This window comes from Actinomadura sp. RB99, assembly GCF_014706005.1.
GTDB lineage: Bacteria > Actinomycetota > Actinomycetes > Streptosporangiales > Streptosporangiaceae > Spirillospora.
Genome location: NZ_JABMCA010000010.1, coordinates 1 through 82,389, shown reverse-complemented (window position 1 = coordinate 82,389; position 82,389 = coordinate 1). Strand labels below are relative to the sequence as shown.

Annotated in this window: 65 protein-coding genes, 1 tRNA gene and 1 pseudogene; 34 read left to right on the top strand and 33 right to left on the bottom strand. The window is 68.2% G+C overall.

Going from position 1 to position 82,389, the window contains the following annotated elements:
• Positions 1 to 603: 603 nt before the first annotated feature.
• On the bottom strand, positions 604 to 1,464 hold the full coding sequence (locus amrb99_RS12220; protein ID WP_190856035.1) for a MerR family transcriptional regulator: 861 nt from the start codon (positions 1,462 to 1,464) through the stop codon (positions 604 to 606).
• A 124-nt stretch (positions 1,465 to 1,588) separates the two neighbouring features.
• Between amrb99_RS12220 and amrb99_RS12215 the strand changes: the two genes are divergently transcribed.
• On the top strand, positions 1,589 to 1,993 hold the full coding sequence (locus amrb99_RS12215) for a hypothetical protein (protein ID WP_190856034.1): 405 nt from the start codon (positions 1,589 to 1,591) through the stop codon (positions 1,991 to 1,993).
• A gap of 210 nt (positions 1,994 to 2,203) precedes the next feature.
• Here the strand turns inward: amrb99_RS12215 and amrb99_RS12210 are convergent, their stop codons facing one another.
• A complete protein-coding gene (locus tag amrb99_RS12210; protein WP_151540244.1) occupies positions 2,204 to 2,515 on the bottom strand; it encodes a WhiB family transcriptional regulator in 312 nt (103 codons plus the stop codon).
• Positions 2,516 to 2,840: 325 nt separating this feature from the next.
• On the opposite strand from amrb99_RS12210, the gene amrb99_RS12205 reads away from it, so the two are divergent.
• The gene (locus tag amrb99_RS12205; protein WP_190856033.1) at positions 2,841 to 5,204 is read left to right on the top strand and encodes a transglycosylase domain-containing protein; all 2,364 of its coding nucleotides are present in this window, start codon (positions 2,841 to 2,843) and stop codon (positions 5,202 to 5,204) included.
• A 61-nt stretch (positions 5,205 to 5,265) separates the two neighbouring features.
• On the opposite strand, the gene amrb99_RS12200 is transcribed toward amrb99_RS12205, so the two are convergent.
• On the bottom strand, positions 5,266 to 5,721 hold the full coding sequence (locus amrb99_RS12200) for a GatB/YqeY domain-containing protein (RefSeq protein ID WP_190856032.1): 456 nt from the start codon (positions 5,719 to 5,721) through the stop codon (positions 5,266 to 5,268).
• A 69-nt stretch (positions 5,722 to 5,790) separates the two neighbouring features.
• On the opposite strand from amrb99_RS12200, the gene amrb99_RS12195 reads away from it, so the two are divergent.
• The 10 genes from amrb99_RS12195 to dbpB (amrb99_RS12150) all read left to right on the top strand — a co-directional run bounded on the left by amrb99_RS12195 (position 5,791) and on the right by dbpB (amrb99_RS12150) (position 15,054).
• On the top strand, positions 5,791 to 6,711 hold the full coding sequence (locus amrb99_RS12195; protein ID WP_190856031.1) for a metallophosphoesterase: 921 nt from the start codon (positions 5,791 to 5,793) through the stop codon (positions 6,709 to 6,711).
• Between the two features lie 662 nt (positions 6,712 to 7,373).
• Positions 7,374 to 7,447, top strand: a tRNA-Pro gene (locus amrb99_RS12190).
• 600 nt (positions 7,448 to 8,047) lie between these two features.
• Positions 8,048 to 8,752 (top strand): 7-cyano-7-deazaguanine synthase QueC, encoded by a 705-nt coding sequence (gene queC / locus amrb99_RS12185; protein WP_347256649.1) that lies wholly within the window; start codon positions 8,048 to 8,050, stop codon positions 8,750 to 8,752.
• 7 nt (positions 8,753 to 8,759) lie between these two features.
• Entirely contained in the window at positions 8,760 to 9,398 is a 639-nt protein-coding gene (gene queE, locus amrb99_RS12180) for a 7-carboxy-7-deazaguanine synthase (protein ID WP_190856029.1), read from the top strand.
• Entirely contained in the window at positions 9,398 to 9,754 is a 357-nt protein-coding gene (queD, locus tag amrb99_RS12175) for a 6-carboxytetrahydropterin synthase QueD (RefSeq protein ID WP_190856028.1), read from the top strand. The genes queE and queD overlap by 1 nt, the downstream gene beginning before the upstream one ends.
• Positions 9,751 to 10,551 (top strand): GTP cyclohydrolase FolE2, encoded by an 801-nt coding sequence (gene folE2 / locus amrb99_RS12170; RefSeq protein ID WP_206699926.1) that lies wholly within the window; start codon positions 9,751 to 9,753, stop codon positions 10,549 to 10,551. Before queD ends, folE2 begins: the two co-directional genes overlap by 4 nt.
• Positions 10,552 to 10,842: 291 nt before the next feature.
• On the top strand, positions 10,843 to 11,535 hold the full coding sequence (locus amrb99_RS12165) for a hypothetical protein (RefSeq protein ID WP_190856027.1): 693 nt from the start codon (positions 10,843 to 10,845) through the stop codon (positions 11,533 to 11,535).
• Positions 11,535 to 12,683, top strand: a complete 1,149-nt coding sequence (dbpB, locus tag amrb99_RS12160; protein ID WP_190856026.1) for a DGQHR domain-containing protein DpdB — start codon at positions 11,535 to 11,537, stop codon at positions 12,681 to 12,683. The genes amrb99_RS12165 and dbpB (amrb99_RS12160) overlap by 1 nt, the downstream gene beginning before the upstream one ends.
• Complete coding sequence (dpdA, locus tag amrb99_RS12155) at positions 12,680 to 13,945, top strand: tRNA-guanine transglycosylase DpdA (protein WP_190856025.1); 1,266 nt, start codon at positions 12,680 to 12,682, stop codon at positions 13,943 to 13,945. Before dbpB (amrb99_RS12160) ends, dpdA begins: the two co-directional genes overlap by 4 nt.
• Positions 13,942 to 15,054 (top strand): DGQHR domain-containing protein DpdB, encoded by a 1,113-nt coding sequence (gene dbpB / locus amrb99_RS12150; protein ID WP_190856024.1) that lies wholly within the window; start codon positions 13,942 to 13,944, stop codon positions 15,052 to 15,054. The genes dpdA and dbpB (amrb99_RS12150) overlap by 4 nt, the downstream gene beginning before the upstream one ends.
• Before the next feature lie 117 nt (positions 15,055 to 15,171).
• Here dbpB (amrb99_RS12150) and dpdD read toward each other — a convergent pair whose 3' ends face one another.
• The 14 genes from dpdD to amrb99_RS12080 form a co-directional block, all read right to left on the bottom strand.
• Positions 15,172 to 17,319, bottom strand: a complete 2,148-nt coding sequence (dpdD, locus tag amrb99_RS12145; RefSeq protein WP_347256648.1) for a protein DpdD — start codon at positions 17,317 to 17,319, stop codon at positions 15,172 to 15,174.
• Positions 17,316 to 17,846, bottom strand: a complete 531-nt coding sequence (gene dpdK / locus amrb99_RS12140; RefSeq protein ID WP_190856022.1) for a phospholipase D-like domain-containing protein DpdK — start codon at positions 17,844 to 17,846, stop codon at positions 17,316 to 17,318. Before dpdK ends, dpdD begins: the two co-directional genes overlap by 4 nt.
• Entirely contained in the window at positions 17,843 to 22,255 is a 4,413-nt protein-coding gene (gene dpdJ / locus amrb99_RS12135) for a protein DpdJ (RefSeq protein WP_190856021.1), read from the bottom strand. The genes dpdK and dpdJ overlap by 4 nt, the downstream gene beginning before the upstream one ends.
• Positions 22,248 to 22,961 carry a hypothetical protein gene (locus amrb99_RS12130; protein ID WP_190856020.1) on the bottom strand — a complete coding sequence of 238 codons (714 nt, stop codon included), beginning with the start codon at positions 22,959 to 22,961 and terminating at the stop codon, positions 22,248 to 22,250. Before amrb99_RS12130 ends, dpdJ begins: the two co-directional genes overlap by 8 nt.
• Positions 22,954 to 26,049 (bottom strand): hypothetical protein, encoded by a 3,096-nt coding sequence (locus amrb99_RS12125; RefSeq protein ID WP_190856019.1) that lies wholly within the window; start codon positions 26,047 to 26,049, stop codon positions 22,954 to 22,956. The genes amrb99_RS12130 and amrb99_RS12125 overlap by 8 nt, the downstream gene beginning before the upstream one ends.
• On the bottom strand, positions 26,046 to 26,951 hold the full coding sequence (locus amrb99_RS12120; protein WP_190856018.1) for a hypothetical protein: 906 nt from the start codon (positions 26,949 to 26,951) through the stop codon (positions 26,046 to 26,048). Before amrb99_RS12120 ends, amrb99_RS12125 begins: the two co-directional genes overlap by 4 nt.
• A gap of 2 nt (positions 26,952 to 26,953) precedes the next feature.
• A complete protein-coding gene (gene dpdF, locus amrb99_RS12115) occupies positions 26,954 to 29,488 on the bottom strand; it encodes a protein DpdF (protein ID WP_190856017.1) in 2,535 nt (844 codons plus the stop codon).
• Positions 29,485 to 32,568 (bottom strand): protein DpdE, encoded by a 3,084-nt coding sequence (gene dpdE, locus amrb99_RS12110; RefSeq protein ID WP_190856016.1) that lies wholly within the window; start codon positions 32,566 to 32,568, stop codon positions 29,485 to 29,487. The genes dpdF and dpdE overlap by 4 nt, the downstream gene beginning before the upstream one ends.
• Before the next feature lie 1,181 nt (positions 32,569 to 33,749).
• On the bottom strand, positions 33,750 to 34,919 hold the full coding sequence (locus tag amrb99_RS12105) for a hypothetical protein (RefSeq protein ID WP_190856015.1): 1,170 nt from the start codon (positions 34,917 to 34,919) through the stop codon (positions 33,750 to 33,752).
• Between the two features lie 451 nt (positions 34,920 to 35,370).
• Entirely contained in the window at positions 35,371 to 35,568 is a 198-nt protein-coding gene (locus tag amrb99_RS12100; RefSeq protein ID WP_190856014.1) for a helix-turn-helix domain-containing protein, read from the bottom strand.
• A gap of 11 nt (positions 35,569 to 35,579) precedes the next feature.
• A complete protein-coding gene (locus amrb99_RS12095; protein WP_190856013.1) occupies positions 35,580 to 36,146 on the bottom strand; it encodes a hypothetical protein in 567 nt (188 codons plus the stop codon).
• A 224-nt stretch (positions 36,147 to 36,370) separates the two neighbouring features.
• Positions 36,371 to 37,873: a mobilization protein gene (locus tag amrb99_RS12090; protein WP_190856012.1), complete on the bottom strand. Its 1,503-nt coding sequence runs from the start codon at positions 37,871 to 37,873 to the stop codon at positions 36,371 to 36,373.
• A gap of 35 nt (positions 37,874 to 37,908) precedes the next feature.
• A complete protein-coding gene (locus tag amrb99_RS12085; protein WP_190856011.1) occupies positions 37,909 to 38,241 on the bottom strand; it encodes a MobC family plasmid mobilization relaxosome protein in 333 nt (110 codons plus the stop codon).
• A 1,950-nt stretch (positions 38,242 to 40,191) separates the two neighbouring features.
• Positions 40,192 to 40,647 carry an ATP-binding protein gene (locus tag amrb99_RS12080; protein WP_277819898.1) on the bottom strand — a complete coding sequence of 152 codons (456 nt, stop codon included), beginning with the start codon at positions 40,645 to 40,647 and terminating at the stop codon, positions 40,192 to 40,194.
• A gap of 413 nt (positions 40,648 to 41,060) precedes the next feature.
• On the opposite strand from amrb99_RS12080, the gene amrb99_RS12075 reads away from it, so the two are divergent.
• From amrb99_RS12075 to amrb99_RS12065, 3 genes are all read left to right on the top strand, one after another.
• The gene (locus tag amrb99_RS12075) at positions 41,061 to 41,909 is read left to right on the top strand and encodes a helix-turn-helix transcriptional regulator (protein WP_190856009.1); all 849 of its coding nucleotides are present in this window, start codon (positions 41,061 to 41,063) and stop codon (positions 41,907 to 41,909) included.
• Positions 41,902 to 42,135, top strand: a complete 234-nt coding sequence (locus amrb99_RS12070; protein WP_190856008.1) for a DUF397 domain-containing protein — start codon at positions 41,902 to 41,904, stop codon at positions 42,133 to 42,135. The genes amrb99_RS12075 and amrb99_RS12070 overlap by 8 nt, the downstream gene beginning before the upstream one ends.
• Before the next feature lie 386 nt (positions 42,136 to 42,521).
• Positions 42,522 to 46,022, top strand: coding sequence for a phosphotransferase (locus amrb99_RS12065; protein ID WP_190856007.1), 3,501 nt, complete (start codon positions 42,522 to 42,524; stop codon positions 46,020 to 46,022).
• A gap of 189 nt (positions 46,023 to 46,211) precedes the next feature.
• On the opposite strand, the gene amrb99_RS12060 is transcribed toward amrb99_RS12065, so the two are convergent.
• Positions 46,212 to 46,394, bottom strand: a complete 183-nt coding sequence (locus tag amrb99_RS12060) for a hypothetical protein (RefSeq protein ID WP_190856006.1) — start codon at positions 46,392 to 46,394, stop codon at positions 46,212 to 46,214.
• Positions 46,395 to 46,983: 589 nt separating this feature from the next.
• Positions 46,984 to 50,433: a hypothetical protein gene (locus amrb99_RS12055; protein WP_190856005.1), complete on the bottom strand. Its 3,450-nt coding sequence runs from the start codon at positions 50,431 to 50,433 to the stop codon at positions 46,984 to 46,986.
• A gap of 147 nt (positions 50,434 to 50,580) precedes the next feature.
• On the opposite strand from amrb99_RS12055, the gene amrb99_RS12050 reads away from it, so the two are divergent.
• Positions 50,581 to 51,048, top strand: coding sequence for a hypothetical protein (locus amrb99_RS12050; RefSeq protein WP_190856004.1), 468 nt, complete (start codon positions 50,581 to 50,583; stop codon positions 51,046 to 51,048).
• 356 nt (positions 51,049 to 51,404) lie between these two features.
• On the opposite strand, the gene amrb99_RS12045 is transcribed toward amrb99_RS12050, so the two are convergent.
• The 3 genes from amrb99_RS12045 to amrb99_RS12035 all read right to left on the bottom strand — a co-directional run bounded on the left by amrb99_RS12045 (position 51,405) and on the right by amrb99_RS12035 (position 55,825).
• A complete protein-coding gene (locus amrb99_RS12045) occupies positions 51,405 to 52,763 on the bottom strand; it encodes a site-specific integrase (RefSeq protein WP_190856003.1) in 1,359 nt (452 codons plus the stop codon).
• Between the two features lie 318 nt (positions 52,764 to 53,081).
• Positions 53,082 to 54,704, bottom strand: a complete 1,623-nt coding sequence (locus amrb99_RS12040; protein WP_190856002.1) for a thiamine pyrophosphate-binding protein — start codon at positions 54,702 to 54,704, stop codon at positions 53,082 to 53,084.
• Complete coding sequence (locus amrb99_RS12035) at positions 54,701 to 55,825, bottom strand: FAD-dependent oxidoreductase (RefSeq protein WP_190856001.1); 1,125 nt, start codon at positions 55,823 to 55,825, stop codon at positions 54,701 to 54,703. The genes amrb99_RS12040 and amrb99_RS12035 overlap by 4 nt, the downstream gene beginning before the upstream one ends.
• A gap of 423 nt (positions 55,826 to 56,248) precedes the next feature.
• On the opposite strand from amrb99_RS12035, the gene amrb99_RS12030 reads away from it, so the two are divergent.
• Positions 56,249 to 56,767: a hypothetical protein gene (locus tag amrb99_RS12030; protein ID WP_190856000.1), complete on the top strand. Its 519-nt coding sequence runs from the start codon at positions 56,249 to 56,251 to the stop codon at positions 56,765 to 56,767.
• A gap of 51 nt (positions 56,768 to 56,818) precedes the next feature.
• Here the strand turns inward: amrb99_RS12030 and amrb99_RS12025 are convergent, their stop codons facing one another.
• The 3 genes from amrb99_RS12025 to amrb99_RS12015 all read right to left on the bottom strand — a co-directional run bounded on the left by amrb99_RS12025 (position 56,819) and on the right by amrb99_RS12015 (position 58,553).
• Positions 56,819 to 57,361: a Pycsar system effector family protein gene (locus amrb99_RS12025; RefSeq protein ID WP_190855999.1), complete on the bottom strand. Its 543-nt coding sequence runs from the start codon at positions 57,359 to 57,361 to the stop codon at positions 56,819 to 56,821.
• Positions 57,362 to 57,510: 149 nt separating this feature from the next.
• The gene (locus amrb99_RS12020) at positions 57,511 to 58,257 is read right to left on the bottom strand and encodes a hypothetical protein (protein ID WP_190856147.1); all 747 of its coding nucleotides are present in this window, start codon (positions 58,255 to 58,257) and stop codon (positions 57,511 to 57,513) included.
• On the bottom strand, positions 58,254 to 58,553 hold the full coding sequence (locus amrb99_RS12015) for a helix-turn-helix transcriptional regulator (RefSeq protein ID WP_190855998.1): 300 nt from the start codon (positions 58,551 to 58,553) through the stop codon (positions 58,254 to 58,256). Before amrb99_RS12015 ends, amrb99_RS12020 begins: the two co-directional genes overlap by 4 nt.
• A 67-nt stretch (positions 58,554 to 58,620) precedes the next feature.
• Here amrb99_RS12015 and amrb99_RS12010 point away from each other — a divergent pair, with 67 nt between their 5' ends.
• Positions 58,621 to 59,544 (top strand): hypothetical protein, encoded by a 924-nt coding sequence (locus amrb99_RS12010; RefSeq protein WP_190855997.1) that lies wholly within the window; start codon positions 58,621 to 58,623, stop codon positions 59,542 to 59,544.
• Positions 59,532 to 60,452, top strand: coding sequence for an ABC transporter ATP-binding protein (locus amrb99_RS12005; protein ID WP_190855996.1), 921 nt, complete (start codon positions 59,532 to 59,534; stop codon positions 60,450 to 60,452). The genes amrb99_RS12010 and amrb99_RS12005 overlap by 13 nt, the downstream gene beginning before the upstream one ends.
• A gap of 40 nt (positions 60,453 to 60,492) precedes the next feature.
• On the opposite strand, the gene amrb99_RS50965 is transcribed toward amrb99_RS12005, so the two are convergent.
• From amrb99_RS50965 to amrb99_RS11990, 3 genes are all read right to left on the bottom strand, one after another.
• Positions 60,493 to 61,176 carry a hypothetical protein gene (locus tag amrb99_RS50965; RefSeq protein ID WP_241755491.1) on the bottom strand — a complete coding sequence of 228 codons (684 nt, stop codon included), beginning with the start codon at positions 61,174 to 61,176 and terminating at the stop codon, positions 60,493 to 60,495.
• 57 nt (positions 61,177 to 61,233) lie between these two features.
• Positions 61,234 to 61,995 carry an NAD(P)H-binding protein gene (locus amrb99_RS11995; protein WP_190855995.1) on the bottom strand — a complete coding sequence of 254 codons (762 nt, stop codon included), beginning with the start codon at positions 61,993 to 61,995 and terminating at the stop codon, positions 61,234 to 61,236.
• 132 nt (positions 61,996 to 62,127) lie between these two features.
• Complete coding sequence (locus tag amrb99_RS11990; protein ID WP_190855994.1) at positions 62,128 to 62,685, bottom strand: hypothetical protein; 558 nt, start codon at positions 62,683 to 62,685, stop codon at positions 62,128 to 62,130.
• A gap of 99 nt (positions 62,686 to 62,784) precedes the next feature.
• On the opposite strand from amrb99_RS11990, the gene amrb99_RS11985 reads away from it, so the two are divergent.
• The 6 genes from amrb99_RS11985 to amrb99_RS11960 all read left to right on the top strand — a co-directional run bounded on the left by amrb99_RS11985 (position 62,785) and on the right by amrb99_RS11960 (position 70,067).
• Positions 62,785 to 63,468: a response regulator gene (locus amrb99_RS11985; RefSeq protein WP_190855993.1), complete on the top strand. Its 684-nt coding sequence runs from the start codon at positions 62,785 to 62,787 to the stop codon at positions 63,466 to 63,468.
• Entirely contained in the window at positions 63,465 to 64,754 is a 1,290-nt protein-coding gene (locus amrb99_RS11980) for an ATP-binding protein (protein WP_190855992.1), read from the top strand. Before amrb99_RS11985 ends, amrb99_RS11980 begins: the two co-directional genes overlap by 4 nt.
• 57 nt (positions 64,755 to 64,811) lie before the next feature.
• Positions 64,812 to 65,954 (top strand): hypothetical protein, encoded by a 1,143-nt coding sequence (locus tag amrb99_RS11975; RefSeq protein WP_190855991.1) that lies wholly within the window; start codon positions 64,812 to 64,814, stop codon positions 65,952 to 65,954.
• A 13-nt stretch (positions 65,955 to 65,967) separates the two neighbouring features.
• Positions 65,968 to 66,777 (top strand): hypothetical protein, encoded by an 810-nt coding sequence (locus amrb99_RS11970; protein WP_190855990.1) that lies wholly within the window; start codon positions 65,968 to 65,970, stop codon positions 66,775 to 66,777.
• On the top strand, positions 66,774 to 68,270 hold the full coding sequence (locus tag amrb99_RS11965) for an NADH-ubiquinone oxidoreductase-F iron-sulfur binding region domain-containing protein (protein ID WP_190855989.1): 1,497 nt from the start codon (positions 66,774 to 66,776) through the stop codon (positions 68,268 to 68,270). The genes amrb99_RS11970 and amrb99_RS11965 overlap by 4 nt, the downstream gene beginning before the upstream one ends.
• 123 nt (positions 68,271 to 68,393) lie before the next feature.
• Entirely contained in the window at positions 68,394 to 70,067 is a 1,674-nt protein-coding gene (locus amrb99_RS11960; RefSeq protein ID WP_190855988.1) for a catalase, read from the top strand.
• 80 nt (positions 70,068 to 70,147) lie between these two features.
• Here amrb99_RS11960 and amrb99_RS11955 read toward each other — a convergent pair whose 3' ends face one another.
• Together amrb99_RS11955 and amrb99_RS11950 are read right to left on the bottom strand one after the other, a co-directional pair.
• Positions 70,148 to 70,615 carry a hypothetical protein gene (locus tag amrb99_RS11955; RefSeq protein WP_190855987.1) on the bottom strand — a complete coding sequence of 156 codons (468 nt, stop codon included), beginning with the start codon at positions 70,613 to 70,615 and terminating at the stop codon, positions 70,148 to 70,150.
• 126 nt (positions 70,616 to 70,741) lie between these two features.
• Positions 70,742 to 71,716 (bottom strand): helix-turn-helix domain-containing protein, encoded by a 975-nt coding sequence (locus amrb99_RS11950; protein ID WP_190855986.1) that lies wholly within the window; start codon positions 71,714 to 71,716, stop codon positions 70,742 to 70,744.
• Between the two features lie 119 nt (positions 71,717 to 71,835).
• Here amrb99_RS11950 and amrb99_RS11945 point away from each other — a divergent pair, with 119 nt between their 5' ends.
• On the top strand, positions 71,836 to 72,738 hold the full coding sequence (locus amrb99_RS11945; protein ID WP_241755490.1) for a helix-turn-helix transcriptional regulator: 903 nt from the start codon (positions 71,836 to 71,838) through the stop codon (positions 72,736 to 72,738).
• A gap of 27 nt (positions 72,739 to 72,765) precedes the next feature.
• Here the strand turns inward: amrb99_RS11945 and amrb99_RS11940 are convergent, their stop codons facing one another.
• Positions 72,766 to 73,881 (bottom strand): pyridoxal-phosphate dependent enzyme, encoded by a 1,116-nt coding sequence (locus amrb99_RS11940; RefSeq protein WP_190855984.1) that lies wholly within the window; start codon positions 73,879 to 73,881, stop codon positions 72,766 to 72,768.
• A gap of 87 nt (positions 73,882 to 73,968) precedes the next feature.
• Here amrb99_RS11940 and amrb99_RS11935 point away from each other — a divergent pair, with 87 nt between their 5' ends.
• The 3 genes from amrb99_RS11935 (at position 73,969) to amrb99_RS11925 (ending at position 75,759) form a co-directional block, all read left to right on the top strand.
• Entirely contained in the window at positions 73,969 to 74,898 is a 930-nt protein-coding gene (locus tag amrb99_RS11935) for a LysR family transcriptional regulator (RefSeq protein ID WP_190855983.1), read from the top strand.
• A gap of 329 nt (positions 74,899 to 75,227) precedes the next feature.
• A complete protein-coding gene (locus amrb99_RS11930; protein WP_206699925.1) occupies positions 75,228 to 75,491 on the top strand; it encodes a hypothetical protein in 264 nt (87 codons plus the stop codon).
• A 109-nt stretch (positions 75,492 to 75,600) separates the two neighbouring features.
• Positions 75,601 to 75,759, top strand: a complete 159-nt coding sequence (locus amrb99_RS11925; protein WP_190855982.1) for a hypothetical protein — start codon at positions 75,601 to 75,603, stop codon at positions 75,757 to 75,759.
• Between the two features lie 19 nt (positions 75,760 to 75,778).
• Here amrb99_RS11925 and amrb99_RS11920 read toward each other — a convergent pair whose 3' ends face one another.
• Positions 75,779 to 76,741, bottom strand: coding sequence for a helix-turn-helix domain-containing protein (locus amrb99_RS11920; RefSeq protein WP_190855981.1), 963 nt, complete (start codon positions 76,739 to 76,741; stop codon positions 75,779 to 75,781).
• Between the two features lie 106 nt (positions 76,742 to 76,847).
• On the opposite strand from amrb99_RS11920, the gene amrb99_RS11915 reads away from it, so the two are divergent.
• Complete coding sequence (locus amrb99_RS11915; RefSeq protein WP_190855980.1) at positions 76,848 to 77,861, top strand: saccharopine dehydrogenase NADP-binding domain-containing protein; 1,014 nt, start codon at positions 76,848 to 76,850, stop codon at positions 77,859 to 77,861.
• A 16-nt stretch (positions 77,862 to 77,877) separates the two neighbouring features.
• Here amrb99_RS11915 and amrb99_RS50960 read toward each other — a convergent pair whose 3' ends face one another.
• Positions 77,878 to 78,036, bottom strand: a complete 159-nt coding sequence (locus tag amrb99_RS50960; RefSeq protein ID WP_241755489.1) for a hypothetical protein — start codon at positions 78,034 to 78,036, stop codon at positions 77,878 to 77,880.
• Between the two features lie 126 nt (positions 78,037 to 78,162).
• Between amrb99_RS50960 and amrb99_RS11910 the strand changes: the two genes are divergently transcribed.
• The 4 genes and pseudogenes from amrb99_RS11910 to amrb99_RS11895 form a co-directional block, all read left to right on the top strand.
• Positions 78,163 to 78,924, top strand: coding sequence for a MerR family transcriptional regulator (locus tag amrb99_RS11910; RefSeq protein ID WP_347256647.1), 762 nt, complete (start codon positions 78,163 to 78,165; stop codon positions 78,922 to 78,924).
• Positions 78,925 to 78,993: 69 nt separating this feature from the next.
• Positions 78,994 to 79,974 (top strand): serine hydrolase, encoded by a 981-nt coding sequence (locus amrb99_RS11905; RefSeq protein ID WP_347256646.1) that lies wholly within the window; start codon positions 78,994 to 78,996, stop codon positions 79,972 to 79,974.
• A 33-nt stretch (positions 79,975 to 80,007) separates the two neighbouring features.
• Positions 80,008 to 81,771, top strand: coding sequence for a prolyl oligopeptidase family serine peptidase (locus tag amrb99_RS11900; RefSeq protein WP_190855979.1), 1,764 nt, complete (start codon positions 80,008 to 80,010; stop codon positions 81,769 to 81,771).
• Between the two features lie 206 nt (positions 81,772 to 81,977).
• A pseudogene (locus tag amrb99_RS11895) lies at positions 81,978 to 82,389 on the top strand (hypothetical protein); the annotation flags it as partial.

Here is an 82,389-nt window from a genome sequence, read left to right as displayed (position 1 = left end):
TGTCTCCGCAAGCCCGGCCCAGGGCGCTCGCCTAGCGGCTGTGTCTCCACAAGCCCGGCCCAGGGCGCTCGCCTAGCGGCTGTGTCTCCACAAGCCCGGCCCAGGGCGCTCGCCTAGCGGCTGTGTCTCCACAAGCCCGGCCCAGGGCGCTCGCCTAGCGGCTCGCACCCTGACCGGGCTTGGGCGAGCGCGAACTCGCTTCGCGAGCTTCCCGGCGGGGCTCGCCTCCGGCATCGCCCCGCCGGTCAGATAACGCGCTCGCGCGACGCTTAAGGCCGCGGACCAACGCCGCCCTCAGCCGAGGTCCGAGCACACATCCGACGCCTTGGCGCGCCTATGCCGGGACACCCGGGCGGCATCCGGGCCGTCCGGTGCGCAGGAACGCATGTTCTCCGAAGACAGCCGAAAATATGCAGGTCATCCGGTGCGCGGGAACGCACGCATTCCGAAGACACCCGACAATGCGCAGGACGCCGGGTGCGCGGGGGTGCCTGCGGCCGAAGACGCCAAGGCCACCCGTAGTGGACGTCCGGCGCGCCGGGACGGCATGCGTCAGAGGGCATCCGGGCGACACCAGGTTGTCTCGCCACGGGTGCGTTCGGGCTAGTCCGTTCGCGCGGGCTGGGGCGGGGTGGTGGTGCCGGCGGGGGCGGTCTGGAAGACGGGCCAGCCGATCTCGGTGCGCCAGCGGGACGGGTCGGGGGTGTCGCGGCGGCCGACGAGGTAGTACTCGCGCATGGGACCGTCCACCGCGAGCGCGTGCCGCGAGACGTACGCCGCGAGCGTTCCATAGGAACGGTCCACCTCGGCGGGCGGCCCGTGGTGCGTGATGACGGCCAGCTCCGCCGCAGGCACCTCATGCGGGACGACGCGGCCCATCGGGCGGACGGTCCCCGCGCACGGCACGAAGATGGTCGCCTCGCCGCGATGCCGCGTGTACACCTCGTCCGCGAAGACGCCGCCGGCATTGCCGGTCTCCCGCACGTCCTGTGCCGCGAGCGTCCCGTACAGCTCACCTAGCGCGCCCTCGAACCACGCGGCCATGTCGGCGACGTCGACGACACCGGTGACGGCCGCGGCGCGCACCGCCGGCACGCTGCGCAGTTCGACGTTCGCGGACGCGTCCGCCGGGGGAGGCGCGAGGAGGTCGCGCAGCGCGGCGACGGCGCGCCGCGTCCGGCCGAGGTCGTCCTCCAGCCGGTGCAGGTGCGCGACGATCCGCTCGTTGCGGGCGTGCACGTCCGGTGCCGCGAGCACCGCGTCGATGTCGTCCAGCGGCATGCCGAGGTCGCGGAAACGGCGGATGACCTGCGCGGTCGGGATCTGCTCGGCGGTGTAGCGGCGGTAGCCGGTGGCCGGGTCCACGTGGGCAGGTTCGAGCAGCCCGACCCGGTGGTAGTGCCGCAGCGTCTTCACGCTCATGTGGGTGGCGCGCGCGAAGTCCCCGATGGACAGGTACGTCATGCCGCCATTGTGCGGTCTCCCCTCGGGGGAGAGTCCTCACCGCCCGCCCGCCTTGACCCTGCCCGTGCGGCAGCCGGAAACGTCGGTCGCGACGGCCCGCCGGGCCGACGGAAGGAGACCGACGATGACGCAGGCGACCGACTACGAGCCGCGGCCCGCCACGATCGAGGACATCGCCCGCCGCTACGTCGCGGTGTGGAGCGAACCTGACGCCGCCAAGCGCCGCGCCGCCATCGCCGCGCTGTGGGCGGAGGACGGTGTGGAACTCGTCGAGTCCGCGCGGTTCAGCGGCCACGCCGAACTGGCGGACAGGATCACCGAGGCGTACGACGAGTTCGTGGTCGGCCGCCGGTACGCCGTGGTGTCGGCGGGCGACGTGTTCGCCCACCACGACGCCGTCACGTTCACCGTCCGGCTCGTGACGGAGGACGGCGACGTCGCGTGGGCCGCGCGGGTGTTCCTCGTCCTCGGCGAGGACGACCTCATCCGCTACGACTACCAGTTCACCGTGCAGCCCCTGAAGGCATGACCTGCGAGCCCAGCGCACACACGCCGCTGCGCGGTGTGAGCATGGGCAGGCGCGGCGGCAGGCCCGTACCGCATCGGTACGGGCCCGCAGCCGCACTCAGGTGGACCTTCCGGTCACCTGCCGTCGCCGGACGGACCTCGCGAACCGTCCGTGCCCTCGCCCGTCCACCGGACGGCCGTGGGCGTCATCCCAACCGGCGCCGAGTCCCGCTCAGCTCGCGACGAGCTCTTCCTCGTCGGCCTCGACCGACCGCTCGTACTCCTCCTTGGCGGTCTCCAGCAGGTCGCGCCACGAACGCACGTCCGGCCGCCGGCGGAGGAGCGCGCGGCGCTCCCGCTCGGTCATGCCGCCCCAGACGCCGAACTCGATCCTGTTGTCGAGGGCGTCGGCGAGGCACTCCGTGCGCACCGGGCAGCCGCGGCAGATGAGCTTGGCCCGGTTCTGCGCCGCTCCCTGAACGAACAGGGCGTCCGGATCCGCGTTACGGCAGGCGGCGCGGGCGGTCCAATCCGTGATCCACATCTTGGCCCCACTCCCCTAGGGTCTGTGTCGATTTGCGCTCCTTGGCCGGACGGGCGCGGACGTCAGGCCGCCAAACGAAAGCCGTGGGGAAGAACTTACGGAAGCGAGGGACGATTCAACAGACCCCGATGGGCCCATTCTCGATATAGCCCACCGGGGCCATACCGCCGGAACGGACTAGTTACCTGTAGTTGACGCGCCAGACATGGCGCAGGTTGTCACGAGGGGCACATACCGGACGAACGTGTTGCGCCGGCGGCCCGCTGCGCCCAGGCCCGGGGGACCTGTCCCGTATGCACTGGTCGTCCCGCGTACCCTAGACCCCGTGCGCGATGCGAAGCTAGATCGGGGTAAGGCCTTCTCCACGCTGTTCAGGCTGCTGGGGGCAGGTGTCGTCGCGGGCGTTCTGGTCGCGTTCATCGCGCTTCCCGGCGTCGGCAGTGCGGGACTGACCGCGCGCGACGCCGCGAACAACTTCGAGAACATGGACAGCGCCCTCAAGACGACACCACCGTCGGAGAAGACGGTGATGTACGACGCGAACGGCAAGCAAGTGGCCACGTTCTTCGACAAGTACCGCGAGTCCGTCCGGCTCGACCAGGTCGCGCCCATCATGCGGCAGGCGATGGTCGACATCGAGGACTCGCGCTTCTACAAGCACGGCGCCCTCGACCTCAAGGGCACGATCCGCGCGCTGGCGTCCAACGTCGAGTCCGAGCAGACGCAGGGCGGGTCCACCCTCACCCAGCAGTACGTGAAGAACCTGCTCGTCGACCAGGCGACGACCGAGAAGGAGTACCAGGAGGTCACGGCCCCGACCGTCGGCCGCAAGCTCCGCGAGCTACGCTACGCGCTCGACATCGAGCAGCGCATGACCAAGGACCAGATCCTCGAGGGCTACCTGAACGTCGCGTACTTCAGCGCCGGCGCCTACGGCATCCAGGCCGCCGCCAAGCGGTACTTCAGCGTCCCCGCGAACAAGCTGAACCTCGGGCAGGCCGCCCTGCTGGCCGGCATCACGCAGAACCCCACCCTGTACGACCCGATCCGCAACCCGAAGGAGGCCCGCAAGCGGCGCGACATCGTCCTCTACCGGATGGCGCAGCTCGGGCACATCTCCAAGGCGCAGGCGGACGCCGAGGCCGCCAAGCCGATCCTGCTGAACCGCACCGACCCGGTCGGCGGCTGCGAGTCCAGCAAGGCGCCGTACTTCTGCGAGTACGTCAAGTACGACATGCTCGACATCCTCTCCAACGGCAAGTACTGGTCGATGACACCGAAGGAGCAGGAGAGCGTCGTCAACAAGCTGAACCGCGGCGGCTACACCATCCGCACCACGCTCGACATGAAGGCGCAGAACGCCGTCGACCGGGCGCTGCGCAGCAACGTCGCGCCGGCCGGCAACCGCGTCGGCGCCGAGGCGATGGTCGAGCCCGGCACCGGCCGGATCAAGGCGATCGGGCTGAGCAAGCGGTTCGGCGCCGGCAAGGGCCGCACCACCATCAACCTGCCCGCCGACGTCCACCACGGCGGCGGCACCGGCGTGTCCGCCGGGTCGACGTTCAAGACCTTCACGCTCGCCGCGGCGCTGGACGAGGGCATCCCGGTCAGCACCTCCATCAACTCGCCGCAGACGACGACCGTCAGCGGCTTCCAGCCCTGCAAGTACACCGGGACCATCAACGGGGTGAAGTACAAGAACCAGATGGCGGGCGGCGGCACCTGGACGCTCCACAACGCCGGTGACAGCGAGGCGGGCAACTTCGACCTCAAGACCGCGACCTGGCACTCGGTCAACACGTTCTACGCCCAGCTGGAGAAGCGCGTCGGCGTCTGCGACGCCGTCGCCATGGCGAAGGCGTTCGGCATGAAGCAGGCCAACGGCCAGGAGCTCGCGCCCGTCCCGTCCCAGGTCCTCGGCACCAACGACGTCGACATGGTCCACCTCGCCGCCGCCTACGCCGGCTTCGCCGCCCGCGGCAAGTACTGCTCGCCCCTGTCCGTCACGCAGGTCATCGACTCCGACGGCAAGCAGCTGAAGCTGCCCAAGCAGGACTGCCACCAGGCCGTCGACCAGGCCGTCGCCGACAAGGTCGACTCGATCCTCAAGGGCGTCCTCACCAAGGGCACCGCCGCCGGGCGCGGCATCGGCCGCCCCGCCGCCGGCAAGACCGGCACCTGCGAGGAGTTCACCTGCGCGGTGTTCGCCGGCTTCACCCCGAACCTGGCCGCCGCCACCGCCTACTGGGACTACCGCGGCCCCTGGCAGTACAAGGTGTACGGCGTGTACGGCGCGGACACCCCCGGCGCCATGTGGCAGCAGAGCATGCAGTCCGCGCTGGCCGGCAAGCCCGCCCCCGACTTCAACACCCCGTCCCGCGACTTCGGCGACACCACCAGCGTCCCGAAGGTGAAGGGCATGAAGGTCGCCGCGGCCAGGGCCAAGCTCCTGGGCGCCGACCTCAAGGTGCAGGTCGCGTCCGGGTCCGTCGACTCCGACCAGCCGAAGGGCACGGTCGTGTCCACCTCGCCGGACGCGGGCACCGAGGTCCCGCCCGGCACCACCGTCATCCTCTACATCAGCAGCGGCAAGAAGAAGCCCGGCGACGCGGGCGGGAACGGGCACGGCAACAACGGGGACGGCGGCAACGGCCAGGGCTACCCCGGCTGGCCGCCGCCCGGCAACTGACGACACGCGACCCGGCGACCGCCGGACATGAGAAGGGCCCGGCGACCGCCGGGCCCTTCGCTCACTGCGCGAGCTGCCGCTTGACCTCCGCGGCGACCCGCCCGCCCTCGGCGCGCCCCGCGACCTTCGGGTTCACGACCTTCATGACCTGCCCCATCGCCCGCGGCCCCGCCGCGCCCGACTCGGCGATGGCGTCCGCGACCAGCGCGGTCAGCTCCTCGTCGGACAGCTGCGCGGGCAGGTACTCCTCCAGCACCGCGCCCTCGTCCCGCTCCGCCTGCGCCTGCTCGGCGCGGCCCGCGTCCCCGAACGCCGTCGCGGCCTCCCGGCGCTTCTTCGCCTCCCGGGTCAGCACCTTCACCACGTCGTCGTCGGACAGCTCGCGCGACCGCTTGCCGGCGACCTCCTCGTTCTTCACGGCCGTCAGCGCCATCCGCAGCGTCCGCGTGCGGACGTCGTCGCGCGCCTTCATCGCCGCCGACAGGTCGGTCTCGAGCTTCTCCTTCAGGGCACTCATGGTCACATCATGCCCGCACGAACCCGGCCGCCTCATCAGGATTACCGCGAGGTGCCCATCTCTGGAACCATGGGAACCAGAGAAGGGAGAACCGTGCGAAAGATCTACGCCGCGTCCCTCGGCCTCCTGGGCGCGGGCGCCGCTACCTTCGGGTACGCCTCGGTGATCGAGCGGAACTGGTTCCGGCTCCGCCGGTTCGACGTGCCGGTGCTGCCGCCCGGCCGTCCCTCGGTCAAGATCCTGCACATCTCCGACGCGCACCTCACGCCCGGACGCTCCCGCCTCATCCACTGGGTGCGCTCCCTGGACGCCCTGGAGCCCGACCTCGTCGTCAACACCGGCGACACCCTCTCGCACCGGGACGCGATCGGCCCCTTCCTGGACGCCCTCGGCCCCCTCCTGGACCGTCCCGGCGTCTTCGTCTACGGGTCCAACGACCTGTACTCCCCGATCTTCAAGAACCCCCTGCGCTACATCTGGCGCACCAGCAAGTCCGACTACAAGCGGCACCGCCGCGAACCCGACCTGCCCTACCGCGAGCTCGGCTCGTCCCTGCAGGCCGCCGGATGGCTCGACCTGAACAACCGCATCGGGCGCCTCAAGGTCGGCGAGCTCGACGTCGAGTTCGGCGGGATCGACGACTCCCACATCAACCGCGACCGCTACGACAAGGTCGCCGGCCCCGTCGACCCGCAGGCGGACGTCCACCTCGGCGTCATGCACTCGCCCGAGCCCCGCAACCTCGACCGGTTCGCCGCCGACGGCTACGACCTCCTCCTCGCCGGCCACACCCACGGCGGCCAGGTCTGCGTCCCGTTCTACGGCGCCCTCGCCACCAACTGCGGCATCGACCGGCCCCGCGTCAAGGGCCTGCACCGGCACCGCGGCTCCTGGCTGCACGTCTCCGCCGGCCTCGGCACGTCCCCGAAGGCCCCCATGCGCTTCTGCTGCCCCCCGGAGGCGTCCCTCCTCACCCTCGTCCCCCGGTGAACTGGCGGACCTCCCGCCTCCAGGCCGCCCTCTACGACGCGGGCGTCCACAACCCCACCGTCTCCCGCCTGGCCGCCCGCGCCCTGTGGGGCTATGACATAACCCACCTATGGCGCAGCCTCGCGATCCGCCCCGAGGGCCCCACCCTCGACATCCCCTGCGGCGGCGGCCTGGCGCCTTTGAGCGCCCACCACGTCTCCGCCGACCTCTCCCCGGCCATGCTCCACCGAGCCCGCCGCCGAGGCGCCCGAACCCTCGTCCAAGCGGACATAACGAACCTCCCCTTCCCGTCGGCCACCTTCGCCACCTGCCTCACCTACAAGGCCTCCACTGCCTCCCCGACCCCGCGAAGGCCGTCTCCGAACTGGCCCGCGTCCTCCGCCCGGGCGGCGCCCTCCGAGGCACCACCCTCGTCCGCGGCACCTCCCCCCGCCACGACGCCCTCTTCGCCCTCATGCGCCGCTTCGGCCTCTTCGGCCCCTCCGGCACCACCGCCGATCTCCGCGCCTGGCTCACCGCCGCCGGCCTGACCGACATCACCCTCACCCCCTCCGGCGCCGTGACCGGCTTCACAGCCCGAAAATCAGGGACGCAGCACTCCCGAACATCCGCTAAAGTGGTCTAGGCGCCGGGAGCACGTACGACTCCCGGGCAGCCACCACCGGGGTGTAGCGCAGCTTGGCAGCGCGCTTCGTTCGGGACGAAGAGGTCGTGGGTTCAAATCCCGCCACCCCGACAGATAACGCCAGATCAGAGGCCGGTTCTCCACCAAGGAGACCGGCCTCAAGATCTTTTGTCCGCCATCGGTCCGCGAACCCAACCGTCACCCCCGAACACCGTCCGCCCCAGACCAGCACTGAGCGGACCGCCTCCAGTCACCGCAGGTTCAGATTCGCAACTCACCCGGCCATCGTCGGCATCCACCGAGCCAGTTCCGCGTCACCTGGCCCAGGGGTGACTCGGGTGGACTCGGGAGTTGCTCGGGAGGCTCCTGCACGCGAGGTTGCAGTCGGGTCCAGCCTGCCGAGGGTCCTCACAGCAACCCGGCTCCACCAGCCTGTGATGCCGATCGCCGCTCAACTGCAGCCCAAGCGCGCTCAGGCCGGCGCGACTAAGTGTCCGCAGCACAGCCACAGCAGTCGATGCAGTTTCATCGAAGTGGACGGATCGCTGAGTCCCAGCACTCCGACGATGGTCAGTCGCATGCTTCTCGCAGAAGACCGATGAGACTTCGAGCGCATGGCGAATTGCGGACGTCCCCCGCGCGAAACTACACTCGGACGCTTACGTATGAGGCTGCAGTTTCCGCGCAGTGCGCAGGATGGGGGAGCGACAGGTGAGCACGGACAAGCGCAGGGCAGTGGTCCTACTGAGTGGTGGCCTCGATTCGACCACCGTGCTGGCGATCGCCCAGGATGAGGGATACGAGACATACGCCCTCAGCTTCCGGTATGGACAGCGGCACACCGAGGAGCTCGACGCGGCTAAGAAGGTGGCTCGCGAACTGGGGGCTACCGAGCACGTGATCGCCGACATCAACCTTGCCGTCTTCGGTGGCTCGGCGCTGACTGACGACTCTCTCGACGTCCCCCACCACGCCAATGCGGACGAACTGGGCGAGGAGATCCCGATCACGTACGTGCCTGCGCGTAACACCGTCTTCCTATCGTTCGCGCTCGCCTGGGCCGAGACCCTGGGCTCGTCGGATGTGTTTATCGGTGTCAACGCCATGGACTACAGCGGCTACCCCGACTGCCGGCCGGAGTACATCGAGGCGTATGAGCGCATGGCGAACCTCGCTACCAAGGCCGGCGTCGAAGGCACCCAGAAGCTCAAGATCCACACCCCGCTGATCGATCTGACCAAAGCTCAGACCATCGAGCGAGGCCTGTCCCTCGGCGTGGACTATGGCTGGACGCACAGCTGCTACGACCCCATCGACGGCCGCGCGTGCGAGACGTGCGACTCGTGCCTTCTTCGCAGCCGGGGCTTCGCCGAGCTCGGCCTTGTCGATCCCTCCTTCACGTCAGCGAAGGCTTGACGGCCCTATGTACCGGATCAAAGAGATCTTCTACACGCTTCAGGGCGAAGGGAGTCACGCCGGACGTCCCTCGGTGTTCTGTCGATTCACCAGCTGCAATCTGTGGACCGGGCGCGAGAAGGACCGCCATCGGGCGATATGCCAGTTCTGCGACACTGACTTCGTCGGAACCGACGGCCCGGGCGGCGGCCGGTTCCAGACAGCCGCCGATCTCGCAGCGGCCGTCGCCAAGACCTGGCAGGGACGCGCGCACCCGCGCAGTCGCCCTTACGTCGTTTGCACAGGTGGCGAACCGCTCCTACAACTGGACCGCGAAGCTGTGGACGCCCTCCACGCCGAAGGGTTCGAGGTCGCGATCGAGACCAATGGGACACGGCCCGCACCCGAGGGGCTCGACTGGATCTGCGTCAGCCCCAAAGCCGGCACCGAGATCGTGCTGACCTCGGGAAATGATCTGAAGCTCGTCTATCCCCAGGCCGGAGCCGAGCCCGAACTCTTTGAACACCTCGCCTTCGACCGGCTGCTCCTGCAGCCGATGGACGGTCCTGATCTCGTCGCCAACACACAGGCGGCGATCGACTACTGCCTTGAGAACCCGCAGTGGCAGTTGAGCGTCCAGACCCACAAGACCCTGGGAATCCGTTGATGGAGATCTTCCGCGAGTTCACGTTCGAGGCCGCCCACCGGCTACCGAACGTGCCGACCGGCCACAAGTGCGCTCGACTGCATGGCCACAGTTACCGCTTCGAGGTGCATGTAAGCGGCGATGTCGACCCGGCCATGGGTTGGCTGATGGACTTCGCGGAACTCAAGGCCGCCGTCAAGCCACTGGTCGCACAGCTGGACCACTACTACCTTAACGATGTGCCAGGGCTGGAGAACCCGACCAGCGAGGTGCTTGCCAAGTGGATTTGGGACAGGCTGGTCGACCAGTTGCCGCTCTCGGCCGTCACAGTGCGTGAAACCTGCACTTCCGGCTGCGTCTACCGGGGGGAAGAGTGATTCTGCAGGACGTTCAGGCCACGCCGGACTCGCGTGGTGTCCCACTCGACGAGGTCGGCGTGGAAGGGCTTCGCTATCCCGTGCTGGTCGCCGACGGTCAGGGGGCCAAGCGGGAGACCGTCGGGACCGCCGCCATGTCGGTCAGTCTCGGCCCAGAGGTCAAAGGAGCGCACCTTAGCCGCTTCATTGAGGTGCTGCACGAGGCTCGTGAGCAACTCAGCCTCAGCAGTATCGCCACCCTGGCTGAGGACCTGCGGCAACGTATGTCCAGTCCCACAGCGCGTGTCAGCCTCGACTTCCCCTACTTCCTTGAGCGGCCTGCTCCGGTGACCGGAGCGCGTGGCTTCGTCGACTATGCGTGCTCGCTGGGCGCCGTCAGCGCATCCGAGGAAAGCCGGGTCACGATGGCCGTCACGGTACCGGTGACCAGTGTCTGCCCATGCAGCAAGGCCATCAGTGATCGGGGCGCCCACAACCAGCGTGGTCACATCACAATCATGGTTGAGCCGGTCGATCCACAAGGGGGTCTCTGGTTTGACGAACTGATCGACATCGCGGAGAAGGCAGCGTCTTCGCCCGTCTACGCCGTCCTCAAGCGGCCGGATGAGCGCCACGTGACCATGGCGGCCTACGACAATCCTGTCTTCGTTGAGGACATGGTCCGCAACGTTGCCCAGGCCGTGAAGATGCTGGAGAGTGTCGCTGCCTACCGGATCAGAGCACTCAACGACGAGAGCATCCACAACCATGCCGCCTACGCAGCGGTGTCCTGGACCCGCCGAGCCGGCGACGCGTAGGCCATGTGCGACGACACCAGCACTACAGGCGAACGTTCCGTCCACCTGGTCGTCACCTGTGCTAATCGCAAGCGAGGCTCGCTTTCCTCCACTCTCCGGGCACGCGAGCTCATCCAAGAGCAGGACACACAAGCGCGTTGCCGCGACTGGATCCGTCGCCTCGCCGCCGGAGCAGCGACCACTCGCGCCGCTGACCTGTACGCCGGCGAGTATTGGCAGGTAGCGAAGCAACTTGGAGAAGTGGTTGGCCCCTCTGCTTCGATGTGGGTCTGCTCCGCTGGCTACGGGCTGGTGCCGGAGGACGCGCGCATCGCTGCCTATGCGGCCACCTTCGCCTTCGGCCAGGAGGACTCTGTCGCCTCCACGACCGACGATGCCCGCAGGTGGTGGCGAGCCTTGGCCGAGTGGACCGGCCCTGCTCCCGGTACTCCTCGGAGTTTCACCGACCTCGCCGCCAGCAACCCGGACGCTGTCGTCATTGCCGTCATGTCAGACGCCTACCTGAGACCCTGTGCCCATGATCTTCAGCGAGCGGCCGAGAAACTCGCTGATCCGAACAACTTCGTCATCATTGGACCGGGCCGCCGGTACCCGGGGCTGGAGAACTTCATCGTCCCTGTCTCTGCGGAGGTCCAGCCCGCAGTAGGCGGGAGCTTGCTCTCCTTGCATGCACGGGCCACCCGCCGCGTCTTGGAGATGGCCAGGCACCAGCAAAAGGCTTTGACGCGGTCGACCATCTCTGCCCTCATGAGCGAACTGAGGGAGTCGGCTCCCCCAGTGGTCTCCCGGACGCCAGGTGTCAGGCTTAGTGACGCCGAGGTGTTCGCCTTCATTCGCGCAGCCATGGCGGAGGAAGCGGCGCCCGTCTCTGCGACCAGACTCCTGCGCCGCCTACGCAACTCTGGGCAGTCGTGCGAGCAGGCCCGTTTCAAGGGACTGTTCCAGAAGATCATGCAGGAAGACGCGCTCAAGGACTGGTCCTGATGTCCATGCCTAGAAGCGAACCTTCCATCGAGGTGCGAGCCCTTCGGATCGTCCAGGTCAAGGACTATCCACTCTACATCTTCATGTTGAAGGCCGAGCAGGTCCTAGAGTTCGCCGACATCTCCCGCGTGAGTCGGGATGAGGCAGGCAAGCTGATCGGCTATCAGCGCCCCGAGGTGCGCAAGCACATCCAGGAGATCGTCGAGTATCTGGACAGCCCACTGCCGATCTTCCCTAACCCGATCATCATGGCGCTCTCGCCTGATGTTCGTTTCAAAGCGACCCGCGGCGGCAACCGGCTCCCAGATGACGGTGCGTCCGACACCGGCCGGCTGTCCCTTCCTTTGCCGCGAGAGGACAAGCCGAAGCCGGCCTGGATCGTCGATGGACAGCAACGCGCGTTGGCCTTGGCTCGCGCTAAACGCAGGGACTTGCCAGTCCCGGTCACGGCGTTCGTCGCCGACACAGTGAGTCTGCAGCGCGATCAGTTTGTACGCATCAACAATACGCGTCCACTCCCTCGTGGTCTGGTCACCGAACTGCTGCCCGAAGTGGACAGCCCTCTACCGGCCCGCCTCGCGGTACGTAAGGCTCCGTCGAGTTTGTGCGATGTGCTGAACACCGACAGAAAATCGCCCTTTCACGGAATGATCAGGCGAGCCTCAAGCGCCGGAAGCCGCCAACCCGGCGCGGTAGTCACTGACACCGGCGTCGTCGACATGATCCAAGAAAGTTTGACCTCCCCTTCAGGCTGCCTGTTTCCATATCGCGACATCGGCCGCGGCGAGACGGATTACGACGGGATCATCCAAGCTTTGATCATCTACTGGACGGCGGTCCGAGACACTTTTCCCGAAGCATGGGGCAAACTACCGGAGAAAAGCCGGTTGATGCACGGTGCCGGAATCAAGGCAATGGGTCGCCTCATGGATCGCATCCTCGGTACTATTGACCCTCAGCGCGATGATGCATATGAGCAAATTCGTCAACACCTTGAACTCATCGCTCCGCACTGTCATTGGACCACTGGCACCTGGGAGGGCCTTGGACATCGCTGGAATGAGATCGAGAATGTGGGTAAGCATGTCCAAGAACTTTCCAACTATCTGATCCGTCTGTACCAGAGTGCACGCAGGGAACTCCTTTGAAGTTTTTCTTCCCGGATAGCCAGGACCAGATCAGTCCGACGTTTGATTTTTACCACGAGGAATACTCTCCGCACCGTGTACGGCAGCGCGATGACAAGTACGCGCATGAGGTTCTAGCGAAGCGGCCTTACCACGGGATCCTGGTCAGCAAGGCTATTGTGGACGGCTCGGTACGCGGGTCCGGGAAGTACACGATGCCGCAGCGAGAACGGCTCCACAGGCTGGGCGTGCAGAAGTACTTCAGACTGCCAGATGGTGTCACCACGCTGGGCGATTGTGGCGCCTTCAACTATATTGACGAAATCGAGCCACCGTACAGCGTTCCCGATGTCGTCGATTTCTATGAACGCTGTGGATTTGATGAAGGCGTTAGCGTTGACCATGTGATCTTTCACTACGACCCGAAGGCGACGGAGGCTACCGTCGCACCAAAGTGGGCCGAACGGCGCAGGATCACACTTAAGTACGCACGTGATTTTCTCGATGAGGTGGAGAAGCGGAAGCGTCCCATAGTCCCCGTAGGTGCTGCCCAGGGGTGGAGTCCTGCCAGTTACGCTGACAGCGTCCACCAACTCGAGGAGATGGGTTACCGGCGCATCGCGCTCGGAGGAATGGTGCCTTTGCGGACAGACGAGATCTTGGATTGTCTCTACGAGATAGACAAGGTGCGGCAGGACGCAGAACTGCATCTGTTGGGAATCACTCGAGTCGGCGCCATAGAAGAGTTCGCCACTCTCGGGGTCACCAGCTTTGACAGCACATCACCGTTTCGGCAGTCGTTCATGGACGACAAGAACAACTACCACACTGCCGATGGCGCTTACATGGCGATCCGGGTGCCCCAGGTGGACGGCAATCCTGCTCTGAAGCGAAAGGTGCTGGCTGGCGAAGTGTCACAAGCCGAAGCAAAGCGCCTCGAACGCGAGACGCTTCGCCTGCTCCGCGCCTACGACGAAAGTGACTCCGAAGCTTCGCTACAAAAAGTCTTGAACGTCCTCCGCGACTATGAGCAACTGGTTGAGGGCGACAAGTTGAACCCTAAAAAGAAGGGCGCCAAGAAGTCTCGCGTCTCCCAGTATGAAGTCCTCCTCCAAGATAAGCCATGGAAGACATGCAACTGTGGACTGTGTGGCAAGCTTGGTATTGAGATAGCCGTCTTCCGAGGCACAGAGCGGAACAAGAGCCGCGGCTTCCACAACCTTGCGGTCTTCGCCGCCAAGATCCAACACATCGGCCGTGCGCCTAGTCAGGAGAACCAATGACCGACCAGCACACACTTCGCCTTCCGGCGCTGGAGGTCAGGCAAGGTGATCGCCGCATCTACTGCTTCGCGGTTGACGGCAAGCGCCTACACGAGTTCGCGGCTGTGTCCCGAATCAGGCGGGATGACCAAGAGGAGTTGCACGGCTACCAGCGCCCGGAGGTAGCGAACCACATCAAGGCGATCAAACGCTATCTGGAGTCGCCCTCGGCGATGCTGCCGAACGCGATCGTGCTGGCGTTCGACAACAGAGTGAAGTTCGAGGCCGGGACAACCCCTGATGCAGGGGAAGGTTACTCCCTGCCCGGAGAGCTCGTCATTCCCGTTGACGAGGAACTTCCCGAGGACCAGAAACCCGCCTGGCTGGTGGACGGTCAGCAGCGCAGCGCCGCCATTAGGGAAGCAGAGATCGACACGTTTCCGGTTGCGGCCGTAGGCTTCATCGCCGATAACGAGGCGGAGCAACGAGCCCAGTTCATCCTTGTCAACAACACCAAGCCGCTTCCCAAGGGCCTGATCCACGAACTGCTCCCCAACACCAGAGGCCACCTGCCGCCGGCATACGCCCGCCGCCAGTTGCCGGCGGTGCTCATGACACGGCTCAACGGAATCGCCGCCGGTCCGTTCTACAAGGCGATCGCGACCCCTACCTCGCCGGACGGCTACATCAAGGACAACAGCGTCCTGAAGATGATCGAGAACAGCCTGTACGAGGGGGCGCTCTACCAGTACCGCGATGAGCACGGCGACGGAGACGTCGAACGTATGCTGCTCCACCTCAACACGTTCTGGGGTCTGGTCAAAGAGGTGTTCCCGGACGCTTGGAGCAAGCCGCCTCGCACGTCGCGGCTAACTCACGGCGTCGGCATCCAGGCCATGGGTTACGTGATGGATAAGCTCACCGAGGACGAGCCGGCCGAGGAACTCGACCGCCAACACATCCTCGAGAAGCTGAAGAACATCAAGGTCGTAGCGGCCTGGACCGAGGGAAGCTGGCACTTCGGCAGGGACGATGAACGCAAGTGGAACGGCCTACAGAACACTCCCAACGACGTGAAGTGGCTGACCAAGGGCCTCCTCGTCATGGTCGACCAGGACCCGCTGTTCTGACCCTTCACTGAGCCTTCACTGAGCCTGAGCCCGGGTCCTTGCAGGTGCGTGTTGCGCTGTGGACAGTCATAACTGGCGAAGCGCGCAATCCAGTGGCCGTCCATAATTGACCAGCCATTATGCGGACGAAAGGTGCTGTTCAAGGGCCTGCATAAAGCCCGTGACTCCTTGGCCCTGCGGCATGATTTGTTTGTCTCTATCCCTCGCTTGATCGATCGCGGATGTCGCGGAATGGGTAGCGTGCCATGTGTCGACGATCAAGTAGTCGGCGCGGGCGGCGAGCGAGCGCAAAGCTGCTGTTGCCACCTTGTCGGTGTTGCCCTCGACTGTCCTGGGAGAGCAGAGTCCGGACAGGCGCTTTTCAAGTGACGCGGCCGCTCGAGGCAGAAGCGAGTAGACACCGACTACCGAACCGTCAAGCCGCTTCCAGACGGTGTCTGCGTCGGATGTCTGCTCGTGCGGCTGCCGGACCGGGAGGCCGACCTCGCCTGCCAGGGTCTCCAGCTCCGAGTCCTGCCGCGAGCTGAGTCTTTGCTGGAAGCTCCGGATCTTGTTGATCACCTCGGAGACGGTGGCCAGTCTCGCCTCCGGCACAGGTGAGGGAGCATAGAGCAGGACGTCTACTAGGCTGAGCCCCCAGTCAACCGCAGCAGGCGAGGAGATCCGTCTCCACAGGAGCAGCGCGTGGTTCAGGGTCTCTTGGTAACGGGACTCGGCCGGTCCGCCTTCCAGAAGCCTTACGATGAGGAGCAAGTAGGCGTCACGTACTGGAGCGCTCAGACTTGGCTGATCCACCAGCAGCATCAGGACGACGTCGAAGAACTCTCCCGCTTGCATCGTCGCCGCCGCTTTGGCCGCTGCGCTGCATAGCAGGTCCAGCGCAGCCACAACCTGTTCTTGGTTAGCGCCTGCCCAAGCGCTGAGAACATTCTCGGCCGCCGCACGGGCCTCTGCGGACGACAGCGACTCCAGCCCCGCCCACTGATGGTGCTGCGACCGCAGGACCTGGGCTGCCTCAAGCCAGCGCTCGTTTCGTCCCAGACGGGCACACCACTCCGTCCAACTGTGACACGACGCCCCGACCAGCCGGTCCAACTCCTCCAGGTCTCTTAGCAACCGGCGGTCCGGACGCAGCCGTCCCTCTTCGACAAACTCAGACACCAGTGAGCGAACGGCGGGTGCTTGGTTGGTCTCTTCGCCTTCCAGGACGGCCTGCACTGCCATATCGGCTTCGGGCGGCTCAGGTGATTCGAGGAAGGAACGGATTACTGCACCGTACTGTGCCTGTTGAAACAGTTCCCGAATGGTCGGGGCGATGACTGGTCGTGGGCGGGCAGCAGCATCACCATGCGTGACCATGGACCGCAACCACCCACGTTCAGCATCGGTGGCGGCGGCGCGCAGTAGCCTCTCCAGTCGGCCTCGGTCCCCTTGTACCAGAGCGGCTACGGCCGTAACCTTCCGGCCGTTCTCCGTGATCGGTACATCAACGGCGTTGAGGATCACTCCGTAACGAGAGCCGAGGTCCGCGCGTATGTAGACGTCCTCAGCGGACAATTCCGAGGTGTAAAGAGGCGCTACCTCCTTCCACCACAGCATCTCCAGCAGGATCTCGTTTACCGCACGAGGCCGCCGGGCGCGGAGCATCTCCTGAAGGTAGGGAAGATCTTGCAGTTCGCTCCAGCGCTCGAGACGACCGAGCAACTCCACCTTCAGGAACCTGAGGTTCTCGGCGCTCAGCCGCCCGGTAAGGCGCAGTTCGTCCAGGGCGTGCTCGGCGACGCGGCCGTTCCCCCGCAACAGCGCCAGCCGGAAGTCACGGAGCAGGTCCACGTGCGATGGCCGTACAGAGCGCCGCCGTACGTCTGTCCCAGTCACGGTCGCGACCGCATCCTCCAACCGCTCAAGCATGGCCAGCGCCGACGCGTCCGTACGTTGCAAATGGGACAGATGGTTGATCCCAATAGCCCTCAGTATCCCGTCGGCGGCTTCGTTTCCTGGAGACATCGGTGCTGGTTCGATAGTAGCGACCGCTGGGCCGAGGAAGGCAGTGAGCACCTCCTGTCCGCGCCGCTGTCCTTCACGGTCTTCGGATATCAAGTAGAAACCGGCGGGTTCGCGCTCCACTGGCATCACCAGCCAACTACTCGTCCCCCTGGACCAAGTGCGCACTTGCCCTTCGAAAAAAGTCTCTATTCGATCTCGCAGCGAATTAAACCGCGCCGTGTCACCGAGAACCCGGCGCAACGCTTGGAAAGTACTCACAAGTCATCCCCGAACCGATCGCGGGCGTCCATACGAGCCTGGGCCACGTAAGCTGGGTCCGTGTTCAGTTCGACCTGCTCCTCGCGCAGGTGGATACCTTTGTAGGTGATGTTCATGCTACCCGCCAACGCGTACCTATCTCCAGTGAGCGACTTGGTATGCAGCAAACCGGATGGATCTGTCACCACTTTGATTTTCGTTTCAACGTCCAGGTCGCGGGCGAGAAACTGGAGTCGGCGCCTAAAGGTGTTGTTGTGACTGTCGATTGTCGTGGCAACGAACACATATGTGCGTTCCGCGGCCAATATGGCCAAGATTTCGGCAAGGCGGATGTGACGCCGTCCGAAACGGGTGAGCGCGGGAAAGGCACCGACCGTGTTGTCAACGATACCGACATCTGAGATCCAGGGAGAGACAAGCCAAAGGTGGGTGCTCGGGTGAACCAACTCCGCGGCAAATAGTGCGCCGAGAAGGTCCAGAACCTCGGTGGAACTCTGAGCACTGGACTTGCGGATGACTCTGTTCATAGCGCCTCCCTTAGGAGTACGCGGGCCTCGACATACTGTGCCGTAATGCGAGTCCCTACAACGACTGGATGACACAGAAGCGTTCCGACCTCGACTGGGCGAGTCTGCAGGTCTAGGATGGCTGATTGGAGAATGACGCTCTCCGTGTGAGGTGCGAGCAGAATTGTCTCGCCGAACTCCCGGAGGATGTCGTGCACTGCATCTCGGCGTTCATCGTCCCAGGGAACGGCGCAAAGTGAGGGCGGGCTGAAGTTTACAAAAGCGCGCAGCGCCGGAATCGAAGCCCGGAGCGCCGGGGCGTACGGGTTGTGCGAGAGGTCCGCTTGCGCAGTCTCGCCCCACGGCCACAAAACGTTGGCCACGGCGCGAGCACGCCGTTGTTTAGTCGTCTTCTCGCCGAGATGCAGGATCTCGTCCAGGCTCTCATCTTCAGCGAGAAGCGCAGCCAATGTTCTGGCACCTACTGCAAATCCTGCCTTGGCAACGACCGTGTCGCGCAGATCGAGCCAGGATCTGACTGCAGCCTGCAGGCCAGAGTGGGCGCCGGGGCCGGCAATGCGAGTGCTCAACGTGGAACGGGCCGGGCCGCCCAGGGCGAGATCGTGGTTCCGGGCGACATCGTCCAACCGCTGCACCGCGAGTGCCACGACCGCATGACCTCCCCGCCAAGCGTCCCGGAGCCCGGCTAGCGCGGACTGTACCTCGTATGCATCATTGCGTAGGAGGGTCGTGAGTTCGTGGTCCAGAGTTTCAATCGAGGAGGGATTGAGCGCATCCTCAAGTGCTCGCGTAAATTCCTCCGGCTCCTGTACGAGTACGCGAACGAATGCCTCGATCTGGCCAGTGCCTCCGGGCGTCGCTTCCGAGATCCAGAATCGGCCTTCGTCACCTGGGGCAAGGTCGACCAAAAGTTCTTCCGCATCCACTCCAGGGCAGAGTGCCGAGAGGGCAGCCAGCACCAGATGTGCGGCGGATAGTGTGTGGCGCCCACGCCACCAGGACGTCCAAGCGTCCGGGCGTGCCTTGCATTCGACTTCCGCAAGTACTTCGCGAACTGCGGACAACACGTCCGGGTCGTCGCACCAGTCGGACCACGATCTACTGGCTCCGCCTTCATGTTGTGCATCGTCAGTGAGCAGTCCAAGGGTGGTCGCGGCCTCCCTCATTGCTCCCGCCAACTCGGTCTCCCAGCGCGGTGATGCCTCCCCCAGCTTCATAGTGGTCACCGCCAGCAGGACGACCTCGACGAGTGTCTCTCGGTCAAAGGATGACATCGTGGCGGGGAGAGTCGCCTCGACCTCGAGGACATGCCGCAGGCGCTGACTACGTTCCTCCGAGTCGGGTGGCTCCACGTACTCGGGCAGTCGGACAACGCCCTCGAGTGCGTCACAATGAAGTTCAACCCCGAGTGCTTCGGACCTCCAGTCGTCTTTGACGCCGTGGCCGAATCGGAGCCGAACTGGTCTCGACCCCGGGTCCCAGATCGTCCCGGACGCCGTCTTGGCGTAACGCAAGGTGCGTGCACCGCCCCCTTGACCATGCAGGTGCGCGGTGATCCCTGCGATGAGTTTGTCCGCTCCCGGGGCAACACGTAGCTCGCACCCCTCGCCGAGAGGTGAGACCTGGAACTCCCAGTCCGGTCGAACTGCGGAGGCATCCCTCACCAGGTTGGGAACAGCCTCCAACGCGGCGGCAGTCGGTGCGTAGACCGTCACACGCTCGTTTCCAGCCTCGACAACATCAATAGGGACGCCACGGTACACATTCACGACGTCGATCCTGTGCTCGTCCGTTCCCGGATCCATGGCGGGGAGGGGGACCCAGTGCCGCTTGTTGGTGGCCCATACTCCGAAGTGCCTGCTCACATTGCCGGGACAGAACTCGCTGAGCGTCCGAAATGCGGGAAGGTTCTCGACTTGGACGTCTTGCTGCAGACCCGGCACGAGCAGTTCCACATCAGGGACCAGAAGGTCATCGAAAAGATTTCCTGGTACGAACTGGCGCAGCGGTGTGCGCGTCCGCAATCCGGTATCGCCCGGCAAAGGCTCCTCCCCCCTCCACTGATTCTGCAGTCGACGTCGTATCGTCGGGACGACAGCGAGCAGCAACGGCCGGGGGGAGTCCCATAGCAGGCTGTCAACCACAGACTCCGCCTGTTCCCCAGCGCCCAGTCCAAGCGCGGACCTCAGATGGCGCCGAAGCCGCTCGCGTTCGGGTCCGGGCCGAAGTAGCCGAGTCAGCAGGTCCGCGATTCGCGTTTGACGGATCAGCGCCCGATCCTGCCTAGATGGGTTATTCGGATATAGTGCTTTCACGGGGCCGGCAAGATCCTCCCAGGTTGATTCGCGACCGGAGTAGCGCAACTCGACGGCGAGCCAGTCAAGGAGTGCGTAAACCGCCTGGATCCTTAGCACGTATAGATTCCCGAGAGGGAGGTTACGCGGTGGAAGTTCGGGGTCAAAGAGGGCATCGTATGCCTCCCAAGCCCGGCGGTCCCTGCCCCAGTCGCTGAGCACCACCACCGTCCAGGGACGGGTCACCGGGTTTCGTCCAGCGCGTCCTTTACGCTGTAGAAACTGCGCAGGGTCGTGTGGGGCCTTGTGCTGCACAACCGCACCGACACGGTCGTCGTCGAATCCCACTTCGAGCGTCGCCGTCGCGATGACCACTTGAGCATCGGCTGATACACCGCGATCCTGCGAACTGGTGCGGCCTAGCCGCTGTGGGCGGTCGGCTTCAACTCCATGTCCCAAGTGCTCCGGCAGCCACCACCACTGCCCGTCGAGATCACGGTCCTCGGCCGGCTCTTGGCACCTTGCACCCAGACGTCCCTGTCTCTCTGCCCGTAGGTGAGCAAGAGTCAGGACTCGTCTCTCATGGGGTCGGCCCGGCCAGCGCCAGCCTTCAGCATCCAGGAGGTCCCAGAAGAGCCGATTGGTGCTGTCAAGCTTATCGGTAAAAGCAAAGAGCCTGCTTCCGAAGACTCCATCAGAGGTAGGTGGCGGGTTGAAGGGGTTGTCCGCCTTCGAGTCGAGGCAGCGGGCCAGCGCCATGCACGTCTGGATGCTGGTGGAAATTGTCCCCGTTTTGGAGTGCGGATCGTGCCGGAGTGCCAACAGGTATTCGGCTCCGGACTCTTCCAGTTCCTCGGTCCTGGGCTGGACAACGGTCACCGCGCCCGGCGATAGGCCGACCAGTTGGGCGAAGAAATCGCCCGCATTGCGCAGTGTAGCGGAGAGCCCGACCCAGACGGGTGAGCGGCGTAGCCTCTGCGTAAGGCGACGCAGGAGGATTGCATTTTGAGCTCCGGTCGTGCCCTCATAGGTGTGTACCTCGTCTAGAAGGACAGCGGCGAGGGTCGCCGGATGTACCCCGAACGCTCCGAGATTGCCGGGAGCGGAGAGTTGACGGTTGAGCGACTCTGTGGTGCTGAGCATGAGATCGGCGGGGTTCTGGCATGCGCTCTCGCGAGTCAGTCGTAGGAGTTGCCCGTCCACTTCGGAGCGGCAGGTGGCCACACTGCAGACCAGCCGTTCCCGGTTCATATCGAGATCGGCTCTGCGCCAGAGCAGTTCTGAGTCGCAGTCCAGGCAGCGAAGGTATGGGCAGACGTAATCGTCGCCACGCTTACTCCAGCCCTCCGCCCATCCCTGCTTCACCGCGTAGACGGACGCCGGAGTCAGGCCGAACCAGGTGGCCAGGCTCGGGGGCGAGGTGTGGAGGTCACCGGCGACCTGAAGACCCTGGACGTAACCTAGAAGTGCTCGAAGTTGGTCCTTGAGGAGTTCATTTCGCGGGTACAACGCCAGTGCCAAAGGTCCGGCACTCCGCCGTCTTTCTGGCTGATCTGCCAGCCATGATAGAAGCGGTAGGTAGAACGCCAGAGTCTTTCCACTGCCCGTACCAGCGGTGACCATTACCCCGGAGGATTGAGTGCTTCTGAGCGCGTCAATAATTGCGTTGGCGCTGCGCCGCTGGAATCCCGAGAGTTCCGCCGGCAGAAGCCGCTGCGCAACAGCAGAACCGGCCGGGCCTAGCAACTCTCGGATCTCATCCAGCACCTCCTGAGCGGGAATACTGCGCTTGGGCCGACGCCGCGGACGGTGCAGGAACCTGTAGTCCAGCACCAGGGGCCTGCCATCGGTAACCCGCTGTTGGGGGAATGCTTGTCTGAGCGTAGCGAGTAGCCGGATTGTCTCCGCACTGCGGGAGCGGTAGCCGCCGTGAGGCGTACGGACGACCAGAGCTGACTCAACTAGCTGGGACAAAAGTTCCGAGGCGCTCCCGTACGCCGATAGGACCGTGAGGAGTTCGTCTTCAGTCCACTCAGCCCCCACTGCCCCCCACGAAAGAAGTTCTGCCTCCCGAAGTTCGATCATGGTCAAGGCCTCAAGCACGTACTCATCCATGTCGCACCTCCTGGGGGCGTCCCGGGACCGCCCTGAAGTTCTGCAAAGCGCCGTTGTCGATAAGCCATTCCCGTACTTCGGCATCAACCAGTTCGAGTGAGGCACCGCCGCGCGCCGCGGCGGACACGAAGGTCTTCACCGCTGCGGGCAGTCTTCCCTCCAAAAGCCCGAAGAGCGCACAAACCTCGTCGAGTACCTCGAGCGAGCGTGCGTCGGGCAGTCGCCTCTCGAGCCTGGCCAGCCTGCCGAGGGCTTCGTTGAGTTGTCGGGCTACATCGGCGATGCCTTCGGCGCCGGATAGCACTTGCATCAGGTCACGCAACTCGGCGGCGTCGCCGGCTTGCGACGCAACGTATTCCTTCCAGGCAGCCATAACTGACTCACGCAGCCGTGGTTCCATGCGAGTGAGTCGTCGTGCGACGTTCGTCAGCTTCCGCCTCTCCAGGGCTTGATGCCGAGTATCCAGGGCGGTCTGAGCCTCGTCCAAATCGGCCAGCAGGCCAGAATCGACGTCTAAACCGGTCCACCAGACGCCCCGGCCCAGTTCCGCTGCGTTGTGAAGTTCGACAAGGCTGGGCAGAACCTGGCCCAGTTCTTCCGACGCAGTGGTTAGGGCATCGAAATCCATTTGAGCGCGATCCGCCTGACCGGCCCGGTCGACTGCTACGCGTGTCTCCTCGATCCATTGAGGAATGCCTTCAGCCATTGTTCTCCTCTTCGGCACTACCCAGTGCGTGAAGATGCTCCCTGGCCTGGCCTAGTTTTTGACGCACGTCCTGCGCCTGTTGATCCAGGTTCCCGCTGACACCGTCGCTCCGCTCGCACTCCAGCCGGGTCGCCATCATGCTCCGCCGGATCACTTCAAGTGCTCCCGCACCTCTCACGGCCACACGAGTCCAATGTTGCGTGGTGAGGGCGTCCGACGCCTCATGTTGTCTGTCGCTGACGTACTGGTCGAGGGGCAGTCCAGCGGGTACAGACTCCAGCGTCTCCAGCGCGTCGCTGAAAGCGCTCCAGCCGTCAGCGGGCCTGAAAAACCCACTGTCCAACGCCCGTCGCCCAACTTCACGGGCTTTCCTGGCCACTGCCGCCGGCTCCTGCCCTTGGAGACCCAGCACAAGTGCCTCGACCGCTGTCCCAATCTCGTGCAATTGGCCAGGAGCCGCCTGTTCCACTGCGGTTACCAGACTGTCCGCTGATCCGGCCAGGACTGGAGCTGCCTCACGGAACTCCTCGACCACGTTACGGAGGAAGACAACAGGTGCTCGCAGGGCCTGCTTGAGTCCCTCTTCTAGTTCGACCGCATCGACGAGCTCGGCAGCACCAGTGTCGCCTTGCCGTACCGCGGCGACCTCACCGACCAGGTCGCGAATTGAGGGGTTAAGCAGGATGTCTCGGGCAGCCCGATCCGCCGCCGCCCACGACGGCGTGGCCGGAGTGGAGGCAGGCGCTCCGGCGGTCATGACGTCGTCGACCCGCTGCACCGACGCAGGCGACAGCCCTGCCGCGATCAGCGCGACGGCACGCGCCCCGACGGCCGCACGGGCCAAACCGCGGCCTCGAACCCGCTCTATGAAGGCTGTGCGGACCTGGTCAGCCCAGTCATCTAGGCGGCATTCGAGGCCTACCATCAGATCGAATGGATTGTAACCCTCAGGCCAGGGCCAGACCCCGTTCTCCGGGACCCAATGACCGTTGTCGTAGAACCATCGAGCGGCCGCCAGCACTCTGATGGTGTCATCATCACGGCCGATGCTAAAGAGCACTTTTCCGGTACCCGCGCGACGCCCTCTTGCGTCTTTCCCGAAGTCGAAGGAGGTCCGGTTGAAAATTTCGTTCAGAATCCTTGCGCCCTCGCCACTCGCAGTGTGGAACAAGGCGTACTCGAGATCCAGCCGGGAGCGGACCAGTTGATAGAGAAGATCTCGGTATAGATCTGTCTCGCTGTCGGGAAGACGGTCTCCAACCTGCCATTGGAAGAGTTGAGGGAGCGGACTCGGCCTAAGGGGGACGGGCTTCTCCGCCGGATTAGGTTCCGGCGGTGAAGCCTTAGGAGGCGTCGGACTTACGGGCTCCCGCCCGGCTGGCACTTCCAGGGAAAAAGCGTCTGCCACTATGGAGTTGAGGCTCGACTCATCACCCCAGACCACCAAGGCGCGAAATAGTCGGTCGGCCTGCTCGCCGGTGTGTCCTGCCAGGATGGTGTCTTTGGAACGCCTAATGGTAAAATCGAAACGGTCACGTACCCGATCATGCGGGTAGGTGCCCCGTCCAATGTGCGCCTCGGCCTCGATCAACGTCTCTGAGACGCAGACATCGAGGATGTCACGCGGGGTGGCGTCCTTTCCCCTGTTGTTCAACGAACGACGTACTGCTACGTCGTTGTAGGGATAGAGACCCACGCGACCGAGGCCGGAAACTTCAACTGTTCCGAAACCTGCGTGGCACTCATCCCTAACCCGGCATGGCAGTCCATCTTCTCGGGTATTACAGGCGTTGCGGACCCAGCCCTCCGTACTGTCGCCCTGGACCCGCGACCAGGCGGACTCGACGTCCTTACGTCCAACCCTGACGAGGTTGAGATAGCGGGCTACGAATGCCTCACGGTCAGCGAGAGCAGATGATTCGATCTTGAACTGGTGTGTGATTCGCGTCTGGACGGTCTCCGGAAGCTTATTGTATGGAGCGTCGGTCACCGCGAACACAACCCGCAAAGGCGCGAGATCGGCCCCTGGCTGAGTGGCAAACTGATCATATAGTTCACCATCGATGAGACCAAACTGAGCCAAATCTTCAAAGAGAAGGACTAGTTCCTTTCCCTGCCTTCGCATCAACTGTCGGGAACGGCGAAAGAGTTCGTCAAGCGTTACCCCACTGCCGGAAGTCCGCATGCCAAGCGCCCTAGGTACTGCCTTGCGCAGGGCTTCGTCGAGCAAATCAAGGGCCGGTGCGGGATCGTAGCGGACGATCTCCCACAGCCCTTTGAGATCTGCGTTTCCTGCCAGTGCCCTCAGTACTCCGGTCTCACGCAACGGAAGGTCCTCTGGCTCGAACTTCTCCTGCTCCCCGTCACGCCGTGAGGTCTCCTCGTACACGGAGGCCACGAACCGATGAAGTCGGCCTTCCTTGCGGAGCAGCACGCGGTTCACCGGGGGCAAGGCCAGTAGATCCGCCAGCCCGTTTCGCCGTTTACCCAATTCATCGGCGTCACCGAGCAGGCTGTTGCGTTCCTCTCGCGCCTCTCGTTCCTTCTCGCTCTCACCGTCCCGGGGAAGTTGGGGTTCGAGAGCCCAGTTCAACGCGAAACGCATTTCCTCCAAGAGCCGGTCCTGGAGTTCCGCGGGGCCCGTGTTACCCACCGCCGCGTCGATCCGTTCCATGAACTCCTCGCCGCCGTCACCGGGCAGCCCGACGACGATCCTGCGCAACAGTTCCCTGATGGTCTGGACCGCTCGCGGCACATAGAGGACGTGATATCCCTCGTCCGCCCGATCCAGGTGAGCGTGTACCCAGCGCACGACATGGCTTTTGCCGGCGCCGGACCCTCCAGTCACGGCGATGAGGGTGTTCCTGTCCTCGTCTCCAATGCCGGAGAGCAGGGCGTCGAGTACCTGCCGCTCATCTGAGTCAGAATCCGGCTGTTGTTCCCCCTTAGGGTGGGCCAGCGACATGGGGGAGTGCGCGGCGAGAAACACAGCGTCGGCACCGCTGGGTAGCGCTCCGATATCAGAGTACACCGTTTCTCGGACTGACCTGGCGCTCCAGCAGCGAAAGCCCTTCATCGAATTGCTCATGCCAGGGCCTCCAGGATGTGCACCTCACCGATGCGGCGGTCGCCTCTAGCGAGCCGCAGGGCGACGGCGTTGCTCGAGTCATCCGAAGCAACGAGTTTCAACTTTCCCATGCGCTCCAGTTTCCTCATCGCGAGCACGACTGGCAATGGAACCTCCTCGACGGAACCACTGACCTGCGGTAGGGCAGATACCAGCCTCGAGTCACCCAGAACCGGCAGAAGTGAGTGCAGGTGCCGAAACCACTCATCGGCGAGCATTCGACTAGGCATCTCGCCCAGGACGATCTCTATGGCCCGCGTCGGATCAGCGATTAGAACCAATTTCTGCCTTCCAAATTCAGCGCGGACAGCAAGCCCCAAAGATCTGGCCCATCTCATGAAGGAGCGCCACTGCTCCGCGTTGCCGACCGGAGGCTGATCCCCTTTCCACCCATCTTTGAAGGCAGCCTCTGGACCGTCCCCCCAAGTGACAGGAAAAGGCGCGAGCGGGTTCCGCATGAGAAACCAAGTGAGCGCAAGCCCGAGGTCCGGCGGAGAGTTCCCTGCCTCGATGGCAGTCGCCGCACGAGCGCCCAAGCGTCGCAACACGAGGCTCCTAACGATCTGAGCGCCGGGTGACGTGTCCCTTTCGATCTCCTCCTGCAGGGATTCACTCACAGCCCAACGGCGCCGGTTACGCGAGACCTCCTGGGTCTCGATGATCCCCAGGTCCTGACCGACTCTCAGCGAGGCGACGAAAACGCCGCCACCCGACCTGGTTCCCTGACTCTTAGCCGGAACGTGCGGTTGTAGGGCACTTCGGAGTTCGGCTTCCTCTACGCCCTGGGGGTGTGTGGCCAGATACCTGCAGATGACGACGAGCGCAGGAGCGCTGGCTGTGACGTGGCCTTTCAGATAGTCCACGGTTAACCTCCCAGAACTTGGAGCGCGGTCACGGCGTCGAGCGCGGGCAGGTCGAGTCCTACCTTCCGATCCCCGACGGTAGCGCCGCGCGGAAGCAGGAGGACATCGAACGCGGGTGGAGCGTCACCGTGCTGGGTCGGTCGTCTCCTCGACCTCAACCAGGTGCCCGGGACTCGACTCGCCGGCGGATACACGACGAAGGACGAACAGGGGGTCAGGTCGCCGGGTCCTATAGGCAACGGGTCGACAAACAGCCAGTCTCCATGGTGTATCGGCTCACCTATCGGACCAGCGAGATGCCTCACTCCGCGACGGACCATAGCCCGTGCCAAGGGTGGGGCCACGGTGTCGTGGTCGTCGGTCGTGAGCAACACGAGCCGGTCTTGGGCAGCGGCGGCGTTCGCAAGATCCTCAAGCCGGGGAAAAAGGTAATTCGAGACGGGCCATTGCTGGATGGGACTGGGGGACGGGTCTTCAGGCGGGGCAACGCCGTCTTGCCGGCATCCCGGGCACCTGCCGCAAGGAGTCAGCGGTTCGGCCCAAGCAGTGGAGGGACCGAAGATACGGCGGGTCTCCTCGTCGGGCCGGTAGGACGCTGCGATCGCCTCGCACGCGCGCACGGATCCCCGTACCAGATTCACGACGGAGTCCAAGGCCCTTCGCGATCGCAGCCATTCCTGCTGCTGCCATGGCGTCCAGAAATCGCCCCAGAAGGACGAATCTTTTAGGTCGCCACGACATACCTCGACACAGGCCCAGTCGCGCTTTTCTCCGGTCTCGTCGGCCAAGTCTACCAAGTCCTCGACATCCATTTGAAACCGCCGAAGCGCGTCCAACTCGACCAGTCCCTGGACGAGCTGAGCATTCCAGCGACGGTTGTAGGAGCCGCGAGCCGCCGTACCACGGCTACCTTCCAAGTCGAGGAAGGATCGATCTGCGAGTTGCTTACGGTGACTCCAGAGGTCCGACCATCGCTGGTTCGCGGTGTCAGCCGTGAGTACCTTGGTAGTAAGCTTCTCCGCCTCGCGTCGGTCCGCTGGCGCAGTCAGCAGAAACGCGGCGGACGCGGAACCGTCACGCCCTCCCCGCCCCAGTTCTTGATACCAGCGATCCACGGTTTCCGGCATGCAGGCGTGCACCACAGTGCGCACATGGGGGTAGTCGATGCCGAGACCGAAGGCCGAGGTGGCGACGACGAGGTCCACCGTCGCGGGCTTTTCGGTGCTCCAGCGCAACTCGGCGAGGACACGCGCCCGTTCCTCTGTGCTCGTCTTACCAGTCACGAGGGCGAGCCGCCGATAACCGACCCCCCGCAGGCGGGACAGCCAGTCTTCGGCAGCCTCCGGCGCCGTTACGTAAAGGATTGCCGGCCGTGGCAGATGCGCAAGTGCCTCCAAGACCCATGCTTCTCTCTGCTCCGGATCGTCGGCTGCCGCCGTCCACAACTCCGGCTCAGCACGCAGGGCGTTGGCCGCGACGAGCGTGCATGGTCCAGGTTCCGCGAACATGCGGTGCAGGTCCCGCAGTTCGAACGCTCCTAGCGTCGCGCTGAGCAACAATGTAATCGGGCTCGTATGACCCGTGTCGGCTGCCTTGCGTATTAGGTCGCGTCTCAGGTCCGCCAACGTACGAAACTCAGGCCGAAAGTCTCTGCCCCACTGTGTGACCAGATGTGCCTCATCGAAGACGAAGCCCCCTATGCGCCCAGTACCGGCTGCCTCCAGCAGCAGAAGTCGGAGCGCACGAGTCATCGATTCCGGCGATGTGACTAGAATCGGCTGTATGCCCTCCCGTACGCGCGACCGCATGCGCTCCCGTAGATACTCCGGAGTGCTCGCAGTCCAAGCGAAATGAAGGGAGTTCCGGTCTATCCGGGTACTCCGACGCGCATAGTGATCTCGGAATCTACGTTCGAAGTCGTAGGCGAGAGCAACCGTCGGGACCACGATCAGGGTGACCGCATCATTCCGTTGGTCTGCCAGGCAGAGCGCCACCTCGGTCTTGCCCGACCCTGTGGGAAGCATTGCAATCACAGTGCTGCCTGCCGGAACAGAAACTACAGCGCGGCACGCGGCCCTCTGCCCCGGTGTGCTGTAGTAGCCATGGCCAGTGCACTTCGTGAAAAACGGGTCGGCGATCAGTTTGACATCAGAAAATCTTGCTCCGCGCATCGTTCCCGCAGCCGCCGCGCCGTCCGGATCTCCATGAGAGTTGAGCCAGGTTGGATTCCACGGCATCGCAGACCAAGTGTCTGTCGGGCGCTCCCGCAGCTGCGTAAGCGTTGCTACCTTGCGCAGCCGCGCCGAGATCTCCGGAGTGGTGACCACGGTGTTCCGACGGCCATCCCGCAGCGACCATCTCCGGAGGAGGTGGCGGATCAGCACCGCCGTATCGAGTTCGCTGCTCTCTGGATCAACGCTGGCATGAGCCAGGCGCATGTAGAGGTCGTCCGCAAAGTCGGGTGGTCTTCCTCCATCCGCTGCCCGCAGCCAGTGACGGAGAAGTTCATCCTGGTCGGAATAGAGTTCGTCTGTCATGACGTTGGCCAAAGCACGATCGCGCCGCAGGCGATGGTCGATACGGCCGGTTGTGCAGTACCCCTCACCAACGCAGCCCCGAGGGACTCTTCCCGTTCCATCTCCAGATGAGCTGCTCTGCGTTCGGCTTCTGTCGGCAGCCGCTGTGATCTGGCTCGCAAAACTGCGGTTCGGGCCGAGACTTCCTCTTGAGCCCGTCGCGCCGACGCCGGAGGTTCTGTGCTGAGGGCCGGTAGGGACCGAATGTGGTCGATTGCCGCGTCGGCACTCAGGCGACAGAGTTGCTGCCAGTCCGGCAGCGCGGTCAACACGTCCCCCCACGCCCTCCCCCGCAGCACCTGATCCGAGTCCGGATCGAAGGGAACATCCAGCATCTCCAGTGCAGGTGCGGACGCCGGACCGTCGGGGTTGGTCCACGTACGGATGACGCTTGGTGGGAGCAGAGCGTCGCCTCGCCGGCGAAGCCGACGTCGAACGTCCTCATCCTCAGCCACCAAGTGTGAAGCGTCAAATTCCACCAGAAAGTCGCATGACATCCAGAGCGACGGTTCGTGCACATCGTCACAAGGACGAATGATCGCGCGGGCTCGGCCACGCTCGTCCGTACGGAGATACCGCTCGAGCCAGTCGACGAGCGGGTCTCCGAGCCGCAGCGGAGCCACCCCCCTCCGGCAGGTCGCGGCGGAGCGTGCGTACGCTCGGGGTCGCCTCAACAGGGGAAGGACCTCAGCGGCCAGATCATCAGGGAGCCCGGGAACGTACTGAGAGTCGGTACGAAAACGCAGTAGCTCCCCGTCTGGAGCCACCTGCGGTCGCAGGCCTACGCCGCCTCGTGTCGAAGTAAACCTGAGAAACGCGTTCTGTAGATCCTCGATATCCCCCTCCGCCCGTCGCAGATCGGCCATGGTCGCATCATCGAAATCGGATGCCGCGGTGACAGATTCGAGCTCCTCTAGGAGATCCACCTCAGTACGCTCATCTTCGATACCTCTCCGCAACTCCGTCAAGTCGAATGAGAAAACGCCGCTACCCTCGTGCTTCACTTGTGCAATGATTTCGTTAAGGATTTCGGTAAGCTTGCGCTGCAATGTGGCGACAGAAGCGGTGAAGATACCTATACCTTCATGCAGTAGACGAACATGTCCGCTGACCCACTCACTATCGGGTTCCACGAATGTCACGATCTCTGCAGGCTCCGCCCGGAGTGCAAACCGGTCGAGACGCCCTATCCGCTGTTCCAGCCGATTAGGATCCAATGGCAGATCAAGATTGATGAGCACATGTGCCGCTTGCAAGTTCCTCCCTTCCTCAAGGGTGGAATCACCGACGAGAACACGTCCACCAAGACTATTCAAGAAAGCCAGGGTCTCTCTCTCACGAACTGCCTGCTCCATAGAGATCAAGTGTCCGGTCACTTTGTTTCCCCATCGTGCCTGTGCTGCCTCGTAGAACTCCCGTGCTATGTCGGACGAGGTCCCGACCACCACTATTTTGAGGTCTTTGGCCAGCCGGTCAGCAGCGATATCGAGCGCGGCGCGCGCCCGAGTGCCCGTGTCGACCATCTGAAGTCGCGCGACCATCGCCTCATTTAGAGCTCGGTCGTCCTGTTCTACAGTGAGACTTCGCCGGAGGTAATGAAGGAGGGCACGAGGTCCACCCAGACCATGGAGAACCATCCGTGCAAAACGCTTAGAACTTCCCGTGAGTGTGGGATTGCTCGCAAGGTAATCACGGTATTGTTCAAGAAATTCGTCGACCATGCGACGTGTCGGATCTTCAAGCGCTACGAAAATAGGCCGGCGCCCTACCACCGGATAGCCTTCGGCGACACCGCTGTTCCTCCGATGGCGAATCATTCTCCGGCTGATGCGATAGGTTTCCCGTACATAGTCGCTAAGATCCACCCATGCGGCGGACATTGGTTCAGCAGAGTGGCATTGCTCTACTAGTCGAGCGACCGTGGGGTCCTTACCATGCGTCCTGAGCAGTTCGTCTAGCGCGGCGCTCCGCAGGCGTGGACTCGCACGCCGAGAGGTAAGCACCTGCAGATTTGTTGCCTCTCTCTCACGTTCTTGCACCCGCTTCCGGAAGGACTCAAGGTCGTTCGTCGGATACGCGACCGGGTCTACGAGGTTGAGAAGATTGAGCAAGACCGAAAGGTCCCCGCTCATGGGCGTAGCCGAAAGCAACAGCAGGCTCTTGGCCTGGTGCAGGTCGGTTCGAAGACGGGGGTGGAGAGATAACTGGGAGACGAGCCGGTGGGCTTCGTCTACCACAACGATGGCGTACTCACTCAGTCTGGCTTCACCCGCGAGATCGTGATGAGAAACAAGACGAACACGCTGCTCCCCCATCTCCTCTCCAAGAAGAAACCTCTCTCGAAGTTCGACCCCCCATTGCTGGAGCAGAGTGGAAGGGACTGCTATGAGCGCTGTCGCCTGATCGTCATCAAGGAGCAACTGTCGGACGACGACACATGCTTCGACCGTCTTACCCAAGCCGACCTCGTCAGCCAGTAGATAACGAAGCACTGGATCGGACAATACTCTGGCCGCCGTATCGAGTTGGTGCTGATAAAGCTCCACAGGAGCGGACAGAAAAGCCGTGTACCCCCTCGACACTCTCCGCTGAAGCACTAGTTGATCCAGGAAATCACGGCGCGCTTCGTAGTACTCGGGAGAGTCACAGAATCCTTGGGCAACGGCACCGACCGGATCATTCAAGGGCCGATCCCAGCGGATCTTAAATTGATCACCCGACAACTTCAGATCTGAATGTATTCCGCTGACCCGAACCCGGTAGTCACCGAACGCGGTGAGTCCCGTTACCTCTGCGGCATGCCAGCCGTAGGGCTCACCCTTCACCCAGACGCGAGACCCAGGCGAGACACGAGGGAAGATCAAATCCTCCACTGCTGCTATCTCGCGTACCTCGGCACTGCCCGGGATATCGGTGTAAACCACGACCGCGCCTTCTGGCCGCTTCTCGTGGCAGAAGGCGAATCCCAGACCACTGCATCGCACCTGCACCCAACGACCGACGTAGGCGTCAGGCGAGGAGTGTCGGTTCAGCAAGCCCACACCCTCACGTTCCTCGGAGGCATCCCCCTTACTGTATGCCGCTTTTCGTCCCGGCCGCCAGCAAAGTCAGCCTTCCTCCCCGGGAGGGGACCGTTATCAGATCGTTGCTAGTTCGCGGACTGTGACGCGGACGCCTCCTTTTCGAGCCCACACCCAAGAAAGCGATTACGGAGCCCATCCTGGAGTAGTCACAGGATTACGGTAAGTAAGTGGCGCTGAATTTTGGACAACGAGAAGGCCAATAATATTGTGAGCTAAGGTATCGACCTTTCTGGGCCGTGTCAACCAACTCGCGAACTTCCAACGAAACTTACCCACAGTGACCAAATCGCCGGTCCGGTGCATCTGACGGCAGTTCGGCGCCCTTGCCGACCGTCCGTGCAGCCCGCTAATTTGAAACAAATTGCCTAGTCCAGGAGCGTGCCACTGGAGAGCATCCATAGTTGCCATGATCACCGTTCGTAGATAGCCACTCGAACGGCTTACCCGGCACTCGCTCTATTTTTCCTACTAGGCGAATAGAGCCTGCTGGGTCACCTCAAATGCTTTCGCTAGATTGACGGTCGGCGAGAGGTGGCAGCCTCTCGCCGACCCTGCGAAACGCCCCAGGGCCCTGACCTCGTCTAAGTCACGCCAAGGAGTGTCGCGTTGACATTTCACCCACCTGAGGACCCAGAGTCAAGTTCAGATCCGGTGAAGCGCTGTCGGATCGATGAGCATGACTGGTGTCCAGAGATCGTGCAGTGCCAGCTCTGCGGGCTTCCCTACACCGAGCACGATGATCTAGAAGAGGATGACTGACAGTGATTGACACCCTGGTCTCGCCAACTGTCGGTGAGGCCAGGGTCACTTGATCTCCGCTGGACGACGCATAGATCGACGCCCCGCACCTGCTTGCTGGGTGTGGAGGACGTCGGCGAACGAGGCACACGCTTGAACGGCGTCGCAGGCTTCTGCGGTCCGTCGAGCGAGGTTGTGGCGGGCAACCAGGGGCGCTGGCATACAGTCGCCCAGGACGCGCCACGGCAGTTCGGTCGGCGACGCTCCTCGCCAGCCGCCTACGCGCCGCGGTCAGGACACGCTTCGTCGGTGATGCGTCGGACGAACCGTTCATGTCGGGCAGTGACGTTGGCGGCGTATCCGAAGAGTGTTCATGCGCAGGGCCGCAGACAACGCCAGCATCATTCGAGGGCGTCGCGCAGTTCCCTTATAGATGGAGGCTCGGGGCGGCGGTCTCGGGTGACGGCGGCGATGAGGCGTCCCGTGATCTCGCCCTGCACAGGAGCGTCCTCGTCGCCACCGTCCGCCAGGCCCCGCCGTGAGCGCCTGGCCGCGACGCCCTCGGCCTCGTCCTCTGAAAGGGCGTGGCTCATGATCCCAAGAAAGAGATAGTCTCCCGGCTCGCCGAGCAGGTCGAGCGGCGCCCAGGCGCCTCGCACGGATCGATCGAACATGATTCCATCGGAAAGCTCGGGTGCTGATTCGTAGAGTTCCTCATCAACCTGCCGGACACACTCGTCAGCCTCCGCAGCCAGATCGCCTGGCCGCGTCTGGTCTGCCTGAGGGCGCGTCGGCCGGGACGGGACGGTGGCCTCAGGTACCCCATCTGAGATGAGTCGTTGCGGCAGTGCATCTTCCATGACCCGGATCGGGCGCCCACGTTCGCGTGCCGGGCGCCTCGGATTCCTGCGGAACCCGCCGTCCATCCTGCACTCGAAGAAATCGATGGTCGTTCCTGTTTCAGTCACGCTAGCCCAACTCATGACGAACGGGTGCTCGTCGTGGGCGTCTGACCACACCAGGAGCTTCTGCAGTTTCTGGAGCTGATCTGCTCTCACTGACTTGGGCGGTGGGGACGAGCGGCCGCGAGCCTCACCCGCGAGGTCACCTTCACGGAGTTGGAAGAGCAGATCAGGTCGCACGCCGGAGGCCTTGTACTTGTGGACGAGGCTCGTCGGCAAGGCATCGAAGTTGGCGAGTGTCGTCCGTCCTGCACGCCAGCCGTAGATGGCCTCAGTGACGCCGGTCAACAGCCCAAGACCCGCGCCTTCGGAAACGAACCGGCGAATGTGGCCGGCGCTCGCGTGGAACGGTGTCGCGCGCAGGAGGAGCGGCGCAAAGCGCCTCTCGTCCAAGAAGGAAAGCAGCAACCGCAATTCGGCAACGCGAGACCAGTAGCGCACCCTCCCCCGAATCGGGGTGGCCCGGGCGTTGACACTGATCAGTGAGGCCATCCGAACCGAGACCTCGAACTCGGACGCAGGGCCAATGTGAGCATGCTGGATGGTGTTCGCGCCCGACCCGTCGATACCCGGCTTACATACGCGGTGACGAACAATGACTTGTCCCACGGTGTGGACGCTACTGCACCCCCACGACAACACTGCAACACCTGCACCCCAGGCCAAGGCCCAGGCCCAGGGGGCGGTTCCTGGATCGTTCTCCTGCTTGGCCGCCGGCACGCACGCGGTGCTGGGAAAGTAGAGGGCTGCTTGGAAGACCAACGCGACGCGGTGCCGGGGCGGGCATGACCGCCCCGGCACGGCGGCGGGCATGACCGCCGCAAGTGTAGCCGGCCGGGATGAGGTCCTAGTCCAGCGCGCCGTGCTGGTAGATCCGCGAGCCCTCAATGCCGAGGATCGCGGTTCTGATGATGGGGTCGACCTGGTCGAGGCGGATCGGCTCGCAGCGACGAGGGTCAACGGCCACAGCCCGGACCTACGACGCGAACTGGGACAACACAGCGTGGGGTATGTGCTGGCGGTCGCCTACAGCCACCGCGTCACCCTGGGCGTCCCATACCTATCCTCGGTTAACGGTCAACAAGCGGTGGAGGTCGGCGGTGACTACTCGGTAGGTGGCGCCTATGCGGATGACCTTGCAGGGGAAGCAGCCTTCGCGGGCGAGTTGGTAGGCGCGGGTTCGGCCGAGGCCAAGGGCTCGGGCGGCGGTCTCGATGGTTGTTGTGGTGGGCAGGGCGGCGAGTTCCTCGTGGGTCATCGGCTCCATGCTCAGGCCTCCGGGGTGTTCGGGCGGAGCGTGCGGATGAAGCGGTTTCGTCCGCCGGTGAGAGGTGGTGCGAGGAGCGTCGGATCGGTGATCGGTCTGGGGAAGTCGTTGGCCGCCGCTGCTACTCCGGCGTCGTCCACGTGGGTTTTGCCCTCGGTAGTTGGGGGCGCTTCGCGTCCGTGGGTGGCGCGGGAGTGGACGGCGTTGATAGTCGATTGGGCGTCGCCGAGGGCCGCGCAGAGAGCTCGGGCGTGCCGTCTGGCTTCGGTTAGAGCTTGGCCGTGGCGGCTCAGGACGTCGGCGAGGTCTTCGGCCTGGTCGTGGCCGAGACGGTCGGCTTGCAGCTCCCGGAGGAAGAAGCGGTTGATCTGGTCGAGGACCTGATCGAGGCCGTAGGTGGCTGCGCTGAGGTTGCCGAGGATGGCGTACGCGGTGCCGGGGAGGGTCAGGCTCGGAGGGCCGGCCGTGGCGAGGTTGAGCTGGCGGACGTGTTCGTAGAGGTTGCTCGCGAGGTCTGCCGTTTGGTCGTCGTTACGAGCGGTAGCGAGAGCCTGCCTGTGGTCGGTCATGTGAATGTGTCCTTGTAGATACGGGGCCCGCCTGGGGGCTGTGATCGGTCATTGCCTCGCCTCTCTTGCGTGGTGGTCGTGAGGTAGTGCCACTCTGCCGGCGCGGATGCTGCGGCGGTGCACTGCTTGCGCATTGTTGGCGCTGTTTACGCTCCGTAGTATGCAGAGGCGCTGATCTTTGTGCCAGGACCAGGACGGTGTGGCGCCGGGGTTGCGTGGTCGGGTCACCGTGCTGGGCCCCGGCGGCGGTGAGGGCTGGGGTGCGTCGGTGTGGGCGTGCTGGATCGGTATGGACCGTCTGAGAGCTGGTCGCTCAGGGGTACGGGGAAGGCTGTGGCCGCGAGGCGCGCCGCGTTCTGCTCCGCCGTGTAGTTCGGTGGTGTCCGTGGCAGCGTAGGGGAAGATGGCCGCGGAGTTGACCGGCTGAGTCTGCTGAGCTGGGTGGCAGCCTTGCGGGCGGCAGCTGCCTGGGCAGCGCGTTGCTGCAACTGCCGGTACTCCGCGATCGCCTCGATGAGGGCAACGAGTTGCACGACCAGGTGAGTTAGGACGCCGGCGAGGCTCGGACGGTTACCGCGTTGTCCCCGGATACCGGATAGAGCCAGTGCTCTAGCAGCTCTGCGTAGGTTCGCGCCGTAGGGAGTCAAGGGTGGTTGGCGTCCGTAGGGTTCGCGAGCTGCGCGGTCGTAGAAGTCGGCGGCACGGGCGAGTTCCCGGTTGCCTGTGAGGGCCGCGGTCACGTGTAGGACGTCGGATGTAGCGGCTGCTACGTCGGCGCGGACGACCGGGTCCTGGATATGACGCATCTGCCAGGTGGCCGTCGCAGTGGCTCGGGCGGCCTGCTGGTAAGCAGCGGATCGCTCCTCGTGGGTCAGCTCCACCCCGCCGAAGGGGCGACGATCGAAGCGGTTGCCCTCGTGCGGCGCCGACCAGCGCTCGCGAAGTTTGGGGAGCGTGAGGTTGGGCGCGAGCTTTTTGCCGGAGAACCAGACTGGTTGGTTCTCCTTGTTGTTGTGATGTGGAAGCGCAACGGCGTAACCGGTGATCTGCTCGAGTGTGCGGGCGCTGTGGCGGATCTTAACCAGCACTCCGGCATGTTCGAGGGCGGTGAAGAAGTCGTCCTCGTTCTCGGCTCCGGCAGCTGCGGTGGCTACGTGCCGACGGAGGGTGGCGCGGGGCGGCTCGGGCCAGTTCCTGCGGTGGGCAAGTTCTGTCTCGGCTCGGGTTGGTCGTGGGGCTGCTGTCCGGTCTGCGGACGCGGTCGGGGTGAGTTCGTAACGCTTCTCGACGATGTGGCAGGCGTCGGCGACCTTGAAGTAGTCGCGGTGGACGTTGGGGTTGCGTCCGTCCTCGCGCGCCAAGACCACGACGAGGTGGATGTGGTCGTCGGCATGTCGCACTGCGATCCAGCGGCATGCTTCGTCGTCGCCTCGTGGCGCGAACCCGGTCTGGTGCATCACCTCCTCGGCGATGTCGGCCCATTCGTCGTCCGAGAGGCGCCGGTCCGCGGGGGCGGCGCGGACCGAGCACTGCCAGATCGGAGACGTCAGCGGGGTATGTCGGAGAGTGTCGAGCGGGGAGGTCAGGACTCCGACCAGATGCCGGAAGTCCCGATCGCCTCTGACGTCCAGTCCGGGTTCCAGGGCCATGGGGAGTCGGAAGCCCGCGACGAGGTGGGGATTGATGTGTTCGTTGCGCCGGCCGGGGCCGTAGAGGTAGGACAGCAACCGGGCGACGCTCTCACCTCGGGTCACTTTGCCGATCAACGCTGGAGCCGGCCAAGCTCGACGGAAGAGGCATCCACTCTTCGAAGAACGTTCTGCAGGTAAGCCAACGCAGCGGGCAGTTCGCAGGGTACCTGTCCCGTCGCGTTCGCGATACGGGCCAGCTGGTTGAGGTTCACGCCGATCCGGTTCAGCTGTCGTGCGATGCCGCGCAGTTCCTCGCAGGTATCCGGCGTCAGTTCGTATCCAGATCTGTGCTGGCGATTGACTGCTTGTACGGTGTGAACGATGAATGTCCCGTAAGCAGCTCCTGCTCGGTGCGCTGCTTCGCAGATCTCCTTGTATTCCTCGTCGCTGACTCGGAACCTCATCTCCCGGTTTCGCCGACGCCCCTCACCGAGCTGCGAGCGTCGCTGCAGCTTGCGTGATGCGCTGACCTGCTCGTCTTCCGTGGCTTACCTCCGATCACATCGATCACGACCGCGCCCGGTCGACCCGCCCCGGGTGCACACGTGATGGACCCGCCGCGGGTCCATTGCGTGTCGCGACACGGTCCTACCTTGCAGCCTCTAAGTAGGGTCGTCGGCGATTCTGTCGGCCGATGCTACGTTCAGTCGGAGAGCGTTTATCCGTGCCGAGCGGTGTCGTTGAGTATCAGGCAGTTCAGATCTTCAATTGACAGGAGCCACGCTATAGAACTTCGCGTGCAGAGAGTCTCCGCGACACTTACCATCTTCGAGATTTCTTCGGCGGTCGACCGGTCGAGCACAGCAGGTTCGAGCGGCGAGCCGATACAGGTTTCGTGACAGTGATTGGGCGCAAGGACGGCTCGCGTACAAGATGCCGCCGATGATGAGCCGCACTAGGCAACTCTTGCGTGGAAGGCGTCGCTGCTGCAGCAACGACCGCCGCGCCCCGTCCCAGCTTCGTCCGCTGCGCGGTGGACGGTTCGTCCGCCCGCCGTCCGCCGTCGTACTGCAGGCGGACGACAGTTCGTCCGCGCGGACGAACGGCGGACAAGCGCGGACGAACGGCGGACAAGCGCGGACAGACCGCGGACAAGTGGGGACGGGCTGCGGACAAGTGGGGACGGGCGGCGGACAAGTGGGGACGGGCGGCGGACAAGTGGGGACGGGCGGCGGACAAGCGCGGACGGGCTGCGGACAAGCGCGGACGGGCGGCGGACAAGCGCGGACCAAACCCTTCGCCGTCGGCGTCGGCACCTGTGTCGCTCCCACTCAACGAAACGGGAGCTCAGGCCGCGCGATGATTCGGCGACGGCCGACTGGGACCAGGACGGTCTGGACAGGGCGTCTGTCGATGATGTTGAGCCGCAAGCGGAAGTCTCCGCGGCTCTAGATGGGGACCCGAGACCTCCAGGTCGTCAACGATCGCCGAGCTTTGTGTGCCGCGCGCCGCGAATCCGCTCGGACGGCGGACGGCGGACGGCGGACGGCGGACGGCGGACGGCGGACGGCGGACGGCGGACGGCGGACGGCGGACGGCGGACGGCGGACGGCGGACGGCGGACGGCGGACGAGCATGGTCGAATCCACTCGCCCCACTTCGGCAGCGCTTTGTATGGCTGATAGCGGCGTCAGGCTCCGCCGGTCCTGCTGCGAGAGTCCTGGTTGGGCGCTCGACGGAGATCGGTACCGCTTCAGCGCCTTTCGGCCCCCAGCCGTGCTTCTCTCAGCAGGATGCGGCGACAACCGGTAAGTAGGCAGCTGAGACGGCCGTGACGTCGGCGGCACGCCGCTACGTCAGTGAGCGAGGGTTGGCCGGCCGCAAGAGCTGGCTGCCGACCTGGGCCTTCCCATGCCCCGTGGGGAGTGCCCAGGCGTGGTTTCTCCTGCTGGATGAGACAGTCCGTGGCGTCCCGGAGAGTCGAGCGCTCGTATATCGCGTCGATACGGCGGGCGAGATCGGTGACGTTCTTCGCTTCGACCAGCTGACCGGGCAGCAGCGCCCAGATAGAGCCGGTGTACTCGCCCCACCAACAGCACAGGTCTGGATACCGTCGCTGCAGCCATGCGACGGCCAGATCAAGATCGGTCTCCGCAGCCAGACCGTCAGGCCACTCGGCGGATAGTCCGTAGGGCACTCGGCCGGCTTGGGCGACGGGCTCTGGAAGAGTCACTAGGTCACCTCCGAGCAAGCGCGCGGCGAGCACGCTCTTCAGGTGATGGATGGCCAAGACGGGCCTGTTGAAGGGTCGTGCGGCCGGTGAAACCGGGGGGACGGTCACCGGCCGCACGACAAGCCGGCCAGGGTGGCCGGCGAAGGACGCGCGTCACGGGGGTGCGGCGCGCGTCCTGGTCTCAGCGCCTGATCAGTGCCCAGGTGGCGTGGCCGTCGGCGCAGCCATACTCGCCGGTCTCATCGGCGTATGCGTCCGCCAGGAGCAATCCGCGTCCGTGCTCTGCCGGATCGGCGCTCCGATCGGTGCGAGCAGGAGCGAGGCCATCGTCCAGGACCGTGAGACGTGTCTGCTGACTGCTGATGCTGAGCTCAGCCCTGATCCGGCCGCCTGGCCAACTGCTGGCCGTGTGCCACAGCGCGTTTGTGCCGTACTCACTAACGATCAACTCGAATGCCTCGGCCAGCTTGTCGACCAAGAGCAGGTGCACCCACTGGCGCAGTAGAGGTATCGCCTTGGCTACTCCGGGCACCTCGATTTGCCACACAGAACCGTCTCTGTCCGATTCTGTGCTCGCTACGTCAGCCGTGGACCGGCGAGTTGTCGGCGTCACGGGAAAGGCAAGAGTCCCGTCCATGTTCGTCCTGGCGGACGTTTCGCTCGGGCCGGACTTCCCGGCAACGTGCGAGGAGCCTTCAACGCCCTTCGAGGAGGGCGGAGACGCCGCCCTCAGAGCTATCCTCATCCATACCTCCCTTTCGAGGGTGAGGACGCGCGGCCGGGCAGGGTCTCCAATCCATCGCCCGGCCGCGCGAATGCTGTCGACGCGGCAGCCGCTCCGCCTCGTCCCGACCAGCTCTGCCGAGCTCGTCGGTTAGGGACGTAGCCCACCTCGCCGCCATCTCTCGCACTGTGATCCTTCGATCGCAATGCGTTGTCACGCCATAGTGACTCTGTACAGTTCATGATCACAATGACTTTGACGTTTTCACTTGAGGAGTTGCTCCAAGGTCCTGCTCCCGGCCCAACGAGGAGGGCAGACTGCCGCTCATGGTGCAGCCACACAGTCCGACAGTTCGCGGCCGACGGCTCGCAAGGGAGCTACGTGAACTGCGCGAACATGCCGACCTGCGTCCGGAGGACGTCGCCCAACGGCTGGGCTGGAGTCGCCAGAAGGTCATGCGGATCGAGCGAGCGCTTACCAAGGCCAGCGGCAACGACCTCAACGCGGTCATGGATCTCTACGGTGTTACCAGCCCCCAACGCGATGCCCTGCTGCAACTCGCCAAGGACGCCTGGAAGCGCGGCTGGTGGACCGCCTACCGCGACATCTTCGCCGGCACGTACCTCTCGCTCGAGGACGAGGCATCCCAGATCCGCGAGTGGCAACCGCAAGTCGTACCTGGTCTTCTCCAGACGCCCGACTACGCGCGGGAAGTCGTGATGGCATTCACCTCTGATGCTGAGGACATCGAGCGTCGTGTCGCTGCGCGCATGACGAGGCGATCGATCCTGAGCCGGCCCAACGCTCCCGAGCTGCGTGTCGTCCTCGACGAGGCGATCCTGTTTCGCAGGATGGGCAGTGCCGAGACCATGCGAGCGCAGTTCGACTCCCTGCTCACCGACTCCCGGCGTCCCCACGTAAACCTACAGGTGCTCCCGTTTGATCGCGGCCGTCATCCTGGCCTCAACGGCGGTTTCGTCGTCCTGACCTTCGAAGTCGGCATCGATCCCGACATCGCCTACCTGGAGACTCCTGGCGGTGACATCTACCTGGAGTCCGAAGACGACGTCGCCCGTCGTAGGGTGGTCTTCGACGAACTATCCGAAATGGCCATGTCTCCGGACGAGTCGGAAGCACGCATCGAACGTGCTGCAAGGGAGATCACGGATGGGTGAGGGTCCCGACCTCGCGTGGCGTCGCTCCTCCTACAGCACCAGCGGTGAGAACTGCGTGGAAGTCGCCGCCCTGCCCCTCGCGCTTGGGCTTCGAGGCCTCGACAGCGTTCGTTACGCGGCTGTGCGCGATTCCAAGGACCCGGAAGGCCCCAAGCTCATCCTCGAAGGTCGAGCCTGGCGGAGGCTGAGCCATCGGATCAAGACCGGCGCCTTCGACCGGAGGTGAGCAAGCTTGAGAGGCCGAAGCCACTCCTCCGCAAGCACTTGCGCTCTCCGCCGCGGCAACACAGGGGTCTAGACGGAACGGCCACCTGTCCAGGTAGAGCAGTACGGTGATGGCTAAGGTCGTCGACGTAGCGCTTGGTCATCTCATAGAAGGCCCGGATGCTGTGCTCCTTCATTTAGCGCCAGGTGAACTGGAGCTACCGCAGCGTGAGAGGGAAGGGGTGCCCGACCATGCCCTGGACCCCGCGTTCCAAGGTACTGCCGACTACATTTCCGGAAGCCCACCACATGCGCGACGGTCTTTCCTCACCAAGTGACAAGACCGCCGAGTCGGACAGGCCGCGGGCGGCGTTGTCATCGGGCAGCCCCATGTGATCGGGTGTTCTGGTGAGCATCGATCAGTTCTTCGGCTATGGGCCTAACGCTCCGTTTGCCACCAATGAGGTGTTCACCAACCGGGAAGCGCAGATCGATCGGTGCCATCGCTGGTTGATCGAGCACTCCGCACGTGAGTGGCCCGTCCCGGCGTTGATGGACTTCCAGCGGCCGGCGGTGAACATCCTCGCGGTGGCCGGTGAGGGCGGCATCGGCAAGTCGACGCTGACGCGGCACGTTGCTGACCTCGCGGTTCGGGGAGAGTTGGAGGGGCTACCGAAGAACCGGGCGTCCGTCGTCCTGGATTTCGCGGACCCCGACACCTCCAGTTTCGAGTCGTTGCTGCTGCGCGTCCGGGCCGGGCTGGGGCGTCTGGCGCGTAGCTGGCCGGCATTCGACGTCGCGCTCGCCCTCTACTGGGAGCGCAAGCATCCAGGTGAGTCGCTCGCCGCCTTTCTCGGCAAGGGGTCGGCGGACGGACGGCGCGCAGCGGACCAGGTCAGCGGGACCGTTGACCAACTCCTCGGCGGGTTTGGCGCGATCAGTGTCACCTACCAGGTCCTGGACAAGCTCGGACGCACCGTCGCGCAGAAGGCCAAGCTGAAGTCACTGCGCAACGAACTACTCGCGCTCGATCCGATCCTGGATGAGGCTGATCCGGATCGGATGCTCGGCTACATGCCCGTCCTGCTGTCGGCCGACCTGGAACGTGCCCGCGCCAAGAAGCCCGTGCTCGCGGTGTGCGTGCTCGACACGTTGGAGATCGTCCAAGGGTTGCCGTCCGAGCGCGGCGGCCTGGAGGACCTGGTGTCGCGGTTGGTCTACCTGATGCCGAACGTGACGTTCCTGGCGGCCAGCAGGTTGCCGCTGGGCTGGCACGACCCGGTCCGCTCCCTTGGGTTGACCTACGGTGGCGCCCACCGCTGGCCCGAGCTCGCCGGGCCGGTCCAGGTCAGGCTGGACGGTTTCGATCCGGTGGCCGCGAACGAGTACCTGACGTCCCGGCTGACCGTGGAGGACCGTCCTGCGATCGACGAGGCGGTGCGGGACCGGATGATCGCCGGATCCGCCGGGTCACCGCTGTACCTGGACCTGTCGGCGAGCCTGTACGCGCAGTACCTCGCGCGTGGCGAGACGCCGCTGCCAGAGGTGTTCGGGCTCGGGTTCCCCGAGCTGGTGTTGCGGACGATGCGGGACCTGTCGGAGACCGACCGCGACCTCCTGCGTGCCGCCGCGCTGCTCGAAGCGTTCGATGCCGACCTGCTGCAAGCGATGCTCCCGGGCGTCCGTCGCCGGCGTATCGACGCGTTCATCTCGCGCCCGTTCGTCCGGCATGAGGAGTCGGTGTGGCCTGCATACCGGCTGCACGAGAACCTGCGCCGCAGCGTCCTGGACTGCGACGCCCACACCCCTGACGGATGGACGGCCGGTGAGCGACGTGAACATCTGCAGCGGGCCATCAGCCACCTCTCGAAGGTCGCGCTGTCGATCTGGGACGAGGAAGAGTCGGCCTCGCTGGCTGAGCGGAGTCGGCGGACCGTCGCCGCGTTCTTGCTGCTGTTGCGTGCTGCGATTGAGCACGGTGTTCTGCCGCCGGTGCTCGCCGATCTGGCCTACAGCCTGAGCGTCGCCGGCCATTGGCAGGTCTTGGCGTCCCTTCCCGCGCCGGACGCGATACCCGAGCTAAGGCGGCTGTCCGCCGTCGCCCAGCTGACCACTCGCGGCGACCTCAACACCGAGGACCGCTACCAGGCGATGCATGGGCTGGTCGGCGAGCACGCGACGCCCGAGTCCGCCGACCCGTTCGCCGATTACTACCGCTGGGAACTGGGCACCCGTGCCCACGTCGCGGGACGGCTGGACGAAGCGATCGAGCATTTGTCGGCGATCGCGGCCGACGGCTCGCTGATCGGCGCGAGCGCTCTCTTCGGCCTGGCCGATAACGCGCTACGCCGCGGCGACTTTCGGCAGGTCGCCGACCTGATGGACAAGGCCACTGACGAGGGCCTCGACCGCATCCGTGTCGCCGACATGCTCGGCCACACCTATATCCACAATGCCCGCTTCGCCGACGCCGCCCGTCTCTTCGAGACCACGTTGGAAGCCGCCCAGGCCGCGGGAACGCCGCTGTGGGAAGCTCGCGCCCTGCGGCATCTGGCCCTCGCGCTGATGTGGTACGACCCCGACCGCACCCTTGCCCTCGTCCCTCGGGCCCGCGACCTCAACTCGGCCGTCGGGGAACTGATCGGTGTGGCGCAGTGCGACCTGGCCGCGTCCATGGCCCACGCCCTGCGCGGCGAGCACGGCCAGGCCGCCGACCTCCTGGACGCCGCAGCCCGTCAATACGAAGAACTCGGCGCCACCGGGGAACTGACCCCGGCGGAAGCCATCCGGGTACTGCAGTACGCCGCCGACGGACGCCTCGACCAAGCCACGGCCATCGCCTCGCGCCTCGCCGCGTCCGTCCAAGGCCCGCAACCCGAGTGCCTGCCCGTCTGGGTTCAGGTGACCAGTTGGTGGACTGGCCTTCCTGCCCCAGAGGAGGCAGGCCTGCGGTTGCTGGACGGTACCGACACCGCCCTACAGCGCTGGAAGGTGCCCCTAGACCGGCTCCGGCTCTTGCACCGCAGTGCGTGCGCACCGCTCGATGTGGCAGACCGAAAAGCGTTCATTCCTACCGACCGCCTCCCCAGCGACGTCCTCGATCGCGCTGCACGGTCGGCGTCCACCTCGCCGGCTTTCGACAGGTCACCCGTCCAGCAAGCCGGCGACGACGGGATCATCTTCGGGGAGCGTACCGTCATCAAACTTCAGCACCGCGCCCACGAGCGACTAGAGACCGCCCTGCACCTGGAGCAGCTCCGCGCCGCTACCGGTATCCCGGCTCCGCGCCTCCTTGACCACGGCACTGTCCCTGGCGGCGCCTGGTGGGCCGTCCTCGAACGGCTCCCCGGAACGCACAGCAACCACCCGACCCTCGAGCAGCAACGCGCACTTGGACGCACGCTGCGCGTGTGGCACTCCCACAGCCCAGCCGTAGGCCTGCGCCTAGACGATCCCGGCGCGCTCGGCGTCCTACTCGGCGGGGCACGGCACGCTGTCCCCCGCGCCTACCCCGCCCTCGCCCAACGCTTCAGCGACGCCTGCGACGCGATGCCGATGACACCCATCCACGGAGACCTGGCCGTCGGCCATAACGCGCTGTTCGAAGGCGACGCTCTCACCGGCGTCCTGGATCCCGGCGCCATCGAGCAGGGCCCGCCCATGCTCGACCTCGCCTGGGCCCTTGCCGTGGACCTTCCACACGGCGGGTCGACCGAACCGCTCCTGGAGGGCTACGGCGAGGTAGACCGCGCGGCACTGGACGCCCTGCTTCCGCTCATGCTCCTGCGCCGCCTCATCGACACAGTCCCCCTAGGTCTGACCGAAACAGCCGGCCAGTGGATCGCCCGTCACCTCCGCGAGAACCACCCAGACCTACTGGCACTCGTGGAGGACGAACTGGCTCTCTAAACCGGTAGGCCCAGCCGCACCGCCCACCGATACAGGATGTAGTTGTCCAGGACGTTGACCGGCACCGACAACCGCTCTCGAAGCCGTGGCTCGTCGTCACGCGCAGAAACGGTTCAGCCCGTCGAACAGCGCCAACTCGTACCCATCCGCCAGCCCCCGGCTCCCACTCGTGATGACTCGGACGCGAGGTCAACGGCACCGTCGCCTCGACCACGATCGCCACGCCTCCAGATCCGCCGAGGCCAATACCGATGCCTCAGCCAACAGATCGAACCCCGGCTGCACGTACTCCGACAGCACCGACTCCAGCCGCTGCACCTCGACGCGCAGCTCCGCACACCGCCAACCATTCACCAGGTGCAACACCAGCACGTCCCGCTCCAGCGTGCTCAGACCACCGCCGCCGGTTCTTCCCTGGCCCCGGGACGATCCGAAAGAAGCTTGCCAGACCAGGCTGACCCCCGATCGCCACGTCCAGCGTCACTTCACCCGGCCGAGCAGCCCGCAATCTCTCGAACGGCTCGGGCAGCGGCTCAATGTTGCCCCCGTGCCATTCGGGCCGATCCACAAAGTTCTTGGTCAGCCACCCCTATTCCGGGTTCCCGGCGCCAACATCCACGAAGAACCCACCACGCCGGTCACCGAAGGCCCGGCATCAGCACAACGTCCACGGCGTTCCCGCCATACGCAACCAGACCACACCCAGCCAACAGGTCCGACCCCATACCGCCAACCGCATGTCGCGCTCACTACGCCCCACGCCACGGATGTCCAGCGGGAGATTCCGAACGACTCGGAGCACAGCGAACTGACCAACCCTGGTGGTGCGGCCCATGCCGAGTCGCCGCCAGGTGGCCGGGGACTTTAGGTCTTCACCGTCGGCTTGTGGCGGACCCAGTCCGACCAGCGAATATGTGATCGCCTGAGACGCCAAATGTTAGCAAGAGTGTAGCCCTGGTGATCAGTTGCCTGCGCGGTAGGGGAGATTTCTGCTTATCTCGTAGGCGCGCTTATCGTCGAGGGGTACGGTGGCAAGCCACTCCCGCGCGTGATATTCGTAGGCCGCCGCCGTCTGCGGCGGCAGGTCCGCACGTCTCAGGAGCCGGATCAACAGGAAAGGGAAACGAGTGTTCGAAAGAGCACCATCTTCGTTCAACCAGCGGAGGGCGTGAGAAAGTGCCCGCTCATATTCGTCCGGAAGCAGGTCGGTGCGCTCCAGAAGGGATATGAGAATGTCCCCCCTGTTCAGAGAGAAATCGACATCTAGATGCCCTAGGGCGAGCCCGACGACTTCCCGGACCTCATCGAAAGCCAGATCGGAGCGCTGTAGAAGTGCGTTGATGAGTGGCCGTTTCGGCTTCAGACCTCTCTTCGATCGGCATCGTTCGACCATCATGGCGACGATGCGGCGGATCTGCTCAGCGTTCAAGGATGAGGCCCGGTGCAGCACCACCGTGAGGAACTTGGGGTCGGGATCTGTATCAACCAGGGCCATGACGTGATCCGTCAGGCGGACAGATTCCTCAGCGGAAAGGTCGCCCCGGTGCATGAGTGCGGTGATAACCAGGCGTCTATGGACGGCCAGTTCTGCGGTTTGTAGCCAGTTGAAGGCCTGCCCGATGATGAACCGGGCCTGCTCGGCGCTGATCCGGTCATTCTCGAGCATCCTGTGGATTACTATGGGATCGGTCTCGTTGTCGCGCATCTGCGACCACAAGATCGCTAGGCATTCCCGAACGTGGTCACTGTCGAGCAGCGCGTGGATGAGTGGGCGTCGACTTGGCCCGGGCGGATGCTCCCGCAGCCAGCGCAGGCCGATCAACCCGACCTGATGTCGTTGCGGTTCGGTGAGCGTTCTGGCCCGGAGCAATACGCTCAGGACGGATGCGCCATCCTGATCGTGGGTTTCGACCCAGGTCAACGCCGTGCTCACTGCCAAGTCACGGCTCTCGACCGGCAAGTCCTCGAGCGTCAGGAGGAGGCGCACCACCCGGAATGCCTGACCTTGAGGGTTCCGGTCTCGCCGAAGCCACCCCAACGCACAGCGCGCTGCTTCCATCCGCTCGGCGGGAGTGGTTGCTCCGGTGAGCAGTCGGCAGAGGACCTCGGGTGTGGCGGCCCAGCGAGGTCGATCTTCAACCCAGGCGATCGCGTAATCCAAGACGAGCCGGCGCTGCGTCGGCATCAGATCAACTCGCCCGAGTAGGGCTCGGATCACTTGGTCAGCATCGGTCTGAGTGTAGTGTCGCGACAACCAGGACAGCGCCGCGGTGATGCCCGCCGTAGGGGCGTTCTTGGAGCGAACGACGGTGGCCAGGAACGAGGTGGCCTCATGCCTTGCCTCCGCCCTGGCCAGCCACGGTGAACCGACCTCTTCCCAGTGCTCGGTGACGACCCCGCCCCACGGACGTTCGAGCACAATGGTCAGCAGGGCGTGCTCGCCATCCTTGCCCGCGCTTACCAGCAGTTCACCCAGCCGCATTCGCTGCTGGATAAGCCACTTCCCGCAGAAGCGTTCCAGGTCGGCGACCTGGTCGCGCTCTGTCTGTGCAGAGAGGTCCGCCATGACTCTGCGGAGATGCTCGGCCAGGAGGGCGAACGATCGTCCGCTTCGACTCAAGGCCGCGCAAGCCGCCCTGGCCGAAGGTTCGTGGATAGTGTTGTTCGGCGGTGGGAGCATCGAGTTCAGGAGTAGTTCGTCGGTGACGATGTCGTGGACGGTGACGAGTTGACCCCCGACCTCTTCTAGCCATCCCAACCTCAGTAGCTGTGCAACTGCCGATGCACCGAAGTCTGCCCCTGGCAATTCATTGACGGCGGCTTCCACGGCCTCGCGAGGTTGGGGACAGGCGGCCACTGCCACGGCGCACGCCAGTTCCTGCGCGGAGGGCTCCACCATGTCCAGGGGGCCCTGGCGTGTCATGTCGGTATGGGTGAGCTGATCGTGCCGGAGCGCATCTCGTAGCCATGGTCGCAACTGGCCGGCGTGTGAGCTCACTACATCTGGCACCCTGCGCCCTTCCGCAAGGTACCTCTCAATCGTCCGCGCTATGAGTAGCGTGATAATCGGGCGCTGACCGCATGTTTTGGCCATCGCCGCTTCGCCCAACTCCCGAACGGCGGTGGGTGCGACCGAATGAATTATGTGCCCGGCGACCTGGGAGCGGTATGTCTGATCGTCGCGGAGGCGCACCAGGTTGAAAAGGAGCCCACCTCCTCGTTGGTTCATGAGCTCGTTCCTTGAGCCGGAGCGCGTTGAGGCCAGGAATGTCACGTCCATTCCCGACCGCTTGGCCTCCGCCAGGAACCTGTCGGCCAGGGCCCGCAGATCAAGCTGCGAGCATGCATCAAGGTGATCAAAGATCAGCAGGATGCGGCCATGGCCGGGTTCAAGCACGTCAGCGCTGAGCTGCTCGACGGTCACCTCGGGGCTCGCTGGCACGTGCAGCACCCGCCAGCCGTCAGCATAAGCTCGTGCCGCGACCTCAAAGCAGGTACGGGTCTTCCCTGCCCCGGCAGGGCCGACAAGGAGCACACCGGGGGGATCCGAGCCCGGAAGGCGGGCGAGCAACCGAGCAGGGTCGGCCACGTGTTCTGCCCCCGGCCCAGCGAAGGGCAGTTCGCTGTCGAGCAAGAACGTGTGCCTGCTGCTCAGCCCCTGAAGCATCTCCTCATGTGTCAGTACTGAGTTCGCCTTCGACTTGGGCGGCACCGCGGCGTCGCAGAAACGGCAGGCGACATCGTTCCCAAAATATCGGCCGACGATGCGCGGATGGCTTCGTAGGACTGTACTGAGGTATTCGGCATCCCAAACCTGATCGAATTCCAAGTTCGGGTACTCGGTTTGATACTCGTGGATCAGGTCACTGACCTCCGCCCGGATGCCCCGACACGCGGTGGCAATGACCAGCCTACGCGCGCTAAGAGGTCGGCGCCCTTTTGCGAAGGTGTCGAGCGCTTGGCGCGCCTGCGCCCGCCTCAACTGGGTGACCTTCTTCGCCTGGTAAGCATGCCAGTCGCCGTTGCGGGATCGGCCGACGACGTCAATGCCCGCCTGCTCTTGGCCGGACACGCCGTACCTGCGTGCCTCGACGAGGTGGTCGACGACCTGCGCGACATCGAGCAGCAGGCGCTCGAAATCCTCCCAGTGCAGGTCATTGAACGGGAGCAGTGAGATCTTCGGATCGGTCACTACCGGGCGATGGAGCGGCGGATCTTGACGCGCGAGATCGACTGGAAGATAGCGTTCGGCTGCCGCCTCGGATCCGTCGGACACCGCATCCCTCGTTACCGTGGTTTCGCGAGATGGTCCAAGCATATCAATAGCGAACAGGCTGGCCAGGGGGCTGCACAGCGCGTCGATAATCGAAAGAGCTCGTGGTAAGTCGAGGTTTGCGATCATCTTGATCACAAGAAGCTCCTGTTGATGTCCTATCCAGCTGCGCTGGAGTTGTCCCCTTCAACTCGCGGGTTCGTGGCCGACCTGGTCCGCTGGCATCGAACGGGGGCTCGGGGCCTCGTGGCGGCGGTTTGGCTCCTGGCTGTGAGGCCCTGCTGCTTGTGTCCCCTGCGCCACGAGCGGCGACTCCGGGTTCCCGACGATGTCGCCGCGACGCTGGCCGGCCAGCTCGGAGAAGCCGAGTGGCCGGTGTGGGTGCTGGAGGACGATGGGACTGTGCTCGGCTGCACTACCGTGCTGGAGGAGTGCCCGGCATGGGCGTACACCGACGCCGAGCGTGCCGAGTCGTCGTTCTTCCAAGTCTCGACATGGACCTTGCCCACCAACGGTGCCCGGCTCGGGCACGTGATCGCACGGTGGGCATTGGACCATGCCGCCCGAACCGGCCAGGCTCATGTGCGGCGCGGCGCGTTCCACGCCCGGCCGGCGGACTACTACTGCCGGGAGCAAGGGTGGCGGCTGCTGCGCGAGGTCGAGCGGCGGGGCCGGACCGCCTACATCATGTCCCGGCCTGCGGAGCGGCAGCCGGACCTGCCGGTGCTGACGCAGACCGTCTCGACCGGGTGAGGGACCGCAGTCCCGCCTCCAGTATCAACGGCGGTACACCTCGTAGACGCGGTCGCCGGTCGCGGTGAACGCACGGCACGCGCCGCGGACCTCGGCCTCGTCCAGTATCCCTGCGGTGACCAGGTAGGAACCGTCGTCCAACAGCCTTTCCAGTGGGGCAGTGCCGTGGTGACACATCGCAGCGTCGAGGATGTGCTGGAAGTTCTCCGGTAGCGGGGGATGGACGACCTCATCGCTGAAGCCGCAGTGGGCCAACCGTTCGCGCAACAGCCGCTTTCCCGCCCGCCATCGCAACTGGGCCAGGCCCTGGACCGCAGGGAGGGCCGGAGCCCGGTCCTCCCTGCGGCTCCGCTCGGCTATCGGGTGGTTGAGCGGCTGCGGGTTTTGGCGAGGGCCTCTAGGGCGGTTTCGTCGGCGTCGGGGAGGGTGTGTAGGTAGCGCTCGGTTGTGGCTATGGAGGCGTGGCCAAGGCGTTCTTTGACTACCTGGAGGTCGGCGCCGCCGTTGAGGAGCCACGAGGCGTGAGCGTGGCGTAGGTCGCGCATGGTGGGTCTGAAGTTGAGGCCGGCGGCGGCCAGGGCGGGGTACCAGATTCTGCGGCGGAACCAGTCGTTCGGGATGTGGCCGTCGGTTTCGCGGACGCGTCGGGGGCGCGGGTTGTCCTTGCCGTTCGCGCGGCGGGCGGCTCGGTAGAGGGTGAAGGCGCCTCGGCAGTAGTCGCAGCGGCAGCGGCCGGCGGTGTACCCGCTGAGGGTGCCGTGGTTGTAGGTGCGGCCCTTCTCGTTCGGTTCTGTGCGGCCGAGGGTGGCTGGGTCTGGGATCTCGGTGATGCGGGCTCGGGGCTTGTCCTGGGGTGGCATCTGGAAGAGGAGGTCGTCTTGGGTGAGGCTCGCTGACCTGATGTGCTCCTCTAGCTTCTCGGTGATCTGGGTGCTGAGTTTGAAGCGGCGGTACTCCTTGTCCTTCGGGTAGTCCTTGACGAGGAAGTGACGGCCTTCCGGGTGGAACTTCGGATTCAGCTCGACGACGGTGCGGCTGACCGTGAGGATGCGGGTTCGGATATTGAGGTCCTTCACGCGCAACTCGCTGAGCTCGCCCCAGCGGAGGCCGCTCTCGATCTCGGTTTCGGCGAGAAGCCGGAAGGCGCCCTCGGGGAGTGCGTGGTAGACGTCGTCGAACTGCTCGGGGGTGATGATTTCGAGGGGCTTGCGGACGACCGGGGGCGTGCGTACTCCGCGGCAGGGATGGATGAAGGTGACCTGGTCGTCCATCGCCGTGGTGAAGATGGCGCTGAGGATGATCTTGTTGTGGCGAATGGTCACCGGCTTCATGCCCTGGTTCTTGAGGGCCGTGATCCACGCGCGGACGTGCTCGGGGAGGATGTCGATCATCCGCATCGAGCCGAACGTCGGCATGATGTTCCTGTAGATCGCGTACGTGTAGCCCTCACGGGTGGTGGCCTCGACCTGGTGGTTCGGGAGCCAGGTCTCCTCCACGTAGTCCTTGAAGCGTTGTCTTCCTCGGCCGGGGTCTCCCGTGCGGCCTCTGGAGACTTCGACCTCCGCTCGTTGCCATGCTTTGTCGGCGTCCTTTTTGTTCGAGTATGTCCCGGCCGACCGCAGCCGACCTCTGATGTCGACGTAGCAGGCCGTGTAGCGGTACTTTCCGTTGTTACCCTTGCGCTTCTTCGCGTATCCCAAGGCGCGATCCTCCATGATCATCCGTCCGTGATTTGTCCGTGGACGGTGGCGGACAGGCCATCCTTGTCCGTGAATGGCTGACACCTCCGCAGGCCGTCTACCTGGGATTTTAACGCGGATCGCCTTTACCTGCATGACCCCCAAATGGGCAGGATTTGGAGTTCGGGACTAAGTTGTCGTGGGTTCAAAATCGTCGCTGTTGCAGGGTGGAAAATTCTGTCGGGCCGCTGGTCGAGTCGCTGATTGATTGCACATGCTGAAGGACGATGAGAGGGCGATATCGTCTCGCACGTGGGGGTACGTGGTGGTTGTGGTTTTGTTTGGTCGGGGTGGTTAGGGGAGTTCTTGGGGGAGGTCGTGGGGGTTGGTTTGGGCGATTATCAGGGTCGTGGTGGTCGAGGATTTTGCGGTTGTCAGGGCTGTGTCCAGGGCTGTGGCGGTGGTAGCCGTGTGGGTGGATTGGATGCCTAGGGCGTTCGCGAATTTGGTGTAGTCCCAGCGGTTGAGGGTGACGTAGGGCTTCGGCTGGGCGTTGGGGTCGGTGAAGTAGGTCCTGTTGAGGAGGAACTGCTCGTACGCGTAGATGCCGTTGTCGATCACGATGACGACCGGGTCGCGGCCGTAGCGCGCCATGGTGGACAGTGCTTGTGCCGTCATGTGGAAGCCGCCGTCGCCGCAGATGACCAGGGGGCGGCGGGACGAGCCGAACGAGGCGCCGACGGCGGCGGTGACGGAATGGCCGATGGAGGCCCAGACGCCGCTGCACATGAACGCGTCCCGGCCCTTCACGGGCAGGTTCGCGGCCGAGACGACGCCGAGGAGCGTGTCGGAGATGACGAGCCAGGACTCGTCCAGGGCGGCGCCGACGCGTTCGTAGACCTGGCGGTAGGTCAGGGCGCCGGTGGCGGGGGCGGGGGTGGCGGGGTGTACGCCGGCGGGGACGGGGCGGGGCGGCGCCTTCGCCGCTTCGGCGACGAGTTCCGTTACGAGGGCGGCGAGCTCGGCGTTCTGTTTGGGGGATCCCTTGATCCTCACCTTGCCGTCGTAGGCGGTGACGATGCGTCCGATGCCGCTGGTCACGAGCGGTGCGTAGCCGTTGGGGAGGACGCAGCCGAGCATCACGAGCAGGTCGGCGTCCCGGACGGCGTGCGCGGCGGCCGGGGCCGAGTGCGGCGGATCGTAGACCCCCACCCAGCCTTTGCCCTGCTCGGGCAGGACCGACTTGGCGAGCAGGGCGGTCGACCAGCGCGTCCCGAGCTTGGCGAGCAGATCGGCGGCCTTGTCGGCGAGCCCGTACCGCTGGATCTCCGTGCCGACGAGGACGAGCGGCGAGGTCGCCGCCCGGATGAGGCCGACGATCGTGGCCGCGAGCTGCTTCTCGGTGCCGGCCGGCGGGTCGGTGAGGGGGAGCGGTCCGGACGGCGCGGGGCAGGGCTTGTCCCAGAGGTCCAGGTTGATCTCGATGTAGACCGGCCGTTTCCGCTTGAGGGCGGTCGCGATCGCGTTGTCGACCACGGCGGGCACGTCGGCGGCGGTGACGGCCCGGGCCGCGCTCGCGGTGACGAGTGCGTAGGCGCTCAGGTCGGTGTCGGGGCGGCCGATCGAATGGGAGAAGACGATGTCGAGGTTCTTCTGGTTGCCGATGCTGTGGGGGCTCGGGCCGCCGTTGACGACGACGACCGGGCTGCGTTCGACGTACGCCCCGGCGATGGCGTTGATCATGCTGAGCGTGCCGACGCCGTAGGCGACCGCGACGGCGCCGAGGCCCTTCGCGCGCGCGTACCCGTCGGCCGCGTACCCGGCTTCGAGATCGCTCGCCGTGACCACGGTCCTGATGGCGTGCGCGCCGGCCGCGTCGAAGAGGTCCGAGCAGTAGGCGGCGGGGACGCCGAACAGCGTGTCCACGTGCTGCTCGGCGAGGCGCCTCAGGACGTAGTCGGCGACGGTGGAGGTCATACCGGGTTGCAGGGCGGGACGCAGGGCGTGTCCGCGGGGGCCAGGCGGCGCCGCCTCAGCCACTCGGTGATCCGCGGATGCTGGATGAAGTTCTCGGGAATCGCCATCGGCGGTGCGAGGCCGAAGTTCATGGCGATCGCTCTTACGAGCTTCTTGCACTCCGCCTTGCTCGGTTGCTCGTTCTCGGTGCAGTCGAAGTTCCCGCCGATGACGACGTGGTCGCTGCGCGGGAACATGTAGCCGTTCTGGCTGTAGAGGTACTGCAGGTCCAGTTGGGGCCGCAGCATCGCCAGGTCGCCGCGGATGGGGTGCATGGCCGTATCGTTCCAGAGCTTCTTCGCGCCGTAGCCGGTGCAGTTGACGATGACCTTCTGCGTCACCGTGCGGAACACGTGCGCCTGGTCGGTGAACTTGCACTGCACGAAGCGGGCCCCGCGGCTGTTCAGGTCGTCCGCCAGCCGTTTCAGGAAGGTCGGCGGTTCGATCAGCAGGGTTCGGTACAGGTGCCCCGGGTTGTGGTGCCCGTGGAACGGCATCCGCGGGAGGTCCACACGGGGTGGGATCAAGGAGGGCGCGATACGCAGCACCTCCTCCAGGTTGTGGGTCTTCTTCGAGGCGTAATTGGGGCGCTCGGAGACGCCGAAGCCCTGGCCGATGCCGCACTTGAAGGTCGTGTACGCCGTGGTGAGGATGTCCTTGAGCTCGCTGTCCTTGCCCTGGTATTCGACCAATGACAGCGCCCATTGGCCGCCGGCCTTATGGGACGTGGTGTCGGCGAACATGCGGTCCGCGTAGATCGTGACGGTGAGGCCGAGGTCGAGCAGGCGCGTCGCCGCCGTCAGGCCCATGACGCCCGAGCCGAGCACCGCGACCTCCGTCTCGTGCGACGTGGCGATCCGCGCCTGGACGAAGTCCCGCACCTTGGCCGCGCATCCCCAGCTCAGCGTGATGCCGGCACCGCCGTGGCCGTAGTTGTGGACGACGAACCTGCCGGACACCGTCTTCGGCTCCAGGCGGTAGGAGCCGCAGCGGTAGGGCCTGATCCCCGCGACGCAGGCGCCCTGCGCGTCGGCGTCGAAGGTGAAGTCCGGCGTCGGCAGCTCGGCGTCATCGGACGGCATCGCGGTTCCCCTTCCGGCGCTCCCACCGGCACTGTCCTTCCCTTTCCCCGGCTGCCTTCCTGCCCTTCCGGGGCCGCCCTCAAGACGGCATACATCGGAGCTTGACCTTGAGAAGATATGACCTATACGGAGTCGCCCGAAAAGGGTCGATCTGGAGCAATGTGCAAGGCGCGACGCTTAGTGCGGGGTGGGCGGGGCCACGGCGGTGGAGGCCGCTCGCGCATCCTCGGAAAAGATTCCGGGGATGCGCGAACTTCTGTGCGCTCTCTGGACATCCAGACGCCCGCGGCGGGGCGCGGGTTCGGGCCGCGGCGGGTCGGATTGATCACGTCCGGCGGCGCCAACCGCGCGGGGACGGGTCCGCATCTCACCCTGCACAGCGCGACCACGGAGGCCGCGCACCGAGAGAGGGAGCGGCGACCCATGCGGAAGATCGTGATCGGCGGAGTGGCGGCGGCACTGGCGCTCGGCCTGACGGCCTGCGGCGGCAACGGCGGCGGCAAGACCGCGGCGGCGCCGTCCTCGACGCCCGGCGGATCCACGCAGGCACCGAGCGAGACCCCGGCGCCGGGCGGCTCCTCCACGCCGTCCACGCCGTCCACCCCGGGCGCCTCCACCCCGCAGGGCTCGGGCGGTCAGGGCGCCCCGGTCGTCCAGCACACCCCGCCCGCGCCGCAGGGCGGCCAGCAGATCACCACCAAGTGGGGGCGGCTGCGCTACCTGGCCCCGGGCAAGTTCCTCGTCGGCAACGTCGCCTTCTTCACCGCCGACGACACCGTCCTGTACGTCGCCGGCGGCACCTGCCCTGACGGCTCCCCCACCCCGCCCGACGTCATGAAGTGCTCGCTCGACGGGTTCGACCAGTGGGTGCAGGCCGCGCCGCACAACGCCAGCGTCCGCTTCTCCGGCCAGGCCGCCGTCCGCATCACCGAGACCCAGTAGTCCGCCGAGGGCGCGCGCGGGCTCCGATCGGCGCGCCGTGCGGCTCCCGGCTCAGGAGAGCAGGAGCGGGAGCCAGACGCCGATGTTGCCGAGGATCACCGTGACCATGGAGTACTGCAGGAACGAGTGCTTGCGCCAGACGATCTTGGACAGGGCGACCAGCTGGGTGCTGAGCACGAGGCGGTTGCGACTGCCGACGCCGTGTTCGAGCGCGGTGACGAGTTCGGCCGGGTCCCAGCGGCGCAGGTGGCCGAAGTAGACGTAGCCTCGCCGCCAGTTCCTCCGCGCCTCCAGGCGGTTGAGCTGAGGGAAGACGGCGGCTCCGGCGAGCACGATGGCGCCGACCAGGAGGGCGACGCCGATGCCGAAGGTCCAGGTCTCGAGGCCGGACAGGTGCCGCAGCCGCTTTCCGGACTGCGCGAAGACAACGATCATGCCGAGGATCGCCGTTTCCAGGGTGAGGACGACGGAGGCCTTCGCGTCGACCTTGGCGGTCCAGTCGTGCAGGGCCTGGTGGACGCGCCAGGCGTAGGTCTCGAAGGACTCGTCCCCGGCCCCGGACTGCCGGTCGGAATGGTTCGAGGTCTGTGTCATCGTTCCCCTCCGCTGTCGCCGGCTCCTTCTTTTGGACGCGGTGAGGAGAACGGTGAGGTCCGGTGGAACCGGAATATGTCCCGGGGGTAACCGGAGGGGCGAGGATTTCCCGGAGTCCGGTCTCCGCCGGATGGTGAGGAAGGCCGCGGCTAAAGGCGACCGAAAGGCGTCCCGGCGGATTTGGCGAGGTCGTGGGCGGCGAGGAGGGTGGGGAGGGCGAGGGCGGTCAGGGCGAGGGTCGCGGGGACGGCGGTCGTGGCGCTCTGGGCCGCGGCGGCGGCGAGGCCGGTGCCGGTGAGGGCGAGGGCGGCGGTCAGGCGGCGGGTGGAGGGCAGCGCGGCGGTGCGTGCGGCGCGGGCGATGAGGATGCAGAGGCGGTAGGCGATGAAGGCGAGCGTCGCCCAGTAGTAGGCGAACAGGGCCGCGTCGAGGGGTGCGGGCGGGTGCTTCAGCGCGCCGGTCCGGGCGATGAGGAGCATGGCGAGGACGGCCAGGCCGGGGGCCGCGAGGGTGCGGACGGCCTGGACGGCCAGGTCGCGGAGGACCGTCCGGCGGAAGAGGGGCGGGAGCGGGGCGGCGAGGGCGGCGCCGAGGAGGACCGGGGCGAGCCAGAGGCTGGTCGCGGGGTGGGCCGGGTCGGCGGTCAGGGTGCTGGACGGCTCCACGGCGCGCAGCAGCAGCGTCGACAGGGCGAGGACCGCGAAGAGGGCGACGGCGACGGTGCGGCGGGTCTGCCCGGTGCCGGACTCGGGCCAGTCGGTGGGGTGCAGCCAGAGGCGGGCGGCGCCGGCGAGGGTGTCGGGCCAGGCGCGCGGGCCGGCGTCGCGGAGCGCGCCGTCGATCTCGGCGCCCCAGCGTTCGCGGACAGGCGGCGGGTAGAGCGCGGACGCCCTCATGCCGGGCCCAGGGCGCGGAGGCCGGCCTGGGAGACGCGGGCCATCTGCTCCAGCTCGACGCGGAGCGCGGCGCGGCCGGCGTCGGTGATCCGCATGGTGCGGTGGCGGGCGTCGGACGCGTCGTCGGACGGGCGGATCAGCTCGCGGGCCTCGAGGCGGGACAGCGCGCCGTAGAGGCTGCCGGGGCCGAGCTTGCGGCCGGTGAGCTCCTCGATCGCGGTGTTGATGGCGTAGCCGTGCAGGGGTCCCTCGGCGAGGACGGTCAGGACGAGCATCTGGGCGTCGTTGCTGTGCACGCCCCCGAGTGTAGTACGAGGCACGATGCTACTTGCCACGTAGTACGAGGCGCGTACTATGGCGGCCATGGAACGGACGGAACGGCTGCGGGCCGTGCTGGCGGGCCTCGCCCTGGCCTGCCTTTTCGAGGCGCTGACGGTGTTCGCCACGCAGGACAAGGCGGTCCGGGCGGAGAGCCCGTGGCAGGACGACCCCTACGACGTGGCCGTGTCGCTGGCCCAGTTCGCGGTGCCGATGCTCGCCGCGGTGATCGCGCTGCGGCTGCTCGCGTGGCGGGCGCCGGGCGGCCCCGACCGGGAGCGCCAGACGGTGCGGGCGGCGGGGGCGATGACCTCGCTCGTCGGGATCACGCTGGCGTTCGAGTGGGCCGCCGTCGGGGCGGTGCGGCGGTCGTGGGGCGCGTGGACATGGGTCCTGGTCGCCGGGCTCGCCGTGACGTCGGTGTGCGCGGCGGTCGTGGCGGTGATGCTGGCGCGGTGCCGGAGCCCCCGGGTGCGGTGGCGGCACGACTGGCTCGGGGACGTCCTGCTGGTCGCGAGCCGGACGCCCCTGGTGCGGCGATGGGCCGCGCCGGGCGCCGCCGACTGGGTGCGCAGGCACGCGATGAGCGTGTTCGTGCTGGCCAGCGCGCTCGCCGCGGTGGGGATCGTCGGCGCGATGGTCGTCGGCGAGCACTGGACGGACCCGGCGCTCATCGCGTGGGTGCTCGCCGTCGAGTTCACGTCCCACCTGGCGTTCTGCCTGATCGCCAACGCGGTCGCCGGGTTCGTCGCGCGTCCGGAGCGGCCGTGGACGCGGCGCGCCGGCGAGGCGTCGGTCGTGGCGGGGTGCGTCGCGGTCCAGCTCGCGGTGGCGTTCCGCGACGCGCTCTGGCCGGGGACGGTGACGTCGGTGGCGGACGCCGCCGTCCTCACGTTCGGGGCCGGGGCGGCCACCACGGCCGTCGCCGGGGTGCTGCTCATGACGAAGGGGAGGCAATGGCAGCGGTGATCGGTGCGAGCGGGCTGTCCAAGCGGTACGGGCGGCGGCAGGCGGTGCGCGGGCTCGGCTTCACGGTCGGGACCGGGCAGGTCTGCGCGCTGCTCGGGCCGAACGGGGCGGGCAAGACCTCGACCATCCGGATGCTCGTCGGGCTGTCCCGGCCGGACGAGGGCGAGGCGAGGATCCTCGGCGAGCCGGTCCGGCTCGGCGCCCCGGTGCTGCGGCGGGCGGGGGTGCTCATCGACGGCCCGGCGTTCGTCCCGCACCTGTCCGGAACGGCGAACCTCAGGCTGCTGTGGGCGGCGACGGGACGGGAGTGGCCGCCGCCCGCGCTGGACGACGCCCTCGACCTCGCGGGCCTGGGCGCGGCGGTTAACCGGAAGGTCAAGGGCTACTCGATGGGGATGAAGCAGCGGCTGATGCTGGCGCAGGCGCTGATGCGCGCGCCGGACGTGCTGATCCTCGACGAACCGGCGAACGGCCTGGACCCGGCGGAGGTGCGGGCGCTGCGCGAGCGGCTCGGGGAGCTGGCGCGGGGCGGCGCGGCGGTGCTGGTGTCGAGCCATCAGCTGGCGGAGGTGCAGCAGCTCGCGACGCACGCCGTGGTGATGAACCGGGGGCGGCTCGTCGCGTCGGGCCCGCTGGACGAGCTGCTCGGCGGCGAGGACGCCTACCGCGTCGAGGTGGACGACACCGGGCGGGCCGCGGCCGTGCTGCGGGAGGCGCGGAGCGTCGCGTCGGTCGCCGTACGGGACGGGCATCTGGTCGTGACCGCGCCGGGGACGCCGCCGGCGGAACTCGTGCAGGCGCTGGTCACGGCGGGTGTGGGCGTCATGTCGGTGACCCGGGCGGACCGGTCGCTGGAGGAGGCGTTCCTGACGATGACCGAAGGGGAGGGCGGGCGTGCTGCGCGTTGAACTGAGGACCCAGCTGCTGCGGATCCGCACGCTGGTGGCGCTAGCGTGCCTGGCCGCCGTGCCGGTCATCGCGGGGCTGGCGACCGCGTCGCATGCCGGGCACCGCAACGGCGACCAGGGCGGGCTGTACGGCGCGTCGCCGTTCTCCGCGCTCAACCACGCGATGGCGAGCCTGGAGTTCGTCGGCCCGTTGCTGCTGCCGGTCGTCGTGGCGCTGCTGGCGAGCGCGATCGGCTCGTCCGACCGGGACTGGGGGACGCTGCGGTACCTGTACGTCGCGCCGGTCGGCCGGGGACGGCTGCTGGCGGGCAAGCTCGGCGCCGTCGCGGTCGTCACCGCCGCGGCGACCCTGTTCGTGCTGGCCGGAGGCGTCGGCGCCGGGCTGGTGCTGTTCGGCTGGCACCCGTTCCGTGTCATCGGCGCGGCCGACCTGTCCACCGGGGACGCGATCGGGCGGGTGCTCGCGGCGTCCGGCTACACGCTGCTGTGCATGCTCAGCATCGCCGGGATCGCGTTCGCGCTGGGGCTGCTGCTGCCGCGCGGCGCCGAGGCGCTCGGCGCGGCCGTCGGGTTCGTGGTCGCGGCGAGCATCCTGAACGGGTCGCCGGTGCTGCGCGCCGTCCAGGTCGTCCTGCCGGTGCACTACTGGCAGGACTGGACGCACCTGTTCGACCCCCGGCGGGACGGCGCGCCTCGGCACCGGGATCGCGTGCCAGCTCGCCACGACCGTCCTGGCGGCGGGGGTGTCCGTGCTCGTCCTCCTGCGCCGGGATCCTGCGGCCTAGCCGACGTGGGTGGCCAGGTAGTCCTCCCACGTCAGGGCGCCCTTGTCGGCGTTCTCCAGCGAGAGGTTCGCGGCGTCGCGGTAGGCGCGGCCGGCCTTGCCGGGCACGCGGACGGGCAGCATCGGCCGGCGCTTGCCCGCCGCGTCCAGGTAGCCGCGGACGAGCTCGTCGATCCGGTACACCTTCGGGCCGGCGAGGTCGGGCACGCGGCCGGCGGGACCGCCGAGCGCCAGCTCCACCAGGCGGGCGGCCACCTCGCGCGAGTCGACCGGCTGGAAGCGCAGGCCGCCCGGCTTCGGGACGACCGGCAGCTTCGCCATCTTCCGCGCCATCGTGAACACCAGGTCGTGGAACTGGGCGGCGCGCAGGATCGTCCACGGCACGCCCGACTCGATCAGCACCTCCTCGGCGCGCAGCTGCGTGCGCAGGTAGCCGATCGGGACGCGGTCCGCGCCGATCACCGAGATCAGGACGAAGTGCCGCACGCCCGCGCGCGCGGCGGCCCGGGCGAGGTTGCGGGTCGCCTCGTCGTCGCCCTTGGCGCCGCCCGCGAGGTGCAGGACGGTCTCGACGCCGTCCACCGCCTCCTCGACGCCCTCGTCCTTGAGGAGGTCGCCGGTCACGTACTCGACGCCGGCGGTGCTCTCGTGCGGGCGGCGGCTGAGCACCCGGACGTCGCGCCCGGCGTCCCGCAGCAGGGGCAGGACATGCCCGCCGAGGGTGCCGGTGCCGCCGGTGAGCAGGATCTGCGCGCTCATGTCGTCCTCCTAGGCCGTTCTCATTGCGATCGACCACCTAGACGGGGCCTTCCGCCGGGAACGTGACATGAGGCGCGGGGTGATCCGCGTCACCGGAAGGGGAGCGCAGGGGCTAGCGAGTCGGGGGCCTCGCTAGCCCCTGCCGGGGAAATGGCGATGGGGGTACTGGGAACGGGGGTCCCCGTCGCGGCGGTCCACGCTGACGGCGGCGGACGGGCGGTCCGCGCGGCAGGTGACGGTCATCGTGACGAACCGGGTGGACGACTGGAACCGGACGAAGACGGCCCCCGGGGGCGTGCGGTTGCTCGCGCCGACGCTGAAGTTCTGCGCGGGCGTCCAGGAGACGAGGAAGGCGGCGCCGCGGTCACAGCGGGCGACGATGTCGCCGGCCTCGGAGGCCAGGTTGGTGATGGCGGTGGTGACCTGGCGGGTGACGGTGACGGTCGGGCCGGGACGGGGCGGGTCGCGCCGCGGCGGCGCGGACGGCGAGGGCGCGGCGGCGGACGGCGGCGGGCCCGGCGGGGTGGCCGGGACGGCGAGCGCGGCGTCCACCTCGCCGGGCGTCATCGGCTTGACGCCGCGTTCGGTGATGCCGGTGCCGACGGCGGAGATCGCGGCCATGCCGGCGCCGACTCCGAGCACCGCGGCCGCCGACCACACCGTGGCGGCGAGCGCGCTGTGCTTGGACATGCGCGAACTGTTCCACATTCATGGCTAAGGTTCGGCTAAGCAGCCATTAAGGCGTCTATAGGACCTTTCCCGGCAGCGTTCCCGGTCTAGCGTGGCGCCGTGGCGCAACTGTTGCTGGTGGAAGACGACGCCGAGGTGCGCAGCAGGCTCGTCCGCGCGCTGGGCGAGCGCGGGCACGCGGTCGCGTCGGCGCCCACGGGCATGGACGGCATCCGGCGGGCGGTGAGCGCCCGGCCGGACCTGGTGATCCTCGATCTCGGGCTGCCCGACCTGGACGGCGCGGAGGTGCTGCGGATGCTGCGCGCGGTCAGCTCCGTCCCGGTGATCGTGGCGACGGCCCGCGACGACGAGCGGGAGATCGAGCGGATCCTGAACGCGGGCGCGGACGACTACCTGGTGAAGCCGTTCGGGGCGGGGCAGCTGGACGCGCGGGTCCGGGCGGTGCTGCGGCGGGCGGAGGACCCCGGCGGCGCGGCCCGGGAGGTGCGGGTGGGCGGGCTGCGGATGAACGCGGCGGCGCGCGAGGCGTCGCTGGACGGGCGGCCGCTGGAGCTGTCGCCGAAGGAGTTCGACCTGCTGCTCTACCTGGCGTCGCGGCCGGGGCAGGTGGTGTCGAAGCGGGAGCTGCTCACCGAGGTGTGGCACGTGCCGCTCGGCGGGGCGAACAAGACGATCGACGTGCACGTGGCGTGGCTGCGGCGCAAGCTGGGCGAGTCGGCGTCGCGGCCGCGGTACCTGCGGTCGGTGCGCGGGTCCGGCATCAAGATCGTCGACCCGTCGTGAGGCGGCACATCACGCTGCTGGTGGCGTCGACGGTGGTGCTGGTGCTGGTGGCGTTCCTCGTCCCGCTGTCGCTGCTGGTGCGGGACGTGGCGCGGACGCGGACGCTCGCCGCGGCGAACGTGCGGGCGCAGGCGCTGGCGCCGGTGGTGGCGGCGGGCGACCGCGCGACGGTCGAGGTGGCGCTGCAGCAGACGGCGTCGAGCGGCTACCCGATGACGGTGCTGTGGCCGGACGGGCGGTTCAGCGGCGCGCCCGCCGAGCGGGACGCCGGGGTGCGGCTCGCGGAGCGGGGCCGGAGCCTGACGGTGGACACGCCGGGCGGGCGGGAGATCCTCGTGGCGGTGCTCGGCGGCCGCGGCGGGACGGCGGTGATCCGCGCGTTCGTCACGGACCGGCAGATGTTCGCGGGCGTCGGCCGGGCGTGGGCGATCCTGGCGGGGCTCGCGGCGGGCCTGCTGGCGGTGAGCGTGCTGGTGGCGGACCGGCTGGCGCGGTCGCTGGTGCGGCGGATCACGAAGCTGGCGGCGCTGGCGAAGGGCATCTCCACCGGGGACCTGGACGCGCGGGTCGAGCCGGGCGGACCGCCGGAGATCCGCGACGTGACGGTGGGGCTGAACGAGCTGGCGGGGCAGATCGGCGCGCTGCTGTCGCGGGAGCGGGAGCAGGCCGCGGACCTGTCGCACCGGCTCCGCACGCCGCTGACGGTGCTGCGGCTGGAGGCGGAGACGCTGCGGGACCCGGCGGAGGCGGGCCGGATCGGCGAGCAGGTCGACGTGCTGGAGCGGACCGTCACCGAGCTGATCAACACGACGCGGCGGCCGGTGCGGGCGGAGGCGCCCTGCACCGACGCGACCGCGGTCGTGGCGGAGCGGGTGCGGTTCTGGTCGGTGCTGGCCGACGAGCAGGACCGGCGGATGGACCTGCGCATCCCGTCGGGACCGCTGCTGGTCCGTGTGCGCGCGGAGGACCTGTCGGCGTGCCTGGACGCGCTGCTCGGGAACGTCTTCGCGCACACGCCGGAGGGCGGCGCGATGGGCGTGGCGCTGGAGGCGCGCAGCGGCGCGGTGTACCTGACGGTGGACGACGCGGGCCCCGGCTTCGGCGGCCGGCATCTGCTGCGGCGCGGGGTCAGCACCGCGTCGTCGACGGGCCTCGGGCTGGACATCGTGCGGCGCACGGCGGAGGCGAGCCACGGCAGCCTCCAGCTCGGCGAGTCACCGGCCGGGGGCGCGCGGGTGATGGTCCGTTTCGGCATCCCGCCGCGCGATGGGGATCACGCGCCTTAGCCGACTCTTAACCCGTCCGAAGCGCCGCCTTATCGGGTGAGCCGCGACTCTGGCGGGGTGATGTCCCCACCGCGGTCCGGCGGCGGATCCGTACTGCCGCTGGCCAACCGCATCGTGCGGCTCGGCGGCGCCGGCGCGGGCGCCGTCCTGCTGGTGCTGTGCGCCGTGGTGGCCCAGGCGACGCAGGCGCCGCGGGGCCGCCCGGCGGCGGCACCCGAGCCCGCGTCCCAGCGGACCCGCCCGGCGCACGCGTCGCGGGGCACCAAGCCCGCGGAGACGACCGCGAAGACCGCCCCGCTGGTCCGGACGGTGCGCACCGCGGTGCTCCGCCAGCGCTCGACGATCGCGCGCCGCGAGTTCGGCGGGCGCGCGCCGAAGGCGCCGACCGTGCTGCTGTCCCGGTCGGACGCCGCGAAGGGCTGGGCGTTCGGCTCGTCGGTCATCGCGCCGCCGGACGGCGTGGACGCGCCGCCCGACGCGTCGCTGTTCATCGCCCGCCGCCTCACGACGGGCTGGCAGGTGGCGGTGACCGGCGCGCCGACCTTCGCGGCGTTCGCGAAGCACGCCCCGTCCGACGTCGTGCCGGACGGCGAACGCGCGCTCCTCGCCCGCTACGGGAAGGCCGCCGTGAGCGGGGCGGCCACCGGGCTGGAGCTGCCCTGGGGTCCCGGCGGGTCGTGGACGATGCGGCCCGCCGGCGACCCGAGGGCGATCGCGTTCGCGGGAGGGGACGGCCGGGTCCTGGCACCCGGGCCCGGCCGCCTCTACCGGCTGTGCGGCCGGACGTCCGGGCACGCGATGCTGCTGCTGATCCACCCCAACGGGCTCGCGTCGACGTTCTCCCGGCTGACCGCGCCCGCCGCGGTGAAGGACGGCGGCGCCGTCCGGACGGGCGCCTACCTCGGGACGACCGGGCGCGGCCTGCCGTGCTCGACCGGGCAGGCGCCCGGTCCCGCGTCCGTGGTGTTCGGAGTGCTGTCCGGCGGGCGGCCCGCCGCGCTCGACGGGTTGCGGATCGGCGGCTGGACGCTGCGGGTCGCCGCGTCCGGCCGGGCGGTCGCAGCGACGCGGGGCGGCGTCCGCGTCGGCCAGGGCGACCCGCTGCCGAACCTCGGCGACGGTGCGGTCCCCACCCCCGCACCGTCGCCGACCCTTACCTCGTCGCCCGCGACGTCCCCGACGACGGCGGCGTCGTCATGACGGGGAGGCGCGCGTGAACACGGCCTCGTCCCCGCCCGTCCGGGCCCCGGCGCGCCGGCGGACGCTCAAGATCGCGCTTATGGCGGCGGGACTCGCCGCCGCCGCGGTCGCCGGGCGGACCGGGCGCGCCGCGCACCTCCTCACCGCCGCGCACGCGTTCCTGGAGTTCTTCTCCGGCGTGTTCACGCTGGTCGGGCTGACCGGCGCGGTCGTGTTCGGGCTGCTCGCCGCGAGCCGGTCCACGCCGATCCGGCTGCGGATCCTCGCCCAGTCCGGGCACCGCGCCGCCGCCGCGCTCTCGCTCAGCTTCCTCGCCGTCCACATCGTCCTGAAGGTGCTGGAGAAGCACGCGTCCGCGCTCGACGCCGCGCTCCCGGCCGCCGGGTTCCGGGGCCACGGGCTGATGGTGAGCCTCGGGCCCGTCGCCGGCGACCTGATGGTCCTCGCCGCGCTCACCGGCGTCGCCCGCGGCCGGTTCATCGGCGCCGGGCGCGCCTGGACGTGGCGGCTGCTGCACCTCGCCGTGTACGCGTGCTGGCCGGTCGCGCTCGTCCACGGCCTCCAGGCCGGGCGCGCCGCCAAGAGCTGGGTGGTCTACAGCTACCTGCTGTGCGCCGCGGCGGTCGTCCTGCTGGTGCTGGTGCGGCTGGCGGTCGCGTCCCGGCACCGCCGCACGACGGGGCCCCGGCCGGTCCGTCCCGCCGCGGCGGCGCGTCCCCCGGCCCGGCGGCCCGCGCCCGCCGCCGAGGCCCGCGTCCCCGACGAGCAGTTCTGGGCGGACCTCAAGGACGAGGCGAAACGCTGGTCGAGGAGCCGCCCGTGAGCACCGCCTCCGCGACCGGCCGCGCGTTCCGCCTCACCACCATCGGGCCGCCGCGCCTGCTGGCCGGCCTCGACCGCACGTCCCGGCTGGACGCGGCGGCGCACCGGCTCGTCCACCCCGTGCCGCGCGGGCTGCCGCTCCGCGAGCTCGCGGCGCTCGCCGAGAGCGTCGACCTGCGCGGGCGCGGCGGCGCCGCGTTCCCGTTCGCCCGCAAGCTCGCCGCCGTGCACCGGTCGGCGCGGCGCACCGGCCGCGACCCCGTCGTCCTCGTCAACGCCACCGAGGGCGAGCCCGCCAGCTCCAAGGACAAGGCCCTCCTCGCGCACGTGCCGCACCTCGTGCTGAACGGCGCGGTCCTCGCCGTCAAGGCGCTCGGCGCGCGGGAGCTCGTCATCGGCGTCACCGACGACGGCCTCGCCGCGCGGTCGCTGCGGCTCGCCGTCGCCGAGACCCGGCTCCGCGACCGCGCCCGCGTCGTCCGGCTCCCCGAGCGGTTCATCACCGGGGAGGGCGGCGCGCTCGTCCGGGGCGTCAACGGCGAGACGCCGATCCCGCCCGGGCAGAAGGTCCGCGCCGCCGACAGCGGCGTCGACCGGCTCCCCACCCTGCTGTCCAACGCGGAGACGTTCGCGCAGCTCGCCGTGCTCGCCGAACTCGGCGCCGACGGGTACCGCGCCGCCGGCACGCCCCGCGAGCCCGGGACCGTCCTGCTCACCGTCACCCTCCCCGACGGCGGGCACATGGTCGTCGAGACCCCCGCCGGCGTCCCGCTCGCCGACGTGCTCCGGCACTGCGGCACCGACGCCGGGCAGGGCGTCATCGTCGGCGGCTACCACGGCGCCTGCCTCACCCCCGCGCAGGCCGCGCGGGTCACGGTGTCGCGGGAGTCGATGGCGGCGGCCGGCGGCGCGCTCGGCGCCGGGATCGTCGTCCCGCTGCCCCGCGACACCTGCCCGCTCGGCGAGATCGCCCGCGTCGCCGGGTACATGGGCGCCGAGTCCGCCGGGCAGTGCGGCCCCTGCCGGCTCGGCCTGCCCGCGATCGCCCGGTCCGTCGCCGCGCTCGCCGCCGGGACCGCCGGGGACGAGGCCGTCGCCGCCGTCCGCCGCGGCAGCGCCACCGTCCGCGGCCGCGGCGCCTGCAAGCACCCCGACGGGACGACCCGCTTCCTGCTGTCCGCGCTCCGCGCCTTCGGCGACGACGTCGCCGCGCACCTCGACCGGGGCGGCTGCGGCCGGCCGGTCCGCCGGTTCCTGCCCGTCCACGGCGAGGAGCCCGAGGAGGCCGAGGCGTCCCCGCACCGGCTCGCGATCGACTGGTCCCGCTGCGCCGGGCACGGCCTCTGCCGCCACCTGCTGCCCGACCTCGTCCGGCTCGACGAGTTCGGCTACCCCGTCATCGCCGGCGCCGCCGTCCCCGCGCGGCTGCTGCGCGACGCCGTCCAGGCCGCCGAGATGTGCCCCGCCCTCGCGCTGTCCGTGCGGAACGCCTGACCCCGCGCGCGGCCGGAGCCACCGGTCATGAGGGCTTTACCGGCGCCGGACCTTCCGGGGCGCGGCTTGCGGGTAGTGCCATCCCGCCGACCGGCCACGAGCAGAACGAGGGGGAGAGCCGGCGTGACCGACGTTGCGAGCATGGGTTCCGAGCCGGGGGACGAGCGCCCGGTCCTGACGAACCGGCAGGGCCATCCGGTCTACGACAACCAGAACCAGCGGACCGTCGGGGCGCGCGGCCCCGCCACCCTGGAGAACTACCAGTTCCTGGAGAAGATCAGCCACTTCGACCGGGAACGCATCCCCGAGCGGGTCGTGCACGCGCGCGGCGCCACCGCCTTCGGCTACTTCGAGGCGTACGGCTCCTGGGGCGACGAGCCCATCTCCCGCTACACGCGCGCGAAGCTGTTCCAGGAGCGCGGGAAGCGGACCCCGGTCGCGCTGCGGTTCTCCACCGTCATCGGCGGCCGGGACTCCGCCGAGACCGCCCGCGACCCCCGCGGGTTCGCGATCAAGTTCTACACCGAGGACGGCAACTGGGACCTCGTCGGCAACAACCTCGCGGTGTTCTTCATCCGGGACGCCATCAAGTTCCCCGACGTCATCCACGCCCTCAAGCCCGACCCCGTGACGTTCCGGCAGGAGCCGAACCGGATCTTCGACTTCATGTCGCAGACGCCCGAGGCGATGCACATGCTCGTCAACCTGTTCAGCCCGCGCGGCATCCCCGCCGACTACCGGCACCAGCAGGGCTTCGGCGTCAACACCTACAAGTGGGTGAACGACGACGGGGACACCGTCCTGGTCAAGTACCACTGGATGCCGAAGCAGGGCGTCCGCAGCATGACCGGCGCCGACGCCGCGGCCGTGCAGGCGAACGACCTCGGCCACGCCACCAGGGACCTGCACGACGCCATCGACCGCGGCGAGTACCCCGAGTGGGAGCTGCTCGTCCAGATGATGAGCGACGACGACCACCCCGAGCTGGACTTCGACCCGCTCGACGACACGAAGGTGTGGCCGGAGAACGACTTCCCGCCGAAGCCCGTCGGCCGGATCGTCCTCGACCGCACCGTCGCGAACCACTTCGCGGAGAACGAGCAGATCGCGTTCGGCACGGGCGTGCTGGTCGACGGCCTCGACTTCTCCGACGACAAGATGCTCGTCGGCCGGACGTTCTCCTACAGCGACACCCAGCGGCACCGGGTCGGGCCGAACTACCTGCAACTGCCCGTCAACCAGGCGAAGGAGGCGCGGGTCGCCACCAACCAGCGCGACGGGCAGATGACCTACTACGTCGACGGCTACGGCGAGAACCCGCACGTCAACTACGAGCCGTCCATCACCGGCGGGCTCCGGGAGGCGCAGTACCCGACGCACGACGAGCAGGGCCCGGAGATCCGCGGCCGGCTGACCCGCATGCGGATCCCGCGCGCCAACGACTACGAGCAGGCCGGGCAGCGCTACCTGCTGATGGAGGACTGGGAGCGCGACGACCTGGTGGCCAACCTCGTCGACCAGCTGTCGCAGTGCGTGCGGGCCGTCCAGGAGCGGATGGTGTGGCACTTCCTGCTGGTCGAGGACGACCTGGGGCTGCGCGTCGGCAAGGGCCTCGGCATCGCGCCGGAGGACGTCGCGCATCTGAAGCCGCTACAGGGCCAGGACCTCACCGACGAGGACCGGCGGCGGCTCGGCGACCTCGGCAGGAACGGTCCCCGCGACGTGAACGGCCTCAAGATGACGCACTGCGTGCCGAACGAGCGCGCCGTCCACATCCCGTCCGGCCCGAACGGCTGAGGCACGGGCGCGGCGAGCGGGAGGGCGCACCGGGTTCGGGACGAGGTCCGAAGGGCCTTACGCGGCCATCCGGCTCGCGGTCAGTTCGGGGAATAGCGCTGGCCGCGTGCCACGAGGGGGTAGAGGCGGGAGCCGTTGCGGGGGCGCGCGGCGCGGTGGTGGCCGTCGACCGCGGCCTCGACGATCTGGTCCTCCGCGCTGAACGCGCTCTCCATCACCGCGATGAACTCGGTGTTCGGCGGGTGGACGCGGGCGGCGGCGTTGGCGGTGCGGCGGATGAGCACGCGCGCCCCGCTGCGCAGCGCCGACTCCAGGTGCCGGACGTCCTGGCCCGCGCGGGCCTCGTGGGCGCCGAGGCGGCGGAAGTGGTCGAGCGCGGCGCCGCGGTCCTGCGCGCCGGTGTAGACGGTCAGCGCGTCCCGGACGAGGGTGAGGATCATCGCCGCGCTCAGGCCCGTGTACGCGGGGACGCGGCCGGCGATCTCGCCGACGATCTCGGCGGTGATCTCGTCCAGCCGTTCGGCGAGCAGTTCGGTCACGGGGTTCATGGCGGCGTCCCTCATGCTCCGTCGTCGCGTCGATCCGTCCCGCGCGTCCGCGGTGGGAATATGTTACTCACGCGTAGGCCGGATGTACCGCCCTAAAAAGGAGATCTCTCGCCAACTCGCTCCCGATCAGTGCGCGGGGGCGTGCGTGCGCGCGGTGCGGAAGGTGTGCCGGTAGGCGGACGGGGGGACGCCGATCGAGGCGACCAGGTGCTGGCGCAGCGACGCCGACGTGCCGAAGCCCGCCTGCTCGGCGATGCGGTCGACGGGCAGGTCCGTGGTCTCCAGCAGGCGGCGGGCCAGGTCGACGCGCTGCCGGGCCAGCCACTGCCCCGGCGTCATCCCGACCTCGTCGCGGAACCGGCGGGAGAACGTGCGGACGCTCATCCGCGCGTGCCGCGCCATCTCGGCGAGCGGGATCGGCCGGTGCAGCTCGCCGAGCGCCCAGGCGCGGGTCGCGGACGTGGCGGCCGCGTCCGGCTCGGGGACGGGACGCTCGATGAACTGGGCCTGGCCGCCCTCCCGCCACGGCGGCACGACGCAGCGGCGGGCGACCCGGTTGGCGACCTCGCTGCCGTGGTCGCGGCGGACGAGGTGCATGCACAGGTCGATCCCGGCGGCGACGCCCGCCGAGGTGAGCACGTCGCCGTCGTCCACGAACAGCACGTCGGCGTTCACGTCGACCTCGGGGAACAGCGCCTTGAAACGCTCGGCCTCGGCCCAGTGCGTGGTGGCGGGCCGGCCGTCGAGGAGGCCGGCGGCGGCGAGCAGGTAGGACGCGGTGCAGATCGACACGATCCGGGCGCCGGGTCGGAGCCGGGAGAGCGCGTCGGCGATCGGCGGCGGGCACCCGGGCGCCACGGCGGGGCCGCAGCCGAACGGCGGGATGACGAGCGTGCCGGCGGTCTCGATGATCTCGTGGCCGTGCTCGACGGCGATCGCGAAGTCGGCGCTGCTGCGCACCGGGCGGCCGTCGATCCCGCAGGTCAGCACCTCGTAGAGGGGGGCGCCGCCGGGGCCGGTGGCCGAGCCGAAGATCCGGACCGGGATGCCGAGCTCGAACGGGTACACGCCGTCGAGCGCGAGGACCACGACACGGTGCATGGCCGGAGTCTTTCATGCGGCAGGATCTGGCCACAACGTGACTCCGCCGTCTGCTGCACGTGCATATGCACTTGCCACTACTATCCCGCTGGCAGGATCCCCACCCCCGAGGAGCGGTGTTGAGCGCAGGGCAGGAGCCGGGGGCGGCCGGGCCGGGGACCGGGACCGTGCACGGCCCGACGGCGCGCCGCATGCTCGTCGGCGCCCGGCTGCGCGGCCTGCGGGAACGCAGCGGGCTGAGCCGCGACCAGGCCGGCTACGCGATCCGCGGCAGCGCGTCCAAGATCAGCCGGATCGAGCTCGGCCGCACCTCGTTCGCCCGCCGCGACGTGGCCGACCTGCTCACCCTCTACGGGGTGCCGGACGGCGCCGAGCGCGAGGAGCTGCTCCGCCTCGCGCGGGAGGCCAACGAGCGGGCCTGGTGGCACCGGTACGGCGAGCTGATCCCGCCCTGGACGCACCGGTTCCTCGACCTGGAGGGGACCGCCCGCGAGGTCCGCGCCTACGAGCCGTGCCAGATCCCCGAGCTGCTCCAGACCGAGGAGTACACGCGCGCCTGCCTCGCGATCCGCGACGGGATCCGGGAGGGCGACCGGCGCATCGAGATCGACGAGCGGGCCGCCGTCCGCCGGCTGCGCCGCCGCCGGTTCGCCGACGACCCCGGCCGCACGCTCGCCGCCGTCGTGGACGAGGCGGCGCTGCGCCGCTTCGTCGGCGGGCCCGAGCTGATCCGCGGCCAGCTCGGGCACCTGGCCGCGCTCGCCGACAGCGGCCGGGTCGAGCTGCGGATCATCCCGGTCGGCGGGCGCCCGCTGCCGCTCGCGCACGGCTTCTCCATCCTGAGCTTCGCGGGAGGGGCGCTCCCCGACGTCGTCTACCTCGAGTTCCTCACGACCGCGCTGTACCTGGACAAGCCCGCCGACGTCGCCGCCTACACGGCCGCCTGGGACCGCCTGTCGGCCGCCGCGCTGCCGCCGGACGAGGGCCGCGCCCTCCTCGCCCGCCTGCTCGACCGGCTGTGACGGCCGCCCCGCCGGATCCGGCGCGGGTCAGGCGGGCGGCGGGTTCGCGGCCGCGCCCTCGGTGCTCAGCAGGACGACCGTGTCCCCGGGCCCGACGCCGAGGCCGGGCAGCGCGGCCCGCACCCCCGCCAGGGCCGCGGCACCGCACGGACCGGCGGAAACGCCCAGCGCGACCAGCTCGCGCGCGGCGTCCGCGACGGCCGCGTCCGCGACGCTGACGGCCGCGTCCACGCCCGCCCGCAGGTACGGCCAGGCCGACGAGGACGGCGTGGCGCAGTTCAGGCCCGCCATGGACGTCGCCCCCGTCTCCACGGTGACCAGGCGGTCGCCGAGCAGGCTCGCCAGCACGCACGGCGCCGCGTCCGGCTCCACGGCGAGCAGTTTCGGCGCGGACGCGCCCGACCGGTAGTGCACCACCGCCGCCTGCGCCAGCGACCCCACCCCCACCGGGACCGCCACGATGTCCGGTGATCCCGCGCCGGCCGCGCGCAACTGCGCGTCGATCTCGGTGAAGAGCGTCGAGTAGCCCTCCACGATCCACCGGGGCACGCGCTCGTAGCCGGGCCAGGCCGTGTCCTGGACGAGCAGCGCCGACGCGTCCCCCTCGGCGGACTCGGCGGCCCTGCGCACCGCCGCGTCGTACGGCGCGCCGACCCGCACGACCCGGGCGCCCTCGCCCTCGATCGCGGCGAGCGCCACCGGGTGGACGCCGTCCGGCACGAACACCTCCGCCCGCGTCCCGAGCATCCGCGCCATCGCGGCGACGGCCCGCCCGTGGTTGCCGTCCGTCGCGGTGACCAGCCGGAACGCCCCGGCGCGGGCCCGCAGCGCGCCGATCGGGTCGGCCGCCGGGACGGGGACGCCGAGCCGGTCGCACAGCGCGCGGCACACCCCCCACGACGCGCCGAGGATCTTGAAGGCGGGCAGCCCGAGGCGGGACGACTCGTCCTTGACGAACACCCGCCCGGCGCCGAGGCCGGCGGCCGGCTCGGGCGTCTCGACCAGCGGTGTCGGCGCGTATCCGGGCAGCGCGGCGTGGAAGGCGGCGACCTCGCGGGAGGCGGGCGGGCACCTCCAGTCCCGGGCGGCGGGACGGGAGAACCAGGAGGTCCGGGCGAGGGAGGCGGGAGAGGCGGGAGCCATGGGACCACGTTTCCGCACTCGCGATCCATCGGTCCAGCGAATCTTTCCGAGCGATAATCATCGGAAGGATCGACGAATCGGAGGGCCATGCTCGACCTGCACCGGCTGCGGCTCCTGCGCGAGCTCAAGCACCGGGGGACCCTCGCCGCCGTCGCCGAGGCGCTCTCCTACAGCCCGTCGTCGATCTCGCAGCAGCTGTCGGTCCTGGAGCGGGAGGCCGGCGTGCGGCTGCTGGAACCCGTCGGGCGGCGCGTCCGGCTGACCGCGCAGGCCGAGATCCTCGTCGCGCACACCGAGGCCGTGCTGGAGCGCCTCGAACGGGCGGAGGCCGACCTCGCCGCGTCCCTGCGCGACATCACCGGCGTGCTGAGCGTCGCCGCGTTCCAGACCGCCGCGCTCGCGCTCGTCCCCGGCGCGCTCAGCGCGCTCCGCGACGCCCATCCCGGCCTCCGCGTCGAGATCACCCAGCGGGAGCCCGAGAGCGCCCTGCCCGCGCTGCTCGCCCGCGACTTCGACGTGGTCGTCACCGAGGAGTACCCGGGCGACCCGCACCCCCGGCCGTCCGGGGTCGAGTACGAGGAGCTGGGCGAGGACGAGATCCGCCTCGCCCTGCCCGGCACCGTTGCGGAGAACACCCTCCCGGAGAACGCCGTCGCGGCGGACGTGGGGCTCGCCGACCTCGCCGGCGTGCCGTGGGTGATGGAGCCCGCCGGGACCGCCGCCCGCGCCTGGGCCACCCGGTTGTGCCGCGACGCCGGGTTCGAACCCGACGTCCGGTTCGAGTCCAGCGATCTGCTGCTGCACCTGCGGCTCGCCGAGCGCGGCCACGCCGCCGCCCTCCTCCCCGGCCTCGTCTGGACGGACCGCCCGCCGACGGTCGCGATGGCGCCGCTGCCCGCCGGGCGGCGCGTCCGGCGGCTGTTCACCGCGACCCGCCGGGGCGGCGGCGCGCACCCCGCCGTCAGGGCCTTCAGGGACGCCCTCGCAGGGGGTACGGGATTTGCGGGCTCCGACTAGCCTGGATGTGTGCATAACGCGCCGTGCTAGGGAAAGGCTCCTGGTACGCGGAGCTCAGCGCGCACGACGGCGCCGGCCGGCCGGGGCCGTCACGACCGAAACGAAGCGTCCGGCGGCGCGGGCCCGGCACAGGGCCGCGCCACGCCGGCTCCCTGAAGATTCCTGAACCCCGATCCCGGAACGCCGTCGCCTACGGGTGTTCCGGGGGTGACCCGCACCTCCGAATGGGTGTTCTCCCCGATGGCGATGATTCCGCCTTTCCGGCAGAGTCGTAGTCGGCAGCAGGGGGACGAGGCCCCCTCGTAGGAAGAAGGCACACGATGTCGAACATGCCGCCCAATCCCTCGATGACCGCCACCGAACTCGCCGGGATCCTCTTCAGCTCCGGCCTGCAGGCCTCCGACCACCCCACTCCCGAGCAGGTCCGCACCGTGGTCGCGGCCCTGTCGCGCAGGTGCGGCGACGACCCGTCCGCCTGCGCCGCCCGCGTCGCCCAGGAGGCCGGCGACCACCCCGACACGTTCGCGGTCCGGATGCGGTGGGCGCTCGACACCGTCCACGACGCCTACGGCGACATCACCACCGCGGCCTGACCACCGCGGCCTGACCACCGCGCCCGACGGCCGAGCCCGACCGCCGCGGCCTGACCACCGAGCCCGGCACCGGGCCGGGGACCCGCACCGACAGCAGGGAGGGACCGCCATGCGCTCCACCGCCCCGCGCACCCGCTTCGCCGAGAAGCGGGAGGACATCGTCCCGCGCACGCTCCGCGACCTGATCGCCGCCGACGCGCAGCGCCTCGACGAGGACGGCCGCCAGCACCGCAAACGGCGGATCATGCCCGTCCGCCGCGTCACCTAGCCCCGTGCACGACCGATGATCATGGGCCGGGGGGCGGGCGCTCCCCGGCGCGCGAGCGGAAGGTGCGGCGGTAGGTGTCGGGGGGAACGCCCACCGTGCGGTTGAAGTGCCGGCGCAGCGTCGTGGCGGTGCCCATGCCGGTGGCCGCCACGATGGCGTCGATCCCGTCGTCGGTCGTCTCCAGAAGCTGCTGGGCGTGGCGGATCCGCTGGGCCAGCAGCCATTGCAGCGGCGTGGTGCCGGTCGCCGCGCGGAAGTGGCGGCCCAGGTTGCGCTCGCTCATCCGCGCCCGGCGCGCCAGGTCGGCGACGGTCAGCGGCCGGTCCAGCCGCTCGATCGCCCAGGGGAGCAGGCCGGCGAGCGGGTGGTCGCCCGGATCGGGGACCGGGGCGGTGACGAACTGGGCCTGCCCGCCGTCCCGGTGCGGCGGCACGACCAGGCGGCGGGCGACCGTGTTCGCGACCGCGGAGCCGCGGTCGAGGCGGACGAGGTGCAGGCACAGGTCCATGGCGGCGGCCTTGCCCGCCGAGGTCAGCACGCTGCCGTTGTCCACGTAGAGGACGTCCGGGTCCACCTCGACGCGCGGGTAGCGCTCGGCCAGGGTCCGGGTGTGCGCCCAGTGGGTGGTCGCGCGGCGCCCGTCCAGGAGGCCCGCCGCGGCCAGCACGAACGCGCCCGTGCAGAGGGAGGCCACGCGCGCGCCCGCCTCGTGCGCGGCGCGCACCGCGCCGACCAGGTCGGCGGGCGGATCGACGTCGGTGTCCCAGCCCGGGACGATCACGGTGTCGGCGTCCGGCAGCCGGTCGAGGCCGTGGTCGGGCTCCAGCCGGAACCGGCCGGTCCGCACGGGCTCCGCCCCGCAGACGACGAGGTCGTACCAGGGGCCGGGCACGCTCGGCGGTGCCGAGCCGAAGACCTCGTAGGCCAGGGACAGCTCGAAGTGCAGCATCCCCTCGGCGGCGGCCAGCGCGACGGTGGTCATGGCCGGAATTGTATGGGTAATGGCGTTCCGGACACTCACACCGGGACGGCCGCGCTCGCCAGGATGGTCCACGACGGATCGCAGCAGATCACGAGGTGGACGAACGATGGACAAGGTCGCGGTGTTCGGTGCGTACGGGCACACCGGACGGTTCGTGGTGGACGAGCTCCAGGCCCGCGGGTTCGTCCCGATCCCGTCCGGCCGCGACGCCGGCAGGCTGGCGCCGCTGGCCGCCGCGTCCGGGCTGGAGGCCCGGCCCGCCTCGGTGGACGACCCGGCCTCGCTCGACCGCGCGCTGGCCGGTGCGGCGGCCGTGGTGAACTGCGCCGGGCCCTTCGCCGCGACGGCGGCGCCGGTGATCGAGGCGGCCCTGCGCGCCGGGATCCCGTACGTGGACGTGGCGGCCGAGATCGAGGCCAACGCCGACACGTTCGCCCACTTCGCGGGGCGCGCTGGCGGGACGCCGGTCGTCCCGGCCATGGCCTTCTTCGGGGGTTTCGGCGACCTGCTGGCCACCGCCGCCCTGGACGGCCGGACGGAGGCCGACGAGGTGCACGTCGCCTACGGCCTGAGCGGATGGCACCCCACCCGCGGGACGCGGGCCGCGGGCGCGGTCTCCCGGCGCCGCCGCGACGGTCGGCGCGTCCGCTACTCGGGCGGGCGCCTGGAGTACCGCGACGACGAGCCGCCGACCCTGGAGTGGCCCTTCCCCGCCCCGATGGGGTCCAGGACCGTCATCGGGGAGTATGCCATGGCCGACGTCGTCACCGTGCCCAGCCACCTGGCCGTCCCCGAGGTCACCACCTACATGACGGCCGAGGCGGCCAGGGACATCGCGGACCCGGGCACCCCGGCCCCCGCCCCGGCCGACGAGCGCGGCCGGTCCGCGCAGACCTTCCTCGTCGACGTGATCGTGCGCTCGGGCGGCACCGAACGGCGCGCCGTGGCGCGGGGCCGCGACATCTACGCCGTGACCGCGCCTCTCGCCGTGGAGGCCGTCCACCGCCTGCTCACCGGGCAGGTCAGGACGGCGGGCGTGGCCTCCGCCGGCGCGATCTTCGACGCGCCGGGCTTCCTCCGCGCCCTGTCCTCCCACATCTCCGTCGACCTGCCCGCGTAGCGCGCGCCGGTAGCGCCTAGTGGTGCTTCACCTTCACCTTGGTCTTGTGCTTCACCGTCGTGTGGTGGTGGTGCACGACCGTGGTGTGGTGATGGTGGCCGCCGCCGCAGGCGGTCAGCCCGAGGCCGGCGAGCAGGACGGTCGCCGCCAGCACGGCGGGACGGGTCTTCGACATGGGAGGCCTTTCGCTCCGGGGGTCCGACGGCGGATCAGACGCGGGCCGCGCCGCGCCCGTTCCGCCCGCGCGGCGGCCCTGGCGGGCCGGAACCGGTCGCGTGTCGTAGCGAACTATGCTTCTCCCGTGACCGAACAGCCTGCGGACGACCAGGGCGCCCCCTCCGCGGACGCGGGCCGGGAGTACCGGATCGGCGACCTCGCGCGCGCCGCCGGCGTCCCCGTCCGGACCCTGCGCTACTACCAGGAACGCAAGCTGCTCCCGCCGCCCCGGCGGGAGGGCCGCGTCGGCCTGTACTCCGACGAGCACCTCGCCCGCCTCCGCATGATCGGCAACCTGCTGGAGCGCGGCCACACCCTGGAGGGCATCCGCGAGCTGCTGTCGGCGTGGGAGCAGGGCCGCGACATCGGCACCGTGCTCGGCGTCGAGAAGGTCGCCACCGCGCCGTGGTCCAACGAGGTCCCCGTCACGATGACGCTGGACGAGCTGGCCGCGCTGTTCCCGGGCGAGGTCGGCCCCGAGTCGGTCGAGCGGGCGCTGGCGTCCGGGGTGATCGAGATCGACGGCGACCGCGTCACCCACTGGAGCCGCCGCCAGCTGGAGGCGACCGTCACGCTGGTGCGCGCCGGGGTGCCGCTCGCGGAGGTCCTGTCGGCGGGGCAGCGGCTCCAGGAGAGCATGGACGAGCTGGCCGCGATGTTCATCCGGCTGATCGCCGACCACGTCGTCGGTGACGTCGGCGAGCAGGACCTCGGCGACCTCACCGAGACCCTCGCCCGGCTGCGGCCCGGCGCGCAGGTCACCGTGGAGGCCGGGTTCGCCCGCGCCATGGACCGGCAGGTCCGCGCCGTGATCGACCAGCTCCTCGGCCGGCTCGCCTCGCCCTGACGACACTCCGTCGCCCTTCCGTCGCGTGTCGTGACCGGCCCGGCGCTTCTTGATCATTAGCGTGGGCGGGTGCCTGGACTCCTTCCGCGGACCCTGGCGGCGGGACCGGCCGCCGCGCTCACCACTACCGCGCGCACCACCACCGTGCTCGCCACCGCCACACTCGCCGCCACCGTGCTCGCCGCCGGTTCCGTGCCGTTCGCCGCCGCTCCCGCCCGCGCGTCGGACGCCCCGGTGTGCGTCTCGGCCCGGCACCCGGTGCTCGCGAAGCGGCTCGGCCGCCGCATCACCGCCGCGCTGGCGGGCCGCACCGGAACCGAGTCCGTCGCCGTCTACGACCGGGAGCGCGGCGTCCGCTGCGGCGTCCTCGCCGGTCGGCGCTACGACTCGGCGAGCGTCGTCAAGACGGCGATCCTTGCCGCGCTGCTGCGCGAGGCCGCCGCCGCGCACCGCCCGCTCACCGCGTCCGAGGACGCCCTCGCCACCAGGATGATCACCAGGTCCGACAACCGCGCCGCGTCCGCGCTGTGGCGCTCCGTCGGCCCCGGCCGCCTGGACCGGTTCCTCCGGAAGGCCGGGATGGCGCACACCGGCCTCGACCCCGCCGGGCACTGGGGACTCACCCGGACCACCGCCGCCGACCAGATCACCCTCCTGCGGCGCCTCACCGAGCACAACGCCCTGCTCACCGACGACGCCCGCGCCTACGAGCTGGGCCTCATGCACCGCGTCATCGCGTCCCAGCGCTGGGGCGCCACCGCCGGGACGCCCGCCGGGATCACCTGGCACGTCAAGAACGGCTGGCTGCCCCGGCACGGCAAGGAGTGGCGCGTGCACAGCGTCGGCGCGTTCACCGGCCGCGGCGAGCACTACCTGATCGCCGTCCTCACCCAGGGCGCCCCGACCATGGCGTACGGCGTCGAGACCATCGAGCGCGTCGCCCGCGCCGTGCACGGCGACCTCGCCCCCGGCAGCCGCGCCGCGATCCCCGGCGGCGTCCCGGACGGCGTTCCGGAGACCTCCGACGGCTCCGTCCCGCCCGGCGCCTGACGCCGGCGGCCGGGGCGCCGCGATACTGGGGGGATGGTCGACGACGAACGCTGGAAGGCGCGGTTCCGCGCCGCACGCATCAGCCTCCCCCGCTGGGCGCGCGACGCCCCGGACCGCAGCATCTACCGCTCCAACGCCACCGGCACCTGGGAGATCTACGCCTGGGACCGCGGCACCGGCGAGCAGCGGCAGATGACGGACCGGCCCAACGGCACGTGGATCGGCACCGTCGACCCCACCGGGGAGTGGGTGTGGTGGTTCGCCGACACCGACGGCGACGAGTTCGGCGTCTGGCGGCGCGTGCCGTTCGGCGGCGGCGAGGACGCCCCCGCCGTTCCCGGGCTGGAGCCGTCCTACCCCGCCGGGCTGTCCCTCGGCGCGAGCGGGCTCGCCGTCGTCGGGCGCACCGGCGAGGACGGCAACACCGTCCACTTCTGCCGTCCCGGCGCCGCGCCGGAGGTCCTCTACCACCATGCCGAGGACGCGCACGTCGCCGCGCTGTCCCGGGACGAGTCGCTGGTCGCGATCGGGCACAGCGAGCACGGCGACAGCCGCCACATGGCGCTGCGGGTCCTCCGCCCGGACGGCTCCGCCGTCGCCGACCTGTGGGACGGCCCCGGCAAGGGCGTCTACGGCATGGGCTTCGCGCCCGTCGACGGGGACACCCGCCTGCTCGTGGGCCACGAGCGCCGCGGCCGCGACGAGATCCTCATCTGGGACCCGGTCGCCGGCACCGAGCGGGAGATCGTCCTCGACCTGCCCGGCGAGATCGGCGCCGGCTGGTACCCGGACGGGACCGCGCTGCTGATCTCCCACAACCACGAGGCGCGCGACGAGCTGTACCGCTACGACCTCGGCGACGGGTCGCTGTCCCGCGTCGAGACGCCGCGCGGCGTGATCGGCGGCGCCGACGTGCGGCCCGACGGCACCGTGGAGTTCTCCTGGTCGTCGGCCGCCGAGCCGCCGGTGATCCGGTCGTCGTCGGGCGCGGTCGTCCTCACCCCGCCCGGCCCCGCCGCCCCGCCGTCCGTCCCGGTGGAGGACGCCTGGGTGGACGGCCCCGGCGGCCGCATCCACGCCCTGGTCAGCAAGCCGGAGGGGGACCGGCCGTTCCCGACCGTGTTCGACGTCCACGGCGGTCCGACCGCGCAGGACGACGACTCGTTCGCCCCCGCCGCCGCCGCGTGGGTCGACCACGGGTTCGCCGTCGTCCGCGTCAACTACCGCGGCTCCACCGGCTACGGCTCGCGGTGGCGCGACGCGATCGAGGGACGGGTCGGGCTCACCGAGCTGGAGGACATCAAGGCCGTCCGGGACTGGGCCGTCGCCACCGGCCTCGCCGACCCGGACCGGCTCGTGCTGACCGGCGGGTCATGGGGCGGGTTCCTCACCCTGCTCGGCATCGGCACCCAGCCGGACGACTGGAGCGTCGGCGTCGCGTCCGTGCCCGTCGCCGACTACGTCGCCGCCTACGAGGACGAGATGGAGGGGCTCCAGGCGTTCGACCGGTCGCTGTTCGGCGGGTCGCCCGAGGAGGTCCCCGACCGGTACCGCGAGTCGTCGCCGATCACCTACGTCGAGCGGGTGAAGGCGCCGGTGCTGATCCTCGCGGGCGAGAACGACCCGCGCTGCCCCATCCGGCAGATCGACAACTACCTCGCCCGCCTCGCCGAGCTGGGCCTGCCGCACGAGACGTACCGCTACGACGCGGGCCACGGCTCCCTCGTCGTCGAGGAACGCATCACGCAAATGTCGGCGGAAATGGACTTCGCCAGGAAACATCTGGGTATGTCGTAACACAGTCGCGGGGACGGGCGTCGCCCCGCCCGCCCCCGCGTTTACAAGATCCAGGACCCGGGCATTCCTCCGATCGGCCGCCACCGAGCGCTGCCGACAAGAGAGAGGGCCGGTCATCGACCGGCGGCCCCCCGGGCGCCGCCGCCCCGTGCGGCGGCGTGCTCACCGCCGCTCTCCGCGCGGAGAGCCGAACCGGGGGGATCTCCATGAACCGGCCGCATGCCGTCCGCACACCCGCGCCCTGCTCGCGCCCGCGCCGAAAACCCGCGTGCACCGCGCTGACCACCCTGCTCGCGACGGCCGCCGCGCTCGTCGCCACGGCCCAGGCCGCTCCGGCGGGCGCCACCGCCCCGCCGCCCGTCCCGTCCCCCGTCGCGGCGCCTCCGCCGCCCGACCCCATTGCGGCAGGGGTCCCTGCCCGCCCGCCGGACGTCTCCGCGCCCGCCCTGTCGCCGACGGCCGCCGGCGGCGTCCCGCCGGTCACGATGGCGTCCGCCGGGGTCATCGCGCCCGCGTCCCGTCCGCCGCTCGCGCCCGGCCGCCCGTCCGTCTCGCATCCGGCCGGCGGAGCCCAGACGCGGCCCCGCGTCCCGTCCCCCGCGTCGGCCGGCGCCGCGA

Excerpts from the sequence above, each read along its gene's own strand:
- amrb99_RS12220 (WP_190856035.1), bottom strand. The coding sequence starts at position 1,464 with ATGACGTACCTGTCCATCGGGGACTTCGCGCGCGCCACCCACATGAGC.
- amrb99_RS12215 (WP_190856034.1), top strand. The coding sequence starts at position 1,589 with ATGACGCAGGCGACCGACTACGAGCCGCGGCCCGCCACGATCGAGGAC.
- amrb99_RS12210 (WP_151540244.1), bottom strand. The coding sequence starts at position 2,515 with ATGTGGATCACGGATTGGACCGCCCGCGCCGCCTGCCGTAACGCGGAT.
- amrb99_RS12200 (WP_190856032.1), bottom strand. The coding sequence starts at position 5,721 with ATGAGTGCCCTGAAGGAGAAGCTCGAGACCGACCTGTCGGCGGCGATG.
- amrb99_RS12195 (WP_190856031.1), top strand. The coding sequence starts at position 5,791 with ATGGGAACCAGAGAAGGGAGAACCGTGCGAAAGATCTACGCCGCGTCC.
- queE (WP_190856029.1), top strand. The coding sequence starts at position 8,760 with ATGTACCGGATCAAAGAGATCTTCTACACGCTTCAGGGCGAAGGGAGT.
- queD (WP_190856028.1), top strand. The coding sequence starts at position 9,398 with ATGGAGATCTTCCGCGAGTTCACGTTCGAGGCCGCCCACCGGCTACCG.
- dbpB (WP_190856026.1), top strand. The coding sequence starts at position 11,535 with ATGTCCATGCCTAGAAGCGAACCTTCCATCGAGGTGCGAGCCCTTCGG.
- dbpB (WP_190856024.1), top strand. The coding sequence starts at position 13,942 with ATGACCGACCAGCACACACTTCGCCTTCCGGCGCTGGAGGTCAGGCAA.
- dpdK (WP_190856022.1), bottom strand. The coding sequence starts at position 17,846 with ATGAACAGAGTCATCCGCAAGTCCAGTGCTCAGAGTTCCACCGAGGTT.
- dpdJ (WP_190856021.1), bottom strand. The coding sequence starts at position 22,255 with ATGGATGAGTACGTGCTTGAGGCCTTGACCATGATCGAACTTCGGGAG.
- amrb99_RS12130 (WP_190856020.1), bottom strand. The coding sequence starts at position 22,961 with ATGGCTGAAGGCATTCCTCAATGGATCGAGGAGACACGCGTAGCAGTC.
- amrb99_RS12125 (WP_190856019.1), bottom strand. The coding sequence starts at position 26,049 with ATGAGCAATTCGATGAAGGGCTTTCGCTGCTGGAGCGCCAGGTCAGTC.
- dpdF (WP_190856017.1), bottom strand. The coding sequence starts at position 29,488 with ATGACAGACGAACTCTATTCCGACCAGGATGAACTTCTCCGTCACTGG.
- amrb99_RS12100 (WP_190856014.1), bottom strand. The coding sequence starts at position 35,568 with ATGACCCACGAGGAACTCGCCGCCCTGCCCACCACAACAACCATCGAG.
- amrb99_RS12095 (WP_190856013.1), bottom strand. The coding sequence starts at position 36,146 with ATGACCGACCACAGGCAGGCTCTCGCTACCGCTCGTAACGACGACCAA.
- amrb99_RS12085 (WP_190856011.1), bottom strand. The coding sequence starts at position 38,241 with ATGAGGTTCCGAGTCAGCGACGAGGAATACAAGGAGATCTGCGAAGCA.
- amrb99_RS12080 (WP_277819898.1), bottom strand. The coding sequence starts at position 40,647 with ATGGACGGGACTCTTGCCTTTCCCGTGACGCCGACAACTCGCCGGTCC.
- amrb99_RS12075 (WP_190856009.1), top strand. The coding sequence starts at position 41,061 with ATGGTGCAGCCACACAGTCCGACAGTTCGCGGCCGACGGCTCGCAAGG.
- amrb99_RS12070 (WP_190856008.1), top strand. The coding sequence starts at position 41,902 with ATGGGTGAGGGTCCCGACCTCGCGTGGCGTCGCTCCTCCTACAGCACC.
- amrb99_RS12045 (WP_190856003.1), bottom strand. The coding sequence starts at position 52,763 with ATGGAGGATCGCGCCTTGGGATACGCGAAGAAGCGCAAGGGTAACAAC.
- amrb99_RS12040 (WP_190856002.1), bottom strand. The coding sequence starts at position 54,704 with ATGACCTCCACCGTCGCCGACTACGTCCTGAGGCGCCTCGCCGAGCAG.
- amrb99_RS12035 (WP_190856001.1), bottom strand. The coding sequence starts at position 55,825 with ATGCCGTCCGATGACGCCGAGCTGCCGACGCCGGACTTCACCTTCGAC.
- amrb99_RS12030 (WP_190856000.1), top strand. The coding sequence starts at position 56,249 with ATGCGGAAGATCGTGATCGGCGGAGTGGCGGCGGCACTGGCGCTCGGC.
- amrb99_RS12025 (WP_190855999.1), bottom strand. The coding sequence starts at position 57,361 with ATGACACAGACCTCGAACCATTCCGACCGGCAGTCCGGGGCCGGGGAC.
- amrb99_RS12020 (WP_190856147.1), bottom strand. The coding sequence starts at position 58,257 with ATGAGGGCGTCCGCGCTCTACCCGCCGCCTGTCCGCGAACGCTGGGGC.
- amrb99_RS12010 (WP_190855997.1), top strand. The coding sequence starts at position 58,621 with ATGGAACGGACGGAACGGCTGCGGGCCGTGCTGGCGGGCCTCGCCCTG.
- amrb99_RS12005 (WP_190855996.1), top strand. The coding sequence starts at position 59,532 with ATGGCAGCGGTGATCGGTGCGAGCGGGCTGTCCAAGCGGTACGGGCGG.
- amrb99_RS11995 (WP_190855995.1), bottom strand. The coding sequence starts at position 61,995 with ATGAGCGCGCAGATCCTGCTCACCGGCGGCACCGGCACCCTCGGCGGG.
- amrb99_RS11990 (WP_190855994.1), bottom strand. The coding sequence starts at position 62,685 with ATGTCCAAGCACAGCGCGCTCGCCGCCACGGTGTGGTCGGCGGCCGCG.
- amrb99_RS11955 (WP_190855987.1), bottom strand. The coding sequence starts at position 70,615 with ATGAACCCCGTGACCGAACTGCTCGCCGAACGGCTGGACGAGATCACC.
- amrb99_RS11950 (WP_190855986.1), bottom strand. The coding sequence starts at position 71,716 with ATGCACCGTGTCGTGGTCCTCGCGCTCGACGGCGTGTACCCGTTCGAG.
- amrb99_RS11940 (WP_190855984.1), bottom strand. The coding sequence starts at position 73,881 with ATGGCTCCCGCCTCTCCCGCCTCCCTCGCCCGGACCTCCTGGTTCTCC.
- amrb99_RS11935 (WP_190855983.1), top strand. The coding sequence starts at position 73,969 with ATGCTCGACCTGCACCGGCTGCGGCTCCTGCGCGAGCTCAAGCACCGG.
- amrb99_RS11930 (WP_206699925.1), top strand. The coding sequence starts at position 75,228 with ATGCCGCCCAATCCCTCGATGACCGCCACCGAACTCGCCGGGATCCTC.
- amrb99_RS11925 (WP_190855982.1), top strand. The coding sequence starts at position 75,601 with ATGCGCTCCACCGCCCCGCGCACCCGCTTCGCCGAGAAGCGGGAGGAC.
- amrb99_RS11920 (WP_190855981.1), bottom strand. The coding sequence starts at position 76,741 with ATGACCACCGTCGCGCTGGCCGCCGCCGAGGGGATGCTGCACTTCGAG.
- amrb99_RS11915 (WP_190855980.1), top strand. The coding sequence starts at position 76,848 with ATGGACAAGGTCGCGGTGTTCGGTGCGTACGGGCACACCGGACGGTTC.
- amrb99_RS50960 (WP_241755489.1), bottom strand. The coding sequence starts at position 78,036 with ATGTCGAAGACCCGTCCCGCCGTGCTGGCGGCGACCGTCCTGCTCGCC.
- amrb99_RS11900 (WP_190855979.1), top strand. The coding sequence starts at position 80,008 with ATGGTCGACGACGAACGCTGGAAGGCGCGGTTCCGCGCCGCACGCATC.